Raw genomic sequence first — 114,945 nt, forward strand, 5'->3', positions numbered from 1 at the left:
CATGTGTGCCAGCTCGTCGGAGGCTGGGGCGTCGGTCGGTCCGTGCGTCGCGTTGTTGCGCAGAATCCGAGACCGGTCGAGATCATCCAGGAGCGTGGGGCGCTGCCGGATGAACGTGGCGAATGGATGCTGCTGGTTCTCTCCGGCCGCCCAGACAGCCTTGATGACGTCCCCGAACACGCCGTTTTTCGGACCAGCGCAGTGTCGGCGCATCTCCGGAGGCACGGAGGTGGCGCCCAAACGTTGCGCGATCAGCACAAACGAGCGCTGGCGCACCCCTGGCACTGTGGATGTCGGCAGCCGGGCAGGGAACTTCTCGTTGAGTCCGGGAAGTATGCACTCGAAGACGCGGATCGCGTTGCGAACGGCGTGCTCGCGCTCCCGCGCAGTGTCTTTGACCAGCGACAACTCGATGTCCGCGAGATGAGTGAACACCTCCGGGTGATCCCTGATTCCCTCGCCGAGAATGCGCACGACCTCGACGCGGGCGTCCTGGGCGAGTTCTCGGTCGACGCTGCGTGCGGCGGCGGTCCGATCGCGGCGGCTCTTCCCCATCAACTCGTCGATCAGCCGGCACAACTGCTCGTCGCCCTCGGTACGGGCGGCCAGCAGGTCGGCGAAGAATCGCCCGTCGTCAGTTGCCGCGAACGGGTCTGCAACGGTCCACATGCGGCCAGAACCGTCGTGGCCCTCGACCACACAACACACCAGGTAGGCCGGATTTGCAGTGCTGTGGAATCCGATCCGCCGAGCCGCCACCGCGGTGTTGTCCTGCGCTCGGGAAGCCCCGCGGATACCCCGAGTCGCCAGATCGTGGCTTCTGCACGCGGCGAGAACGTCACGTTCCGACGGGCGCATCGAAGAACCGCTGGCCCGGAGCGTCAACGCGCTAACCTCCCGGGAAGCGCCGGCGGTGCCGAACTGGATGGTGACCCAGCGGCCTCGGTGCGCCCGAAGGTCTGCGCGTACCGGATCGGAGATCAAGATCCGAGGCAACAGGGACCCGGTGGTCGGGTCCTGGAACACGCGCACCAGCCGAGGCTCCGTCTCCGCCACTTCTCCCTCGGCCACGGTCCGTCGTCCCGCCTCGGTCAGCTTCAGTCCGGGTTCCATCAGCTGCCCCTCGACGAGCCGGGCCATCACGGTGCGGCACAGGGCGGTGTCCAGACCGATGAGCTGGGACAGGTCGCCGATATCCCGGACTCCGGCAGCGCACAGGCGCAGCACCACGGTCTGGAAGACGTCCAGCGTGCGGGAGTAGCCCGTCGGCGCGGTCACCTGGTGAACCCACACGGGCAGCAGAACGGGCCGATACCGTTGCCGAAGTGGTGGGAAGGCCAGCTGGAAGACCGGGGTCTCACGGTCGAATGACACGGCCGTCCACCCCCTTCCGGCACAGTTCCAGGAATGCGGCGAGAGGCTTGACCGCCTCCGGGCTTCCCGGCCCGAACATGTCGTCGTCGCCGACCACGGCAAGTAGTCGCTGCTGGCGGCTCATCGCCACGCACAGTCGGTTGGCGACGGTCAGGTGCCCGTAGGCGCGCTTCGCGTCGGTTCGTGCGGCCGGTGCGCAGCTGCGTACCGTGGACAGGTAGGTGACAGAGAACTCCATCCCCTGGAAGGCGTCGACGGTACCGACCCGCAATCGGTCGAGCGGTGCGCCGTCCTCGTCGCGGCAGAGCCGGGGCACCGGACGCCAGCCGCCCGCATCGGTGAATTCGGCGAGGCCTGCCTTCTTCAGTTCCTTCCAGACCTCGGTGACCTGTGCCGCGTAGAACGAAATGACTCCGAAGGTCATCCGTGGGTACCGCCCGATCAGCGCTGCTATCTCCGCTGCGATGGCAGCGGCCTCGGCATGACGCGCCCGACTTGTGCCCCGTTGTGCTTCGCCGCCGGCGGACAGCGGCACGGGGAGCCAAACTGCGGGGACCTCCCCATAACGGTCGATCCCGTGGACGAACTCGACCGCTTCACGGCCATTGCGCAGGTCTCCGCCGTAAAAGTTGTCGCTGACGAAGCTGCCGAGTACCGGATGCATGCGGAACTGCGTGTCGAGGCGGACGAACCGGGAGTGCCGATCGGACGAGCCGTGCTCCCACTGCCGGGCCAGTCGCTGGAACAGGCTTTCCTGCAACCGGTCGCGGACGTCGTCGCCCAAGGAGCTCAGTTCGCGCTCCACGTCGGGTTCGAGCATGTGGGGAAGCTGGGCGTGGTCCCCGACCAGCACGATCCGGCGGCGGGCCTGGGCAAGGGGGATGAGCAGATCCAGCGGGTTGGCTCGCGCCGCCTCGTCGACGACGACCGACTCGAACCCGTCCTGGCGGCTGACATCGATCATGCTTTTGGAAACGGACTGCTGGCAGGTAGAGGCGAGCGAGACGGTGTAGGCGCGAAGGGTGGCGTCGACTCCTTCCGGATCGCTGCGCAGATCATCCCGATACTCGAGCAGCGCCGCCGCTATGGCGTCGGGTGACCGGGTCACCGCCTCCGCGAGGTGTGCGGCGAGCCGGTCGAGGAGGTCGACGATCGCGGGGTCGGCCACTGTGACCTCCGGCAACCGGATGCGCGCAGTGAGACGGTCGAGCAGGTCGTCGCGCAACACGGCAAGCGGGTCGAGCAGTTCGGGTGAAGGCGAAGTGGCACGGGCCGCGGCACGCAGCGGCTCCTGGTACGAGATGCCGTCCAGCAGCGGGCTGTCGGCGAGTTCGAGCCGGGTCAGCAGCGCTCTGGCCGTGCGTGGCCCGTCGTCCTGGAATCCGGTCGGCGTGCACCGCAGCGACCGGACGTACGGCAGGAGGTGCGCGCGGATCTCGGAGTCGGCCACGGCGGCGGCCCGGCTGCGATGCCTCTCGGCTCTGTCCCGGTGGCCGCGGACCTCCCTGACCAGTGACGATTCAGCGATGTCGCCGAGCTGGCTGAGCACCTGATCGAGGAATTGCGGCAGGAACTCCGGCGGAACCGGTGCCACGCGGTAGGTGGCGGCCAACTCGGCGGCAGCTCGCTTCGCTGCCAGATGACGTCCGGCCGGGCGCTCACGCAGCCGTAAGTCAGCGGCACCAGCTGCCTCGATCCGCCAGGCGTCCAGCGCGACCGTGCTGCCCCGGCCGCGGGAATCCACCTTCAGCGGAGGCAGCCCGAAAACCCAGCCACGCGTGACCAGATGGTCCACCGCCGCATGCTGGAAACTCGTCAGCAGGGTGCTTCCGGCTACGACTCCGCCCTCGGCCAGGTCACCCAGCTGGTTGACCAGAGCAGCGATCACCTGCGTCTTTCCGGTACCCGGCGGTCCATGAATGATCGCCACGTCAGGGGTGTTGAGGGCGATGAGCACTGCTTCCCGCTGCGCCGGGGTCGGCCCATGGGGAGCGAAACAGTTGAGTGCGGAACGGGAGAGCTTCGTGATCTGTCGTCGTGCCGGCTGCGGCCAGGAACCACCTTCCAACAGAGTCGGCAGCGCCGGAATATGCGTCCCATCGGTGCGCAACTTCTGCATGGCCTTCTCGCGCCTGTCGAGTCGACGCTGGCCACCACGATGTGCCAAGTAGAGCCACCCCTGAGGCGGTGGGTCCTGCTGGTCGTTGAGGGTTGCGGCCAGCCGGAGGATCTCGGTGACGCTGTCGTATCCGAGCGGTTCACCGACCCAGGCCCGCACCTTATGCGCGCGGGAAGCGACCAACCACTCCCCGTCGGTCATCGCCGTGTCCGTCACTGAGGCCGGAACCTGTTCCGCCGCCTCTATCTCGACGCGCTCGACCGCTGCCGTGTGCTCCAGGACGGCTCGGGTGCGGGGCAACGCCCGGTTGAGGTGCACCGTGAAGGCGTAGCGGCCATCGGACTCGACCTTGACGTCGGTGTAGCGAATGGTTCCGAAGTCGCGGATGCGTCCCCTGATGTGGCGAGCCTCCAGTTCCTGGTATCTGGCCCACATGGTCAGGTAACTGTTCTGGCTGGCCACCAGGTCGAGTCCCCGCTGGATTCGCTCCCGGTCGCGCTGCCTGGCGGTCATATCGCGAAACTCGATGGACCCGACGGCCAGGGCCTTCTGACCGGTGCCATCCTGATCGTGGACCGAGCTGAGCAGGCGGACGATGCGGTATCCAGCACTGTGTTTCTCGACGTCGGCCATGAGCCTGGGTCCGTGCACGCGAAAGCCAGCCTCAAGACTTCCGGCTGGTCCGGCTGAAACTACCATGCGCCTGGCGTCCGCGGGAGCCCCGGGGCGCGGGCCCAGGAAGAGCTCTCGTCCCATGAATTCCATGACCGAACCGACGTTGACGGTATCCGCCCGGTCGGCATACTTCGAGACGTCCTCCAGAACGGCGTCATTGACATCGAGCAGCAGTCCGGAACTGAGCGGCACGGCGAGCCGTGTGGCGGGTGCGTAGCGGTGCACCCGCAAGGTGAACGGTTCATCGGCGCCCGACGCCGACGGATTCGGCTTGCCGGCGCGAGACCGGTGTGGCGTGACGGCCGCAGGCGGCTTCAGCTGGACCGGGTGAGCGGTGACCGCCACACAGCTGGGTCCGGCCGCCTCGACGTCGTCGAGTTTCCGTTGGTCTTCGGCAGTTGCTGGCGTGATGCCGATGGTGGCGGAGTCGGTGACCAGGTCGAGTTGGCCGGTGGGCCGACGATAGAGGCGGACCTCGCTGCCGTCAGGAAGTTTCTGGCCGGCGAACCCCTGCGGCACCCGATGCCAGCGGAATGATACGAAGACGGGCTCGCCGGGCATGCTGGCCGGCATGGCCGGTTCCTTGGGACGAAAGCTCACTTAGGCGCCTCCACGGCCATCAAGCGCACCCAGCGGTGGATGACACCCCGCCTCCCGAAGTGGAGCGTCCACGTGCGGCCGTCCACCGGTACGGTTGCCTGGCTTCCCTGGCCGATCTCCCGCCATGGCCGCCCGTCCTGATGGTCCAGCCAGAGGCTGTTGCGTGACAGGTTCAGCACGGTTGCGTCCCGCCCATGGTGGTGTAGTTGAGCGACCACCGCGTCGGGCCGATCCGGGGCAGCGGAGGTATGCCGGGCCGCCAGTGCTGTCGTGGCACCGGAACGCAGCACGGTGAAGTCGGGCAGCGGCACCTCTGACAGCTCCATACCGGGGACGCCGTCGCTGCTGCCCGACAGGCTCTCCGGTTCGGTACCTACCGGAGCTGTCAGCCCGTGGCGCAGCACCCAGATTCGCTCTCCGGGCTTCCGGCACCGGAGGCAGGAGGGCGCGCCGGCACGGTAGGTCCACCCGCACTCCGGGCACACGAAGGTCTGCCCCGCCGCGGAGTGCAGCGCCGCGGCCCACCGGGCGGCAGGCGGCCGGAGCAGAGGGTTGGCAACGGCGTCCACGAAGCACTGGGTGGCCAGGTCCCACAGCTGACGGGACAGCAGTTCCTGGCGGGGCGTGATGCCCAGCGTGCACTCGTTGGTGTGGTCGGTTGGGTGGTCGATCCAGGGAAGGCGAAAGCGGTCTGCGTACTCCTGTTGATAGTCGGGGTCGGCGTCCAGGACGTCATCGCCTCGAAACGGGTGGCTCGCCGTGAGGGTCTCGAATATCAGCACGCCAAGTGCGTGCGCGTCAGCCAGCGTGGTGGCCCCGCTGCGCCCGGACACGATCTCTGGTGCCCCGTATCCTGGGGTGTGGACCGGCGCGGATTCGACTGCCGAGATCAGACCGAGATTGTCCACATCGATGAGTCGGATCTCCTGCTGCTCGGGGGCGGCAGACACCAGAACGTTCGACGGCGACAGGTCCTGGTACACAATGGCGCGCGCATGGAGCCGGGCGACGGCGTCTGCGAGTTTGGCCAGCAGCCGCAGTCGGCGTTCCAGTCCTCCGGTGCGCAGATACCAGGCCGCCAAGTCCTCCTCGTCAGGGACACACAGTGCGTCCAACGGGACCATCTCGTCGGCCAGTTCCATCACATAGCCCAGCTTCGGCGGGCGGAGCAGAGCGAGTACGCTGGCCAACGGGATACCTTCCAGCGGAAGGCGCTGGATACGGCGCAGCCGAGCGTGCACGGCCGCTGCCGCTTGCTGACTCGGAGCAGTGATCATCTTGACGGCGGTGCGTCCGCCTCGGGCCAGCCACACCTCTCCCTGGCCGCCGGCTCCAATCGAGTGCGTCAGTGACCATAGTTGGTAGTACTCGTCCTCGACAGGCCGCAGGAGACCGCCGAGATCCCAGTGCGATGCCACTGGTGGGTTTCCTCTCGCCGCGTGCTTCCGTCGGCTCAGGCGCCGAAGTCGGACAGATCCTCGGGGCTCAGCACCGGCGTCCGGTCCGGGCGAGTGCTCTGCGCGCGCTGGGTGACCGTGACCGTGACCCAGCGGAAGTACTGCTGAATGCGTCCGACATCCTGGGCTTCGAACACGCCGTTGGCCTCGTCGCTGACGAAACGGCGCAGCACGGCCTTCGCCTGCTCGGTCATGTCCGGACCGATCGCAATCGCCAGCCGGGTGGCGTTGGAGCCCTTCGGCGAGTCGAGCAAACGCTCCAGGGCCTCTTCCCACTCATCGGTGGGCATCCCGTCGGACACGAGAACAAGCGTGGGAGAAAAGGCCCGAACCGGGACGACCGACTCGTCGTGCAGGACCGAGTCAGCGAGTCCGAGGGCCGCGCCGAGCGGGGTGCCGCCTCGGGCCTCCATATCGGTCCAGGAAGCCTCGACTGCGGGCACCAGTTCCTGGTGCAATTCGGCTCGACCCTGACTGAACGCGATCACTCCGACGTGGATGACCCCTCGCCCGATATCAGCCGTCGCAAAGTCCCCAAGCATGCGGCGGATGCACTCGTTGAGCACATCGATCTTCTCCCGCGGCTCCCCCATACTTCCGCTGACGTCTGCCAGCACGAGTACCGGTAACGGACGCGCCTTAGCGGCCATGAAACGCGGCGCGGCACCCACGACATCCCCCCATCGTCCTCACCGCACTGGCAGCTCCACGTAGCTGCGCCTGGCTGCGGCAAGGCCATTTCTGACGCTGAGGCAGCCAAGGTACTAAAATCCAGGAGTCTGAGAGGGCCAAATCGCTCAAGGGCTACTCAGAAGCGCTCCCCCTGCCGATCGCGTCGGCGCGATCCCCCGACTGCGCGGAGCTCCGGTCGGGAGTCAGCTGGGGCATCCGCCAAATCCTCTCGGCAGAGGCACAGTTGACGACGAGCTCCTGGCACGGCGTCGTCAGAGCGCCAGGTGGCGGGCGAGGACGGTCAGCACGGCCCGGGGCTTGGTTTCGCCGGATCGCGGTGGGGTGATGTTGTGCTTTCGCAGGCCTTGTTCGAGCAGCCTCTCGGCCTCGGCCGCTTCAGCCGTGCTCGTACGCACCGATACCTCTAGGAAGCGCAGGTCCTTGGCGATCCACTCCTCGATGGCCACGGGACGGGGCAGTGTGTCCCAGTCCTGCTTCCACTTGACGGCGTACACCGGGCCAAGCGCCCTCAGGTCCATGAGGTCGCCCTTCTTCAACCCGCCGGCGTCCTCCAAGAGCTCACGGTGCGGCTTGACGAGGATGTGGTCCAGCGCTCCGCTCCCGGGCCTGACCACAGACTCGACGAGCTTCGCCTCGACCTTCCGGTCGGCCTGCAGCGAGGCGGACAGTACGGGCGTGAAGGCGGGACCCGTTCGGTCCTCCTCGATCGTGAACTCCCATCCCTCCTCGTCATTCTTGCGGTCCTGCTGCCAGCCGGGCTGCAATGGGGGGCACGGCCGCAGTTTGGCGATCATGTCCGTTTCGCGCTTGGATCCGTGGTCCTCGTCGTCCAGACGCAGGGGCAGGATGACCCCGCGGTCGAGGAAAGGCAGCGAGACGCCGTCGCCGCCCTTCCTTGGGCTGTCCCAGAAGTAGATGGTGCGGCCGCGGCCCTCGCCAGCGTGGAGCTCAAGCGCACAGGCCGCCTTCCGGGCCTCGCCTCCGGAAAAGCTGATCTTGATTTCCGCGGCTGTAGCAGTTGGGGTCTGTGTCATGGTGCCGTTATCGCACGACGCACGGCACCGTGCACCGTACGTCACCGGCCCGATCGAAGATCATTCCCGTCCAGTCGACGGATGGCGCCGCCTATTCGCCTTCCCGCGGCACGTGCCGCGGGTGCGGCCAGCACGCGGTCCATCAAAATCTGCGCCTGGTTCATATGGACGTCGTGGACGCCATTACCGGGCCGGAAGTAGAACACCTTGCCGGCGGTCGCTGCCTCGGGACCAACCGCTGCCCGAAGACGTAGAGAGCCACGGGAGGCCGGGTCGAACAGGTTGCCGCGTATAAAGTCCACGCTGGCCTTCCCCGGCTGCGACGGCAGGGCAGTCCATCCGCTGCCGGACGGCGGGAGCAGCTCCGTCACCGGTTGGCGGAAGTCGCCGTCAGCCGGGTAAAGCAGCTCCGACGGGGCCTGCTGGGACCGAACGTGGCCAGGAAGCAGCGCTTGGACCTTGACCACCAGGCTGCTCGCCGTCAGTGCTCGAGATGATGAACATCCGCTGCTTGAATGACTGCCGAGTCGACCACAGACAACATCAATCACTGTCACGCGAGGAAGCTCAACCGCACCTGGCGGTTCGGGTTGTCTACGTTCGTGTCCACCAGGCAGACCGACTGCCAGGTGCCCAGTTCCAGTCGGCCGCTGATGACCGGCAGGGTCGCGTGCGGGGCCACCAGGGCGGGGAGGACGTGGTCGCGGCCGTGGCCGTGGCTGCCGTGCCGGTGCTGCCAGCGGTCGTCGGCCGGCAGCAGGGTGTGGAGGGTGGCGAGGAGGTCGTCGTCGCTGCCCGCGCCGGTTTCGATGACCGCGATGCCGGCCGTGGCATGCGGGACGAAGACGTTGAGCAGACCGTCGCGGCCGCGGGCCGCCTTGCGGAGGAAGCCCTCGCAGGACGCGGTGATGTCGTGGACCGTCTCGGACGATCCGGTGGAGAGGTCGATCAGGCGGGTGGTGAAGGCGTCGGACATGGCTCCATCCTCACTCACCCCGCGGGAAAACGCGTCCGCCTGGCGAGACGGCGATTGACCGTGTCGTACGGGGCTCGCTACCTTCCTCGGCATGTTGCGTTCAGCCCTGCTCACCACGCGCGGTCACATCGACCTGCTGCGGGTGGCTTCCGCGTCCTGTCGCGGTCGCTGACGCCTCGGGCGCGTCGCGGGCACCGTTTCCACCGGTTCGGCGAGTCGGCTTCCCACTCCTGATGTCTGCCGCCCCCGGTGGGCGTTGAGCACAGGGTGGCATCGGCGCTCCGGAGCGGCCCTCATCGGACAAGCCGCAACCCGGTCGGCGTCCCCATCCCCCATGGTGCTCGTATCTCTCCGCCGGGCTGCGGACGACTGCGGCCTCCTCGCCCCCTTCCCCAGTTGCTGTGCCTCCGTCGTGCGCTGATCCGGCGTTACGGGCGCTGAGGCATAGCCATGGGGTGGCCACGCCGTGCCGTTGCCCGTCCCGTTCCCCTGGCTCTCCTCCTCATCGGCTCTTGTCGGCCGCTCCCCCGTCCCCTGTCTCCATGGAGTCCCCCGTGGCCACTGTCACCGCACCGCCGGATATATCACCCATATCAAGAGATCAGCCGGTGGAGCTGGAACCCGTGGTTCCTGCGTCCGGCAGCCGTCGTCCCGTGCCCCGCTGGGTGCGACGGACCGTCGGCCCCGTCGGACTGCTCGTCCTCTGGCAGGTGTTGAGCAGCACCGGAGTCCTGCAGCCCGACATCCTCGCCGCGCCCGGGACCATCGCCTCGGCCGCCGCGGACCTGGTCGCCGACGGGACGCTGCCGTCGGCCATGGCCGTCTCGCTGCAACGGGTCGCCGTGGGGCTGCTCATCGGCGGTGTCGTCGGCACGGGCCTCGCGCTGCTCTCCGGTCTGTCGCGGCTCGGGGAGGATCTGATCGACGCGACCGTGCAGATGCTGCGCACGGTTCCCTGGGTGGGGCTGATCCCGCTGTTCATCATCTGGATGGGCATCGGTGAGGCGCCGAAGATCGCACTGATCGCGCTGGGTGTCGCGTTCCACCTGTATCTCAATGTCTACGCGGGGATCCGCGGGGTGGACGAGCAACTGATCGAGGCCGGAACGTCGCTCGGGCTGTCCCGCGGGGCGCTGATCCGGCACGTGGTGCTCCCGGGGGCGCTGCCCGGCGCGATGACCGGGCTGCGCTACTCGCTGGCGACCGCATGGCTCGCCCTGGTCTTCGGTGAGCAGGTCAACGCCGATGACGGCATCGGCTTCCTGATGAACCGGGCCCGGGAGTTCTTCCAGACCGATGTGATCGTCGTCTGCCTGGTCGTCTACGCCTTCCTCGGCCTCACCGCCGACATCGTCGTCCGCACTCTCGAAAGGCTGCTGCTGCAATGGCGACCCAGCTTCACGGGCCGGTGACCCGCACCGCGACCGGCCGTGCCAGTTCCTCCACCAGGAAGGGTGACGCCCTCGCCGAGGGCCCCGTCAGCCGGACCTCCGACGCCAAGACCTTCGGCACCGAGGCCCCCGTCGCCGAAGGCCCTGATGTCGAAGGCTCCAATGTCGAAGGCCCCAATGCCCAGGCCCCCGACGCCGAAGCCCCCGAAGCCCCCGAAGCCCCCGAAGCCCCCGAAGCCCCCGAAGCCGATGATGCCGATGACGCCGCTCTCAGGGACGCCGCGCCCGGTAACAGTGCCGCCGGTGACAGTGCCCCCGGTGACACCGCTCCCAGTGAGACTGTTTCCCCCGGTGACACCGCTCCCGGTGGAACCGTCTCCCCCGGCGCCGCATCCGAGCGTGCCGCCCCCGAGGACGCCGCCGTGCGGATCGCGGGGCTGAGCCGGTCCTTCGACGGGCGGTCGGTGATCGACGGGCTCGATCTGACGCTGCCGCCCGGGGAGTTCACCGTGCTGCTGGGGCGCAGCGGCTGCGGCAAGAGCACGTTGCTGCGGGTCCTCGCCGGGCTGGACCGGGAGATCGAGGGCGAGGTGCTGGTGCCCCGGCGGCGTGCCGTGGCGTTCCAGGCGCCGCGGCTGATGCCGTGGAAGCGGGTCTGGCGCAATGTGCTGCTCGGCCTGCCGGGGCGTCCCGACCGTGGGGTGGCCGAGCAGGCGCTGGAGGAAGTGGGGCTGGGCGACCGGTCGGGGGCCTGGCCGAAGACGCTCTCCGGGGGTGAGGCCCAGCGGGCCTCGCTCGCTCGGGCGCTGGTCCGGGAGCCCGATCTGCTGCTGCTCGACGAGCCGTTCGGTGCCCTGGACGCGTTGACGCGCATCAAGGCCCAGCAGTTGGTGGCCGAGTTGTGGCAGCGGCGGGGGTGCGCGGTGCTGCTCGTCACCCATGACGTCGAGGAGGCGCTGCTGCTCGCCGACCGGGTGCTGGTCATGCGTGACGGGGCCATCGCCTGGGAGACCCGGGTCGGGTTGGACCGTCCGCGGGCGGTGGGCGGTGCGGAGTTCGCCGCGCTGCGGGCCCGGCTGCTCGCGGAACTCGGCGTCGCGGAGCCCGGGGCTCCCGCCGTCCACGCCGCCTGACGTGCCCCGCCCTGCGCCCCGTCGCTGGCCCCCGGCCGTCGCCGACGTCGACCCCGCCGGCCTCGTTCACGGCCGGCCCCCCTCAACCGAAAGACGCACGATGAAGATTCCGAAGTCCGCGCTGCCCGCTCTGCTGCTCCCGCTGTCCCTGCTGCTGAGCGCCTGCGGCGGCGCCTCGACCGCCGCGGGCGGTGCCGGTGGCGGCGACACCACCGACGGGAAGGGGGACGTCACGCTGAACGTCGGTGACCAGAAGGGCGGGGCCGAAGCGGTGCTGCGGGCGGCCGGCGAGCTGGACGACCTCAAGTACCGGATCACGTGGTCGACGTTCACCTCCGGTCCTCCGCTGCTGGAGGCGGTCAGTGCCGAGGCGGCGGACATCGGCGGGGTGGGCAACACACCCCCGGTGTTCGCGGCCGGGTCGAAGTCGAAGATCAGAATCGTCGGCGCCTCGCACGGCACCACCGACGGCGAAGTGATCGCCGTGCCGAAGGACTCGCCGCTGAAGAAGCCGAAGGACCTCAAGGGGAAGACGGTCGCCGTCGCCCAGGGCAGTTCGGCCCACTTCCAGCTGATCGCCTCCCTCAAGCGGGCCGGGCTGTCCGTGGGGGACGTCAAGATCAGTTATCTGCAGCCGGCGGACGCGCTGGCCGCGTTCAGCCGGGGCAAGGTCGACGCCTGGGCCATCTGGGATCCGTACACCTCGCAGGTGCTGCGGACGGCGGACGCCCGGGTGCTGACCACCGGCAAGGGCGTGTCCAACGGCCTGAACTTCCAGGTCGCCTCCCCGGCCGCGCTGAAGGACCGGAAGAAGTCCGCGGCCATCGCCGACTACCTGAAGCGGCTGCGGCGGGCGCAGAACTGGGTGTTCCGGCACCCCGAGGCGTGGGCGAAGGTCTGGGCGAAGGAGACCGGCCTGCCGTACGGGGTGGCGCTGGACTCGGTCGAGCGCACCAACGGGACCCGGGTGACGGTGGCGGTCGACAAGCCGGCCGTGGCCTCCGAGCAGAAGATCGCCGACACCTTCGCCGCGCTGAAGCTGATTCCGCGGCGCTTCTCCTTCGCCGACTACGTCGACACCCGCTACAACCGCGGCCTCCCCGCGTCCTCCACCCAGCCCCGCAGCTACGGAAAGGCCCCGCGATGACGGTCCATCTGCACTGGTTCCTGCCCACCGGAGGTGACGGGCGGACGCTCGTCGACCGGCACGCTTACACCGACGGCGGGATCAAACGGTCCCGGATCACCCCGGTGAGCGGCGTCCGGGCTCCCGACATCGACTATCTCGCGCAGATCGCCAAGGCCGCGGAGCGGCTGGGGTTCGAGGCGGTGCTGACGCCGACCGGTACGTGGTGCGAGGACGCCTGGCTGACCACGGCCGCGCTGGCGCAGCACACCGAGCGGCTGAAGTTCCTGGTGGCGTTCCGGCCCGGGGTGATCTCGCCGGTGCTGGCCGCCCAGATGGCGGCGACGTACCAGCGGATCACCCGGGGGCGGCTGCTGCTCAATGTGGTGACCGGCGGGGATTCGACCGAGCAGCGACGGTTCGGCGATCACCTGGACCACGACCAGCGGTACGCCCGGACCGCCGAGTTCCTGTCGGTGGTGCGGGGCGCCTGGAGCGGCCGGCCGTTCGACTTCGAGGGCGAGCACTACCGGGTGGAGGGCGGGCTGACGGCGCTGCCGCCGGACCCGCTGCCGGAGATCTTCTTCGGTGGTTCGTCCGCCGCGGCCGGTCCGGTCGCGGCCGGGCACGCCGATGTGTACCTGACCTGGGGCGAGCCCCCGGAGCTGGTGCGGCAGAAGATCGACTGGATCCGGGGGCTGGCGGAGGAGCGGGGGCGGACGGTGCGCTTCGGCATCCGGCTGCACACCATCAGCCGGGATTCGTCGCGCGAGGCGTGGGCCACCGCGGACCGGCTGCTCGACGATCTCGCCCCGGAGACGGTCGCCGCCGCCCAGCAGGCGCTCGGGCGCAGCGAGTCGGTGGGCCAGCAGCGGATGCTGGCGCTGCACGGCGGGTCGCGCGACGAGCTGGAGATCTCGCCCAATCTGTGGGCCGGGGTCGGACTGGTGCGCGGCGGCGCGGGCACGGCGCTGGTGGGCAGCCACGCGGAGGTCGCGGACCGGATCGAGGAGTACCACGTGCTCGGTGTCGATCACTTCGTGCTGTCCGGCTATCCGCATCTGGAGGAGGCGTACTGGTTCGGTGAGGGGGTGACGCCGGAGCTGGCGGCGCGTGGTCTGCTCGCGGCGCCGCCGTCTCCGCTGGAGCGGGTTCCGGCGGCGAACGGGCGTCCGGCGTCGGCACCCGGCGGGGCTCCGTTGCTGGTGGCGGGGGGTCGCTGAGCCGTTCCGGCCGGACCGGGAAGGATCCGCCAGCGCCCCGGGTTAGTAGAAACATGAACGACTCTGGGGTGCATGCGGTGGACATGGCCGTGGTGGGCGCCGGGCAGGCAGGACTGTCCGCCGCCCACCACCTGCGCCGGGCCGGATACGAGCCGGACCGGGACTTCGTGGTCCTCGACCACGCGCCGCGGCCCGGCGGCGCCTGGCAGTTCCGCTGGCCCACGCTGACCTACGGCCGGGTGCACGGCCTGCACGAGCTGCCCGGGCTGCCGCTGACCGGCGCCCGGGAGGACCTGCCCTCCGCCGAGGTGATCGGCGCCTACTTCGCCGGCTACGAGGACACCTTCGACCTGCGGGTGCACCGGCCGGTGGACGTCCGGGCGGTGCGCGAGGGCCCGGACGGCCGGCTGCTGGTGGAGACCACCGAGGGCACCTGGGCGGTGCGGGCCCTGATCAACGCCACGGGCACCTGGGACCGCCCGTTCTGGCCGCGCTATCCGGGCCAGGAGTCCTTCCGCGGGCGCCAGGTGCACACCGCCGGCTACCGCGGTCCGGAGGACTTCGCCGGCGAGCGGGTGATCGTCGTGGGCGGCGGCACCTCGGCCGTCCAGAACCTGATGGAGATCGCCGGGGTGGCGGCCGGGACGACCTGGGTGACCCGGCGCCCGCCGGTCTTCCGCAACGGGCCGTTCGACGAGGACCGGGGCCGGGCGGCGGTGGCGCTGGTCGAGGAGCGGGTCCGCAGCGGTCTGCCGCCGCAGAGCGTGGTCTCGGTGACGGGCCTGCCGATGACCGAGGCCATGCGGCGCGCCCGCGAGCAGGGAGTGCTGGTCCGGCGGCCGATGTTCGAGCGGATCACCCCCGAGGGGGCCCGCTGGGCGGACGGCAGCGCCGTCGCGGCCGACACGATCCTCTGGGCGACCGGCTTCCGCGCGGCCATCGACCATCTCGCGCCGCTGCGGCTGCGCGAACCGGGCGGCGGGATCCGGATGGCGGGCACCCGCACGCTGCGGGACCCGCGGGTGCACCTCGTCGGGTACGGGCCGTCGGCCAGCACCATCGGCGCCAACCGGGCCGGGCGCGCCGCCGTCCGCGAGATCCGCGAACTGCTGGCCGGGGCGGAACCCGGCGCGCCCGGGTCCGCTCAGGTGTCCAGCGGCTTCCTCGAGGTCTCCGGCAGCGCCAGGTAGACGCCGAAGGAGACCAGGCAGAGCAGCGCGACGTACCAGGGGAACCAGTCCGGGTGGCCGGCCTGCGCGAACCAGGTGCCCACATAGGGCGCGGTGCCGCCGAACAGCGCCACCGTGAGGGAGTAGGGGAACCCGATGCCCGCGGCCCGGACCCGTGCGGGGAAGATCTCGGCGTTCACCGCGGCCGCGACCGAGGTGTAGCCGGTGAGAAGCACCATGCCCGCGCACTGCACCAGCAGCAGGGAGACGAAGGCGTCGGTGACGAGCCGCAGCAGGGGCACGGCCAGCAGCGCGAAGCCGAGGGAGAAGCCGAGCAGCAGCGGCTTGCGGCCGATCCGGTCCGAGAGCAGGCCGCCCAAGGGCTGGAGCAGGGCGAAGAACGCGAGGGAGAGGGTGCCGACGAGCAATGCGTCGCCCTTGTCGAAGCCCGCGTTGACGGTGGCGTACGTCGGCAGGTAGGTCGTCCACGTGTAGTACGCGATGGTGCCGCCGGTGGTGATGCCGCAGATCAGCAGGGATGCGCGGGGGTGGTGGCGGAGCGCTTCGAACAGGCCCGGCCGCGGGGCGGACCGCTGTTCGGCGCTGCGGGTCTCCTGCGCGCCGCGCCGGATCCAGAACCCGACCAGGCTGATCACCGCGCCCAGCGCGAACGGCACCCGCCAGCCCCAGGCCGCCATCTGATCGTCCGTCAGCTGATGGGCGAGGAGCGCCGCGACACCGGAGGCGACGAGCTGGCCGACGGTCGTCGAGACGTACTGGAAGCTGGAGAACAGGCCACGCCGCCCCGGTCCGGCCGACTCCACCAGGAACGTCGTGGAGGCGGCGAACTCACCGCCCACCGACAGCCCCTGGAGCAGCCGGGCGGCCACCAGCACCACGGGGGCGAGCAGTCCCGCGGAGGCGTAGTCGGGGGTGAGCGCGACGAGCAGGCTGCCGCCGCCCATCAGCAGGATGGTGACGGTCAGCGCCGCACGCCGGCCGTGCCGGTCCGCCACCGCTCCCATCAGCAGCCCGCCGACCGGGCGCATGAAGAAGCCGACGGCGAAGACCGCGAAGGTGGACAGCAGCGGAACGAGCGAGTTCCCGGAGCCCGGCGGGAAGACCTGGTCCGCGAAGTAGACGGCCAGGAAGGAGTACGCATACCAGTCGTACCACTCGACCGCGTTGCCGACGGAGGCCGCCGCGAGCTGGCGCACGGCGGAGCCCCGGGAGCCGGTCGCGGGGGCGTCGTGCCCCGGAGCTGCATGTCCTGTGCTTGTCATGACCCTGGACCTCCCCGGGCAGGGAGTCCCGCACACCCGTACGGACACCACGATCCGGAACGGCGTGGGCCGGGGCGTACGGCGTTGTCCGCCGGACCTCCGCAACGGGCGGCGGGCGCGCTGCTGTCGGCCCGGGATGCCGGAACCGACGGGCCGCCCGGACCGGCGGTTCCTCAGGCCGACGGCGCTGTGGACCGACGATGTCGCGGTCCGGCGGTTCCCCGGACCGGCGGCTTCGGGGTCCGTGCCCGTGCCGGGTTCAGGTGGCGGCCGGTTCCCACGGCTGCCCGGTCGGAGCGAATCGAGTGTCCGCGTCCCGGCGGAGCAGTGCGGCGTATCGGCCGTCCTGGGCCAGGAGTTCCTCGTGGGTGCCCTGCTCCGCTATGCGCCCGGCGTCGAGCACCATGATCCGGTCGGCGTCGCGGACGGTGGAGAGCCGGTGCGCGATGGTGATGGTGGTCCGGCCGGCGGACAGCGCGTCGATGGCCTGCTGCACGGCGTGTTCGGTGCGGGTGTCGAGCGCGCTGGTGGCCTCGTCGAGGATGAGGACCGGCGGGTCGCGGAGGATGGTGCGGGCGATGGCCAGGCGCTGCTTCTCGCCGCCGGAGAAGCGGTGGCCCCGCTCCCCCACCAGGGTGTCGTAGCCGTCGGGCAGGCCGGCGATGTGGTCGTGGATCTGCGCGGCCCGGGCCGCGGACTCGATCTCGGCGTCGGTGGCGTCGGGTTTGGCGAAGCGCAGGTTGTCGGCGACGGAGGCGTGGAAGAGGTAGGTCTCCTGGGAGACGACGCCGACCGCGCGGGCCAGGGTGTCGAAGTCGAGGTCGCGGACGTCCGCCCCGTCCAGGGTGACCCGGCCGGCGGTCACGTCGTAGAGCCGGGGGACGAGATGGCCGAGCGTGCTCTTGCCGGAACCGGTCGGGCCGACGACGGCCAGGCTGCTGCCCGCGGGGACGGTGAGCTCGATGGCCCGGAGCGTGTCCGCACCCTCGGCCCCGTAGCGGAAGTGGACCGCCTCGAAGCGCACGTCGCCGCGGACGGTGGGCAGGCGTACCGGGTCGGCCGGTTCGGCGATGTCCACCGGCAGGTCGAGGTACTCGAAGATGCGCTGGAAGAGCGCCAGCGACGTCTGCATCTGCACTCCGGTGGAGAGCAGGCTGACGGTGGGGCGGAACAGCCCCTGCTGCAGGGAGACGAAGGCGACCAGGGTGCCCAGGGACACCATCGGACCGCCGAAGTGCTGGGCCATGCCCGCGGCCCAGTAGATGACGGCGGGCATCGCGGCCATCACGATGCCGATCACGGCCATCCGCCAGCGGCCCGCCATGCTGGAGCGGACCTCCAGCCCGACGAGGCGTTCCGACTCCTCGGCGAAGTCCCGCGTCAGGGAGTCGGCGCGGCCCATGGTGCGGCCGAGCAGGATGCCGCTGACCGACAGCGACTCGGTGACCATCGCGGCCATCGCGGCCAGCTGCTTCTGCCGCTGCGCGGTGATGCGCTTGCGCTCCCGGCCGACGCGCCGGCTGATCCAGACGAACAGCGGCAGCAGGGCCAGCGAGACCACCGTCAGCCGCCAGTCGAGGGCGAGCATCGCCACCACCGTGGCGACGACGCTGGTGAGATTGGAGACCAGCGAGGTGGCGGTGGACGTCACCGTGGCCTGCATGCTGCCGATGTCGTTGGCGATCCGGGACTGCACCTCGCCGGTCCGGGTGCGGGTGAAGAAGGCCAGCGACATCCGCTGGAGCCGGGCGTAGACGGCGGTGCGCAGGTCGTGCATGACGCGCTGGCCGACCGTGGTCGAGATCAGGGTCTGGAGGACTCCGAAGACGCTGCTCATCACGGCTGCGGCGATCATGCCGAGCGCGAGCAGGCTCAACAGGCCCGTCCGGGCCTGCGGAATGGCCGTGTCGAGCACTTCGCGCAGCATGAACGGCGACGCCACGGTGGTCAGCGAGGAGGCGCCGACCAGCAGCGCGACCAGGGCCAAGCGGCCGCGGTACGGGCGGAACAGGCGGAGGATGCGACGCAGTTGAGCGGGCGGTTCCCCCTCCGGTGAGGGCGGGCCGGCAGCCGTCCCGGCCTGCGGGTTCGCGGTCTGCGGGTTCGAGGTCTGCGGGTTCGCGGTCTGCGGGTGAAGCGGGTTCGTATCGGGGTGCATGGGCTCCTTCGATGGGTGTCGACAGTCGTCGGCCGGCACCTGTCCGGTGAACGCGGCGCCTTCCGGCGGGCCAGGGAGCCTTCCGGTGACGGCTCGCCGTCGGGGCGGGCGCGTCCGTGCGGCAAGGACCTCCCCGGGGCGAGGCGCCCTTCGGGCCGGGCGTCCGGCCGCCACCCGCACACAGCCGGTGCCAGCGGAGTGGCCGAAGAGAGCATAGCTCATTGTTACCTAAGCTCACAATGAACACAGTCCTGATAGCCTGGCGGACATGCCCTCCTCGTCCGACCGCCCCGGTACCGGCTCCTCCGGTACCGACTCCTCCGGCACCCTCGCCGAACAGCTCCTGCGGCTCACCCGGCGGCTGCACCGCGCACAGCAGCGGCACCTGGAGCCCCTGGGGCTGACCCCCGCGCAGTCCCGGCTGCTGCGGGCCGTGATGCACTTCGCCGAACCGCCGCGGATGGCCGATCTCGCCGAGCGGCTGGAAGTCGTGCCGCGCGCGGTGACGACGCTGGTGGACGCGCTGGAGGCGAGGGGTTCGGTGCGCCGCGTCCCGGACCCCGCCAACCGTCGTGTGGTGCGCATCGAGGTCACCGACGCCGGCCGGGCGACGCTCCGGCAGTTGCGCAGGGCCCGCCGCGCCGCCGCCGAGGAGATCCTGGCCCCGCTGACGGCGGAGCAGCGCGAGGTGCTCGGGGACTTGCTGAGCGACCTGATGAACGGGACCGGCCCGCGCTGCTGACCGTCGCGGCCCTGAAGCGCCCTCGGCCGGGGGCGGACCACTGCGGTCGGCCACGCATGCCGGACGACGGCAGGTACGCGTTCCCGGCCACCACCGCCCCCGCCCCGGCCGCACCCCCACCGTCGACCGTCACCGGCCTCCCACCGTGCCCGGGACGATCCGGCCCGACGGCCACGCAGACGCGGCCGGTTCTCCGCACAGGAGTCCATCGGCCCGGCGGGAGAGTCCAATTCGGATCTCTTGCGCATCACCGGCCCCACCCAGCAGGGTCCTGACCGAGGTTCACGCACCAGCCGCGCACATCCGCATGCCTGGAGGTCCGATGAACGAGTCAGTACCCGCCCCCTCCTCCCACGACGAGATCCCGTCCCCGGTCAGCCGGCGCTCCGTCCTGTGGACCGCGGGTGCCGCCGGGGCCGGGCTCGTTCCGGGGCTCGGCGGTCCCGGCGCGGCGACCGCCGCAGCCGCCGCTCCCGGCGCCGCAGCGGACTCCGGCGACTGGCCGGAACGCCAGGGGAAGACCATGATCGGCGTGCCCTTCGAGCGCCGCCGCACGGTGCGGGTCGGGATCGTCGGCCTCGGCAACCGCGGCGACAGCATGATCGATCTCTTTCTGGCGATACCCGGAGTGCGGATCGTGGCCGTCTGCGATCCGGTCAAGGCGAAGACCGAGAAGGCGGTCGCCAAGGTGACGGCCGCCGGTGGTCCCGCGCCGGCCGCGTATGCCCGGGGCGAGCACGACTTCGAGAAGCTGTGCGAGCGCGGCGACCTCGACTTCGTGTACGTCGCCGCGCCCTGGGACGGCCACTTCGCCATGGCCCGGTCGGCCCTGCGCAACGGCAAGCACGTCGGCGTCGAGTGCCCGCTGGCTCTGGAGATCGCCGAACTGTGGGAGCTCGTCGACCTCTCCGAGCGCACCCGGCGGCACTGCCTGCAGCTGGAGAACTGCTGTTACGGGCGGAACGAGATGCGGGTGCTGCGGATGGCGCACGCCGGGCTCTTCGGCGAACTGCTGCACGGCGCGGGCGCGTACATCCACGACCTGCGGGCGCTGATGTTCTCCCCGACGTACTACGAGGGGCCGTGGCGGCGGCTGTGGCACACCCGGCTGCGCGGCGACCTCTACCCCAACCACGGCTTCGGGCCCGTCGCCAACTACATGGACGTCAACCGGGGCGACCGTGCCGTGCGGATCAGCACCGTCGGCTCCCCCTCCCTCGGGCTCGCCGCCTACCGGGAACAGCACATGCCGGCGGGCGATCCGAGCTGGAAGGAGAGCTACGTCGGCAGCGACATGTCGGTCAGCCTGGTGCAGACGGCCAAGGGCCGGGTCATCCGGCTGGAGCACGCCGTGTCCAACCCGCACCCGTACAGCAGGCTGAACACGCTCGGCGGCACGAAGGGCGTGTTCGAGGACTACCCGGAGCGGATCTATCTGGAGCCGGAAAGGTCCGAGGACACCTGGGGCGACTTCGGGGCGTACGCGGAGTGGGACCACTGGCTCTGGAAGGAGCACAGCAACCCGCCCGGCGGCCACGGCGGGATGGACTACATCATGCTGTTCCGGCTGGTGCAGTGCATGCGCCTCGGGCTGGTCCCGGACTTCGACGTCTACGACGGGGCGACGTGGACGGCGCCGGTGCCGCTGAGCCACGCCTCGATCCGGGCCAAGGGGGCGCCGCAGGAGATCCCCGACTTCACCCGGGGGCTGTGGCGCGAGAGCCGGCCGGGGATGGATTCGGAGAAGCCGCAGGGGTGAACTCCGGGTCCCGGACCGGGTGTCCGGGACCCGCTCCCGGGTGCTCCGGTACCGGTGCGGGCACCGCCCGGCGAGCTCCGACGGCCCGGACGGTGGCCCGGACCCGGCGGCGTACGGTGCGGATCCGGGCGGCAGGAGGGCGGGTGACGCACCGGACGGGGATCGCCTCGCCCGGTCCGCGCAAGACCTGCCAGGCGCAGCACCGCAGCTCGCGGGGAGCGCCGGCGGCGCGAGACGTCAGGCCTTCAGACGGGCCTCGTCCCCCATCACGACGACCGGGTGCCGCGCCGGGTCCAGGGTGCTGAGGAGGTACCGCATCGCCGACTTGGGCACGCTCACACAGCCCGAGGTGCCGCTGCCGTGGTCCAGATGCAGCCAGATGCTGCCGCCCTTGGACTGTCCCTGCGGCCGGGTCGGATCGTTGGGCGGCGTCCCCTTCACCCGGTTGTAGTCGATGGCGATGACGTAGTCGAAGTCGTGCCAGTGGGTCCTGGGCCACTGGCGGGGGGCGGTGAACGCGGCCGAGCGGCTGTACGGGAGGGCCGCGCCGCCGGGTTCCGGAAGGACCCCGCCCGCGTCGGAGAGGGTGAACACCCCGACCGGGCTGCGCTTGTCGCCCTCGCGGTGGTCGGTGGTCCAGCCGCGTTTGCCGTTGTGCCCGGACCACTGGCGGGTCCGGTTCCACGTCCCGTCGGCCTTGGTCCAGAGCACGACGGTGGCGTCGGCCGAGTCCGCACCGCGGCCGTGGACCGTGACGACCTGCCGGGACGTGGCCGGGATCCGTGACCGGAGCCGGGGGCCGACGTCCGGGATGCGCTTGGCGTGGTCGACGGACGAGGCCGACGGAGCAGGGCGTGCTCCGTGGCCGTCGTGCCTTTTGCCGCCGCTGCCGCTGTTCCCGCTGCCGCAGCCGGCCAGCAGGGTCAGGCCGGCAACGGCGGCCACCGTGCGCAGAGTCCCCGGAATTCGCATGGAACACATGGTCGCACTCGACGGGAGCGCGTGGCGTGCGCGCTCCGGCGGGCGGCTTCTCGGGGCCGTTCCTCGCCCCACACGCTCCGGCGCATCCGTCGCCAGTGGGCGCTCCGCCGAAAAAATCGGTTGATTCCGGGTGGCCCGACGGACGAACCTTCAGCTCTCCCCCACCGTCGACGCCGGGATGGCCATGCAGATCCGCGATCTTCCGTTTGCCGATCCCGGCGTTCCCGATGTCCGGTCCGGGGCCCGGTTCCTGCTCTGGCTCGGCCGACAGCAGGTGGGCGGTCAGCTCAAGGCCGTCGCCTGGGGAATCGCCCATATGGCCGCCGTCGCCCTGCTCCCGGCCGCCGTGGGTTTCGCGGTGCAGGCCGTGGTCGACCGCTCCGGTGGCCGGCTGGCGCTCGGCGGCGGACTGGTCGCCGTGCTGGGCGTGCTGATCGCGCTCGGCGACACGATGCTGCACCGCGCCGCGGTCACCAACTGGATCACCGCGGCGGCGCGGTTGCAGCAACTGCTGTCCCGCCGGACCGCGGAGCTGGGGGCCACCCTGACCCGGCAGGTCGCGGCCGGGGAGGTCACCGCGGTGTCGACCGGTGACGTGGAGAAGATCGGCTGGTTCATCGAGGGGGTCTCCCGCTTCACCGCGGCCGTGGTCGCGTCCGTGGGGGTGTGCGCCGGGCTGCTGGTGTACCGGACCGAGCTGGGCCTCGTCGTGGCCTGCGGGTTGCCCGTACTGGCGCTGTCGGTCCTGCCGTTGCTGCCCCGTGCCGCCCGGCGGGCGGACGAGCAGCGGGAGAAGGCGGGCCGGGCCACCGAACTGGCCGCGGACACCGTCGCGGGGCTGCGGGTGCTGCGCGGCATCGGGGGTGAGGAGCTGTTCCTGGCCCGGTACCAGAACGCCTCGCAGGAGGTGCGGCGGGCCGCGGTGCACAGCGCCCGGATGTGGGCGCTGATCAGCGCGGTCCAGGTGGCCCTGCCTGGCCTGCTGCTCATCGCCGTGGTCGGGTACGGTGCCCGGCTGGCGCTCGACGGCCGGATCTCGGTGGGCGAACTGGTCACCGTCTACGGCGCCGTGACCTTTCTGCTCTTTCCGCTCCGCCAGTTCGAGGAGATCGCGATGGCCTACGCGTTCTCCCGGCCGTCGGCCGAGCGGGCGGCCCGGGTCCTGGCCCTGCGCCGCACCCCGCCCGGCGCCGACGCACTCACCGGCACCGCCGAACCGACCTGCACCGCCGAACCGACCGGCAGCGCTGAGCCAACCCGCAGTGCAGAGCCGACCGGGGCCGACGGCGCGGACGCGGTGCCGGGCGGGGACCTGTACGACCCCGGCAGCGGACTCCTCGCCCCCGCGGGACTGCTGACCGTGGTGGTGTGCGGCGACCCGGACGCGGCCGGGCGGCTCGCGGACCGGCTCGGCGGGCACGCCCCGCACGCCGTGGAGGGCGGAGCCGGGCCGTCCGCGCTGCTGGGCGGCGCCGCCCTGGACGCGCTGCCGCTGGAACGGGCCCGCGCCGCGGTGCTGGTGCAGGACAAGGACCCGGTGCTGCTCTCCGGGACACTCACCGAACTGCTCGACGTCCCCGCGTCGGGCGCGGTTCCGGCGGCGGAGGCGCTGGCGGCGGCCCAGTGCGGTGACGTCCTGGACGCCCTCGGCCGGGCCTGCGCGGACGGCTCCGGCGATCCGATGCGGGCCCGGATCACCGAGCGGGGCCGGTCGCTGTCCGGCGGGCAGCGACAGCGGCTGGCGCTGGCGCGTTCGCTGGTGGCCGACCCGGAGGTGCTGGTGCTGGACGAGCCGACGAGCGCCGTGGACTCGCACACCGAGGCACGGATCGCCGACGGGCTGCGCGGCCTGCGGAAGGGCCGCACGACGGTGGTGTTCAGTTCGAGCCCGCTGCTCCTGGACCGGGCGGAACGGGTGGTCCTCGTCCACGAGGGCACGGTGACGGCGGTCGGGACCCACCGCGAGCTGCTGCGCACCACACCCGACTACCGCGCGGTGGTGACCCGGGAGCCGGAGGAGGAGGAGGAGGAGGAGGCCGCGGTTCCGCGCACCAGGGACGCAGCGGACCCCCCACCGGGCGACGTTCACGACGGCGCCGGACCGGAGAACGGACTCCTCGGGCCCGGTCCGGCACACCGCCCCTCCGCGTCTCCGTCCGGCGGCACGGCACGCGAACAGATCGAGGAGGAGAACGCATGATCGGCGTCGCACCGCCCGGGTACGACCCGGCGGCATCGGAGTCGGTGGAGATCCTGCCGGTGGCCTCGGCCGCCACGGTGCGAGGCTATGTGACCGGCCTGCTGCGGCGGCACCGCCGTGCCTTCGTCGTGCTGCTGGCGGTGAACGCGGTCGCCGTGGTCGCGTCCGTGGTCGGCCCCTATCTGCTGGGCGGGCTGGTCGACGATCTGGTCCGCGGCGCCCGCGAGCTCCACGTCGGCCGCGTGGTCGCGCTGTTCGCGGTCGCGCTGGCGGTGCAGACCGTGTTCGTCCGGCAGGTGCGGCTGCGGGGCGCGGTGCTCGGCGAGGAGATGCTCGCCGATCTGCGCGAGGACTTCCTCGTCCGGTCCGTGGGGCTGCCCCCGAGCGTGCTGGAGCGGGCCGGGACCGGCGACCTGCTCTCCCGGATCACCACCGACATCGACCGGCTGGCGAACGCGATGCGGGAGGCGGTGCCCCAACTCGCCGTCGCCGTGGTGTGGGCGGGACTGCTGCTCGGCGCCCTGACGGTGACGGCGCCGCCGCTGGCGCTCGCGGTGCTGGTGGCGTTGCCGGTGCTGGTGATCGGGTGCCGCTGGTACTTCCGGCGGGCACCGGCCGCCTACCGTTCCGAGACCGCCGGGTACGCGGCCGTCGCGGCGGCGCTCGCCGAGACCGTGGACGCCGGGCGGACCATCGAGGCGCACCGGCTCGGCGCCCGCCGGGTGGGTCTGTCGGAGCTGCGGATCCGGCAGTGGACCGCATGGGAGCGGTACACCTTGTGGCTGCGCTCCGTCCTGTTCCCGGTGGTCAATGCCTTCTACGTGCTGATCCTCGCCGGGGTGCTGATGATCGGCGGCAGCTTCGTCCTCCAGGGGTGGATGAGCGTCGGCGAGCTGACGACCGGTGCGCTGCTCGCCCAGATGCTGGCCGAGCCGGTCGGCATGATCCTGCGCTGGTACGACGAGCTCCAGATCGCCCAGGTGTCGCTGGCCCGGCTAGTCGGGGTCCGGGAGATCGAGCCCGGGGCGGGCGACCCGCGGGTGGTGCCCGCGGGGCGGGCCGTGCGGGCGGATGAGGTGCGGTTCGGCTACCGGGAGGGCGACGACGTACTGCACGGGGTGTCGCTGGAGGTTCCCCCGGGGACCCGGCTGGCGCTGGTCGGCCCGTCCGGAGCGGGGAAGTCCACCCTGGGCCGGCTGCTGGCGGGCATCTACGCCGCCCGGGCCGGGGAGGTCACGCTGGGCGGCGCGGAGCTGGCCCGGATGCCGGCGGAGCGGGTGCGCGAACAGGTGGCGCTGGTCAACCAGGAACACCATGTCTTCGTCGGCTCGCTCCGGGACAATCTGCGGCTGGCCCGGACGGACGCCGGGGACCAGGAGCTGTGGGCCGCGCTCGGCGCGGTGGACGCCACGGGCTGGGCGACGGCGCTGGAGCGGGGCCTGGACACCGAGGTCGGTTCGGGCGGGACGGCGCTGACCCCGGCGCAGGCGCAGCAGATCGCGCTGGCCCGGCTGGTGCTGGCCGATCCGCACACGCTGGTGCTGGACGAGGCGACCTCGCTACTGGACCCGCGGGCCGCCCGGCATCTGGAGCGGTCGCTCGCGCGGGTGCTGGACGGCCGTACGGTCGTGGCCATCGCGCACCGGCTGCACACCGCGCACGACGCGGATGTGATCGCCGTCGTGGAGGACGGGCGGATCAGTGAGCTGGGCCGGCATGACGCGCTGGTGGCGGCGGACGGGGCGTACGCGGCGCTGTGGCGGTCCTGGCACGGCTGATCGCCGGGGCCCGTCGCGAGGCCAGGCCGCGGGCGGGGGCCCCTGCCGGTTGCCCGCCATGCCATCCGCGCCGCCGGCGAGCCGGACACACCTGCGGCCCGGGACGGAAATGCTTCCGTCCCGGGCCGCAGCGAGGGGGCATCGGGGCGCTCCGGAGGCCGGACCGCACCTGGGGCCCGTCAGATGAAGTTCAGCGCCCCGAGGCCTCCGATGCCGCCGAGCAGCATGAACGCGGGCATGAGGACCTTCAGCTCGACCCAGCTGCCGGCCCGGAAGCGCATCCCCTTCGGGGGCCCGAGCGGGTACCAGCGCTTCCCGGCGATGGGGATCGGCCAGAGGATCGGGCAGCCGGAGACGGTCAGGGCGTCGCCGATGTCGTGGACCAGCGCCCCGAGGATGATCGGCAGGCCGAGCCAGAGGTACTCCAGGCCCGGGGCGGTGAACAGCCAGTCGGCGCCGTTGCCGGGTTTATGCAGGATGTCCGCGAGGATCCAGGCGCTGGTCGCGCCGAGCAGCCAGACCAGGATGTCACTGGAGACCCGGGCGGCCCGCCACAGCAGGCCCTCGACGGCGAGCACCATGTGGACGAAGAGCAGGCCCAGGACGGCCCAGCGGCCGCCGGTCATGGCGAGCACGGAGGCACCGGCGCCGATGAGCACGGCCCAGACCCAGGTGTGGGTGAGCGTGCGGTGGCCGCCGGAGCGGCGGGGGTCCACCGAGGTGCGGGTCGCCTTGTAGACGGAGTAGGAGATCTTGTCGATCACTTCACAGAGGACGCGCGAGACGGGCCCGAAGGCCCGGGATATCGTCGCCGCCTTGTGGTCGAGGTCGGGGGCGAGGGCCGCGCCCGCGCAGACGAAGGCGCCGACGACCAGTACGGGCCAGGGCATCGGGTAGCCGGCCGCCGCGGCTGCCGCTCCCACCCCCAGCCAGGCTGCGGCTCCCGACAGCGAATGCGCCGGTCCCATCATGGTCGTTCCCCACCCCTTTGGTGTTGTTGTACTGACGCCTCGTCGGCGGCTCAGCGTATCCTCCGCGATCTTCGTCCACGCGGCCGGTTCCCCGATCCGGGCCGGGGGCAGGCAGTATGGAGGGCGTGACCACCCTTATCGATCATCTGCCGAACGACGCCGACCCCGATGCCCTCTTCGAAGCGTTCTCGACGTGGGCCGAGGAGCGGGGCATCTCCCTCTACCCCGCCCAGGAGGAGGCGCTGATCGAGGTGGTCTCCGGGGCGAACGTGATCCTGTCCACACCGACGGGTTCCGGCAAGAGTCTGGTTGCGGCCGGGGCGCATTTCACCGCGCTCGCCAACGATCAGGTGACCTTCTACACAGCGCCGATCAAGGCGCTGGTGTCGGAGAAGTTCTTCGAGCTCTGCAAGCTGTTCGGCACGGAGAACGTCGGCATGCTGACCGGTGACGCGTCGGTCAACGCGGACGCCCCGGTGATCTGCTGCACGGCCGAGGTGCTGGCGTCGATCGCGCTGCGGGACGGCAAGGACGCCGACATCGGCCAGGTCGTGATGGACGAGTTCCACTTCTACGCCGAGCCCGACCGGGGCTGGGCGTGGCAGATCCCGCTGCTGGAGCTGCCGCAGGCGCAGTTCGTCCTGATGTCGGCCACTCTCGGCGACATGTCCCGGTTCGAGGAGGACATCACCCGGCGGACCGGCCGCCCCACGTCGGTGGTCCGGTCCGCGACCCGGCCGGTTCCGCTGTCGTACGAGTACCGCACGACGCCGCTCACCGAGACGCTGACGGAGCTGCTCCAGACCCAGCAGGCTCCGGTCTACATCGTGCACTTCACCCAGGCCGCCGCGGTGGAGCGGGCGCAGGCGCTGATGAGCATCAACATGTGCTCGCGCCAGGAGAAGGACGAGATCGCCGCGCTGATCGGAAACTTCCGGTTCACCACCAAGTTCGGCCGCAACCTCTCGCGCTATGTGCGGCACGGGATCGGTGTGCACCACGCCGGGATGCTGCCGAAGTACCGCAGGCTGGTGGAGCGGCTGGCGCAGGCCGGGCTGCTGAAGGTGATCTGCGGTACGGACACCCTGGGCGTGGGGGTGAACGTCCCCATCCGTACGGTGCTGTTCACCGCGCTGACGAAGTACGACGGCACCCGGGTGCGCACCCTGCGGGCCCGGGAGTTCCACCAGATCGCGGGCCGGGCGGGCCGGGCGGGCTTCGACACGGCGGGCTTCGTCGTCGCGCAGGCCCCGGAGCATGTGATCGAGAACGAGAAGGCCCTCGCCAAGGCGGGCGACGACCCCAAGAAGCGCCGCAAGGTGGTGCGGAAGAAGGCCCCGGAGGGCTTCGTCAACTGGGGTCAGAACACCTTCGAGAAGCTGATCGGGTCCGATCCGGAGCCGCTGACCTCCCGCTTCCGGGTCACCCACGCGATGCTGCTGTCGGTGATCGCCCGGCCCGGCAACGCCTTCGAGGCGATGCGGCGGCTCCTGGAGGACAACCACGAGGACCGCCGCTCCCAGCTGCGGCACATCCGGCGGGCCATCGCGATCTACCGGTCGCTGCTCGACGGCGGGGTCGTGGAGCGGCTGGACGAGCCGGACGCCCAGGGCCGGATCGTCCGGCTCACGGTGGACCTGCAGTCGGACTTCGCGCTCAACCAGCCGCTGTCGACGTTCGCGCTCGCCGCCTTCGAGCTGCTCGACCCGGAGTCGCCGTCGTACGCCCTGGACATGGTGTCGGTCGTGGAGTCCACGCTCGACGACCCGCGGCAGATCCTGGCGGCGCAGCAGAACAAGGCGCGCGGCGAGGCCGTCCAGCAGCTGAAGGCGGACGGCGTCGAGTACGAGGAGCGCATGGAGCGGCTGCAGGAGGTCACGTACCCCAGGCCGCTGGAGGAGCTGCTGCTGCACGCCTACGGGATCTACCGCAAGAGCCACCCGTGGGTCGGAGACCACCCGCTCTCCCCGAAGTCCGTGATCCGCGACATGTACGAGCGGGCCATGACCTTCACCGAGTTCACCGCGTTCTACGAGCTCGCCCGGACCGAGGGCATCGTGCTGCGCTACCTCGCGAGCTCCTACAAGGCCCTGGAGCACACCGTCCCCGACGACCTGAAGTCGGACGACTTCCAGGACCTGGTGGCCTGGCTGGCTGAGATGGTCCGTCAGGTCGACTCCAGCCTCCTCGACGAGTGGGAGCAGCTGGCCAACCCGGAGGAGGAGAGCGCGGAGGAGGCGCAGGAGCGGGCCGACCAGGTCCGCCCGGTCACCGCCAACGCCCGCGCCTTCCGGGTGCTGGTGCGCAACGCGATGTTCCGCCGGGTGGAGCTGGCCGCGCTGGACAAGGTCGGGGAACTCGGCGAGATGGACGCCGACTCCGGCTGGGACGAGGACCGCTGGGGCGAGGCCATGGACGCGTACTGGGACGAGTACGAGGACCTGGGGACCGGACCGGACGCGCGCGGCCCCAAGCTGCTGCTGATCGAGGAGCAGCCGGAGCACGGGCTGTGGAAGGTGCGGCAGACGTTCGCCGACCCGAACGGCGACCACGACTGGGGCATCAGCGCGGAGGTGGACCTCGCGGCCTCCGACGAGGAGGGCCGCGCGGTCGTCCGGGTCACCTCCGTGGGGCAGCTCTGACGGTCCCGCCGGGGCCGTTCGCGGCAGCCAGGAGTTCCCGGGTGAAGGGGTGGGCGGGGGCGGACCACAGCTGATCCGCCCGTCCCTGTTCCACCACCCGGCCGGCCTCCACGACGGCGACCGTGTCGGCGAGCCCGGCGGCCACCGCCAGGTCGTGGGTGACGAGCACCAGGGCGGTGCCCGCCTCGTCCCGTTGCCGTCGCAGCAGTTCGCCGATGGCGTGCCGGGTGACGGTGTCCAGGCCGGAGGTGATCTCGTCGCAGACGAGGACCCGGGGCCGGGCGAGCAGGGCGCGGGCCAGCGCGGCCCGTTGGAGCTCACCGCCGGAGAGGCCCGCCGGCCGGCGCCGGGCGGTCTCCTCCGGGAGCCCCAGCCCGGCGAGGAGCGCCAGCGCCTCGGCCCGCGCGGCGTCGGCGGTGGCGCCGCGCAGCCGCACCGCGGTGCGGGAGACCTGGTCCAGCACGGTCCGGTACGGGTCGAAGGCGGCGTGCGCGTCCTGGAAGACGTACTGCACGGCGGCCAGTTGCTCCCGGCTCCGGCCGCGCAGGCTGCGCGGCAGCGGGCGGCCGTCCAGGAGGACGCGGCCCGACCAGTCGCGGTGCAGGCCGGCGAGGCAGCGGGCGAGGGTGGTCTTGCCGGAGCCGGAACGCCCCACCACGGCCAGGCACGTGCCCGCGGCGACGGCGACCGAGGCGTCCCGCAGCACGACGGCGCCGGTGCGGCGCCCACCGTGCCGGGCCCGCACCGCGACGGCTTCCAGACACGGCGCGCCGTCTTCCGGTGCGCGGTCCCCCGCCCCGGGGGTCCGTACGGGGACCGGTGACGCGTCCCGGGCGAGCAGCGCGCGGGCGGCCGGGTGCCGGGGGGCGGTGAGGACCTGTTCCGCGGCGCCGGACTCGACCGCGCGGCCGTTCTGCAGCACCACGACGGTGTCGGCCAGTTCACGGACCAGGTCGAGATCGTGGCTGAGCAGCAGCAGCCCGATGCCCCGGGCCCGCAGCTCCCGCAGTTCGGCCGCCATCCGCCGTTTGGTCAGCGCGTCCTGGCCGGTCGTGGGCTCGTCGGCGACGACCACCCGGGCGCCGGAGAGCAGCGCCTGGGCGAGGACGACCCGCTGCTGCTGGCCGCCCGAGAGCTGGTGCGGGAAGCGCCGCAGCACGGTGTCCGGGTCGGGGAGCTGGGCGAGCCGCAGCGCTTCGGCGACCCGCGCCGTGCGGTCGGCGCGGGTGCCGGGCGTGCGCCGGGCGATGTCGCCCAGCAGCGCGCCGGCCCGGCGGGCGGGGTTGAGCGCGGCGGCCGGGTGCTGCGGGACGTATCCGGCGCGCCCGCCGGGGACGTCCACCCGGCCGGTGACGCGCGCTCCCGCCGGGTACTCGCCGAGGAGGGCGAGCCCCGTCGTGGTCTTGCCGCTGCCGGAGGGCCCGACGAGGGCGGTGCAGCGGCCGGGGAGCACGGTGAGGCACACCCCGTCGACGAGCGTCCGGCCGCCGGTCACGACCCGCAGGTCCTCAATCCGTGCGACGGGCTCGGTCATGGGGCTTCCTCCGGTGGGCGAGTACGGCGTCGAAGAGCAGGTTGGCGCCCATGGACAGCGCGACGACGAGCAGAGCGGGAACGGTCACCGCCCAGGGCTGGACGGCGAGTCCGGTGCGGTTGCGGTCGACCATCACCGCCCAGTCGGGCGCCCCGGGGGTGACACCCACCCCCAGGAAGGCGGCGGTGGCGACGAGGTACAGCGCGCCGGTGAGCCGTACCCCGGCGTCCGCGGCCAGGGTGCGGCCGATGGCCCGCCCCACGTGGCCGAGTGCGATCCGCAGCCGGCTCTCGCCCTGCATGCGCAGGGCCTCCACGGCCGGGCGGGCGGCCACCGCGGTGGCGGCGGCGCGCACCATCCGGGTGGTGTCGGGCACGGCGATGCCGGCCACGATCAGCGCGAGTCCGGCCGCACCGGGCGCGAACAGCGCGGCGACCAGCAGCAGAAGGAGCAGGGACGGCACCGCCAGGACGATGTCCAGCGGGCGCATCAGCAGCTCCTCCAGCCAGGACCGGCGGGTGAGCGCGGCGGTGAGCCCGGTGGGCACCGCGACCAGATAGGTGAGTGCGGTGGCCGCGAGGGCGATCAGCACCACCGACCGTCCGCCGAGGAGCACCTGCCGCCACACGTCGGCGCCGGTGACGTCGGTGCCGAGCCAGTGGCCGCCGCCGAGGGTGAACGACGCGGCGCGGGGGCCCGGTTCACCCGCGAACCAGGGGCCCCCGAGGGCGAGCAGCAGCGGTACCGCGAGCAGGACGAGGCCGAGTCCGGCGCGGGCGGGGAGAGCTACCGGAAAGCGGGCGAGCCGGGTGCGTCGGGTGCCGGACCGGCGAGGATCCTCGTCGGCCGGGCGGGCGGACGGGACGTTCGTGCCGGGGGTCATGCGGCGGCCTCCGATCGGGGTGCGAGCCGGTACACGGCCACGTCCGCCGCCAGGTTCACCGTGACCGTGACGACGCCGAACACCACGGCGAGCCCCTGCATCACCGGGAGGTCCCGGGCGGCGACGGCGTCCACCAGCACCGTGCCCAGCCCGGGTATCACGAACAGCGCCTCCACGACGATCACTCCGGACAGCAGCCAGTCGCAGGTACGGGCGAGTTGCTGGACCGCGGGCGCCACCGCGTTGGGCAGCGCGTGCGCGTACCGCACCCGGGCCCCGGCGAGCCCGTACCGCCGGGCCTGCGCGACGTACGGCGAGGCCATCGCCTCGATCATCCCGGCGCGGACGAGCCGGCTGATCGAGCACACCGGGCGGGCGAGCAGCACCAGTACGGGCAGGACGAGGACGGCGGGCCGGCCGAGCAGGGGCCCGGCGCCGAGGGCGGTCGGCGGCAGCCAGCCGAGCCCGAGGGCGAACACGGCGACGAGCAGCACACCGAGGGCGAATTCGGGGACGGCGTGGATGCCCAGCGTGCCGGCGCTGATCGCCCGGTCCACCCGGCCGCCTTCGTGCCGCGCGGCCAGCACCCCGAGCCCGGTGGCCACGGGGACGATCAGCAGCAGCGCGCAGAGCGCCAGCAGCAGGGTAGGGCCGGCGCCCGCCGCGAGGGCGTCGGCCACCGGCCTGCCGGAGACCAGTGAGTGCCCCAGGTCGCCGTGGAGCAGTCCACCCGCCCAGTCGAGGAAGCGTTCCGTGGCGGGGCGGTCGAGCTCCAGGGTTTCCCGGATCCGCTCGATGCGCTCCGGGTCGGGGTGGTCCCCGGCGAGCGTGACGGCCGCGTCCCCGGGCAGCGCCTCGGTGAGCAGGAAGACGAGCAGGACGACGCCCGCGATCTGAACGCCGCCCAGCGCCAGCCGCCGCGGCAGCCAGGCGCGGCCGGCGCTCACGCGAGCCACACCGTGTCGAAGCGCGCCCAGTCGAGAGTGTTGGCGGGGGCGTCGGCCCGCACCCCGCGCACGGTGCGGGCCGTCCCGACGATCCAGTCGGCGAATCCCCAGACGAGGAAGCCGCCTTCGGCGTGCAGCCGGCGCTGCATCCGGGCGTAGAGCGCGGTCCGCTCCCCTTCGTCCCGGGTCGACTGGATCTGCTGGTAGAGCGCGTCGAAGTCCCGGTGCTTCCAGTGCGTCGCGTTGGTGGTGGAGTCGCTGAGCAGCCGCTGGGAGACATGGGACTCGATGGGCATCGCGCCCGAGCGGTAGCAGCAGAAGGTGCCGGATTCGAGGATGTCGTTCCAGTAGGTGTCCTTGTCGCCGACCGCGATCCGCACGGTCACGCCGGCCCGGGCGGCCTGGTCCTTGAAGATCTCGGCGGCCTCCGGGAAGCCGGTGGCGACCGGGGAGGTGTCGAGGGTGACGGTGAGCCGGTCGTGCCCCGCCTCGCGCAGCAGCTTCCGGGCGCGCTTCAGGTCCTGTTCGCGCTGCGGGAGCCCCTCGGCGTAGTAGCGGTAGCCCTTGCCGAACAGGTCGTTGCCGACCTCGCCGGCGCCGGAGAGCGCCCCCCGCACCAGTTCCTCGCGGTCGGCGATAAGGAAGAACGCCTCGCGGACCCGCCGGTCATCGAAGGGGGCCCGGTCGGTCTTCATGGCGAACGCCTGCATGGCGCTGTTCCGCATCCGCACGATCCGGATCTGTCCGCCGTGCTCGTGGGCGCGGGCCGTGGTGGGGTTCAGCTCGTGCGCGTACTCGACCTGGCCGCCGAGGAGGGCGTTGACGCGGGCCGACTCCTCGCCGGCGATGACGAATTCCAGTTCGTCCAGGTGGGGGGCGCCCTCCCAGTAGTCGTCGAAGCGCTTGACGACGAAGGAGCGGCCGGGCCGGAAGGAGACGAAGCGGAACGGCCCCGAGCCCACCGGCTCGTCGAAGCGGCCGGCACCCTCGGGCACGATGTACGCGCCGAACGCGGCCAGCACGTTGGGGAATTCGGCGAAGGACCGCTTGAGCCGGAACTCGACGGTGCGGTCGTCCACGGCCCGGCTGGCGTCGAGGTCGATGGGTTCCAGGGAGGCCTTGGCGCGGAACGCCCGGTCGGGGTCGGCGATCCGGCGGTAGCTGTAGAGCACGTCCTGCGCGGTGACCGGCTTGCCGTCGTGCCAGTGCGCCCTGCGGAGCGTGACCCGCCAGCGGTCGAGCCCGCCGTGCGGCTCCCAGCGTTCGGCCAGCCGCGGCCGGGCGGTCATGTCGGCGCCGAAGTCGGCGAGCTTGTCGAACAGGGCCTTGGCCCGGGCGGCGTCGACGAACAGGCTGCCCAGGTGGGGGTCGAGCGATTCGGCGGCGCCGCCGCCGGCGAACGCGGCGCGGAGCCGCCCGCCGCGCCGCGGCCTGCCGCCGCCGGAGGCACCGGGGCCGGTACCGGGGCCGGTGGCGCAGCCGGCGAGCGCGAGGGCCGCGGCGGCACCGGAGCCGGCGGCGAGCGCTCGGCGCCGGGTGAAGGCGGAACCGCCGAAGGAGGAGCCGGAGGAGTCAGCGGAAGAGGGCTCGGTGGAGGAGGAGTCAAGGGAAGAGGGGTCGGCGGGGAAGCAGCCGGGGCGGGGTTCGGTCATCGTCGTCCGTCCTGGGTCGGGATGGGCAGCCGGAGGGCTCGGGGCGGATTTGGGGTTCGGGTATCGGGTGCGGGGCGGCGGGCCGGCTCCGCGCGTCGGCGGCCGGGGGCCGCGGTGCGGAGGCGGTGCAAGGCGCACGTGCGTCGGCGGCGCAAGGCGCGCGGTGCGCGGTGCGCGGTGCGCGGTGCGCGGTACGCGGTACGCGGTACGCGGTGCGCGGTACGCGGTACGCGGTACGCGGTACGCGGTGCGCGGTACGCGGTGCGTCGGCGCGGGACCACGCCATCGGGCGAGGGGTGTCGGGGCCGCGGGTCAGGGGGACAGCCGGGCGACCAGGTGCAGGCGGTCCCCGTCGGCGGTGCCGGTGGGCGCGGGTCCGCCGGGGCGCCAGGCGGGATCGGTGCGCGGGCCGGGGCCGTCGTGCAGTTCCAGCACCTCGAACCCGGCCGAGGCCAGTACGTTGCGCAGTTCCTGCGGGAAGAGCAGCCGCCAGGCGGAGTGCTGTTCCACCGGCGGTGTTCCGGCGTCGGAGGTCCACACCCGCCGCCGGCGCAGCAGTTGGGCAGTGCGGTCGACCCGGAGGGTGGTGGTCGAGGTGTGGGTGGTGCCCTGCCAGGTCAGGTCGCGGGTGCGCGGCCGGTCGAGGAGGTCGGTGCGGCCGAGGAAGTACGCGCCGTTGCGCATCTCGGCAACGAGCAGGCCGCCGGGGGCGAGATGCCGTCGGCAGCTGTCCAGGAAGCCGGTCAGCTCGTCGTTGGTGTGGCAGTAGAGCAGGGCGCTGTCCAGGCACAGCACGGCGTCGACGGTGCGCCCCAGGTCGAAGGTGCGCAGGTCGGCGCGGCGGTAGTCGGGGCCGGGGTGACGGGTGCGGGCGTGGTCGAGCATGGTCCCGGCGAGGTCGATGCCGAGCACGTCGCGGCCCTGCCGGTGCAGCCAGTGCGCGTCGCGGCCGGTGCCGCACCCCGCGTCGAGTATCCGGTGCCCCGCGCCGTGCCGGAGCAGCACGTCCTCGGCCCAGCGAGCGGCGATGCGATCGTGGTCGGGGAACTGGGCCTCGTACAGCTCCGGGTGGTCGGTCAGCAGGTTCCCGCTCATGACACCTTCTCCCGGGAGGCGGCGGTGGCAGCGGCGGGCCGGGGCTGCGGCTCGGGCAGGGCGCGGAGCCGCCGCAGCCGGTCGACCCCGGCGGCCGAGAGGAGCCCGAAGGCGAGGCAGCACAGCCAGGGCAGCCAGTCCCGGCCGGTGCCCCGGCCGGTGTCCATGGCCCAGCCGACGGCGGTGTTCCCGACGGCGGCGGCGATGCCGGAGACGACGTAGAAGATGCCGAAGTAGGTGCCGGTGAGCTCTTCCCGGCCGAACTCGGGTATGAGTTCCATGACGAACGGCTGGGCCACCATGATGCCGAGGTAGAGCAGGAACGCTCCGGCGAGGACGGGCAGCAGCCGCAGCGCCGCCTCCCCCGCCCCGTCGGCGGGCGGTCCGCCGAGGGCCGCCGTCGGCGGCAGGAACGCGAGTCCCATGAGGACGAGCCCGGCCGTGATCCAGCGTCCCCGGCTGCCGCGGTGCTTCAGCCGGGTGGTGACGCGCAGTTGCAGGGCGAGGTTGGCGACGGTGCCGACCAGGAACACCGCGCTCGCCGCCCCGGGGAGTCCGGTCGCGGCACGGGCGCCGTCCGGGAGGAGCAGATAGAGCTGGTTCTCCAGGGTGAACATGCCGACCATGGCGGTGGAGAACGCCAGGAAGCGGCGGTTGGAGAGGACTTCGCGCCAGTCCCCCAGCACGCCGCCCCGGTTCGCCGGCACCTCACGGGCGGGCAGTACGACCGCCTGGGCGATGGTGAGGACGGCGAAGATCCCGGCCGCGGTGAGCGCGGAAGCCCGGAAGTCGACCAGCAGCAGGGCGCTGCCGAGCAGCGGGCCGATCAGTGCGCCGGTCGTCGCGAACATGTTGAACAGCGCGAACGCCTCGGCCTTGCGCTCCCCGGACTCGACGGAGAGGTAGGCGCGGACGGCCGGGTTGAACAGCGCGCCCGCCAGCCCGCTCAGTACGGAGGCGGCGATCAGCACCGGGAGGTCGTCACCCAGGGCGAACAGGCCGAACCCGACCGTGCGCAGGGCGCAGCCCGCGATGATCACTCCGCGGGCGCCGAGCCGGTCGGCAGCCGAGCCGCCGACGATGAACAGGCCCTGCTGGCTGAGGTTCCGCACGCCGAGCACGATGCCGACGACTGCGGCGCTCATCCCCAGGTCCTCGCCCAAGTGGGTGGCGAGATAGGGGATGAGCAGGTAGAAGCCGGTGTTGACGCCGAGCTGGTTGACCAGGAGCAGCTGTACGGCGAGGGGGAAGTCCCGGACGGTTCGGAGGGTCTTCACGGGGCGGCCTCTTCTTCGGGTTCTGCGGGTTCTTCGGGTTCTGCGGGTTCTGCGGGGGTGGTGCGTGGTTCTTGGGGTGTGGTGCGTGGTTCAGGGCCGGGGCGGATGCCGGATGGGGTGCGGTGCGGTAGTGAGGTGGGGTGGCCCGGCGGGGTGCGGTGCGCGGCGGTGACGTGGTGGCCCCCAGCGGAGACGTGGTGGTCCACGGCCGAGACGCCGAGGCCGGGTTCCGGTGCGGCGCGGACCGTGCCGTCGGTGCCGCCGATCCCCTGCCAGGGGTCGCGGGCGAGCAGGAGATGACCGTCGAGGTCGACCCAGGTGGCCCGGTCCACGAGGTGCACGGCGGGGGCGATGCCGAGGGAACTGGCGGTGAGACAGCCCAGCATGACGCCGGTGCCACTGCCTTCGAGGGCCGCGCAGATCCGCAGCGCCCGGTGGACACCGCCGCACTTGGCGAGCTTGATGTTCACGCCCTGGACGCGGCCCGCGAGACGCAGGGTGTCCTCGTACCCCGTCGCGTCCTCGTCGGCGATCACGGGCAGCGGGGAGTGCTCGGCGAGCAGCGCGAGGGTGTCCGGATCGCCCGGGGCGATGGGCTGTTCCACGGCCTCGACCCCGGCCGCCGCGAAACGCGGCAGCAGCTTCTCGGCCCGGCGGGGGCTCCAGGCGCCGTTGGGATCGAGCAGCAGCCGGACGGGGCCCGCCGCATCCCGCACCGCCGCCACCCGGTCCAGGTCCTCCGCCGGATCGGGGGACCCGGCCTTGATCTTGAGGACGGTGAAGCCCTGGCCGACGAGGGCGCGGGCCTGTGCCGCGGCCCGGTCCGGGCCGGTGATGCCGATGGTGCGGGCGGTGGCGGCGGCCGGTGCGGCCGGTGCGCCGAGCAGCGCGTGCAGCGGAAGGCCGGCCCGCCGGCCCACGAGATCGAGCAGTGCGCTCTCCACGGCCGCCTCCACACCGGCGGGTGTGCCGAGCGGCAGCAGTCCACCGTGGTGGAGCGTGTCCAGTGCGGTTTCCGGGTCGGGAAAGCGCGCGAGGGCGGGCGCGAGGCCGTGCAGCGCGCGGGCGGCGTCGGCCGCGGCGAGTCCGAGATAGGCGGAGCCGACGGCTTCGCCGTGGCCGGACACGCCCCGGTGCTCCACACGCACCCACACCGCGTCGCGCGAGGACATGACGGAGCGGGAGATCCGCAGGGGTTCCCGCAGGTCGAGGGAGGTGGTGCGCACGGTGAGCCTCATGGCCGGTCCTCCTGGCGGGGGCGGTGCGGTCCGAGCACGCCGGGTGCTCCTGGCGTTCCGGTTGCTCCGGGCGCCCGGGGCGTTCCCTGCGCCCCGGGGTCGACGACGGTGCGGCAGCGGGTCCAGCCGGTGGCCTCGACGGCGCACGGATGGGGGATCTCGACGGGCCGGTCGGCGGGCGGCCCTCCGGTGCCGAGGCCGTGGGCCAGGCAGTAGTCGTCGTCGAAGACCGTGTGGAGGTAGCGGTGCGGGCCGTCGGGGAAGACGGTGGCGACCGCCGCTCCCGGCCGGGTGCGGGCCGCCCAGGCGGAGACCAGGGCGACGGCCCCGGTGCTCCAGCCCCCGCTGACGAAGCAGCCCCGGGCCAGCCGCCGACAGGCGTCCACGGCCTCGAGGGGACCGACCCAGTGCACCTCGTCGAACAGCTCGTGCCGCACGTTGCGCGGGTGGATGCTGCTGCCGAGGCCCCGCATCAGCCGGGGTCGGCCGGGCTGTCCGAAGATCGTGGAGCCGATGGAGTCCACCCCGATGACGTGCAGTCCGGGCCAGCGGCGCCTCAGCGGCCCGGTGATCCCGGCGCTGTGCCCTCCGGTGCCGACGCTGCACACCAGCACGTCGAGGTGGTCGAGCGCGTCGCCGATCTCGGCGGCCATGGCGGCGTACCCGGTGGTGTTGTCGGGGTTGTTGTACTGGTCGGGCCAGTAGGCGTCGGGGAGTTCGGCGAGCAGTTCACGGAGCCGGGCGATGCGGGCGGCCTGCCAGCCGCCGACGGGCGCGGGCCGGTCCACGAGTTCGAGCCGCGCTCCGTGGGCCCGCAGCAGCCGGCGCATGGACGCTTCGAGTTCGGTGTCGCCGACGAGCACGATCGGGTGGCCGAGGGCCTGTCCGGCGAAGGCCAGCCCGAGCCCGAGCGTGCCGGAGGTGGACTCCACGACGGGCGCGCCGGGCCGCAGTTCGCCGCGGGTCCGGGCACCGTGCAGCATGGCGACGGCGGCCCGTGCCTTCATCCCGCCCGCGCCCTGGGCCTCCAGCTTCGCCCAGAAGCCGGGGTGGGGCAGCGGCAGGGGCGCGGTGATCCGGGCCATGGGAGTACGGCCCAGCAGGGCCAGCAGCTCCGGTGCGGCGGGCTGTTCGGTGACGGTCGTGGTCATCCGGCACCTCCCGCGCCGTGCGGGGCCGCGCCGTAGCGGTGGACTGTTCCGGGGCCACCGTCGAGCCAGAAGAAGGGGTAGGGCTCGGCGCTGACCGCGGTGACCCCGGCGCCGAGGAACCGCGGCAGCACGGCACTGCCGGTCTGCGCGAACACCACGAACGGCTTGGCCGTGGCGCGGGCGTGCTCCAGCAGCGGCTCGAACGTGTCGTTGCCGAGCGTCATCCCCGAGGCCAGGATCGCGTCGCAGTGCGGGAGTTCGGCCATGGCATCGGTGCGGATCCGGTCTCCCCACTCCGTGGTGCCGCCCTTGAGGTCGCAGGGCACGTACGCCGTGCCGCGCTCCCGCAACTGCTCCAGCAGGGAGTTGACGACGCCGACGACCAGCACCCGCCGCACCGCGGGAGCAGGCGGCAGCAGCTCGACGACGGCCCGGGCGCGGGCCCGCGACTTGTCCAGGCTGCTCCCGGCGGGCAGCGGATACGGCTGCGCCCCCTGGCCGGGTGCGTGCGGGAGCCGGTGCATCAGATAGGCGTCCAGCGCGGCGACCCGCACGGCCCGCAGCGGGTGGCCGAGCAGCCCGGCGACATCGGCGCCGACGCACTCGTCGAGGGTCGCGGGAGACAGCTCACCGGGCTCCACGGCGCACGAGCCGACGGCCTCGGCGAGCCGCAGGCTGAGGACCTCGTTGCGATAGCCGCCGGAGCGCCCGTCGTGGCGCACCGCCTGGCAGGTGGTGAAGGCGAGGGTGATGCGCAGCCGGACCGGATCGGGGCCGAACTCCCCGTCCCGGACCCGACGTACGAGCTCGGCCCAGGTACGGGCAGGGACCGGGGCGGTGGGCACGGTTGACGCAGTGGCCAGGGGCACCGTCGAGGCGGTGGCGGTGGACACCGTCGATGCGGTGGCGATGGAAACACTCGATGCGGTGGATGCGGCGTTCACCGGACACCCTCCCCGGCATCGGCAGGCGCAGGCGCATGCTCACGCTCTTGTCGGGCCGGGGAGGAGTGACCGGCCGGCCGCACCGGGCGCAGCTCGGCGGGGTACGGTCCGGCCGGCTCCGCGGGCTCCCCCGGCTCCGTGGTTCCCGTACCTCGTGGGGCGTCGGTGTCGCGTGGGACGTCCCTGTCACGTCGTGCGTCCCTGTCGCGTGGTGCGTCCCTGTCACGTGGTGCGTTCGTGCCTCGCGGGCCGTCCGTACCTGCGTCCGCGGGGCCGAGGGTTCCGTCACCAGCGTACCGGGGATGCAGTCCGGCGAGGATCTCCGCCACCTTGGACCGGGCTCCAGCCCCCGTGGTGTCGACGGCCAGGACATGCCCCAGGTACTCGTTGTTGCTGGTGGCCGTGCGTACCGTCCGGCCGGGTTCGGCCAGTTGCAGTTCCCGGACCCCGGGCGCCCGTCCGGCGGCGTCCGCTCCGTCGAAGCCGGTGAGTTCGCCGTCCCGGTCGGGCAGCAGGAAGCCGATGGCCGCGCTGTGCACTCCTGTGGGGCGGGGGTGCAGATCGGGCCGGCGGCCGAGCGCCACGTCGACGGCCGCGGCGGCGAGGTCGACTCCGTTGACGTGCCGCACCAGTTCGGTGATGCGGTTGCCCGCGGGGCGCGGGTTGACCTCGACGACGCGCGGGCCCCGGTCCGTCAGTTTGATCTCGGTGTGGGCGACCACCTGGTCGAGTCCGAGGGCGGCGAGCGCGGCCACCGCCGTGCCGGCCGCGGCGCGCTCCTGGTCCGCGTCCAGTCCGGCCGGGAACATGTGCCCGGTCTCGATGAACGACGGGGCGCCGCCCACACTCTTGTCGGTCACCCCGACCACCTGGCACGTGCCGTCGTGGGACACGGTCTCCACGCTCACCTCCGGCCCGGTGAGCAGCTCCTCCAGCAGGACAGCGGGGGTACGGCGCTGCCCCCGGGCATTGACCGGGAAGGCGCGCAGCGCCTGGTAGCAGTCGGCCAGTTGAGCCTTGTCGGCAACCTCCCGCACGTACATTCCGGCGCACAGATCGACCGGCTTGACGACCAGGGGGAAGCCGATCCGCTCGACAGCCGCCGCTACCTCGGTCCAGTCCTCGCACACGGCGTAGCGCGGGCCCGGCACCCCCGCGGCCTCCAGGGCCCGTCGGGTCGCGTCCTTGCGGCAGGCGGCCTCCACGGCCTGCGGGGCGGGCCCGGGAAGCCCGAGGTGTTCGGCGACGCGTGCGACGGCCGGGAGGTAGTAGTCGCAGGACGACAGCACGCCGTCGAACTCCAGCACCTCGTGCAGCCGGGCCGCGTGGGGCAGCAGGGCGGACAGGTCGTTGGTGTCCGCGGTGACGACGTTGTGCGCGGCGAGCAGATGCGGCGCGCCGGGCGGGGCGGACCTCAGGTAGTGGTGCAGGTCCCTGGTGAGGAACGTGAATCGATGCCCGGCTTCGCCGATGGCGCGCGGCAGAAGCCTGCTCATGGCTCCCACCCAGCTCTCGATCATCAACAGATGTCCCACGGTGTCCCTTCCAGTGGTCCGGCCCGTCGTCGGGGCAGCGGCGTTGACCGAGCAAGACGATATCGATAATCATTTTCATTGTCATCCCGGAGCCCCTCCGCACATCGATCCGCGCATCGATCCCCCTATCGAGAGACGAGCCTCATGAACTCCCCCGCACCGCGTCGCCCTTGGCGTTCACCCGCCCTGTTCTGCACGGCCGTCGCCCTCGTGACCTCGGTCACGCCGGCCCTTCCGGCCCGCGCCGGGGCCGCACCGGCAGGAGGCGCGGTGGCATCCGCCGAGCGGCCGCGCTTCACCCCGTGCCCCGCCGACGTCCCCGCCCCGCCCGCACCCGACCGCATCGAGTGCGCCACGCTCCGCGTACCGCTCGACCGGCGGCACCCCGAGGGCCGCCGCACCGACATCGCGATATCCCGCATCCCCGCGTCCGGGAAGCCGTCCGAGCGGCGCGGCATTCTGCTGGTCAACCCCGGCGGGCCGGGCGGTACCGGACTCGACTACGCCACCACCAAGCGGGCCAAACTGCCCGAACCGGTGCGCCGCTCGTTCGACGTGATCGGCTTCGATCCGCGCGGCACCGGGCGCAGCGGCCCGGCGGACTGCGGCCCCATGGGCGGGCTGTTCGACGCGCCCGGACGCGACCCTCTGCCGCACGAAGCGGCCTCCGAGCGCGCGCTGCTCGACAGCCTGCGGCACACCGCGGAGGACTGCGCCTCCGGAACGGGCACCGCCCTCCCCCACCTCGGCACCACCGAGGCGGCACGGGACATGGACGCCATCCGCGCCGCCCTCGGCGAGCGCCGGCTCAGCTTCCTCGGCGTCAGCTACGGCACCTATCTGGGCGCCGCCTACGCCGCGCTGCACCCCCGGCGGGTCGATCGCATGGTGCTGGACAGCGTCGTCGCCCCCGAGGACTGGCACGACTTCGACCTCCGGCAGGCCGAGGCGCTGCTCCGGGCGCGCGACAGGTTCTTCGACTGGGCGGCCGCGCACCCCGCCCGGTTCCGGCTGGGCGCGACCCGCGCGGAGGTCCGCGCCCACTACACGCGCGCCCGCCTCGGCCTCGCCGGGCGTCCGGTCGACGGATTCGGCCCCGCCGCGTTCGACCGGGCGGTCTACCGGGCGCTCGGCCGCACCGAGCGCTGGACCGGGGTGGCCGCGGGGATCCGTGCCTACCTCGACCACGGCGCGGTGGACGGCCTGCGCCCCGCCGAGCCGTTCGCGGGTCCCGAGTCCCGGACCTACGAAGCCGCCAACCGTGCCGTCAAATGCGCCGACGGCCCCGGGCCCACCCCGTCACGGATCCGGCACGACCTGGACCGGCTGCGCTCCCGCGACCCGCTGCCGGTGCTCACCGGCATGGAGGCCTGGACCTGCGCCTACTGGTCCCACCGGCCGGACCGCCGGACGGCGCTCGGCTCCGCCGCCGTCCCCTCGGTCCTGCTGGTGAACTCGGCGCACGACCCGGTGACCCCGCTCGCGGGGGCGCGGGCCATGCATCGCCGACTGCCCGGATCGCGGCTGGTGACGCTCCACCAGGACTACTCGCACGGCGTCTTCGCCAGCCGCGGCAACGCCTGCGTGGACACCACCGCCGCCGAGTACCTGGTGCGGGGCACGGTGCCACGGCAGGACGTCCACTGCACGGGGCCCGGACTGCCGAACCCCGCTGACGGTACGTCGGGGTGAGGGGGACAGGTCGCCGCGTGGTTCGTCCGGGTGCCCGTCCGGGCCGCCCGGTTCGTCCGAGTGCCCGTCCGGGCCGCCCGGTTCGTCCGAGTGCCCGTCCGGATCGTGCGGGCGCAACCGGCTCATAGGGGACGCACGGGCAGACGGCGAGTGTCGTACGCGGCGGGCCCGGGTGGGACGCCGGACGGGGGACGGGGAGGGCGCGGAGGGGAGGGACGGGGTGTGGCTTGAGGTGCGTGTGCGGACAGGCAAGCGGGGGGCCGACTCGATGGGGCGGTGCTGCCGGGACTCCCGTCCGGGTGGGGGCCCTCCCCCTCCCCTCCCCTGACCCATTCCCCGTTCGGCGACGCGCTGTCCGACCTCGGCTCTTCTGCGCATCCCGTGACGCAAGCAGCACGGAGTCCCCTGCGCGGGATTCACCACCCGGCCACAGCCCGGAGTACGGGGATGGCCGGATCACGCTCTAAGGTCTGTCTTCCGAACCGGGCTCAGCAGAGGAGCGAGGCCCGGTCCGGGCCACCTCCCCACCGCAGCCCCGGGGAGCGCCACCCGGCGGAGACGCCCTCCCGGATCCGGAGCATCGCCGGCCGGGAACACCGCCGTGAGGTGCGGCCCCCGGGCACGTGGGACCAGCACGATCCGTACGGCAGACCCGGTCCGGCGCACCCGGCACCGGGAGTGCCGGACACGAGACGAGGAGCAGTGATGACCAATCCCGCCGAGCGGCTCGTCGACCTGCTCGATCTGGAACAGATCGAGCTGAACATCTTCCGCGGGCGCAGTCCTGACGAGTCCCTGCAGCGTGTGTTCGGCGGCCAGGTTGCCGGGCAGGCCCTGGTGGCGGCGGGGCGGACCACGGACGGAGAACGGCCCGTGCACTCCCTGCACGCCTACTTCCTGCGGCCCGGGCGGCCCGGCGTGCCGATCGTGTACCAGGTGGAGCGGGTCCGGGACGGCCGCTCCTTCACGACCCGTCGCGTGGTGGCCGTGCAGCAGGGCCGCACCATCTTCAACCTGACTGCCTCCTTCCACCTGCCGGAGTCCGGCATCGAACAGCAGCTGCCCATGCCCCAGGTCCCCGGGCCGGAGGACCTGCCGAACCTTGCGGACGAGATCCGGGAACACCTCGGTGCGCTGCCCGAGAGGCTGGAGCGCATGGCCCGGCGGCAGCCCTTCGACATTCGCTACGTCGACCGGCTGCGCTGGTCCCAGGAAGAGCTGAACGGCGTGGAGCCGCGCAGCGCCGTGTGGATGCGGGCCGTCGGACCGCTGGGTGACGACGAACTGACCCACACCTGCGCCCTCACCTACGCAAGCGACATGATGCTTCTGGACGCGGTCCGCGTACCGGTGGAACCGCTCTGGGGCTCGCGCGGGTTCGACATCGCTTCCCTGGACCACGCCATGTGGTTCCACCGGCCGTTCCGGGCGGACGAGTGGTTCCTGTACGAGCAGGAGTCCCCCATCGCGACGGGAGCGCGCGGGCTGGCACGGGGCCAGATCTTCGACCGTAAAGGCCGACTTCTCGTGTCCGTGATGCAGGAGGGCCTGTTCCGCAGGCTCGACGACTGAGGCCGGGACCTCGTCCAGAGGCCCGGTGGCCCAGCCGCAGGGGCGCTGGCCCGGAGCACCGGAGCACCGGGCACGGAGCACAGGGCACGGGCACGGGCACGGGCACAGAGACTCTCGGCTCCGAGGACCGGCGCTTCGGCAACCACGAACCCGAGGACCGAGAATCCGCAGACCGGGACTCCTGGGAAGCAGGGACTCCGGAAGCGCATGCCCGGAGGCAATGGCCCCATCGGCTGTGGGCCGAGAGGACACGACCAACACGGCCGTGAACACCGTCCATTCCCATGGCCCTCACCTGCCCCGGGGGCGCCGCGGGCCATCCGGGCCCGGTGCAGGCGTCCGACGGCTGCCGGTCTCCGGCTTCCGTCCCGGTGGCCGACGGGACCCACCCACCACGGGACGGCCGGCCCGCGGCACGGCGACCACCGGGGCGGCCGGACCAGTCGAATCGATCGGAGCGGTCGGAGCAGGCAGGGCTGTGGCGACGGACCCACCCCCTGGACCGCGCTCGTCGTACCGTGGCGGCTCCTCTGGTGCGGACTCGCCCAACGGATCGGCCCCGTCGTGCGGTTCCGGCTGCGGCCTCCGGTCGGACGGGGCGTCCGGCGCCGGACGGGCCGCTCTCGCTTCCTCCATGGAGAGCACCAGACCGATCCGGTGCCAGAGGATCTCGTCCGGGTCATCCGCGGTGATCAGCCGCCGCACCACGCTCCAGGTCGGAGTCTCGACACGGGGCACGGGCACCAGGGCGGGCCGCAGCCCCCGCAGGTAGTCGCGCTCGGCGGGATCGTCGACGACGGCCGCGAGCTCCTCGGTGCTGAGCACCGCGGCTGATACCGCCGCGCGCTCCCATGGGTCCTCCGTCTGCCGCACCAGCTGCCCGATCCGGCGACTGCGCCAGTTCCGGGCCCGCCAGTCCTCTCCGGCGTCCAGCATCGACCGGAGGTTCCTGGGTGTACTGCCGGTCAGCAGGCCCGGATGGCGAGCCGCGAACGTCCGCAGCTCCGCTGCGGCATACAGCCACACCACGGCCCGATAGCGGTTGAGACGAAAGGTCACCGGGCTGAAGCAGCCCACCTTCGCGAGACGGGTGAAGCGCTCCGGCGTGATCCCCATCAGCTCCGCCGCCGCTGCCGTCCCCAGAAGTCGGACGCGCTCCCGCAGCCCCCGCGGGAAGCCCTCGCCCCGGGTCAGCCGGGACACCTCGGCTCGCGGCACCCGTCGGCGCCCCGAGCCGTGCTCGGTGACCGTCCGCACTTCGTCCAGCTGGACCGCGAGGTCCAACTCCCTCGGCTTCAGGCCCAACTCCTCCGCGGCCCTTCCGAGCGCAAGCGTCTCCTCAGTACCCGGCACTCCCTGCACTCCATGCCGTACTGCCATGACGGTCCTCCCCCGGCCACGCTCCACGATCCGTTCACTCTCGGTGACGACCGTAGCCGGGTTCGGCTCATACCGCGGGGGCCTGTGGATAACTCTTCGCGAGTGCGGTGGCGGCCACCCCGTCGCGCCGCAGAGGCCTCTCTGAGAAGCCTCGCTGAGAGACCTCCCTGCGGGACGTCCCATCAGGAGCAGCCGCCGGGACGACGTCCCGGAGACCGCTCCCTCCGCGGGCCGGCGGCAGACGGAGCGACGACGACAGGGAGGAGCACCATCGGAAAAACCGTCAGGGACGACCGTGCGGGGAGCCGCCCCCTCCGAACATGCGCCGGGCCGTGCGGCCGGCCCGCCCCGAGCACCCGCCCATCGAGCGCAGCGAGCAGCCAATCGACGAGAACCGAGAGCCGCGGGCCCACAGCCCACAGCCCACAGCCCACAGCCCACAGCCCACAGCCCACAGCCCTGCGGAACGGAACGGAACCGCGGGGAGTTCCGTTCCGCTCACGGCGTCAGAGGCCGCTGATCGTCCCGCCGTGCTGCCGGGCGGCGACCGCCAGGTGCTCACCGACGCGGTTGACCAGCAGCGTCATCTCGTAGGCCACCTGACCGATGTCGGCATCGGCGGTGCCGAGCACGCACAGGCAGCTGCCGTCGCCTGCGGCCGTCACGAACAGCACGCCGTCGTCGAATTCGACCATGGTCTGCCGCACCCGGCCGACACCGAAGTGGTGCCCCGAGCCCTTGGCAAGGCTGTGCAGCCCGGAGGAGACGGCGGCGAGGTGTTCCGCGTCCTCCCGCGCGAGTGCTTCACTCGCCGCGGTCACCAGACCGTCATTGGACAGCACCAGGGCGTGCCGTATGTGCGGAACCCGTTTCGTCAGATCGTCCAGCAGCCAGTCGAGTTCTTTGTCGAGGGCCATGCGGTGCCTCCCCGTCGGCAGTTCGGTGCGACTTCCGTGCCAGCCTGTCCCACCTCGGCCATCTGGGCAACCCGCTGACCACGGACCGGGCGTCGCAGCGCGCGGTGCCCTCACCCATGGCACAGGATGGACCGCATGGCACACACGATGAGTCATGACGAGTGGCGCGCGTTCGTCACGCAGGGTACCCGCACCGCCAAGGTGTCGACCGTGCGGGCCGACCGGGCCCCGCACGTCGCCCCGGTGTGGTTCCTGCTGGACGGCGACGATCTGGTCTTCACCACCGGCAAGGAGACCGTCAAGGGGCGCAATCTGGCCCGTGAGCAGCGGGTGGCCATCTGCGTGGACGACGACCGGCCGCCGTTCGCGTTCGTCACTCTCACCGGACGGGCCGAGCTGAGCGAGGACCTGTCGGATCTCCGGAAGTGGGCGACGCGGATCGCCGCCCGCTACATGGGGGCGGATCACGCCGAGGAGTTCGGCACGCGGAACGCCGTGCCGGGCGAGGTGCTGGTGCGGGTGCACATCGACCGGGTCGTCGCCATGGCCGGCCTGGCCGACTAGCGAAGGGGCCGGCCGACCCACCGGACGGCCACCGCAGCGGCGGTACTATCGGCCCGGTCCGCCGGCCGCTGCCGTAGTGGCCCGACCTGCTGCTGGAGCGGCCCGGTCTGCTGGAGGGGCCCGACTGGAGCGGCCCCGTCGCCGAAACGGGACGAGCCCGGGTGGCGCGTCCTTCCGATGCCCCATGACATCACCCCGAAGCGAGAACTCCGTGGCACGCCCGGACCGTCGCAGGCGAACATGCTCGGTATGAATGACCAACCCGCGCGATGGACCGAGGCAACCGTCCACCCCGATATGTGGGCCGACCCGGACAAGGATCCCCGCAACAACGACGGCCCCGGCCCCGACGGCGAGTCGGCGACGCTGCAGGACTTCCTGACGAACTACCGCATGACCCTGCGGATGAAGTGCGAGGGCCTGGATGCGGGGCAGCTGGCCCGTCGGTCGGTTCCGCCGTCGACGATGTCGCTGCTCGGCCTGGTCCGGCACCTCGCCGAGGTGGAACGGGACTGGCGCAACTGGATCAGCGACGGCGACCCGCTGCCGAAGCTGTACGGCGAGCGTGACGCGGACTTCATCGGAGCTGTCGCCGAGCAGGCCGTGGTCGACGCCGCGTTCTCCGATCTGGAGCGTGAGCAGGCCGCGACCGACGCAGCGCTGGCCGGGCACCCCGACCTGGGCGAGCGCGTGGGGAAGGACGGGATCGCGGTCCGGGAGCTGTTGGTGCACCGGGTCGAGGAGTACGCCCGGCACTGCGGGCACGCCGACCTGTTGCGCGAGTGCGTCGACGGAAGGGTGGGCCAGTGACCGGGTCGGGATGTCACGCCCGCCCCCATCGGCGCGTCACCCCGGAGTGAAGGCCTCGGCGTGACCGGCCGGTGGTCACCTCCCCGGCAGCCCGGAACGCCACCTGCCGGCGCGCGGGAGACGAGACCCGCCCCACCTCGCTCCGCCGCACCGCTTCCCCTCTCCTGGGCGCGCCGGGCCGGCCCCCTCAGCGGATCCCGCTGCGGCCGCGGGACGGCACCGTCCCCGGCCGCTCGGGGCCCAGCGCGGAGAGGTCCTTGGTGACCAGATGCAGCCAGACCGCGGTGTTCGTCGCCCCGAGGACGGCACGGCTGTCCATGCCCGGGGTCACCGACGGGACCTCGGGCACGGCCCCGTCGGCGTTCTCCCCGCACCACCGCACCGGCCGGCCGCTGCCCAGCCGCGCGGCCAGCGCTTCGCCCTCCTCCTCGACGCGGCGCGCCACCCCGGTGAGATGTCCGCGCACCCCGGGGCCCGCGTCCAGTGCCCCGGGCGGGTAGTGCACCGTCAGGCTCTCGGCGCCGAGCACCATCTCCCGGCCGGTGCCGAACAGCGCCTGCCAGTCGACGTGCGGCAGCGCGGGGTCGGTGCGCTCGGAGGCGTACATCTCGTACGCGGCCTGGGCCAGCCCCATCGTCTGCCGGGCCGCCGCGTTGGCGGTGCGGGCCGCGGTGACGGACACCGGATCGCCCGGCGGGCCGGACACCATGTCGACCGCGGCGCGTACGGCCGCGCCGGCGCGGTCCATGAACTCCGCAGCGAGGCGGCACAGTTCAGCGGAGCTCCCCCGCGGCCAGGCGACCGTCCCGATCAGGGCCCCGACCACACCGCCCACCAGCACGTCGACGAACCGCACCTCGGCGAGCGTCCAGTTGACCGGGGACAGTTGGGCGAACGCCATCGACACCACCAGGGTGAAGAGGCCCTGGACCGCCGCCGGCCCGATCAGCGAGGCGCAGAAGGCGAAGAACATCAGCGGCGGCAGCAGCAGCCGGTAGACCACATTGTGGTCGGCCACGGCGGTCAGGACGACGGCCGCGGACGCCGCGCCGCAGAGAGTGCCGATCAGCGCCTGCCGCATCGACGTCCGGGTGTCGGCGGCGGTGCCGCGCATCAGCGTCAGGGTGGCGAGCAGGACCCAGAAGCCGTGGGTGAGCGCCAGCGGTGCCACCACCAGCCGGGCCGCGGCCAGGGCGAGAGCGGTGCGCACCGCCCCCTGCCAGTACACCGAACGGCGGGTCAGATGGGCGTGGAAGCGCCGCATCCACAGGGCGGCGGCAGACTGGCGGGCGTAGCGGAACGGTGGTGCCACCCGGCTCACCGCGGCCCGTCCCTCGGCAGCGACCCGGCTCGCGGTGACGAAGATCTGGCCGTTGAGGGCGGCCTGCCGGGCCAGGACGTCCCAGGGGGCCCGGCGCGCCCAGTCGCCTGGGTCGGTCCGCAGCGCGCCCGCCCGCTCCTCGGCCAGTGCCTTGAGGCCGTGGGCCAGCAGGGGGGCGTCCGCCGGTACGACGCCGGCGGTCAACGCGTCCGCCGTGCGGTCCAGGGTCCGCGCCACTTCGGCGAGCAGCGCGTGGCCGGCCGCGGCGGGCGGCACCGGGCGGGCGCCCGCGAGGTCCTCCAGGTGGGTGCCCAGCCGGCGCAGTGCCATGGCCGCCTGGCTGAGGGCGCGGTCGTGGGCGGAGGGCGAGGCGGGCCGCTCCAGATGGGGCAGGTGGATCGGCCGCAGCGCGTTCAGGGCCGTCAGCGCCTCGGCGGCGGCTTCCGCGTCCCGGTCTGCCGGGGCTTCGGGGGCCCGCTCCGGATCCGGGGCGGCCGGCGCCTGCCCGGTGGTGTGGCCGTGCTCCGGCGTGGTGGCCGGGTGGTGGCCGCTGTCCGGGGCGGGGTTCCGGTCCGGTGCCGGCAGCCGGCCGAGCCAGGCGGCCAGCGCGGTGGCCGCCCGGGCCAGCCGCTCCTCGTACCGGGTGGGTACCGGGTCGGGCCAGAGGAACCGCTGGGCCACCGCGAGGCCCAGGACGCCGATGGTGACACCGGTCAGCCGGGAGTCGAGCGTGTCCAGTGCGTAGGGCGGAAAGCACGGCAGGATGTAGAAGAGCTGGAGGCCGTTGGCGGTTCCGCGGAGCGCGGGTCCGGCCACTCCGGCGAAGCTGACGACGAAGCCCACCACGGCCATGCCGGCGGCCGCGGCCCAGGTGTTGCCGGCCAGCACGGTTCCGGCGGTGACGAGCACCCAGGCTGCCGGGAGGGCTCCCAGGCAGATGCGGGACTGGCGCCGGGGCGGTGGTGGCAGCCGGGACAGCGCCCCCAGTGCCACCGCCCCGAACAGCGCGTACACCGCCATCACGGCGTCGTCGAACACATAGCGGGTGAGGTAGAAGCCGATGCAGGCCACGAGCGTCACCCGCGCGGCCTGCCGGACGACGACCAGGCCCGGATCCTTGCGGCGGAGGGTGTCCAACGGCGTCACGTCAGGCCGCCCCGGATCGTCCGGCCACGGCGGTCCACGGCCGGTCCGGGGCGGATCCACGCACAGGTCATGCGCGACATTCTTCTCATACCGCACCCCGGATGCAGCCCGGCGCTCCGGTCCGGCTCCGTGCGGGTGTCGGTCCCGCATCCCGCCCCGTCCCGCGTGCCGGGGCCGCTCCCCGCGGCGCCCGTCCCCGACGGGACGCGGGCGCCGGTGCGAACCGGTGCGGCACCTCGCCTCGGTGATCCGAGGTCAGCGCGTGACGCGGGCGGCGTCAGCCCACCTCGGCGAGCAGCCGCGCGGAGTGCACCCGGCCCGCGTACTCGACCAGCCGGACCAGCACCTCCTTGCCGGAGTCCCGGTCCCGCGCGTCGCACAGCACCACCGGGGTGCCCCGTTCGAGGTCGAGGGCGCGCGACACCTCGTGGGCGCCGTACGTCCGGGCCCCGGCGAAGCAGTTGACCGCCACCACGAACGGGATGGAGCGGTGTTCGAAGAAGTCGACGGCCGGGAAGCACTCCTCCAGCCTGCGTGTGTCGGCGAGCACGACCGCGCCGAGCGCGCCGGTGGACAGCTCGTCCCACAGGAACCAGAAACGGTCCTGGCCGGGGGTGCCGAAGAGGTAGAGGGACAGGCCGGAACGGATGGTGATGCGGCCGAAGTCCAGCGCCACGGTGGTGGTGGTCTTGCGGTCGACGCCGCAGGTGTCGTCGATGTGCTGCCCGGTGGCGCTGAGCCGTTCCTCGGTGCGCAGCGGGCGTATCTCGCTCACGGAGCCGACCAGGGTGGTCTTGCCCACCCCGAAGCCGCCCGCCACGAGGATCTTCAGTGCGAGATCCGGTTCGGGGGGCTCGGCGGCGGGTGCCGCAGAACGGTCGGTGACGTCGCGGTCGGTGACGTCGCGGTCGGTGACGTCGCGGTCGGTGACGTCAGAGCGCACGGAGTCCATCGATCACTTCTCTCAGAATGTCCTGGTCGGGAAGGTGGCCCGGGGGCGAGGGCCGGCTGACGCGCAGGCAGTCGAGGGCCAGCAGGTCGCCGAGGAGCACCCGCACCACGCCCAGCGGGAGCCCGGATGCGGCGGCCAGTTCGGCGACGGAGCGGTGCCGGGAACGGCAGAGGCCGAGCAGCGTCCGGTGCTCGGGGCCGAGGCGGGCGGGGCCGGCGCCGTCGAGGGTCCGGCCGTCGGCGGTGACGTGGCTGAGCAGGTCCAGGTCCAGGTCCAGATCCAGGGCCGGGGATCCGGGCTCGGGGCGGGTCCGTCCGTCGGTCATGGCGTAGGGGCGGACGAGTGGGCCCGCCGCGGAGTCGAACCAGTGCCCGTTGTGCCGGGGTGTGCCACAGCGCGCCGGACCCGTGGGTGCCGTCAGCACCGCGGTGCCCGGGGTGGCGGGTGCGGGGCGGCGCGGCGGGCGGGGTCGGCGCGGCGGGCCGGGGTGGCCAGGTGTTCGCCCACCCGTTTGATGAGCCGGGCCATCTCGTAGGCGACCATGCCCACATCGGCGCCGACGGTGGTGAGGACGGCCAGGCAGGAGCCGTCCCCCGCGGCGGCGACGAACAGGAGGCCGCCGTCCATCTCCACCATGGTGCGGTGGACGCCGCCGGCCCGGAAGCGCCGGCCGGTCCCGGCGGCGAGGCTGTGGAACCCGGCGGCCACGGCGGCCAGGTGCTCGGCGTCCGTGCGGGTGAGCCGGTCCGTGGTGCCCACGGTCAGCCCGTCGTCGGAGAGCACCACGGCGTGCCGGATCTCCCGGATCCGGGTGGCCATGTCGTCCAGCAGCCAGTCGAGTTCACGGGTCCGGTAGGCGGCTTCGAGCCGGGCGCCGATCCGGTGGGGCTCGGTCATGGGCGGTCTCCTTCGCGGGTCGCATGGCTGCGCCGGCCGCGTGCCCAGCCCTCGGCGAAGGCCGTCATCCGGGCACGGGCCACGTCCGGGGTGCGTTCGCCGGCTCCGGCGTCGGGTTCCGTTTCCGGTTCCGGGGTGGTGCGCAACCGGGGTGCCAGGCCGGCCTGGCGGATCCGGCGGGGCAGCGCGTCGTCGGTCTCGCGGCCGGCGCGCGCGTGCTCCGGTCCGCCGGGGCGGGCGGTCGGGAGGGCCGGCTGTGCAACGGGGCCCGGTCCGGGTTTCGGATTCCGCGGTATCGGATCCGGCTGCTGCCGCTGCTCGGGCTGCGGCTCCTCTTCCCTTTCCTCTTCTGGTTCCGGTTCCGGTTCTTCTTCTGGTTCCGGTTCCGGTTGCAGGAGTGCTCGGGGCACCAGGACGACGGCGGTGGTGCCGCCGTACGCGGAGGGGCGCAGCGAGACCTTCACTCCGTGCCGTGCGGCCAGCCGGCTCACCACGAACAGTCCCAGCCGGTCGCTGTCGAAGAGGTCCGCCGCATCCGGCGTGCCGAGGCGCCGGTTGGCCGCCGCCAGGGCTTCTCGGCCCATGCCGAGCCCCCGGTCCTCGACCTCGAGCGCGCAGCCGGTGCCGACCGGTTCACCGCTGACCCGGACCCGGGTGTTCGGGGGAGAGAACTGGGCGGCGTTCTCGATGAGTTCGGCGAGCAGATGGCGCAGGCCGGAGGCCGCGGCGCCGGAGACGGATATCTCGGGCAACGGCCCCGGCTCCACTCGGGCTCCGTCCTCGGTTTCGGACACGGCGGCACGCACGACCGCGGGCAGCGGTACGGGCAGCCGTCCGGTCCGTCCCGGGGCGGCGCCCGCGAGGACGATGAGGCTCTCCGCGTGCCGGCGCATCCGGGTGGTGAGCTGGTCGAGACGGATCAGCTCACCACGGGTGTCGGGGTCCCCCGCGCACCGCTCCATGCAGTCCAGCAAGGCAAGTTGGCGGTGCACCAGGACCTGGCTGCGCCGGGCGAGGCCGACGAGGACGCCGGACACCGCCCCGGCGAGCTCGGCCCGTTCGGCGGCGGCGCAGAGCGCCTCCCGGTGGACGCTCTCCAGGGCGGCACGGACCTGGGCGATCTCGTCGTCGGCGGCGGGGGCCACGGTGTCCGCCGGGGCCGGCGGTGTCTCGGTGGGGATGTCGATCGACTCGCCGTCCCGGATACGCCGGATCGCCTCGGGCAGGGTGCCGTGGGCGAGTTCGCGTGCGCTGTCCCGGAGCGCGCCGAGCTGCGTGACCAGGCCCCGGCCGAACCGCAGGGCGACGGCGAGGGAGACGAGCAGGGCGCACAGCCCGGCGGACGCCGCGATTCCGTCCGGACCGGTGAGCGCCCGGACGACCGGATCGCCCTGTCCGGCCGCCGGGGGCCTGACGGCTCGCTCCAACGCGGCCAGTGCGCCGTCCAGTTCGCGGTGCGGGGCCTCCCAGGCGGCGGCCGGTGCGGCGGCGGCCGCCGCCCGTCCGGGGTCGGCGCCCAGCACCTGGTCCTCCACCGCACGCACCTCGGCGTGGGCGCCGCTGCGGGCGACCGCGGCCCACTGCCGGGAAGCGGTCGCGCCCAGGCCGGCGACAGCTGTCGCCTCGTAGGCGCGGCGGGTGGCGACGGCGCCGGTGAACTGCCGGTAGGCGGCGCCGTTCAGCGAGCGGGCCGGGCCGGCCGCGGCGAGCAAGGCGTCCTCCCGGGCGAGCTGTTCCCGGGAGCGGGAGAGCGCCGCCGCGGCGCGTTCCCGCGAGGTCGGGCGGGCGCCGGTGAGCGCCTGCTCGGCGGTGAGCGCGGCGTCGATGACCTCGGTGTACGCCCCGTAGACCGCGTCGCGGCTCTCCCGCCCGGGACCGGCGGTGCGGGCGTCGGCCAGTCCGCCGGCCAGGATGACGAAGGCGACGACGCGGCGGGCCGCCCTCGGGGGCAGACCGTCCGCCACGGTGCGGCCGCCGTCGAGGCGGAGGCGGCCGACCGCCCGGTCCGTGCGCCGGGCGTGCTCCTCGACCGCACCGGCCGCGCCCTGCTCCCCGCCGGCGAGCCGTCGCAGGGCGGCGCTCCGCTCGCCCTGCAGCGCGGCAACGGCGTCGGTGATCGGCGCGCGGACCCGGGTGTCCGCCTCCCGGGCTTCGTGGAGCCGTACGGCGTCCCGGACCACGCCGGCGGTGACGAGGACCCACAGGGCGAGCAGCGCGGCGACGGGCACGGTGACCGTCCAGGCGATCCGCGCCCGTACGGTCCGGGGACGCAGCCTCCGCGGGCCGCCGGAGGACCGGCGCCCGGCGCGCCGCGTCGGGGGCCGGTAGGCCGACGGGCCGGTGGGGGCGGCGCTCCGTTCACCGGCCGGAGGCGGATCGTCCGGCCCGCCGGCTGGTGCACCGGCCGGCTCCGGCGTGGCCTCCGCGTTCCCGGAGCTCTCGCCGCTCTCGTCCCGGATCGCGGCGTCCCGGATCGCGGCGTCCCGGGTGCGCTCACTGCCGGTGTGCCGGTCGGAGGTCCCGGCTCCGATGCTTCCGGTCGCCGGGAGGCCGGTCCGGCGCCGTGCTCGGCGGATCATCCGGCTCCCCGGACGGGCCGGCGGGCGGCGACGGGCGCAGCGCACGCCCGGTCCGCCGGGGCGGGGCGGGCGGCGCGGGCCGGCGGAGGCGTGGGGGCGGGCCGCCCGGAGGCGGCATGGTCCTGGTGTCCCATGGCCCGGGACGCTAGTCCGGAACGGGGCGGCCACCGGGGGAACGTTTCGGAACCGCACGCAATATGACAGGGACACGCTGCCGAACGATCAGTCCGTGCTCGAACATGCGCACCACGCCTCCCCGTGATCCGTCCCCAGCACGGGTGAACACGGGGCCGCCGCGCGGGATCATGGCGGCATGGACGACGACGCACACGCGCACATCCGGGAATTCTTCGCCACCCGGGCCGACGGCTGGGACGACCGCTTCCCCGACGACGGCTCGGCCTACGCCGCCGCGGTGGCCGAGCTCGGGCTGCACGAGGGGGACGCCGTGCTCGACGCCGGCTGCGGTACGGGGCGGGCGCTCCCCGCGCTGCGGAACGCCGTGGGCCCCACCGGGACCGTGCTGGGCGCCGACCTCACCCCCGAGATGCTCCGCGCCGCCGTCCGGGCCGGCCGGGACCGGTACGGGCTGCCGGCGGTCGCGGACGTGGCCCGGCTGCCGCTGCGCGGCGCCGCCCTCGACGCGGTGTTCGCCGCCGGCCTGATCTCCCATCTGCCCGACGCCGGATCCGGACTGCGGGAACTGGCCCGGGTGGTGCGCCCCGGGGGCCGGCTCGCGCTCTTCCACCCGCTCGGGCGGGCGGCGCTCGCCGCCCGGCACGGCCGGACACCGTCCCCGGACGATCCCCGGGCCGAACCCCGCCTCCGGCCGCTGCTGGCCGGCGCGGGCTGGGAGCTGACCGCGTACACCGACGAGGACACCCGCTTCCTGGCGCTCGCGGTGCGCCGCCCCGCCGGCTGAGGACCGGAGCGAGCCGGGATCTTTCTCTGTTCGAAGACGCTCCAACTGTACGAATCCGGGGCACACTTGAAAGATCGGAAATGCCGTCCGACCGGGGAGAGGTGGTCCGCGTGCTGCGCAGACTTCGCAAGCTGATCGCACCGGCGAGACGCGGGGAGCGGCCTGCGCGGCCCGCGCCCCGTGGGCACAACCTCTTCGAAGCCGCCGCCGTGTACGTGGCGGCGGGCATCGAGGACGACGAGAACCGGCTCACCGAAGCGGCCGGCTGGGTCTCACCGGAAGCGCTGTCGTTCGGGGTGAACGAGCTCGCCCAGCGGGCCGTACTGGCTCTCGCGCGCGAGCGGCGCACCTCACCGCAGACCGTGGCGCGGGACCTGCTGGGCCTCCCCGTCGGCTGACGCGGCAGGCCGGAAGAGCCCGCCCCGGCGTGGACGGGCTCTCGACGGCGGGGCGTGCCACTGGCTAGGGTGCGCGCACCACGAGCCGGAGAATCGCAGACCAAGGGGAGGGTGGCCGTGTCCGTGACCGAGGACGCCCGGGACACCGACGACGCGTTGTTCGTACTGACCGCGGTGCTGCTCACCCCCGCACAGTTCCCGAGCGTGCTCGGCGACGACTATCCGGAGGCGTGTGCCGTACTCGGTCTGGAGCCGTTCGAGGACGGCTACGGCCTGGTGCTCGGACAGGACGGCGACGGGGCGCGGTGGACCGTGACCGTCGACGACGTGTCCCTCGTCGCCTGCGCCATCGCCGCCTGGGACTGCGGCATGGAGTACGACCTGTCGCCCGACGAGCGGACCGTGGTGGCCGCCCTGCCCGGCTGGCCGCTGGCCGTGGCGGTCGCCGCGCCGGGTGTGCCCGCCCCGCACGATCCGGCTCCCGACCCGGAGCTGGGCCTGGACCGACCGCCGCTCAGCCCGCCGGACGCCGGGCAGTGGGGGCCGGCCCAGCGGCGGCTCGGGGCGGACGAGATCGCTCTGCAGTGGGCCGTCTGGCGGGAGCAGGTGGACGAGGACGTCGAGTTCGTGCAGCCGGGCGAGTCCTCGGAGGGGCAGCAGCACAGCGGGGTGCGCGCGGTCCTGGAACAGGCCCACGCCTATCTGGAGTCCCCTCCGCCGCCCGGGCGGATCCGGTCGGCGTTCGCCGCGGGCGGCGCGCGCACCCTGCGCGTCGAAGGTCCGGGCTGGAGCATGGTCGCCCGCACCGACGACATCGCGTTCGTGCTGCTGGACGACGAGCCGGGCGAGATCCTGCCGGTGGGCCGGGGCCCCGAGCTGCCCGGGCTGCTCAAGGCCCTCGACGACCTGGCCGTACGGCCGTCCTGACCGTCCTCGGCCCCGCCCCTCGCTCTCCCGGCCGGTGGCCCGGATCCGCGAGGGGGTGACCGTCCGCCGTGATCAGCGGTTCAGTTCCTTGCGGCTCACCCGGCGCAGCCGGCGGCGCTGCGAGGAGTCGAGCAGCAGGTACGCGCCCACGGGTACACCCACCATGACCAGCACCGCGGCCCAGAACGGCAGCAGCCAGATCAGCACGACCCCCAGGGCCACGCCCCCGATGGCCACCTTCGCATTCCTCGACATCTCCGACGCCTCCTTCACCGGCGACCGCCGCGGTCACCTGAGAGCCGCAGTCACTGGTGAGAACGGGCACCTGCACGCCACAGTTCCACCGCCCCGCGGCCGCCTGTCACCAGTGTCCCTCGCCGAGGGCCGGGACGCCGACCCTTTGCTTCGTCGCTCCGGCGCCCGGGCGGAGGAGGTTCGGCCCCGCCCCGGTGTGCGGGCCGTTTCCCGGCGCAGGGCGGCCGGCACCGGCGCGTAGGGGCGTCCCGGTGCGCGCGCCGGGCCGGGCGCCACGGACCGGGTGCGCGCGCGGGCCCGGGCCACGGACCGGAGGCCCGCGCCCGGACCCGGCGGGCCCGTCCCGGCGTGCACGAGCGACGGCCGGTCCCGCTCCCCCGCCGAGCGCCCCGCGCCTCAGCGCTCCAGCACGAGCGCGATGCCCTGGCCGACCCCGATGCACAGGGCCGCCAGCCCCGTTCCCGATCCGGCGGCGGCGAGCTGGTGGGCGACCGAACCGGCCAGCCGGGCGCCGGACGCCCCGAGCGGGTGGCCGATGGCGATGGCGCCGCCGCGCGGGTTGACGATCTCCGGGTCGAGGTCGGGCCACTCCGCGAGGCAGCCGAGCGCCTGCGCCGCGAACGCCTCGTTGAGCTCGACGGTGTGCAGGCCGGAGAAGTCCCGGCCCGCGCGGCCGAGGGCCCGTCGCACCGCTTCGACCGGGCCCAGGCCGAAGTACTGCGGCTCGATGCCGGTGACGGCGGAGGCCCGGACCCGGGCGAGGGGCTCCCGGCCGGTGGCCCGCAGCCCCGCGTCGTCGACCAGCAGGAGCGCCGCGGCGCCGTCGTTGAGCGGTGAGGAGTTGCCCGCGGTGACGGTGCCGTCGGGGCGGAAGGCGGGCTTCAGCTTCGCCAGGGCCGCCGGCGAGGTGGTGTCCCGGATGCATTCGTCCCGGGTCAGGTCGACGCCCTCGTACGGCACGGTCTCCGCGTCGTACGCGCCGTCCTTCCAGGCGCGGGCCGCCTTCTCGTGGCTGGCGAGCGCGAACGCGTCCTGCGCCTCGCGGCTGATCCGGTGCCGGTCGGCGACGAGTTCGGCCCCCTCGCCCAGCGGAACCGTCCACTCCTGCGGCATGCGGGGATTGGTCATCCGCCAGCCGAGCGTGCTGGAGTACAGCTCCTGGTGGCCCGCGGGGAAGGCGCGCTCCGGCTTCTGCAGGACCCAGGGCGCCCTGCTCATGGACTCCACTCCCCCGGCGAGGACGACCGAGGCGTCACCGACCGCGATGGCGCGGGCGGCCTGGAGGACGGCCTCCAGCCCGGATCCGCACAGCCGGTTGACGGTGGTGCCCGGGACGGTGACGGGCAGGCCGGCGAGCAGCACGGCCATGCGGGCGACGTCGCGGTTGTCCTCCCCGGCGCCGTTGGCGTCGCCGAAGTACACGTCGTCGATGCGGTCCGGTTCGAGTCCGGGGGTCCGGTCCACGAGCGAGCGCACCACATGGGCGGCGAGGTCGTCGGGGCGCACCCCGGAGAGCGCACCGCCGTACTTGCCGATCGGGGTGCGAACGGCGTCCACGATCCAGACGTCACGCAGACGGTCGGTCATCCAGTGCTCCTTCCGGCGGCCTCGGGGGCGCACGGGGCGGTGAGTCCGCGGTGAACGGCTGATGCGGTTGTTCCTCCTGCTCGCGCAGCGAGTTTCCGTCCGGTCCGGGAGCATGTCAACGGCCCGCCGGGCCGCCCCGGTGCCGGGAGGACGTCCCGGCACCGGGGCCGTGGCGGCAGCAGGAGCGCTCCCGGGGCCGCGGTGGGACTGCGGCAACGTCCGGGGCCGCCGGCGGCGCCGCGGCCTCAGCGTGGGAAGACCTCGAAGGCCACCGCCGGCCGCCCGCCGAACCGGGCCGCCGCCGCGTCCGTGGCGCCCCTCAGGAAGGTGCGGCAGTACGTCTCCGGATCCTCGTCCGTCAGTGCCTCGATATAGGTGCGGTGCGCGAGGAGGGACCGCACCCCGCGGTCGATCCCGGCGGTCACGTCGACGGCGTGGGTGGGGTGCCGGGAGCCGGTGACGGCCACCCAGCGCACTCCGTTCCACGGCACCAGCCCCTCCTCGATCAGCTCCGGGAAGATCCACCGGTTCCCCGCGTCGGCGGCGGCGTCGAGCACGGCACGACCCACCGCACGGTGGTCGGGGGTGTTCCAGTAGGTGCCGCCCCAGGTGTCGTGATGATTGAGGGTCAGGACCAGGTGCGGGCGGTGCCGGCGGATGGCCGCCGCGAAGTCGCGCCGCAGCGCGGTGCCGTACTCGACGACCCCGTCCGGGTGGCCGAGGAACTCGACCGAGCTCACGCCCACGACGGCCGCGCTGTCCCGCTGTTCCCGCTCCCGGAGCGGCGCGCACCGGTCGGGCTCCAGGCCGTCGATGCCGGCTTCGCCCCGGGTGGCCAGCAGGTAGGACACCTCGGCGCCGCGGTCGGTCCAGGTCGCGACCGCGGCGGCCGCGCCGTACTCCAGGTCGTCGGGGTGAGCGACGATCGCCAGGGCGCGTTCCCAGTCGGTGGGCAACGGCTCGAGCTGCTCGGTCATCGGCGCCTCCAGGTGCGAACGGGCGGTTTCGTACGGATCTGTTGTCGAACCCAGCCTCGCAGGCCACGATGGATCCAGCCGCTCCGACATCCGCAGACCGTCCGGTCCGGCAGCGCGAAACCGGCCGGGACGGCGCACCAGTCCGGGAAGGACGCCTTGGCCAATCCGTGGGTCGCCCTGGAAGCGGGCGCCGACTGCACCGAACGGGCCGCCGCCGTGCGCCGGGCCCATGATGTCTTCACCTCGGCCGGCGCCGTGGGCCGTCCCGTGCGGTCCGTCGTCGCCGAGTCCTGGCGGCGGTCGGCCCGGGCCCGGGTCAGCCCCGATGCCACCGCCGCGGTCGAACTCTCCGACGGCGCCCTGGGCCTGCACCGGGAGGCGCATCCGCTCGCCCGGGTGATGCCGCTGTTCCGGGAACTGATGGGGACGTTCGCGGTGGACGGAGAGCATCTGCTGGCGGTCTGCGACGCCGAGGGCAGGCTGCTGTGGGTGGAGGGCCATGCCTCCGCGCGGCGCCGGGCGGGCCGGATGAACTTCGTCCCCGGAGCGCGCTGGGCGGAATCGGCGATGGGAACCAACGCTCCGGGCACGGCCGTCGCGGTGGACCGTCCGGTTCAGGTGTTCGCCGCGGAGCACTTCAGCCGTACCGTGCAGACGTGGACCTGTGCGGCGGCCCCGGTGCACGACCCGCGGACGGGGCGGCTGCTCGGCGCGGTGGACATCACCGGCGGCGACCGGCTCGCCCACCCGCACAGTCTGGCCTTCGTGCAGGCCGTGGCGCGGGCCGCCGAGTCCCAGCTCGCCCTGCTCGCGCCGGAGCCGGGCGGACCGCCGGCCCTGGAGCTGAGCGCACTCGGCCGGGACGAGGCACTGCTGGTGCACGGTGGCCGGAAGCTGCGGCTGAGCCGCCGGCACAGCGAGATCGCGGTGCTGCTCAGCTGTCATCCGCAGGGGCTCACCGGGGACGAACTGCTGCTCGCCCTGTACGAGGACGAGACGGTGACGCCGGTGACGCTGCGCGCCGAGATGTCCCGGCTCCGGCGCACCGTGGGCGAGGACGTGCTGGGGTCCCGTCCCTACCGGTGGACCGTGCCGGTGGAGGCCGATTTCGAGACGGTTCTGCGGCGGCTGGGCTCCAGCACCCCGGCCTCGGCCATGGACTGCTACGAGGGGCCGCTGCTGCCGGGGTCCGCCGCCCCGGCGGTGGCAGCGCTGCGCGCCCGGATCCAGGGGCAGTTGCGGGCCGCGCTGCTCACCGGGCGCGACCCGGAGCTGCTGGGGGCCTGGACGGGCAGCCCGTGGGGCGCCGACGACCTGGAGGCCTGGAGCGCTCTCGCCGCGGCTCTCCCGCCGGGGGCCGCCCGGACCGCAGTGGTGCTGGCGCGGCTGCGGGAGCTGGACGCCGGGCTGCGGGCACCGGGTGACGAACACGCCGACAGCGCAACGTGGTTGCAACCTCGCTGTCAGTAGCCTGGGCGCGGACGCCGTCCGACGACGGGCGGCACGACTCCCGGGAGGCCACCGAGATGACCTTGTACTCCGCACCCGGCACGGACGGCGCGAAAGTCTCCTTCCAGTCCCGATACGACCACTGGATCGGCGGCGCGTACGTCCCGCCCGCACGGGGCCAGTACTTCGAGAACCCGTCTCCGGTCAACGGCCGGACCTTCACCGAGGTGGCCCGCGGCACGGCGGAGGACGTCGAGGCGGCGCTCGACGCGGCGCACGCCGCGGCACCCGCCTGGGGCCGCACGGCGCCGGCCGAGCGCGCGGGCATCCTGCTGCGCATCGCCGACCGGATGGAGGAGCATCTGGAGGAGCTGGCGGTCGCCGAGAGCTGGGAGAACGGCAAGCCGATCCGGGAGACCCTGGCCGCCGACATCCCGCTCGCCGTCGACCACTTCCGCTACTTCGCCGGCGCGCTGCGCGCTCAGGAGGGCGGCCTCAGCGAGGTCGACGACGACACGGTGGCGTACCACTTCCACGAGCCGCTGGGCGTGGTGGCCCAGATCATCCCGTGGAACTTCCCGATCCTGATGGCCGTGTGGAAGCTGGCTCCGGCGCTGGCCGCCGGGAACGCGGTCGTCCTCAAGCCGGCCGAGCAGACCCCGGCGTCCGTCCACGTCTGGCTGAACCTGGTCGCCGACCTGCTGCCGCCGGGCGTGGTGAACATCGTCAACGGCTTCGGTGTGGAGGCCGGCAAGCCGCTCGCCTCCAGCCCCCGGGTCGCGAAGATCGCCTTCACCGGCGAGACCACGACGGGCCGGCTGATCATGCAGTACGCCAGTGAGAACATCAAGCCGGTCACCCTCGAACTGGGCGGCAAGAGCCCGAACATCTTCTTCGACGACGTCTCGGCCTCCGACGACGACTTCCTCGACAAGGCGCTGGAGGGCTTCACCATGTTCGCCCTCAACCAGGGCGAGGTGTGCACCTGCCCGTCGCGGGCGCTCATCCAGCAGGGCCACTACCAGGAGTTCCTGGAGGCGGCGGTGGCCCGCACCGAGAAGATCGTGCCCGGCCACCCGCTGGACACGGACACGATGATCGGGGCCCAGGCCTCCAACGACCAGCTCCAGAAGATCCTCTCGTATCTCGACATCGGCCGGCAGGAAGGCGCCAAGGTCCTGACCGGCGGCGGAGTCGCCGAACTCGGCGGCGAGCTGGCGGACGGCTTCTACGTCCAGCCGACGATCTTCGAGGGCGGCAACCACATGCGGATCTTCCAGGAGGAGATCTTCGGCCCGGTCGTGTCGGTCACCTCGTTCACCGACTTCTCCGACGCCATGAAGATCGCCAACGACACGCTCTACGGCCTGGGCGCCGGGGTGTGGACCCGCGACATCAACACCGCCTACCGGGCGGGCCGGACGATCCAGGCGGGCCGGGTCTGGACGAACTGTTACCACGCCTACCCGGCCCACGCGGCGTTCGGCGGCTACAAGCAGTCGGGCATCGGGCGCGAGACGCACAAGATGATGCTGGAGCACTACCAGCAGACGAAGAACTTGCTGGTGAGCTACTCGGCGAAGAAGCTGGGGTTCTTCTAGACACCGGAAGAGGGCGTCTGGCCGGAGAAGACGCCGGGCAGGCGCCCATTTTCCCCGTCAGTCCGAGGGGATCGACGGTTCCCGGACGTTCTGTCCGCTGACATACCAGGCGGCAATCTGCGCACGTGAGCTGAACCCGAGCTTGGTGAGGATGCGTTGCACGTGTCCCTCGGCCGTGCGGGGGGCGATGACCAGGCGCGCCGCGATCTCCTTGTTGGTCAGGCCCTCGGAGACCAGCTGGGCGATCTGCCGTTCCCTGGGCGTCAAGTCCGCCCCTTCACCGTTCGCCTGCCGTGGCTCGCCGGTCGCGGGCGCTGTTCCGAGCGCGTAGTCGACCGCTGCCCGTTCGGGCAGGTCGCGGCCGCGCTGGAACGCGGCGTCGTAGCGGTCGTCGCCCAGGGCCGCGCGGACCGTGCCGATGTGCTGATGGTGCACCACTCCCACCGGGTGAAAGTAGTCCGGTGATGTGCCGACCGTCCGCCACATGGTGGCGGCGGCACCGCTCAGGGTCGCTGCCCGGACATGGCGCGCCTGACGTTCGCTCACCCAGGCGAGGATTTCGAAGGCGAAGGCCATCAGGACCTTGGCGCTCACCCGGCGGCGCAGGTTCAGGGCCTCGCGCGCTGCCGCTTCCGCGTGCGCCAGGTCGTGGTCGAGCTCGACGAAGGAGAGGGCCAGGAGTGCCCAGGCGCGCCAGACCACCTCTCCGCGCTGGACGCTGGTGGCTACCGCTTCCTCGAGGAGGGCCAGGCCCCGCTCGCGCTGCCCCGTGCGCCCGAGGATGAATCCATGGAGGGACATCGCGAGGAGCTTGCCGCTGAGTTCGTCCCCCGAGCTGAATCCGGACACGGCGTCGGCGGTGAGCAGTGCCGCTTTCTCGATGTCTCCTGAGGATGCGGCTTTCACCCCCTCCACGAGGGTCACGTACGCGCTTTGCTCCGTGAGGCCGAGCCTTCCGGCCGCCTCGGCGGCCTCGGCGAGCTGCGCCTGCGCGGCGTCGACGTCACCTTGCAGCAGCGCGACCCAGGCGTTTCGACGCAACGCCGCGGTGCGCTCCGGAGAAGGCTCGGAGCTTGCCGCCAGCGCTTGATCGAGCCAGTGGCGCGTCACGCTGTTGAAGCCCTGGGCGCCCAGATAGGTTCCCAGTTTGTCCGCCAGGCGCAGCGCGAGGACGGCGTCACCGGGCTGGGTGAGGCAGAAGTTGAGAGCCTCCCGCAGGTTGGCGTGCTCGCGCCTCAGCCGCAGAATCCAGGAATCCTGATCCGGTCCCATCCAATCGGCCTGGAATTGCTCCACCATGCGGGCGTACCAGTCACGATGGCGACGGTGGACGGCGCCGTACTCGTCGGCCGCCACAAGCCGGGCCTCGCCGTATTCGCGTATCGTCTCCAGCATCCGATAGCGAACGCAGCCGTCACGCTCGTCGCGGATCAGGATGGATTTGTCGACGAGGGAGAGGACGATGTTCCGTATCTCCTCCGGCGCCGTCCCGTCACCGGCGCCGACATATTCGATGCCGTCCAGGTCGAAGCTGCCGGAGAATGCCGATGCCCGAGCCCACAGCTGTTGCTCGGGCCGCGAGCACAGGTCGTAGCTCCAGTCGATCAGCGCTTGCAGCGTGCGTTGCCGGGTGGGTGCGTTCCGCGGGCTGACGGTGAGCAGGCGATAGCGTTCGGACAGGCGCTCCTCGATCTGACCGAGAGACAGTGCGCGCAGCCACACCGTGGCCAGCTCGATCGCCAGCGGGATTCCGTCGAGCGCGCGACACAGCCGGGCGATGGCCGCGCAGTCCTGGCTCTGGAGACGGAACCCGGGCAGAACGGCTCCGGCGCGATCGACGAACAGCTGCACCGAGTCGTACTGCGTCAGCGCATCCGGCGACGGCACGGCTTCCGGGCTGGGTATCGGCAGCGGAGGAACCACCAGTGTCGTCTCGCCGTACACGCCGAGCGACTGCCGACTCGTCGCCAGGATCCGCACCTGGGGACATGAGCGGAGGACGGCATCGATGAACAGCGCACAGTCGTCGATCAGATGCTCACAGTTGTCGAGCGTGAGCAGCAGCTCGCGGGAACCGAGGTACGCGACCATCATGTCGATCGTTGTGCGCGAGGGTTGGTCGTGCAGGCCGAGTTGCGCCGCCACCGTGTGCGCGAACAGAGAGGAATCGCGCAATTCAGCCAGTTCGACGAAGCGCACGCCGTCCCGGAAACCCCGTCGCATGGCGGCGGCCACGTGCAGGGCAAGGCGAGTCTTTCCCACCCCTCCGGGGCCGGTGAGCGTCAAGAGCCTTGAGTTCGCCAGCAGTCGTTTGGCATCGGTCACCTGCTGCCGCCGGCCGACGAAACTGGTGACGTCAACCGGAAGGGTTTCGACACCCTCCAGGACGCTGGGCCGAGCTCCGGAAGTCATACTTCCGGAGATTAATCGACCCCTGAACGGGATAAAAATCTACTAGAAAGTAGTTTGGGATAGTGAGTTTGAGCCGGTCCGGGGGATGCTGACGCCGGAGAGCGAAAGCAGAGGCGTGCGCGAAGGCGCCCTGCTGAAGGCACCACCCGGAGCCGCGAGAACCCCGTGCCGGATCGCTTGTCCGTCCCGGCCGGCCCATGCCCGGGCCTCGGTCGGCCCTCTCCGTCACGGACCGGGACGAGCTTTCGGACATGCCGGTCACCGCTGGTGGGGTCGGAGCGTCATCGGCGTGGCCCCACCAGCGGTGAGCCTCAGGCGCGGTGCTCGTCGAGGAAGTCGGTGATCAGCTTCTGCCATTCCTCGGGGCGTTCCACCATGGGCAGGTGGCCGGTGGGGATCTCCACGAGCCGGGCGCCGGGGATGGTGTCGGCGAGCTGGTGGTGCAGGCGGGTGGAGGTGAACCCGTCCTGGGTGGTGGAGACGACCAGGGTGGGCGCCTTGATGTGCGGCAGGTCGTCGCGGACGTCGGCCCGGGGGGCCAGCTCCGCGTGCTCGGGGGTGCCGGCCGCGACGCTGGCGGCGGTGAACCCGACCGCCTGCTGGAGCTGCTCGTCCGGCATCGACCGCAGCGCGTCGGCGCCCAGGGCCATCATCGTCAGGTACTCGGCCAGCAGTTCGCGGTCGCCCGACTCGGCCAGCTTGCGCCAGACGGACAGGGCGACAGCGAGGCGGTTGTCCCGGTGGGGGAAGGTGGCGGTCAGCACCAGGGCGGTGACGCGCTCGGGGTGGCGGGCGGCGGCGCGGATGGCGACGGGGCCGCCGAGGGAGTAGCCGGACAGGGCGAAGGTGTCCAGGCCCTCGGCGACGGCGGCGGCGACGAGCTGGTCGGCCAGGTCGTCCAGCTGCAGCGGTGTGGCGGAGCGGGGGGTGTCGCCGCTGCCGGGGTAGTCGACACCGACGACGGTGTGTCCGGCGGCCAGGCCCTCCAGTATCGGGCCGTAGGTGCCGGCCACGCTGCTGCCGGCGCCGTGGGCGAGGGCGAGGCCGGGTCCGGAGCCCAGGACGGTGCGGGCGAAGGTCGCTTCGGGCAGAGTGCGGGCTGACATGGTGCGTTCCATTCTTGAGAGCAACGGGGTCACGTGGTTCTTCGCTGCTGCGACCAGGAGCGGATCCGCTCCAGGGCCGGCAGCAGCGCCCGGCCGTCGGCCGTGAGGGTGTAGGTGGCGGGCCCGGGCGGGAGCCGGTCGTGGGTGATGAGGCCGGCGTCGAGGAGTCCGCGCAGCCGGTCGGCGAGCATCTTCACGCTGATGCGGCCGATGGCGGTGCACAGTTCGCCGAAGCGGGCGGGGCGGGTGGCCAGGGTGTGGAGGATGATGCCGTTCCATTTCTGGCCGAGGACCTCGAACGCGGCGGTGAGGTCCGCGTCGGCTGTCAGCGGCGCGAGGGTGGTGCGGGCTGCCATCGGTTCTCGGTCCTTGTCCTCATGGTGGTGCGGTATGCGGTGGGTGGGCCGCGGCCGGCCGGGGGATGGCGGGCCGCGGCCCCCGGGGCCGCCGCGCAGCGCGAGGCGGCCGCATCGGGAATCAGGGCAGCAGGACGGCCTTGCCGTGGTTGCGGTGGGCTTCCAGGTCGGCGTGGGCCCGCGCCGCTTCCGCCAGCGGGTAGGTGCGCCAGACCGGCACCGTGAGCGTGCCGTCGGCAGCCATCCGCGCCAGCTCCGGCAGGGGGTCCCCGGCCTGGCCGGCAGCGCCCGCGCTGAAGCGGACGCCGTACTGCGCGGCGGACATGTCGGCGATGGTGATGACGCGCGCGCTGTCCCCGGTCAGGGCGACGGAGTCGGCGAGCACGCCGGCGCCGGAGGCATCGACGACGGAGTCGACTCCCTGGGGAGCTGCGGCCCGCACGCGCTCCGTCCAGCCGTCGCCGTAGCGGACGGCGGTGGCTCCGAGCGCGGTGAGGCGTTCGGCGTCGTGCTCGCCGGCCGTTCCGATGACGGTGATGCCGCGGGCCACGGCCAGCTGCACCGCGATGAAGCCCACGCTGCCGGCGGCGCCGTGGATCAGCAGGGTCCCACCCGCCGGCACGCCCGCCTCCCCGAGGACACGGAACGCGGTCCGGCCGACGGTGACCAGCGAGGCGGCAACCTCCCACGACAGCGCCGCGGGCTTGGTCACTGCCCGGTCGAGCAGGGCGTACGCGCTGTAGCTGCCGCCGGCCGTGGCACCGAGGACCTCGTCCCCGACGGCTGCCTCGGCCCCCTCACCGACCGCGTCGACGACACCGGCCGCGTCCAGGCCGGGGATCACGGGAAACTGCGCGGGGACCTTGCCGGCCATCAGGCCGGACCGGATCTTCATATCGAGAGGGTTCACGGAGGCTGCCCGCACCCGGATCCGGACCTGGCCCGGGCCCGGCTCCGGCGTGGCGACCGCTGACAGCTGCAGCACGTCGGGGGCACCGTAGGCGGAAAATGTGATCGCTTCGGACATCAGAAACTCCCGAAGGGGTGGGGAACCCGGTCAGGGTCCCGGTCAGGCGGTCAGGGTGGGGTAGTCGGTGTAGCCGCGGTGGTCGCCGCCGTAGAAGGTGGCCTTGTCCGGGGTGTTGAACGGACCGCCGGCGGCCAGGCGGGCCGGGAGGTCGGGGTTGGCCAGGAACAGCGCCCCGTAGGCCACCATGTCCGCGCTGCCGTCCTCGACCAGCTTCAGCGCGTCCGGACCGGTGACATCCGGGTAGGTGAACGGGTTGAGGACGAACGTGCCGGGCCAGGCCTTGCGCAGCCGCGCGGTCAGGGAGCGGTCCGGGCCCTCCATCAGGTGCAGATAGGCCAGGTCCAGGGCGGCGAGGCGGTCCAGCAGCGCCGCGTAGACCTCGGTCGGGTCGTCCTCGGCGATGTCGTTGTAGACGTTCCCGGGCGAGATCCGCAGGCCCACTCGGTGGCCGCCGATCGCCTCGGCCACGGCACTGACGACCTCCACCGCGAACCGGATTCGGCCCTCGGTGCCGGCGCCCCAGGCGTCGGTGCGCAGGTTGGTGTTGGGCGCCAGGAACTGGTGGATCAGGTAGCCGTTGGCGCCGTGGAGTTCCACGCCGTCGAAGCCGGCCTCGATCGCGTTGCGGGCCGCGTCGGCGAAGTCGGCGACGGTCTGCCGGATCTCCGCCTCGGTCAGCTCCTTCGGCGTCACGAACTCCTTCGGACCCTGATGGGTGTACACCTGGCCCTTGGCCGCCACCGCCGACGGTGCGACCGGCGCCAGGCCCTCGGGCAGCAGGTCGGGGTGGCCGATCCGGCCGGTGTGCATCAGCTGGGCGAAGATCACGCCGCCTTCGCGGTGCACGGCCTCGGTCACCGTCCGCCACGCCTGGACCTGCCCGGGCGTGTGCAGGCCGGGGGTGTCGGGGTAGCCCTGGCCGACCGGCGAGGGCTGGATGCCCTCCGTGACGAGCAGCCCTGCGCCGGCGCGCTGCGCGTAGTACGTCGCCATCAGCTCCGTGGGCTCGGCGCCGGGCCCGTACGCACGGCTGCGGGTCATCGGCGCCATGACGACGCGGCTGGTCAGGCGCTTGCCGCCCAGGACGATCGGATCGAAAGCAGTGGTCATGGTCTCTTCCTCGGGATAGGTGACGCTCTGCGGCTCAGGCGCTCCGCCGCCCTCAGCGGCCGATGCCTGTCCGAACAAGTAAATCACCTGTCCGAACCAGCGGATCCCCTGCAGTCATTCCCGAGGCCCCCTGTGAAGCACGCCATATCCGCCTGTTTGCCCGCAACCAGCGGGGGCCTGGCAGACTCCATGGGGAAGCGTCGCCACGAAGTAGGCTTAGGTTGTTCAGGCAGGAAAATGAGGAAGGATGATGCAGCCCACACCGGGGGCAGGATGGGGTTCCACGGGAGAGGGACAGGAGGCCACCGCCCCGGCTACGGCTACGGCTACGGCCGACGACTCCCCGTGCGCAGACAAGGAGCGTGACCGCCCCGCCGGCGACCCGGGGCCAACCGATCGACGGACATGACGTCACCCGCAACGCACGGCCCGGCACTGCGGGATACGGACGCTTGCACCGCTCCGGCATGACACAACCAATTCCCCGTACATCCCCAGGCGTTGACGCTGCCTGCCACCTCACCTGAGCCGTCCACGCGACGGCCCCTCCGTTCCGCTCCCTGCAGTCGCCCACTCGGGACGGAAGCGGCAGCCCCATCACTCTCTCGGCACGGCGCGGTCATGGGCAGGGGAGAACTACGCGGATCACTACCTGTTCCGCACCTGATCCGTACCTGTTCCGTGGCCCGGGCCGCACGACGCCCGGCAGCCGGGCCGTGCGTCCCGTTCGCACGGCCGCACGAGCGGGAGGGCGCTCTGGTCGCCCGCATCGCCGGTCGGCGTTCAATGGCCGCAACGATGTCCGGGCTCTGCCGGTGTCCTGCACCATGCCGTACGTCGAGAATATGGACGCCCTTCGGTGGTTGCCCACTGAACGACCACAGTCGGCTATCGGGCCCGAGACATCGCGCGCATCGGGCCTCTGATGCGTAATGAACCGTCAATAAAATTTCTGTATCAGGCACTTCGAGGCGATAGGGTCGACGGAAATCGCCAGGGATGCCAGTGGTTGGTACGCGATGGCGTCATTTCCCGCGTTGTCGGGCTCGGTCCGGCTCGCATTCCGCGTCGCGCCCACGTGCCAGATCCCTGCTCATCCGCTATTCCCCGACGAGGTGGAAATGCCTGCGCAAGAGACCTTCAGCCAGGACGGGTACGACCCGCACTCCGTGATCGAAAAGTGGATCCGGGTGTGGGAGGAGCGGCGGGTGTTCGAGGCGCGGGGCCTCACCGCCGAGGAGGACGGCGGGCCGCGGCGCTCCTTAAGGGTCAGCATGTACCCGTATCCCTCCGGTGATCTGCACATGGGGCACGCCGAGGCGTACTCGATCAGTGATGCCGCCGCTCGGTTCGCCCGGCTGCGCGGTGAGAACGTGCTGAACCCGGTCGGCTGGGATTCCTTCGGCCTCCCGGCGGAGAACGCCGCTCTCAAGCGCGATCTGGACCCACGGGACTGGACCTACGGCAATATCGATGTGCAGGCGGAATCGTTCCGTCGGCTGGGGGTCTCCTTCGACTGGCGCACTCGGCTGCACACGTCGGACCCCGAGTACTACCGCTGGAACCAGTGGCTGTTCCTGCGCCTCTTCGAGAAGGGGCTTGCCTACCGCAAGTCCGCGGGCGTCAACTGGTGCCCGGTCGACAGGACCGTGCTCGCCAACGAGCAGGTGCTCCAGGGGAAGTGCGAGCGGTGCGGAGCCGATGTCGTCCCCCGTGAGCTGACCCAGTGGTTCTTCCGCACCACGCAGTACGCGCAGCGGCTGCTGGACGACATGGCCGAGCTCGAGGGCGCGTGGCCCGAGGAGATCCTGGCCATGCAGCGCCACTGGATCGGCCGCTCCGAGGGTGCGTACGTGGACTTCGCGGTCGAGGGCCGCGAGGAACCGGTGCGGGTGTTCACCACCCGGCCGGACACCCTGTACGGCGCGACGTTCTTCGTGGTGGCCGCGGACTCCCCGCTCGCGGCAGAGGTGTGCGCGCCCGAGCAGCGGGCCGAGTTCGACGCGTACCTGCGGGAGGTCCGCACGCGGAGCGAGGTCGAGCGGCTGGCCGCGGACCGCCCCAAAACCGGCGTCGCGCTGAACCGCTGGGCGGTGAATCCCCTCAACGGCGAGAAGATCCCGGTCTACGCCACCGACTATGTGCTGTCCGGCTACGGCACCGGCGCGGTCATGGCGGTGCCGGCGCACGACCAGCGGGACCTGGATTTCGCCACGGTGACGGGCCTCCCGGTGACCGTGGTCGTGGACACCGGCGAGCCGCACCCCGTCGAGACCGGAGTCGCCACCACGGGGGACGGCACGCTGGTCCATTCCGGCGCCTTCGACGGCCTGGGCAAGCAGGACGCCATCGCCGCCGTCACCGCAGAGCTGGCCGAGCGCGGTGCGGGCGAGAGGGCGGTGAACTACCGGCTGCGCGACTGGCTGCTGTCCCGGCAGCGCTACTGGGGCACGCCGATCCCGGTCGTCCACTGCTCCGCCTGCGGTGAAGTACCGGTACCCGACGATCAGTTGCCCGTGCGGCTGCCGGAGACCGGGTACGAGCTCCGCCCGGACAGCGGGGTGTCGCCGCTGGGCAGCGCCACCGAGTGGAAGCGCGTGCCGTGTCCGGCCTGCGGCGGGGACGCGGAGCGGGACACCGACACCATGGACACGTTCGTCGACTCCTCCTGGTACTTCCTGCGCTACCCGAACCCGGAGTACACCGACGGGCCGTTCGACCCGGAGGGTGTACGGCGGTGGCTGCCGGTCGACGAGTATGTCGGCGGCAGGGAGCACGCCACCGGGCACCTGATGTACGCCCGGTTCATCACCAAGGTCCTCCACGACCTGGACCTGGTGCCCTTCGTCGAACCGTTCACCCGGCTGACCAACCAGGGTCAAGTGATCATGGACGGCAAGGCGATGAGCAAGAGCCTGGGCAACCTGGTCGATCTCCAGGACCAGATCGCCCGCTACGGGCCGGACGCCGTGCGGGTCACCATGCTGTTCGCCGGCCCGCCCGAGGACGACATCGACTGGGCGGACGTCTCCCCGACCGGCTCGGTGAAGTGGCTGGCCCGGGTGTGGCGGCTCTGCGGCGACATCGTGCCCGCGGACCGGCAGACGGCCGGGCCGGGCGATCCGGAGGTCCGCTTTCGGGTGCACCAGCTGGTGGACGCGACCACGCGACTGATGGAGCGCAACCGCTTCAACGTGGCCATTGCCCGCCTGATGGAGCTGACGAGCACGTTGCGCAAGGCGATCGACTCCGGCCCCGGCGCGGGCGACCCCGCCGTGCGCGAGGGCGCCGAGGCCCTCGCCCGCATGCTGTCCTGCTTCGCACCGTTCACCGCCGAGGAGGCCTGGGAGCGCCTGGGCCGCGAGGCCTCGGTGATCGAGTACGGCTGGCCGGAGGCCGACCCGGCGCTGGTCGTGGACGAGACGGTGACCTGCGTGGTGCAGGTGGCGGGCAAGGTCCGCGACCGCCTGGAGGTCGCTCCCACCATCGGCGAGGATGCGCTGCGCTCGCTGGCCCTGGCCTCGCAGAAGGTGACGGAGGCCCTGGGCGGCACGGAGGTGGGCCGGGTGATCGTCCGCCCGCCCGGCCTGGTCAACGTCGTACCGCGCAAGGGCTGACGGGTGCCGCACTCCCGCAGGGGCCGATCGGGGCGGGCCCTGCGGGAGTGCCGGTCCGTCCTACTGGAGGCCGGCTCGGAAGTGGCTCGGTCACGACGTCGCCGACGACCCGTCGCGGCTCCCGACACACCGCCCGGAGCTGGGCGACTGCGCTCCTGGCCGGTTTCCTTCCTGCCGTGTGTGACGAGAAAGTTGTGTCCTCTGCGGGTGCTGTTGTTCTAGTTTGAGCCCGCAGCACCGACTGTCATGGGAAGCCGAGCGGCCCCACCACATGTACGGCAGGAGGGATGCGACCAACAGCACCCCGGGGGACCCATGAACACCCGCACGACCACCGCGACCGCAGGTCTCGTCGCCGCCGCCTTCCTGCTCACCGCCTGCACCGGCCTGTCCCGAACCGCTGCACCCGACACCAGGGCCGCTCCTGAGGGCACCGGCACCGCCGGCGGAGCGGGCGCGAACCCCTCTCCCGGTTCGGCTGCCGGGTACCAGGTCGGCGAGAACGCGCGCAATGGCAACCTGATCGTCAAGGTCCGCGGTGTGTACGAGGCCGACGCGATCGCTGTCGTCGGAGGCACGAAGAGCCCGGGTGCCGGAGCCCGGTACGTGGGTGTGGAGATCGTCGTCCGCAACGGCACGAAGGCCGCCCTCGGGCTGACGTGCCCGCCGCACATCGCCGACAGCCTGGTCGACGACCGGGGCCGACGTTACGACGTCATCGACGACTTGGACGAGATTCCGGGGAACCCGCAGTGCGGCGAGCGTCTGCGGCCGGGCGCCAAGAAGGCGATGGTGCTCGCCTACCGCGTTCCGAAGAGCGCAAAGATCGCTGCTTGGGAATTCTCCGACTCGGGCCGGGAGCCTTCCACCGTGGCCCTGAGGAGCAGTGCCGCGCGGTAGCCCGACTCGGTCGCCCAGCCGAACCCGGGCCCGTTTCACGCTGCGCCGGCCCGAGTCGACGCCGGACGTGTCCCCGGTCCCGGCGGCTCCCATGCGACTCCCCCATGCGACTCCCCCTGAGGCGATCGGCTCCCCCGGCATGGCCCCGGGCGGTGTCCGAGTCCGCTGATAGCGTGCCGCTTCCGCGCTGAATGATCACGAGGGGACAGCAGTTATGCAGGAAGTGACGTGCCATGAGGTCAGTGGGGAGCGCATGGCCCGCGCGCTCGACGACATCAGCGGACGGGCATGGGGGCGGTGGCACAGGATGCGCTACGACACCCTGTCGCTCGGGAAGCTGGAGGAGATGCGTGACGAGCTCCTCGACCACGTCGCCGCCGGCTCCGCCGCGCATTCCGCACTCGACGCGGCGTCACGCTCGGCGTTGCGGACGGCGGCGGAGTGTTCCCTCGGGGTGCTGAGCGTCGGCTGCTTCCCCGACGGCGATCAGGAGATCGCCCTCCCGCTCATCGGCGAGACCCTCAGCAGCGAAGACATCGCCTTCGGTCACGTCGTCGAGCAGGCCCCCACGGCCAGGACCTGGCTCGACGCGTTCGAGCTGTGCCTGGTCAGCGGCCTGGTGTGGGACTGGCAGCGGGTGATCGGCCTGCTGCTGCGGGGCGACTACGCGCCGGCGGTCCACGAAGGGGTGCCGTACTCGAAGCTGACCTCGGTGTCCTCGCCGGCGGACCTCGCGGCGATGGACGCTCTGTGCGGGTACCTCACCGAGGCGGCCGGGCACCTGCCCCGCGACTGGCCCACCGTGCCCCTGCGCATGCCGGACGCCGACGAACGCGCTGCGGCCGTCCGGGCATTGGACGCAGCGGGCCCGCTGACAGCGGACCAGCGGCTGCTGCGTGAACTCCTCGACGACGACCAGCACGCCTTTGAGCAGGCACTCGTGTCCCGGCTCGTCCAGCACGGGGAGAGCCTGGGAGCCGATCCCGACCCCAGGACCCTGCTGCCGGTCGGTGCCCTGGCCCTGGCCGCCCTCGCGGTCCAGGTCCACGGGTGGGAGCTGGGGGTCCGCTCCGGCTATCTGCCGCACGACCTGCTCGGTTCAACGGATGCGCTGGAGCGGGCGGCGGACGGCGACACGAATCAGCTGGGCCTGTGGGGGGCCAAGTAGCGGCTGACCGCGGCCACTTCAAGGCCGTCCGGGGCGGCGGCCGAGCGCCGTCCCCGGACGGGCAGGTGCCCGCCCGGGCAGGAGCGTCCACCCGAAAGGGCAGCGTCCACCGGCGCGGTACCGATCCGGCGCCCTCCCCGGTAGCCGAACGGCCGGTCCGCCGCTCGGCCACCGGGGCCCGTGCCGCCGGATCAGCTGCTGACGGCACGGCCCCGGCGTCGTCACGACGTCATGCCGGGCGGGGGATGTAGGCGAGGCCGTGGGCGCCGGGCTCACCGAGCCGGGCGATGTCCAGGCGCGCCAGCCCCTGCAGGGAGTCCAGGTCGACGATGTCGACGGTGGACGAGACAACGCAGGACACGTAGGCGAGCCGGCCGTCGGGCGACGACGTGATGGTCAGCGGGAGGTGCCCCACCTCGAGCGAGCCCAGCCGTTCGCGGGTGTCGGCGGAGAACACCGTGAGGCGTCCCGGCGCGTGGTGCCCGAGCGAGGTCGCCGGGCCCGACGCCATACGCACCTCGCCCGCGAGCACCTTCCCCGTGGAGGTCAGGTGCACCGGCATGACGATGCCCTCCGTGGGCAGGGTGCCGACGACGGAGGCCGTCCGGGCATCGACGACCCGGATTCCCGTGGCCGGCCCCTCGCCGGTGGTGGCGGAGAACGAACCGGCATAGGGCGCGGCGACGAAGACGTGCGTGCCGTCGGCGGAGACGGCGAGTCCTTCACTGCCCGGCACCTCGACCTTCGCGGTCAGGGTTCCCCGTTCGAGGTCGACGACGGACACGAACGGCGCCTCCTTGTTGGTGGCGAAACCCGTCCTGCCCGCCGGATCGATGGCGAACCAGTGCGGGCCGGGCGCGTCCGTGTCGATCCTGCCCAGGGGCCGGCGCGTCTCCGTGTCGAGCACCACGACGCCGCCGGACCGGTCCGTCGAGCCCTCCACGCTGACGTAGAGACGGCGGCGCGCCGTGTCCAGCGCCAGGCCGTGCGGCCCGTGTTCCGGGGCGAGGTCGACGACCTCGACGATGCGGCGCGTGTCGGGGTCGATGGCGGTCAGCTCGGTCCGTCGGCCGCTGTTCGCGTGGTAGTAGCCCGACTGGTACGCCGTCGTGCACCACAGCAGGCGCTGCGTCGGGTCGAAGCACAACTCGTGCGGCTCGGCCGGGACGTCCACCGAGCCGAGGTGCCGGTCGGAGGCGGCGTCGAAGAACGCGACCGTCGGCCCGCTCTGGCTGACCACGGCCAGGACATCGCCCTCTCGGCCGGCACGGGGGGATTGCTGCACAGTGAACTCCTTGAACACACAGTGGTTTTGTCACGGGTCTTGTCGCGGGTGTTGTCGCGCGTCGTCGCGGACGTGTCCACTCTCGTTCCGAGCGGATTGCGCAGCAATGCAAAGATGGGCAACTCATCATTGACTCAGGTGGAAAACTGCAGTTCAGGAGTGTCCATGGATCTCAACCTGCTGCGGGCCCTGGACGCCCTGCTCCAGGAGAACAGCGTCACCCGCGCCGCGGAGCGGCTCGGCACGTCCCCGGCGGCCGTCAGCCGTACGCTGGCCCGGCTCCGTCGCGCCGTCGGCGACCCGCTGCTGGTCCGGGCGGGGCAGGGAATGGTCCCGACCCCCCGTGCCCTGGAACTCCGCGAGGAGGTGGGCGCGTTGCTGCGCGGCTGCGACAACGTGTTGCGGCCCGGGGCCGGTTTCGACGCCGTGCACCTCCGGCGCACGTTCACGGTGCAGGCCAACGACCTGCTCCTGGCGGGGCTGGCCGGGACGTTGACCGAGCGAATCCACGAGGAGGCGCCACACGTGGACGTGGTCTTCCTGCCGGAAGCGCTGGAGGGCGGTCCCGCGCTGCGGCAGGGGTGGATCGACGTCGAACTGGGCGTTCTCGGCCGCCTCGACCCGGAGATCCGGACCCGGGCACTGGTCGAGATGTCACTGGTGGGCGTGGCCCGCAGTGGTCACCCTCTCTTCCGCGGGCGGATCGACGCCCGCCGTTTCGCGGCGGCCGACCACATCGGCATCTCCCGGCTCGGCAAACGCCTCGGTCCCATCGACAGCGCACTCGCGGAACTCGGGCTGCGGCGCCGGCTGCCGGTCGTCGTCCCCAGCCATACGAGCGCGATGATGCTCGCCCGGGACACCGACCTCGTGGCGCTCACCCTGGCCGGCTGGCTCCCGGACACCGTCTCCGCCCTGGGACTGCGCACCTTCCCCATCCCCCTCGACCTGGCCCCCCTCGAACTCGGCATGGCCTGGCACCCCCGCAACGCGTCCGACCCGGGGCACCGCTGGTTCCGTGACCACGTGGCGGCCGCGGTCACGGCGCCCTGAGGGGCGGGAGGGAGGCCGCCCCGACACGCGGGCTCCCGGCCTGCGGCGTCGGGCGGGCTCAGGCGGAGGGGTGACGCCGCGCCGGTCCGTCCGCCCGGCGCTCCTCCCAATCCCGGACCGATGACGCGCTCTCCCACAGCCGTACGAAGCGCTCGGCCTCGTCGCGCGACCGGGCGCGAGGCAGCGGCGCAAAGGTGTCCGGCAGGACGTCCAGCAGGCTCATCACCCGCTCCCCCGAGCGCAGTTCGATCAGCAGCTCACAGCGCAGGTGCCGCGGGAGCTCGGGCCGGTGCCGCAGGCTGTGCCAGATCGCCGGACACAGGCAGTGCAGGCCCGCAGGCGCGGCATGGGCCGCAACCCACTCGGGCTTCAGCCCCTGACTCAGCCCGAGGGCCTGCGCCTCCTCCTCCAGGGCCAGCAGGGAGGCGGTGTCGACGACCTTCAGTTCACGGGGCAGGTGGCGATCAGTCATGACGCCATGATCGGTCGAACAAGGTGTGCCCGCCCGTCCTCTGTCTCTTCCACCGGCCGGCCACGCCATGCGCCGGCCACTGAGGGCCGCACTCCGGCAAGGGCTGACACGGGCCGCACCGGAAGGGCTCCGTGCGCAGGGACGCCCGGTTCAGGGGGCATCCAGATCACGCCAAGATCCCGTGCTGCGGAACGACTCGGTCCACCTCCGTGCCCGGCGAATCCCCTGGGGACGGGCCCACGGAGCGTCCGAGCAGCTCGCCCCTGAGAGAGCGGGCCGGACGCATTCCGGTTGACCGGATGACCGCTGCATTCCAGCCAAGCGGCTGACACGAGGCCTCCATCGGCGCTGTTGCTGCTGCGGGGCGGAGCCTAGGGTCCGTACAGGTGTTCCCACACCATTTCGTTCCGGTTCCACTGAAGGGAGATCTTCCATGAACACGGTGATGGCCTGGAAGGACACGGCGTACCGCGAGACCCTCGAGGTGGCCCCCGTTCACCCGGCGGGCACCATCGACCTCACGGCGGACCTGCCCGACCAGGGCGCTCTGGAAGCGGCAAAGACTCTCTCCACGCAGCCGTTCTTTCAGTGCTGCGCCTGATTCCGGCCGCCCGCCGTCCCGGACGCGACCTCCCTGCGGGGTAGACGCACCGGACCGCGGCACTGGTGCGGGGGCCGGTCGCCGGCCCCCGCACGTCGGTTCCGGGTAAGCACGCAAGACGTCCGGTGAAGCGCCTGCCGGCAGCGGAAGGGATGGCTCGTCATGGCCGAATTCGAGGCCGATCAGGCGTCCGTCACGGCCTCTTGGCCCGCGGCGTGCACCATCGCGGAGCGGCTGACGGGCGGTGCGCCCGGGGCTCCTGCGGAGACCGCTGCCGCCGACGCCAGACTCGCCCAGTGGGGCCGCCTCGCCGCCTTCCGGGGCACTCCGGAGCGATTCGCGGAACGGCTGCGGCCGGTCGGTGTGGATGTGGAGACGCTCCACCGCCTGCTGGGCGAGTCGCCCCGGGCCGTGGCCGACCGGACGGGCATCCGGCCGGACTGGGTCGGGCGGCTGGTCTCCGCCAGGACGCAGGGCACTCCGGACACCACCGGCACACCGCCGCTCGCCGGCTTTCTGCGCGTGGCGGAACCGCTCGTACGGCAGGCTCGCGACCGGTTGCGCCGTTCCCTGCGGCAACGGGGAGCCGAGCCACCCGAATTGAGCGGTCTGCACGAGGTGTTGTGCGGGAGTCTCCCCCTCGACCGGCTGGGTGTCGCCCTGACTCCCGCCCTGGTGCTGGAGGTCAACGCGGCCCGCGTGGAGGGGCGGCTGACCGGCGACGACGCACGCGAACGGTTCGACGCCTTCGTACACGGGCTCGGCGAACGGGCCGTCCAGGACCGGTTCTGGGCCGAATACCCCGTGCTGGCCCGGCATGTGGTGGACCTGTTGGACCGCTGGGCCGAGGACCGCGAGCGCTTCGCCCGGCATCTGCACGAGGACCTTCCCGAACTCTCCCGGGTCCTGCCGGCCGGGGTCCGCCTCACGGGAGTCGAGGAGGTCGCCTTCGGCCGGGGGGACACCCATCGTGGCGGGCGCACCGTGTGCCGCGTGGTGTTCCGTGGTGGAGCGGCGGTGATGTACAAGCCCCGGTCGCTGGCCGCGGACGTCCGCTTCGGGGAGCTGCTGTCCCGCTTCAACCAGGAGACCCGGTACCCCCTGCGCACTCCGCGGGTGCTGGACCGGACGGACCACGGGTGGGCCGAGTGGGTACGGCCCGCCGCGTGCTCGTCCGAGGAGGACGTGGCCGGTTTCTATCGGCGGATGGGGGCGACACTGGCCCTGTTGCACGCCCTCAAGGGCGGTGACTTCCACTACGAGAACCTCATCGCGGCCGGTGCCGACCCCGTGCTCGTCGATCTGGAGGCACTGTGTCAGCCCACCGGTGCGGACGCCGCGTCGTGGGGCACCGGACTCATCGCGGCAGATCCCGCCGAGGAGGCGCTGCGCACCTCGGTGCGGGCCACCTCGCTGCTGCCCGCCCGCATCGTCCTGGATCCGGCGGCGAAGACGCTGCGGGCCGCGGACGTCAGCGGCATGAGCGGAGCGGCGGGACAGCCGTCGGCCGTACCCGTACCGGTGGAGAAGGGCGGGGGCACCGACGAGATCCGGCTGGTGCACGAGCATGTGGCGATGCCCGGTGCCGACAACCGGCCACGCCTCCTGGACGGCTCGTTCGCCGACCCCGCCGACCATGTCGCCCCGCTGCTGGAGGGGTTCCGGCACGGCTACGGCTGGGTGTGCGACCACCGGGAGGAGCTGCTGGCGGCGGACGGCCCGGTCGCACGCTTCGCGGACGTCCCGGTGCGCTGTGTCCCCCGCGCCAGCTTCGTCTACGCGAAGCTGATGAGCGAGAGCTTCCATCCCGACTTCCTGCGGGACGCGTTGGACCGGGAGCTCGGCACGGCGCGGCTGTGCTCCGGCTGGGAGGGCGTCCCCGGCCGTGCGACGGTGATCCGCTCCGAGATGGACGCCGTCCTGCGGGGCGACATCCCCCTGTTCCAGGTGCTGCCCGGTTCCCGTGCCCTGATCCTGGACAGCGGTGAGAAGCTTGCGGACGTCCTGCCGGAACCGCCGCTCGCCGACGTACGGCGCCGGATCGAGACCATGGGGCCGGCCGACCTCGCCCTTCAGGAACGGGTCATCACCGGATCCTTCGTCTCCGGTGCGGACATCAGCACGCTGGAAGCGCCCCGGCTCTCCCCCGGCCGCAGGTCGACGGGCCGGGGCGGCCGGGTGGCCGAGCCGGACGAGCTGGTCGAGGCCGCGGTCACCCTGGGGGACCAGGTGTGCCGACTGGCGGTCGCCGACGGCGACCGCATCGGCTGGATCGCTCCGCGTGCGGTGGCGCCGACCGCCTGGGACCTGGGGGCCCTCAACACCGATCTGTACGCGGGGCTCTCCGGAATCGGCCTGTTCCTGGCCCGGCTCGGCCGGTGCAGCGGGCAGCAGCGCTTCACCGACACGGCGGTGCGGGTCGCGGATGAGGTGATCCGCCGGACGCTGGCCGACCCCGCCCTCGCCGGGCGTTCCGACCTGGACACCGGCGCGTTCGGCGCGTACCTGGGCCCGTTGTACTTCCTGTCCCACCTGGACCGGATGCTCGGCGGCACCCCGCGCACCGCGGCCCTGCTGGACCCGGTTCTCGCCGCTGTCGGGCGCTCGCTCGACGCGTCGGAGGAGTTCGACGTGGTGGGCGGATCGGCCGGATGCGCACTGGTGCTGGCGGCCCTCGGCCCGGCGTCCGACGACGGCGCGGTACGGAAGCTGGCCGCCCGGGTCGCCGACCATCTGCTGGCCGGTGCCGCCCAGGACGGGGACGCGTACACCTGGAACCATCCGCGGATCGAGAGCGAGCGCCCGCTGACCGGTTTCGCCCATGGCGCTTCCGGGATTGCCACCGCGCTGGGCCGGTTGCACCCGCTGCTGCCGGAGCGGGGCTGCGCCGCGGCGGCAGTCGGCGCGCTCGCCTACGAGACCGCCGTCCAGGACGCCGCGTCGGGGAACTGGCCCGACTTCCGGTCCGACGTCCCGTCCCGCTTCCGCTCCCTGTGGTGCCACGGCGCCGCCGGAATCGGCATGGCCCGGCTCGACCTGCTGGACCGGCCCGGATTCGCGGCGCTGCGGAAACAGTTGCTCGCCGACGCCGTCGCGGCCCTGGGACCGTCGGACGGCGGCGCGGACGCGCACCGGCTGCTGGACCGCGGCAGCGACAGCATGTGCCACGGCGACCTGGGCAACCTGGAACTGCTGTTGCTCGCCGGGGAACACGGCCTGTGCGCGCCGGATGCCGTGCTGCGGGCCGTCGCCGGGAAGCTGGACGCGGCGGCGGCGTCGGGGTGGATCTGCGGCTCGCCGACCCGCGCCGAGACACCCAGCCTGCTCACCGGACTGTCCGGAGTCGGCTATCAACTGCTGCGCTTCGCCCGCCCGGAGTCGGTCCCCTCCGTGCTTCTGGTGCACCCGCCGCAGCCCGGATGAGAGCCGCCGGTATCCCTTCCGGGAGGGCACCGGACCGGTGACCAGGGCTCGGCGCCGGGTTCGGGGTGCCGGCGTCCAGGGGTGTCACTCGGACAGCGGCGGGATCCGGAACCAGAGGGCCCAGCCGTGCCGGAGGTACCAGGGCCCTGGGCATGGTCACGTCGAGGGAGCCGGGGCAGGATGACTTCCGCCCCGCCCTCCATGTGTTCGACGACTACGACCCGCTGCCCGCCGCCCGCCGTACGAGAGGCCCTCCATGTTCGATGATGTCGACATCCGAGCCCTGTCCCAGCGTCCCGGAGTCAAGTGGCGCCGGGCAGCGGCGGGCGTGCTGCCGGCCTGGATCGCGGAGATGGACTTCCCGCCGGCCCCGCCGGTCCGGGAGGCGCTGCTGCGGTGTGTGGACGAGGACCTCGGCTATCCGGCCTGGGACAGCGGCCCGGACGGCATGCCGCTCCGCACCGCCTTCGCCGAGCGGATGCTCGGACGCCACGGCTTCGCGGTCGATCCCGCTCACGTCAAGGAGTTCACCGACATCAACCAGGCGGTACAGGCGGTGCTGTCGGTGGCCACCGAGCCCGGTGACAGCGTGGCGGTGCACACGCCGACGTATCCGCCCTTCCTGCAGACCCTCGCCGAGATGGGCCGTCGCGTCCTGCCCGTTCCGTACACCGCGGACGCCGACAGCTGGACCTTCGATCCGGAACGGCTCGACGCCGAGCTGGCGCGGAGTTCGTGCCCGGTCCTCATCCTGGTCAACCCGCACAACCCGACCGGGCGGGCGCTGCGCCGCGAGGAGCTGACGGTGCTGGCGGAGCTGGCCGAACGGCACGATCTGCTGGTCGTCGCCGACGAGATCCACGCGGATCTGGTGCACGCCCCGCACCGGCACATCCCCTTCGGCTCGATCGGTCCGGAAGCCGCCTCCCGCACCGTGACGCTGACCTCGGCCACCAAGGCGTTCAACGTGCCGGGCGTGCGGTGCGCGGTGGCGCACCTCGGCCCGCACCGGATACGGGAGGCGCTGTCCCGCCCGTCGCGTCTGTACGGCGAGCCGAACACCTTCGGTGTGGCGGCCACGCTGGCCGCATGGCAGGAGGGCGACGCCTGGCTCGACGGGCTCCGACGAACCCTGGCCGAGAACATCGAGATCCTCCGCAAGGAGCTTCCGCCCGGCGTGGAGTTCCGCGCCCCGGACGCCACCTTCCTCGCCTGGCTGGACTGCCGGCCTCTCGGTCTGGACCGCGACCCGGGCTCCTTCTTCCTCGAGGAAGCCCGGGTACTGCTCAACGACGGCTCCGCCTTCGGGCCGGCCGGCGAGGGCTTCGTACGCCTCAACTTCGGCACGTCGGCGGCCAATCTGCGGGAGATCCTGCGCCGGATGGCCTACGCGGTGGGCTGACGCGATGGCTGACGTGGGGCGCGGGCGGGCCGGCTGCCGACGGGTCGGCGCTGCCCGCGGAGGACCGGTGCCGCGGCAGCGCGTGCCGGCCCCGATCCGGTCCGAGCGCATCAGGATTCGGTCATCCAGCGCATGACATCGATGGGGAGAGCCGGGTTGCGCGCCGCGTCCTCGGCGGTGTCCCCACCGAACAACATGCTGACCAGTACCCCCGCAGGCAGCCGAGGGTGGGTGAGGGCGGCTCGCCGGACGGTCTCCTCCACGTCGTCGAGCAACCGGACCGCCGAGGCCGCGGTCAGCCGGGGGTCGGTCGCGGCCCGCAGCCGGACTTCCTCCTCGGGATCCCGGCTGAAGCGTTCCACCAGCTCGACGGTCGACTCCGGATCGTCCAGTGCCAGTCGGCGCATGCGCGGGCTGGGAGAGTCGGCGTAGCGGAGGAGGCCGGTGCGCGGGAAGTTCGGATGGCTGTGGGGACGGTCGGGGTAGCTGAAACTCCCGGTCCACCACTGCCACACCCTCATCAGCAGCTCCGCGGGCGCGTCGTCACAGGACTCGGCGAGGAAGAGGTGCACGACCGGGTCCTCGTCCCGGGCCAGACGTGCGACGACGTCGGGTGGGAGGCGCCGGGCGCGGGCGACGCTTCTGCGGACCAGCGGGTGGGAGGACTCGGCCAGGCGCCGCAGGGCGTCCGGGTCGTCGTGCAGCGCGACGACCCAGTCGAGTGCATGAGTGAGCCCCGGGCCCGTCTCGACGGGGACCTGCGCCCGCTCTTCCTCGGTGAGGTCGGGGCGGACGGACACCACCCAGCGAACGCTGTCGTCGGGGTCTCGGGCGAGCTCCCGGACGAGGTCCGGGGACAGGTGCGGGTTCTTGGCAAGGGAGCTGCGCCGGGCGGGGGCCCCGTCGCGGGCCACGTGGCGGGCGAGGCCGTCGGTCAGCCGGCAGGTCGCCAACGCGTTGTCCGGCAGGTCGCCGGAGGAGAAATCCTCCTGGGACAGGGGGTGTTCCCGGTGGTGCTGGAGCAGTGCCGCGCTGCGGACTGCGCGATCGGCGTCGGCCCGCAGCCGACGGCGCGCCGCAGCGTCCAGTGATGACCAGGCGGACCGGCACAGCGTCGCCCTGACCTGGGCTTCGCTGTCGTGGGACAGGGCGGCGACCACTCCGGCGGGGAGCTCGGGAAGGCGCGCGGCCTCCTCCCGGACCCTGGCGGAGGCATCCGCCCCGAGCTGTTCGTAGGCGGTCGTCAGAAGCTCCGCGCGCCGGTCCGCCGCGACGCCGGTGAGGATCCAGCGCTGCCGCTCGTCTTCCGTACCGAGGATCAGTCGGGTCCACTGTCCGGCCGTGAGGTTCGGCTGGGCCTCCGCCAGCAGCCCCCGCACCCTCCACTCCGGGTGGGCGACGGCCGCGTCAACGGTGTGCTCCGGCAGCTCGTGCCAGAGCAGGTGGTGCGTCCGGCCCAGCAGTCGGTGCCGGATGTCGTCGGGCACGGCCGTGCCGCGCCGCGCCAACCCGTTCGCCCACATCCCGCGCAGTCCTGCCGTGGGACGCAGCATGTGGAACCGCCGTTCCCAGGCGGCCTCTCGCTCCTCGGCGCTCTCCCGGGCTGCCGCAGCGGCGGCAGCCTCCCTCCGCTCCCCGACGCGGTCCTGGGCGATGAGCCAGACGTCGCACTCCTCTGTCGTCGCTCCCAGCAGCGCGTCGCCATCCGTCGAGAGCGTGACGAATTCGGGGCGGCCGGGGCGGTCGCCCAGCACGCCGGCGAGGTCCCACTCGGCGTTGAGGCGCACCCGCGTCCAGCGCCTGGGCGCGCCCCCCGTCCCGTGGTTGGCGACTTCGATGAGGAACTCGCCGTCGTCACCCAGGACTCCGTGATCGACGGCGAGCCGGTACCACTGGGCATTGACCTGGGCGACTACGTCCTGCCGGTCCCCCGGCACGGCGACCGTCGGTTCGGCGTCCCACGCGACGACGGGGCGCCAGGCGGCGTGGGGCGCCACCACGTCCCCGGTGATGCGCTGGTCCTCGACCCTCTCGAGCCCGGCACGCGCCAGCACGTCCATGTGTTCCCCGTTGCCACCCGTCATGGAGATCCATCCTGCCCGAACGGGTGTGCCACCAGGGCAGGGGTGGGCGGACCGGTGGGGCCGGGCCGCTGCGCAACCAGCCCTCGGCCCCCACCGAGCGGGCCGGAGCGCAACGTGTCCGCAACGCGTCCTGTGGTTCTCTGAGTTGTCCGAGTCCGTGGGCTAGGCTCCCGGCGGACGGTGCCCGGGCCGTACGGAGACCGCCGGGCGGGCCCGCCCCGCAACGGTCACGGGACCGAGTCGACAGGCATCCCAGCAGGTCGGAGGAGTGACGATGAGCGAATCGGCGGAGAGCCGGGAACCATCCTCCCCAGCACCCCACCAGCCGCCCGCCTCCCCTGCGGCAGCACCCGCCGTACGGGAGTCCGCCCCACCGGTAACCACGTCACCGGTAACCACGTCACCCGTAGCCACCCCATCGGCATGCGCGCCGCCCGAAACCGCCGTTCCGGAGATCGCCGTTCCGGATGCCGCCGTTCCGGAAGCCCCCATGCGGGAGACCGCCCCACTGGTGGCCGCGCCTCCCGGAATCCCACCGTCGGCCAACGCCCACGGAGCCCCGGCCGTGGAGCTCACTCCTGCCGCCGCCGTCCTGTTGCGGCAGTTGCGGGCGACGCACGGCCCGCTGATGTTCCACCAGTCCGGTGGCTGCTGCGACGGCAGTGCTCCCATGTGCTATCCGGCCGGCGAGTTCCGCACGGGCGCCTCCGATGTGCTGCTCGCCGAGCTGGCGGTCGACGGGATGGCCGAGCCGGTGCCGTTCTGGATGTCGTCCAGCCAGTACGAGCGCTGGAGCCACACCCGGCTCATCGTCGACGTGGTGCCGGGGCGTGGCAGCGGCTTCTCCCTCGAAGCGCCGGAGGGTGTGCGCTTCCTGATCCGGTCCCGGCTGGTCCAGGAACCGACCCCCTGACCGACGCCTCCGCGGAACCCGGTCGCCGATTCCCGGCCGTCCTTCTTCGGACGGATGTCCGACAGGCGTCATATCCCCTGCTTCGTGGGACAGTTGAAGCGACCTCAGGGGGCACTGTGACGCGACACGGCAGCCGGTTACGCACAGCACTGACGGTACTGATCGCCTGGGGTGCACTGGTCGCCCCGGGTCTGGCGGGTTCGCCCGCCGTTGCGGGGACCTCCGCCGCGCCCCGGTACGGCCCGGTGAAGCGGGTGGCGTCGGGTGTGACCTACCGGGAGTTCTCCGTCGTGGGCTCCCAGGGCACGGCGCGCGGCCATCTGCTCACCGTCGATCTGCGGGACCGTCGGGTGTCCCTGGATCTGCTGCACCCCGGTGCCGTGGGGGCCCGCGCTCCCCTGTCGCAGCTGGCCGACACACGCGGCGCGGTGGGAGCGGTCAACGGCGACTTCTTCAACATCTCCGAGACCCAGCACCCCGGGGTGGAACCGACGTTCGCCGCGGTCGGCCCCGCGGTGGCCGCGGGGCGCGTCCGGAAGGCCGCCGTGCCGGACGGCCAGCGCTTCGGCCCCGCGCTGCCGCCCGGCACGACCGCCGAGGACGTCCTCGGCATGGGCGCCGACCGGCGGGTGCGGCTCGGCCGGCTGGCCCTGCGGGGCACGGTGACCACCCCGGTGGGCCGGCTGCGGCTGCGGGGCCTCAACCAGTACGCCCTGCCCGTCGGCGGAGTGGGGGCGTTCACCCCGGCCTGGGGCAGCGTCTCCCGGGTCCGGGCGGTCTGCGGCACCGACACCGACCGGGCGGCGCCGTGCAGCACCGACACCCACGAGGTGACGCTGCTGCGCGGGCGGGTCGCGCGTACCGCGGGCACGCCGGGCAGCGGACCGGTCGCACGGGGCGCGGTCGTGCTGGTCGGCCGGGAGGCCGGGGCGCAGGCCCTGCGCGCGCTGCGGATCGGGGACCGGGTCGGGGTGCGGTACGGGCTGGCGACCGGGGCGCCGGTGCCCTACCGGTTCGCGGTCGGCGGCTTCCCCGTCCTGCGGAACGGGGTCCCCCTGGACGGTCTGGACGACCGGACCGCCGCCATCCGGTCGGCCGCCGGGGCCGACGCCGCCGGGCGGCTGGTCCAGCTGCTGGCACTGGACGGCGCGGTGGACCACCGGCCGGGGCTGACCGTCGCCGAACTCGCCCGCTTGATGCGGGCGTTGGGCTCCGAGGACGCCGTCAACCTGGACGGCGGCGGCTCGTCCACCCTGGCTCTGCGGGAGCCGGGCGCGGCGGGGGTGACCGTACGGAACCATCCGTCCGGCGGGGTGGAACGGCTCATCCCGGAGGGCATCGGGGTGTTCGCCCGCGGATGAGCGGGCCCGGGGACACGGGACCGGGTCAGGGCGGGAACGACGGCGCTCTCGCTGCCGACGGGCGACGGGCACCCGCCGTCCGTCGTCGACCTTCCGTCGCCCGTCGCCCGTCGCCCGTCGCCCTCGTCCGTCGCCGGTCGTCCGTCGTCCGTCGTCCGTCGACAGGGAGAGCGGACGGGGTGGGCCGAAGCTCAGAGGGCTGGACCAGGGGCAGGGGCCGGAAGACCGAGGGACGGGTCAGGGGCGGACGCTGCTGACGACGTCCGCCGTCGCCGCGAGGCCGTCCGACAGGGTCGGCGCGACGCTGGAACCGGCGAGGTAGAAGCCCAGCAGCACACAGACCAGGGCGTGCGAGAACCGCAGTGATCCGCTGCGCAGAAACACCACGATCAGGATCAGGAGCAAGAGGACCACTGAGATCGAAATGGCCATGGCGAACCTCCTCGGCCGCGGGTACGGAGCCGCGATCGGCCCAAAGTGTGGCCTATCGTCCGCCGCGTCCCGGCCATTCGGGCGCCCCCGAACGGGTGATGACTGCCCGTCACTCCCAGGCGTAGTCGAAGGTGCTGAGGAACCGCTCGAGTCCTGCCAGGTCATCGGTGTTGATGTGGTCGACGCCGGCGGCGACGAGTTCGTGCCACAGGGCGTCGCGTTCGGGCCCCGGCGCGTCGGGGGTTCCCCAGAAGCGGACACGCCGGCCGTGGGCATGGGCCTCGTCCACGATGTCGCGGAGCTTCGCCCGCTCGTCGGCGGGTATCGCACCCTCGCCCGTCCAGTCGAACGTGGACGCCCAGTCGGCGCTGATAAGGGAGAGGAACGCGGCGGGGGCACGCGTACCGAGGTCGTCGAGCCGGCCGTCGTAGAAGGCGTAGCGGTGGCGCTGGGCCTCCATGGGGGCGCGCACCGCGCGGTCGCCGGAGACGACCGGGGTGACCGCGCCGATGCGGGCCTTGCCGCCCGAGGCGGAGCTCAGGATCGAGCGGTAGCGGCGCAGCTGTCGGTGGAGTTCCCGGTAGGCCGCCGCACCGGAGTTCTTGATGTCGACGAGGAGCTGCAGGGACGCGGTGTGCCCGGCGTAGACGGAACCGTGCCGGGCGGTGACCCGCCGCAGGAGCGGTTCGAGGTAGAGCGACTCCAGCGTGCGGTCGGGGTGGAGGTCGTCCCGCTCGTGCCCCACGAGCAGCTCGCCGCCGACGAGCCAGACGTCGGCCTCGACACTGGTGAAGCGGTGCCGCAGGGCGTCGGCGAGCGGGTGCTCGTGCTCGTAGTCGTTGTGGGCGTGGGCGCGGCGCAGCGGGACGCGGGAGGATCCGGAGTCCTCGGCGGCCACGGGCCGGGCCGCGGCCGGAGCGCCGGCCTGCCGGGGGACCGAGGCCGTGGCCCGGGCCGGTACGGCGCCGGCGAGACCACCGGCAGCGGCAGCGGCTGCGCCCAGTGTCGCGACGACAGCACGACGCGTGGGGCGGGACACGGAACACCTCCGGAGGAGCGACGGCGCGGCACGGACGGGACGACGGGGAGCGCGGCGGGACGCCCCCGACTATCGGACCGAAGTCCCTCCAACGACTGTGATCCGGCGCGGAGTTCGGCTGATGCGCACCGGACCGGCGCTCTGTCGTCGACGCACGCCGTCGACGCACACCGTCGGGGGACCTGGCGTCCCACCGTGGCATCCGGCGGCCCGGTTTCCGAATTCGGACAGCCGCCCCACCAGCAGAAAATCCACTCTTGCCGCCAGTTGCCGCTTATGCCGGATTCAGGGATTGAGTTCAGATGAGTGGCGAATGTCAGGTGACGCGTACCACAGAGAGGTGCGGGGAGCCGCGACCGGGGCGCGCGCCTCGGTCCGCTGCGCCGGAGTGTGCGAGCGAGCACCCTCGCGCCAGAGCGGTGCTTCCGTCAGAGGGTTGGCGGCGGCGGGCGGGCGAGCCGCGCCACCCCCAGGACTCCCCCGCCCGGGGGAAGCGGATCACGTGTGCCATGTCACAGCCCAGGGGCGTGACATCGGTCTCATCGAAGCCCCGGGCAGCGTGGGCACACGTCTCGACGAGCCGGGATGGGCCGCGACGGGCCCTCCGCGGCGGGGCCGGGGCCCGCCCCGCCGCGTCTCCCGTCCTCGCCCCGTCTCAGTGCGTGCCGGCCGGCGGGGCCAGATCGACCAGCCGGGCGAGGGCGTCCCGGTGGTGCCCCGGTGTGCCGAAGGCGATCTCGTCCGCCTTGGCGCGCTTCAGATAGAGGTGGGCCGGGTGCTCCCAGGTCATGCCGATGCCGCCGTGCAGCTGCACGCACTCCTCGGCGGCCCGGACGGCGACCCGGGCGCAGGAGGCCTGCGCGACGGCCACCGCGACCTGCCGGTCGGGGCTCCGGGTCGCCAGGGCGTCGGCGGCGTTCCGTGCGGCGGCGCGGGCCGAGACGATCTCCAGCCAGAGCCGCGCCAGCCGGTGCTTGAGGGCCTGGAAGGAGCCGACGGGCCGGTTGAACTGGTGCCGTTCGCCGGTGTAGCGGACGGTCTCCGTCAAGCACCACTCGGCCAGCCCCAGTTGTTCGGAGGCGAGCAGTCCGGCCCCCGCCGTCAGTGCCCGCGCCACGGCCTCCTCGGCACGGCCGGGTCCGGCCAGGCGGCGGGCCGGCGCGTCGGCGAGGGTGATCCCGGCGAGCGGGCGCGTCAGGTCGAGCGGGATCTTCGGGGTGACGGTGACGCCCGGAGCGGCCGCCTCCACGGCGTACAGTCCGGCTCCTTCCGGCCCGTGGGCCGGGACGAGCAGGAGGTCGGCGCCCGCAGCACCGGCGACGCTGCCGATCCGCCCGTCCAGCCGCCCGCCGGCGGTGGCCTGCACAGCCGTGGGCAGGGCAGCAGTGGCCAGGGCGGCAGTGGTGGGCAGGTCAGGGGTGGGCAGGGCAGCGCCGGAGGGGAACGGTCCGGTGGACAGCGGGAGGGCGAGCACGGCGAGGGTCCGGCCGGCCGCGACCGCGCCGAGCAGGCCCGCCACGTCCCGGTCGTCGGTGTCGCAGCCGAGCAGCGCCTCCACGGGGAGCACCGCGCCCGTCAGGTAGGGCACCGGGGCCGTGCTCCGGCCGAGCTCCTCCGCCACGACGGCCGCCTCCCGCGCGGAGGCGCCCTGGCCGCCCAGCTTCTCGGGCACCAGCAGCCCGGCGACGCCCATGTCGGAGGCGAGGGTCTGCCACACCTCCCGGTCGTACGGCCGGCCGGAGTCGACGAAGCGGAGGACCGCGGACGGGTCGCAGCGGTCGGCGAGCAGGGAACGGACCGCCGCCCGCAGGTCGTTCTCGGTCTCGGAGTACAGCAGGTCCGGTCCGGACGTGGGCTCGGTTCCGCTCATCGGGCGAGCTCCTTCCAGGGGATGTTCTTGTCGGTGCGGGGCTCGGCCGGCAGGCCCAGGACGCGCTCGGCGACGATGTTGAGCAGCACCTCGGTGGTGCCGCCCTCGATGGAGTTGCCCTTGGCCCGGAGGTAGCGGTAGCCGGCGTCCCGTCCGGTGAAGTCGACCAGTTCGGGTCGGCGCATCGTCCAGTCCTCGTAGAGCAGGCCGTCCTCGCCGAGGAGTTCGACCTCCAGTCCGCTGATCTCCTGGTTGAGCCGGGCGAAGGCCAGCTTCATCGCCGACCCCTCGGGCCCGGGGGCCCCGGCGGCGAGCTGCTGGCGCAGCCGCTCCCCCGCGAGCCGTGCGGTCTCCGCGTCCACCCACAGCTCCAGCAGCCGCTGATGCAGGGCGTGGGTGCGCAGTTCGGGCCGTTCCCGCCAGAGGTCGGCGACCAGCCCGATCATGCCTCCCTCGCGGGGCACCCGGCCGCCGCCGATGGCCACCCGCTCGTTCATCAGCGTCGTTTGGGCGACCTTCCAGCCGTCTCCGACCTCGCCGAGCCGGTGGCGGTCGGGGATGCGGACGCCGCTCAGGAAGACCTCGTTGAACTCGGCCTCGCCGGTGATCTGGCGCAACGGCCTGACCTCGACGCCCGGGGCGGTCATGTCGCAGACGAAGTAGGTGATGCCGCGGTGCTTGGGCACGTCCGGGTCGGTGCGGGCGATGAGGATGGCCCAGCGTGCGGTGTGGGCGCTGGACGTCCACACCTTCTGGCCGTCGACGATCCAGTCGTCCCCGTCCCGTACGGCGCGGGTGGCGAGCGCGGCGAGGTCGGAGCCCGCTCCGGGCTCGCTGAACAGCTGGCACCACACCTCCTCGCCCAGCCACAGCGGCCGCAGGAAGCGGCGCCGCTGCTCCTCGGTGCCGTAGGTGAGGATCGTGGGGGCGGCCATGCCGAGGCCGATGCCGATCCGGCGGGGGTCGTTGTCGGGCGCGCCGGCCGCCTCCAGTTCGGCGTCGACGACGGCCTGGAGGGAACGGGGCAGGTCCAGGCCGCCGAGGCCGACGGGGTAGTGCACCCAGGCGAGCCCGGCGTCGAAGCGAGCGCGGAGGAATGCGGCGCGGTCGGTGGTGGCGGGGTCGTGCGCGTCGAGCAGGGCGGCCACCCGGTGGCGCAGTTCACCGGCGTCGGGGTCGGGGGCTCCCGCGGCCTCGGTGCGTGCCATGGCGCGGCTCCTTCCGGTCAGTGGCGTGGGATCAGTTGGGGGTGACGACGATGCGGCCGGTGGTGGTGCCGTCGGCGACGCGCTGCACGGCGTCCGCCGCGTCGGCGAGCGCCACCCGTTCGCTGACCAGGGGTTTGATCGCGCCCCGTGCCGCGAGTTCGGTGAGCTCGCGGTGACAGGCGTCGATCGCGGCCGGGTCGTGGGCGTTGTAGAGGCCCCAGTGCAGGCCGACGATCGCGTAGTTCTTCACCAGGGCGTGGTTGAGGCCCGGGCTGGGGATGGCCCCGCTCGCGAAGCCGACGACCAGCAGCCGGCCCTCGAAGGCGATGCACTTGACGGACTTGGCGTAGGCGTCGCCGCCGACCGGGTCGTAGACGACATCGGCGCCCCGGCCGCCGGTCGCCTCCTTGACCGCGGCCACGATGTCCTCGGTACGCCGGTCGATGACCAGGTCGCAGCCGAGTTCACGGGCGGTGCGGGCCTTGTCGCGGCCGCCGACGACGCCGATGACGGTGGCGCCCGCGGCCTTGCCGAGCTGGACGGCCGCGCTGCCGACCCCTCCCGCGGCGGCGTGCACCAGCAGCGTCTCCCCCGCCTTCAGGTGCGCCCGCCGGTGCAGGCCGAACCAGCCGGTCTGGTAGCCGATGTGCAGCGCCGCGGCCTCGGCGTCGTCGAGGGAGCCGGGCGCGGGCCGTACGGTGGCGGCGTCGGCCACCGCGAGTTCGGCGAAGCCGCCCCGGGGCAGCGGCGGCTGGGCGAGCACCCGGTCCCCGACCCGCCCCTCGGCGCCCTCCCCCACGGCGACGATCTCTCCGCAGATCTCGACGCCCGGCGTGAAGGGGAGCGGTGGCCGCACCTGGTACTGGCCCCGGCAGAGCAGGGCGTCGGGGAAGTTGATGTTGGCGGCCCGCACCCGCAGCAGGTGCTGTCCCGGCCCGGCGACCGGGTCCGGCACCTCGTCGAGGCGCATCACCTCGCGGGGCTCGCCGTTCTCGTGCACTCGCCATGCCTGCATCGGGTGGCCTCCAACGAACGTCGACAGGGGGCGGCGTGCCCCGCACCGGTCGCATACTAAGCGGTCGCTCGGCTCAAGGGACAGGCCGCCGCGGACGTTTTTCGGGGCGTGGCGGGGCGTGGCGGGGCGGTGGTGCCTGGTGTGCGCCGGTCTCGTCCGGGGCGGCGACGGCGGAAGCCCGCCGGCTCGGCCGGCCCGGGGTCGGGGAGGGGGCGGGGCAGGGGGCGGCGTCGGGGTCAGGGCCGGAAGCCGGGTTCGGGGGCCCGGGCCTCGGCCGGGGCCGGTCGGCAGCGGAGCCGGGGGCCGGCCGCCGGAGGGTGCCTGCTCCGAGGGGACGGGTTGCCGGGGGCGGCCCCGGTCAGCCCTTGCGGCGCGGCTGCGCCCGTACGTGCATGCGCTCGCCCTGCGGGCCGAAGAGGCTCAGGAATTCGGCCGGCTCCTCGCCCGCCGACCCGAACCAGTGCGGCAGCCGGGTGTCGAACTCCGCCGCCTCCCCCGGCCCCAGCACCAGATCGTGATCGGCCAGCACCAGCCGCAGCCGCCCGGAGAGCACGTACAGCCACTCGTAGCCCTCGTGGGTGCGCGGGTCCGGTTCCTCGTTCCGGGCCGGAACGACCACCTTGTACGCCTGGAGCCCACCGGGCCGCCGGGTCAGCGGCAGCATCGTTCTGCCACCCCGCTCGACGGGCTCGGAGCGGACCCGGGGATCGCCGACCGGCGGTGCGCCGACCAGCCGGTCGAGCGGGACCTGGTGGGCCCGGGCGATGGGCAGCAACAGCTCCAGGCTCGGCCGGCGGCCGCCCGATTCGAGCCGGGAGAGCGTGCTCACCGAAATGCCGGTGACGGCGGAGAGGGCGGTGAGCGTGGCGCCGCGCTCCTTCCGGATGCGGCGGAGCCGCGGCCCCACGTTCGCCAGTACCTCGTCCAGGTTCTCCGGGTCCGTCATGAGGACATCGCAGAACCGGCAAAGCCATTTGTCAATACCGCCTGGGTTCGCAGCAGTCGGGGCGCGGCGGGGTGCGAGGTTCCGCGCGGGCCGCCCGGTACGGCCCGACGCGTCCGGGCGCGGCGGCGCGGCGGTGCGGCGGGGGCGGCCGGTCCCGCGACCGGCCCCGGATCAGCGGCCGGCGCGCCAGGTGAGGACGTCGGTCAACTCTGCGTGGACTGCCGGGTCGCGTACCGCGCGCGTGGGGTCGTGGGCGACGGCCGTGAGCCGGTGCGGGCGCCGGTTCCAGGGATGGATGACGCGCCGCACGGCCACGGTCCGCTCCCCGCGCAGCCGCCTGACCTCCTTGCCGTCCAGGTACCAGCGCACGGCCGGCTGACGGTGCGTCCCGGCGAGCCGGGGCACCCGGAGGCGGACCGTGTCCCGGCGGGTGAGCCGACGGTCCGTGGCGGGGCTGCCGGCGAGGACGGTGGCGTGCCGGTAGAAGCCCGCGATCATCGCCTCGCGGCCGACGCTGTTGAACTCCCGCCCCAGGGTGCGCATGATCGAGTTCTCGCTGGGCCGGTACAGACCGCGCGGGTAGTAGCCACCCCCTTCGAAGGTCCCGGTGACTCCGCCGTCGGGGGTCGGCTCGCCGAGCCAGCGGAACCACTTCACCCGCAGGTCCGCCAGTTCGTCCGCGGTGTGCGTGGAGGTGTTCACCTCGCTCGGCTCGGGCCCGGTGTACTCCCCGTACTCGTCGTAGACGTACTCGTCGGCGAGCTTGCCCAGGGAGTGTCCGGTCTCGTGCACGGCCACCTGGCCCGATTTCTCGTTGCCCCCGGCGACGGTCGCGATGCCCTCGTATCCCAGCGGGGAAACGACGTCGTTGTACCCGGCGCCGCCGTACTTGGCGCTGTTGGCGACCACGACGACGAGGTCGGCCTCGGGCGCGTGGGCGGCGTAGCGCTCGACGGCGTCGGTGTCGACGCAGAGCAGCCGCTCCAGGCCGTCGCACCAGAAGTAGCTGTGCAGCGCGGTGTCCCTGACCGTCTCCTGGTCCGGGTCGCCGGAGACGCCGGAGTCACGGGAGACCGCGTCGACCGCCCACACGTTGAAGAGGTTCCGGTAGGTGCTGTATGGCTGAACGCCCGTGATCTCGTCCCACTTCTCCCGGGCGTCGGTGTGGAACCGGGCCAACTCGTCGGCGGTGTAACCGTCACCGATGACGACGACGTCGAGCTTGTCCTCGGTCGGGCCGTTCTCGACGACGGGGGTCACCTCACCGTCACCCGCCACCGGGCCCGTTCCGCGGCCGATCCGCCCGGGAGCGCGGGCCGGGACCTCGACGGTGCGGGGGTGGGCGGCCGGAGACGAGAAGTACTCGACCCGCTGCGTGGCGCGGTCCCGGCCGGACAACACAGCGGCCGCCCCGGAATCCGAAGCGGCCGCGAACGGGGCCGCGGCAGCGAGCACCATTGCGGTGACGAGCCCGACGGCCGCGCGAAATCTGCCTATGTGCACTGCGTTCCTCCCGGGTGGGGGCGGGGACGGAGCATGCCAGTAAGCGCCGATGTAAGCGCTGTTAATCAGCGAGTCAACCTAGAGGGCACGGCAGTGAGCGGCAATGGGCTGTCACATAAATGTTGATGAGAGCTCGTCAGCGCCTCAAGATGGCCGCTGTCGTCGCCTACGCCATGCATCGGACACTCCGTGGACGACCAGGCATTCGCTTGGCACTCTGTGGCCACGGCTCCCCGACCCGCCCATGATCCGGGCACCCGAAGCGGGCAGTGAGGTCGGACCCGATGGGCATTCACCGTCACCGATGCTCGCTCAACCGGTCCGGGTTCGGACGGTGTTCAGGTGCGGACGCGGCACCCCGGTCGCCGTGCCCGCACCTGAACGGCTGGTCGAGGAGCGTCCGGCCCCGCCAGGCGCGAGCAGCGTCAGGCCTCGCTCCCGCCCCATCCCGTACGCCCCCGTCCCGGGACGTCACGCCTCGTCGCGGGACAGGGCCAGCAGCCGGTCCAGGACGCGGGGGCCGCTGCTGCGGACGCCGTCGTGCTCGAATTCGTCGGTGACCCAGCTGCGCAGGCCGCCGATGGCGCCCGCGGTGCGCAGGGCGTGGGCGGCGTCCACGTACATGTCGTCGTGGTACACCGCCGCGGCGACCGGGACCGCGTTGGCGGCGAGCCGCTGCGGGTCGTACAGCGGTGTCCAGCCGGTGCGTTCGGCCAGCAGCCGGCCGGTGTCGCGGAGCGGGCGCAGGGCCGGGTCGGTGTCGAGCATCCAGGGGTAGATCATCTCCCCGGTGAAGAGCACCGGCTCCCCGGCGTCCAGGGCCCGTCCGGCGTCGAACTCCGGGAACTCGGACCGGACCCGGTGCGCCGCCCAGTCCGTGGCGGTCCCGTCCTGTGAGTAGATCGACTCGTGGAGCAGGGCGTAGAGCGGGCTCGACGCACCGGAGAGCACCCCGCGGACGGCTTCGAGGAACGCGTCGGAGAGCTGCGGGCCGGACGCGGTGCGGACGAACGCGTCCTCGAGGAGGTAGTGCAGCCGGTGGGATCCGCCGGTGCCGCCGAGCAGGGTGCCCAGGGACTGGAAGGCCTCGACGGTGAGGCGGTGGCCGCCGGGCAGTTCGGCGGGGTGTTCGCGCAGCCGGCCGGCGATCCGCCGGGCGGCCTCGACGTCCTGCGGATAGCGGGCGTAGTGGGCGCGGTTGCGGCGGGCGACCCGGGGATAGGCGGCGCGGTAGACCTCGTCCGGCCCCGCGTCGAGCGAGGGCAGACCGCCGGTGATCAGGGCGCCGCGCAGGCCCTCGGGGGCGGCGCCGAGGTAGTGGACGGCGCAGAAGCCGCCGAAGCTCTGGCCGAGGACGGTCCAGGGCGCACCGCCGGTCAGCCGGGGGCGGATCCACTCGCAGTCCGCCACGATCGCGTCGGCGCGGAAGCGGGCCAGGTAGTCGGCCTGCTCCTGCGGGCCGCCGCGCAGTGGCAGGGTCTGCCGGCAGGCGGGCGTGGAGCGGCCGGTTCCGCGCTGGTCGAGCAGCAGGACGCGGTATTCCTGCACGGCCCGCTGCACCCAGTCGGTGGCCCCGACGGGCCGCCGGGCGCCGCATCCGGGGCCGCCCTCCAGGTAGACCAGCCAGGGCAGCTCCTGGTCCTGCCGGCCCGGGGCCGTCACCTCGCGGGCGTAGAGCTCGAGCTGCTCGCCGTCCGGTGCGGCGTGATCGAGGGGCACCTGGAAGTGATGGTCCGTGAGCACGAGTCCCGGCTGCCGATAGCTGGTCAATTGTCCTCCTGGTCCGTCGCACCCATGGCCATTAAGCCCATAGTTAACTAGCCTTAACGGCGGATCAAACCAGTGGGGCCGCTCCCGGCCAGGGGGCCCGAGGGGCGGCCGCTGAGGGGGACGGGACGGATGGCGAGCAGCACCAGTGCCGGCGGCGGCCGGGCCGGGGACACCGGGATCGGCCGACGGGTGCAGCGACTGCGCACCGAGCTCGGGCTGACACAGCGGCAACTGGCCGAACCGGAGTACACCGCCGCCTACATCTCCACCCTGGAGTCGGGCCGGGTCCGGCCCTCCGAGACCGCGCTGCGCCACCTCGCGGAGCGGCTGGGCACCAGCGTGGACGAGCTGGCCACCGGGCGGCCCGCGCACCTCGCCACCGAACTGCGGCTGGGGCTCACCGACGCCCGGCAGCTGCTCGGCGCGGGGGATGCCACGGACGCCGCGGAGCTGGTGCGCAGACTGCTGGTCACCGCGGAGCGGCACGGCTTCACGGCGGAGCGGGCGGAGGCGCTGATCGCCCTCGGCGACTGCGCGCTGGATCTGGGCGAGCTCACCGAGGCCCGGGAGAGCTTCGAGGCGGCCGAGCTGCTGCTGGCCGGGGAGCCGCTGCCGCGCCGGGCCGCCGCCGTACGGGGCCGCGCCGTCGCCCATCTGCTCACCGGGGAGCTCCGCTACTCCTGCTACCTGCTGGAGTCGGCGATCGACGAGCTGAACCGCAGCGGCCTGCACGACCCGGACGCGCTGGCGCTGCTGCACAGCGCGGCCATCGCCCCGTACATGGACATGGGCGCGTACGCCCGGGCCGCGCAGAGCGCCGAATTCGCGCTGGCGCTCGCCCCCAGCATCAGCGATCCGGCGCTGGTGGCCCGGATGCACCGCGGCGTGGCCCGCGCCATGATCGCCGAGGGCCGGGTGGCGGAGGCCGATGCCTCGCTCACCAAGGCGCAGGAGCTCTACCGGCAGTTGCACATCCGCACCGAACTGGCGCACTGCCACTGGATGCGCGGCTATGTGCACGCGCAGGACGGGGATCTGGAGACGGCCGAATCCGAGCTGCGCACGGCCCGGGAGATGCTGGCGTCCAAGCGGGCCCAGCTGTTCACGGCGCAGGTGGAGGTGGAGCTGGCGGATGTCCTGCGGCGGCGCGGCCGCTGCGAGGAGGCGGCGGCGCTGCTGGGGCGCATGCTCGACGGGATCGGCGCCGCCCTCGGCCCGGAGCGCGGGGCGGTGCACGCGGCGGGCGCCCACCGGCTGCTGGGGATGATCGCCGACGAGGGCGGGGCGACGGACGAAGCGGAACGGCACTACTGCGAGGCCCTGTCCCTGCTGGAGCACTCGGGAGCGGCCGGGGACCTCGCCGACATCTGCCGGCTCCTCGGGGATCTGCTGCGCCGCGAGGGGCGGACCGAGGCGGCGCTCGACGCGTACCGCACGGGGCTCGGTCACCGGCCGGCACCGGGCACCACCACCCTCGGAACGGGTCCGGCCGAACCGTCGCTGTGAGCCTCCTCCCCGGTGACCGTCCTCGTACCACCCGGTCGCCGTCTCGGTGAACGCAGCCGAGGGGACAGGGGACCCATCCGTGCCCGAAGATCATCGGATGGACTTGGATGACGTGCTGGTGGGCCACTGGAGCAGCGTGCCGTTCTCCTACGGCGCCATGGAGGCTTCCGAGATCGGGTTCCTCGGGGGCGGACGGGGGTGGAGCTCATGGTTCAACGCCGGCGCGCTGTCCGTCACACGCTTCAGCTGGCGCTGCCCGGAACCGGGGGTTCTGGAACTGCGTGCGCACTGGACGGTCGAGGGAACGCCCGGCCGGACGGCCGGTCCACCGGCGTTCTCCTCGGTGGAGCGGATGGAACGGCTGCATGACGTCGGGCGCCATCGCTACGGGTTCGGTCCTGCGGTACCGGCGCCGGGAGCGGAGGCGTTGACGGCGGTCACCTTCGAGGAGCCGGTGGAGTTCTGCCACCAGTACGCCAGGGGAGCGAGACGGATCCGGCCCGAGGAGGACCCCACCCACCTGGTGCTGCCCTATCAGTAGCCCGGCCTCCCAGCAGCCCGGCACGAAGGTGTTCCACGCGAGACGGCGGCTTCGTCGCGTGGAACGACCTCTGTGAGGCGTCACGTGCGCCTCGCGCCGCCATCACGGTGCAGGCCTGGGCCACGCTGACGCGGTGGCCCTCTCGCCGTCCCTGCCGGGGCGCTCCACCGCTCCGGCGCACGCCCGCCCAAGAACCCATGTCTGCTCGGTAATTCGAAGATCAACCCACTCGTTCGAGCGATTCCGGAGTTCCGGTGGACGCTGATAGCTTCGCTGGCGGTGACAAGCGGTTCCCGCCGCAAGGTTTTCCGCACCGGGAAATCGACTTCTCACCGAGAAAGTCTTCTGCACAAAGATGGGTGGGCGTCCATGGTGACCACGTCGGTGGATTCGAATTCTTCCGATGAGGACGGTCAGTCGCAGCTGAGCCTGGGGACGGCAGCTGCCCGTAATTTGGCGACAACGACCAAGTCCGTTCCACAGATGCAGGGCATCACCTCACGCTGGCTGCTCCGGCTGCTGCCGTGGGTCCAGGTGCCGGGGGGCACCTATCGGGTCAACCGCCGGCTGAGCCACACCCTCGGGGACGGCCGGATCGAGTTCGTCACGACCGGGGCCGAGGTGCGGGTCATCCCGGCGGAGCTGGGCGAGTTGCCGCTGCTGCGCGATTTCGGCGACAGCGGAGTGCTCGACGCGCTGGCGGACCGTTTCGTGCAGCGCGAGTACGCGGCCGGTGAGCTGATCGCCGAGGCCGGCCGGCCCGCCGGCCACCTCTTCCTCATCGCGCACGGCAAGGCGACGAAGCTCGCCCCGGGACCGTACGACGAGCAGTCCGTGGTGGAGGTGCTGGCCGACGGCGCGCACTTCGGGGACCAGGCGATCGCGGCTCCCGAGGCGGACTGGTCGTACAGCCTCAAGGCCGTCACCGCCTGCACCGTTCTGGCCCTGCGGCGGCAGGATTTCGACGAGGTGGCGCAGGGGTCGGAGGAGCTGCGCGGCCATCTGCGCCGCCGGGCCGAACTCCCCCGCCAGCGGCGGCGGAACGCCGAGGGTGAGGCGGCCATCGAGGTGGCCTCGGGCCACACCGGGGAGCCGGCGGTGGCGGGCACGTTCGTGGACTACGAGCTCGCACCGCGCGAGTACGAGCTGAGCGTCGCGCAGACCGTCCTCCGGGTCCACAGCCGCGTCGCCGACCTCTACAACGAACCCATGAACCAGGTCGAGCAACAGCTCCGCCTCACCGTCGAAGCCCTCCGCGAACGCCAGGAACACGAACTCATCAACAACCGCGAGTTCGGCCTCCTCCACAACGCCGACCTCAAGCAGCGCATCCACACCCGCAGCGGCCCGCCCACCCCCGACGACCTCGACGAACTGCTGGCCACGGTGTGGAAGGACCCGGGACTGATCCTGGCCCATCCGAAGGCCATCGCCGCCTTCGGGCGGGAGTGCAACCGGCGCGGGGTGCATCCGGACGCGGTCGATGTCCAGGGGCACTCGGTTCCCGCCTGGCGCGGCGTGCCGATCTTCCCGTGCAACAAGATCCCCGTCACCGGCGCACGCACCAGCTCCATCATGGTGCTGCGCACCGGCGAGGCCGCCCAGGGCGTCATCGGACTGCACCGCACGGGGGTCGAGGACGAGTACGAGCCGGGCCTCTCGGTGCGCTTCATGGGGATCGACGAAAAGGCCATCATCTCCTATCTGGTGAGCGCCTATTATTCCGCCGCCGTTCTCGTCCCGGATGCCCTGGGAATTCTGGAGAACGTGGAAGTCGGGCACTAGGCCCGCACTCTTTTCCGTACGGGACTCCTCGCACAGGATTCCTCGTACAACGACAGCACAGCGGAACCGATTTCGCATGCTGTCCGGTGAACAGCCGAGCTTTTCCCGTGAACAGCCGGTGCCGAACCGGCTGTTCCACGACACGTACCGCACAGAAATGGGTGACATTCCCCGATGACCACGTCTGTGGAAATGAGTTCCGCCTCCGAGGACGGGCAGCAGCCCCAGCTCAGTCTGGCGACCGCCGCGGCGCGGAACCTGGCCACCACGACCAAGTCGGTCCCCCAGATGCAGGGGATCTCCTCGCGGTGGCTGCTGCGCGCGCTGCCCTGGACCGAGGTCACCGCCGGCACGTACCGGGTCAACCGCCGTCTCACCCACACACTGGGGGACGGGCGCGTCGAGTTCGTCACCACCGGAGCCGAGGTCCGGGTGATCCCCGCCGAACTGCGGGAGCTCCCCCAGTTGCGCTCCTTCGACAACGCTTCGGTACTGGAGGCGCTGGCCGACCGGTTCGTGCAGCGGGAGATCGCCGCGGGGCAGACGATCGTGGAAGCCGGCCGGCCGGTGGACCGCGTCATCCTCATCGCGCACGGCAAGGCCGACAAGCTGGGCACCGGGAAGTACGGCGACCGCACGGTGCTGGGCGTCGTCGCCGACGGCGACCACATCGGCGAGGATCTGCTGACCGGGCAGGGCGGCGACTGGCCGTTCACCCTGCGGGCCGCGACCACCTGCACCGTGCTGGCCCTCCCCCGGCACGCGCTGGACGAGGTCACCGCACGGTCCGAGGCGCTCCAGGAGCATCTGGAGGAGTTCCGCGCGGCACCCCGGCTCCCGCAGAACAAGCACGGTGAGGCGGCCATCGAGCTGGCCTCGGGGCACAGCGGCGAGTTCGCGCTGCCGGGCACGTTCGTGGACTACGAACTCGCACCGCGCGAGTACGAGCTGAGCGTCGCGCAGACCGTCCTCCGGGTCCACAGCCGCGTCGCCGACCTCTACAACGAACCCATGAACCAGGTCGAGCAACAGCTCCGCCTCACCGTCGAAGCCCTCCGCGAACGCCAGGAACACGAACTCATCAACAACCGCGAGTTCGGCCTCCTCCACAACGCCGACCTCAAGCAGCGCATCCACACCCGCAGCGGCCCGCCCACCCCCGACGACCTCGACGAACTGATCTCGCGGCGGCGGAAGACGCAGCTGCTGCTGGCGCACCCGACGACCATTGCGGCGTTCGGCCGGGAGTGCAACCGGCGGGGTCTCTACCCGCAGGGGGTGGAGTACATGGGGCAGCAGGTGCGGGCCTGGAGGGGCATTCCGCTGCTGCCGTGCAACAAGATCCCGGTCACCGAGGCGCGGACGAGTTCCGTCCTCGCGCTGCGGACCGGGGAGGCCGACCAAGGCGTGGTGGGCCTGCGCCAGACGGGGATTCCGGACGAGGTGCAGCCGGGGCTCAATGTGCGGTTCATGGGGATCAACGAGAAGGCCGTCATCTCCTACCTGGTGAGCGCCTACTTCTCGGCCGCCGTCCTGGTGCCGGACGCCCTGGGCATCCTGGAGGACGTGGAGGTCGGCCACCAGGACGGGTGACGCGCCCGGGGCAGTGCGCGCGGCGCGGCGGGGTCTCCCTCCCCCGCCGTGCCGCGTGCGTGTACCCTCGCGGCTGCTGCCGCACGCCGGGCGTCAGATGAGCCGCTTCTCCCGGAGGTACGAGCGCGCCACATCGGCGGGCAGTCGGCGCCAGCTGTCCACCCGCTCGTTGAGCCGCGTCAGGTCTTCGGTGGTCAGCACCCGGTTGAGCGCGTTCAGCGCGTTCACGACGCCGGTGTCACGGGCCCGGCCGGCGTGGAGCACGGGCACGATGTGGTCGGCGTTCTGCAACTGCCGGTCGTCGGCGAGGAGGACCAGGCCGAAGCTGTCGAGGGTGCCGTCGGTACTGGTGGTCAGCACCAGTTGGTCCCGGCCCGACGCAACGGCCTGCTTGGCCTGGGTGGTGCCCACGCCCTTGGGATCGACTCCGGTGACCCGGATGCCGTACCGGCGGCGCAGACCGGGCAGGCAGTACGGCCGGCGGACGCATTCGTCACCGGCCGCCAGGCGCACCCGCAGGCCGGAGGCGCCCAGTTGGGAGAGGGTCGTCAGCCGGTGCCGGGCGGCGAAGGAGCGGCTGACGGCGAAGGCGTTGCGGTCGACGGCCCGGCCCGGCTCCAGGACCGTGAGACCGCGGGCGGCGGCGAGGGGCCGCAGGGCCTGCAGGGTGGCGCCGAGGTCGGGCGAGGCGACGGGCTTCGCGTCGGGGCCGTGCCGCTTGGCCCGCAGCCAGTCGGCGAGGGTGGCGGCGTACTCGGGGACGACGTCGATCCGGCCGCTCTCCAGGGCTGGTTCGTACAGCTCCCGGTTGCCCACGGTCAGGATGTCGGTCCGGTACCCGGCCCGGCCGAGCAGCAGGGCGTACATCTGTGCCAGCAGCTCGCTCTCGGTGAAGCCCGCCGACGCCACGGTGAGGTGCCGGCCGCCGGGCGGGGCTCCGGTGACCTCGCCCCGCCGTTCCAGGGCGGGCCCGGTGGCGCAGCCGGTGAGCAGCAGGGCGGCCGCCAGGGCCGTGCCGGCGCGGGCCGCCGGCCTCCTGCGGCCCGCCGAACTTCTTCGGACCGCCGAACTTCTTCGGACCGCCGAACCTCTTCGGACCGCCGGCCTGCTGCGAACCATTGGCCTGCCGCGAACCGTCGGCATCATCGCGTCCGCCCGCGCAGCCAGGCGGGCGCCAGTCGCGTCGCGCCGACGAACGTCCCTTCCACGCACAGGGCGAGCAGGGCCACGAGCACCGCGCCCGCGATGACCTGCGGGGGGCTCGCGAGGCTGAAACCGGCGGTGATGATCCGCCCCAGTCCGCCCCCTCCGGCCAGGGCCGCGATGGTGGCGGTGGCGACGAGTTGGACGGCCGCGATGCGCACACCGGTGAGCACCAGCGGTATGGCCAGGGGCAGTTCGACGTTCCACAGCAGCTGACGGCCGGTCATGCCCATGCCCCGGGCGGCCTCCACGACGTCCGGATCGGCTCCGCGCACACCGACGTAGGCGTTGGTGAGCAGCGGTGGCACGGCGAACAGCACCAGGGCGATCATCGTGGGCCCTTCCCCGTACCGGCCGACCGGGCTCAGCAGGAGCAGCACCAGCACGGCGAACGTGGGAACGGCGCGGCCCACGTTGGAGACGTTGACGGCGAGCACGCCACCGCGGCCGAGGTGGCCCAGGACGACGGCGACCGGCAGCGCGATGAGGCAGCTGACGAGCAGACAGACCGCGGTGAGCCAGGCGTGTTCGGCGAGCCGGCTGCCGATGCCGTCCGCTCCGGCCCAGTGTGCGGGGTCGGTGAGCCAACGGGCCGCCTGTGCCGTGGTGTTCACCGTGCCGCCCGGTGGCGCTGCCAGGGGGTGAGCAGCCGTTGCGCGCCGAGCAGGAGCAGGTCGGCGCCGACGGCGAGGGCGACGCAGAGCGCGGAGGCGGTGAGCACCTGGGCCTTGAAGTAGCTGTTCATGCCGGTGTTGATGAGGTTGCCGAGACCGCCGTGGCCGACGACGGCCCCCAGGGTCGCGAGCGACACGGCGGACACGGTCGCGATCCGCACCCCGGCCATGACGGCCGGTACGGCGAGCGGCAGTTCGACGGCGAGCAGCAGGCGCAGCGGTCCGTAGCCGAGCCCGCGGGCCGCTTCCCGGACGTCCGCGGGGACGCCGTCGAGTCCCGCGAGGATGTTGCGGACGAGCAGAGTGAGCGAGTACAGCACCAGCCCGGCGACGACGACGGACTCCGAGAGCCCGTACAGCGGCAGGAGCAGCGAGAACATGGCCAGCGAGGGAATCGTGTAGAGCACCGTGGTGACGCCGAGGACGGGCGGGGCCGCCCAGCGGCGGCGCCGGGCGAGGAGCGCCAGCGGGACGGCGAGGACCAGGGCGAGTCCGACCGCTGCCGAGGTGATGCGGAGGTGTTCCAGGAGCGCGTCGAGGAGGACCTCGCGGCGGGTGCTGAGATACGCGCCGCAGATCCAGTCGTTGTGAGCGAGACAGTCGTCCGGGGTCGCGGTCACCTCACCATTGCAGCCCGGAGGCTGCGCCGGGCGCGCGTCCTGTTCGTCCTTTCGGGGTACCCCGGCCCACAGGCGCCCCATTGGTCCGTACCTTGCCGCGGCGTCCCGCTTCCCGCGCTCTCACCCCTTTACACACGCTGTCGTCCTGTGTTCACTGGCCCGTTATTGACACAGCGTGTAGTTGTGCAGTTGTCTTTTGCAGCCTTGTTCGGAGTCCTGGGAGCCCCTGTGATCGCCCACCGTGCCCAAGCTGTCGCCTTGAGCGGCTGCCTCGCCCTTGCGGCCCTGCCCCTGAGCGCCTGTGGCGCCCTGACGAAGGATGCCGTCGAGAGCAAGAACGCCTCGGTCGCCACCTCAGCCGAGGACGCGGGTGGGATGGAATCCCTGGTCGCCGCGGCGAAGAAGGAGGGGCGGCTGAACGCGGTCGCCATCCCGCGCGACTGGGCGAACTACGGCGACCTGATCGACGGCTTCGAGAAGAAGTACGGCATCACGGTGCACGTGTCCAACCCTGATGGGTCCAGTGAGGACGAAATCAAGGCGGTCAAGGCCGACAAGGGCAAGAACCACACACCGGACATCCTCGATGTCGGCGGTTCCTTCGCCCGGGACGCGGCCCGGGAGGGCCTGCTCGCGACCTACAAGGTCGAGCCGTTCAGCAAGATCCCGAAGACCCACAAGGACCCGCGGGCCCGCTGGTACAACGACTACGGCGGCTACATCTCGATCGGCTGTGACGCCAACCGGGTCGAGACCTGCCCGGAGTCGTTCGCCCAGCTGCTGCGGCCCGAGTACGCCGGGAAGGTCGCCATCAACGGCAACCCGAACAAGTCGGGCTCGGCCTTCGGAGTGGTGTACGCGGCGGCGCTGGCCAACAACGGCTCCTTCAACGACATCGAGCCGGGCCTGGACTACTTCCGGAAGCTCAAGAGCCGGGGCAACTTCAACCCCGTCGAGTCGACCCCGGCCACCGTTTCGAACGGCAAGACGCCCATCAGCGTCGACTGGGACTACCTGAACGCCGGTTACGCCGACCAGTTCCGCGACAAGGGCATGGACTGGCAGGTCTCCGTCCCCACCGACGGCGTCTTCGCCCAGTACTACACCCAGGCGATCAACAAGAAGGCCCCGCACCCGGCGGCCGCCCGCCTGTGGCAGGAGTACCTGTTCAGCGCCGAGGGCCAGAACCACCGGCTCGACGGCTACGCGCGCCCGGTCCTCATGGACGCCATGAAGGCGGACGGGACGCTGCACGAGATCGCCGCTGCCTGGCTGCCGGAGGTGGAGGGCGTGCCGCGGTTCCCGAGCGAGGCGCAGACCGTCAAGGCCAAGAAGGTCGTGGCCCGCGGCTGGTCGCGCGCCATGTCCCGCTGAGGCATCGCAGCGGGAGCCGTTCGCGGCTGACGGCCGTCCGGACGGCGGCGGGCCCCCGCCGTCCGGTCAGCGCGCGCCGTACACCGGCTCCGCGGGCCGGGCGTCGGCCAGCAGTCCCAGCGCCACGTCACCGGCCTCGGCCGGCGTCCAGCGCGCCCCCTTGTCCACGGTGGGACCGGCTCGCCAGCCCTCCATCACGGTGATCCGGCCCGCTTCGGCCTCGAAGACCCGGCCCGTCACCCCGGCGGAGCCCGCCGAGCCCAGCCAGACGACGAGCGGGGAGACGTTCTCCGGGGCCATCGCGTCGAACGCGCCGTCACCCGGCGCCGCCATGGCCTCCTCGAAGGTCCGTTCCGTCATCCGGGTGCGGGCCGCGGGGGCCACGGCGTTCACCTGGATGCCGTAGCGGCCCATCTCGGCGGCGGCGACGAGGGTGAGGGCGACGATCCCGGCCTTGGCGGCGGAGTAGCTGCCCTGCCCGACGCTGCCGAGCAGTCCGGCGCCGGAGCTGGTGTTGATCACGCGGGCCTCGGGGGCGCGCCCCGCCTTCGCCTCGGCCCGCCAGTGCGCCGCCGCGTGCCGCAGGGGCAGGAAATGGCCCGTGAGATGGACGCGGACGACGGCGTCCCAGTCGTCCTCGTCCAGGTTGACGAGCATCCGGTCCCGCAGGAATCCCGCGTTGTTGACCAGGGTGTCGAGGCGGCCGAACGCGTCGAGCGCGGTGGTGACGAGCGAGGCGGCGCCCGTGGCGGTCGCGATGTCTCCCGTGTGGGCGACCGCCTCGCCGCCTGCGGCCCTGATCTCGTCCACGACGTGCTGGGCCGGGCCGGAGGAGCCTCCCGCGCCGTCCGGGCCGACGCCGAGGTCGTTCACGACCACGCGGGCGCCCTCGGCCGCGAAGGCCAGGGCGTGCGCCCGCCCGAGCCCCCGCCCCGCCCCCGTCACCACGACGACGCGCCCGTTGCAGATTCCGGTCATTCCGCACTCCTCCGTCGGCACTTCGGCTTTCTCCGTCGGCGCTTCGGCCTCGATGGTCGGTCAGTGCTGTGCCGGCCGGCCCCTCGCCGGCCACGGCCCTGCGAGCTCTGTGCTCGGGGCGCTCGCCTGTGCCCGTCGCCCGTCGCCCGTCGGCCGTTCACCCGGGCGCCTGCGCGGCCCGGCGGATCGTGCGGGGCGCCGCCGCACGGCCGGTCCGGCTCAGCGGGGGCGGGTCCGGTCGGCGTCGTCCGCCGGTGGGGCGGTCGCGGTCGCCGCGTCCAGGAACGCGGGGCGCTCCCCGCCCCCGTGGACGAGCAGGCTGGCCCCGGTGATGTACGCGGCGCGGTCGGACGCGAGGAAGACGGCGGCGTCGCCGGCCTCGTCGGGCTCGGCCAGCCGGCCCAGCGGGACCGTCCGGCCGACGGCCGCCACCCCGGCGGCGTCCCCGTAGTGCAGCCGGGAGAGCTCGGTGCGCACCATGCCGAGGACGAGGGTGTTGACGCGGATGTCCGGCGCCCACTCCACCGCCATGGAGCGGGCGAGGCTCTCGAGCCCGGCCTTGGCCGCGCCGTAGGCGGCCGTCCCCGGCGAGGGGCGGCCGCCGCTCACACTGCCGATCATGATCACCGACCCCGGTGTCCGGTGCTCCGTCATCACCGCGTGGGCGGCGAGGGAGGCGGTGAGGGAGCCGGTGAGGTTCAGTTCGACGACCCGGGCATGGCGTTCGGGGGCGGCGTCCGCGAGCAGCCGGTGGGGCGTCCCCCCGGCGTTGTTGACGAGGCAGTCCAGCCGGCCGTACCGGTCGGCGATCCCGGCGAAGAACGCCCCGACCGCCAGGGCGTCCCGAAGGTCCAGAGGGTGGAAGTCCGCCGTCCGCCCCGCCGCCGCGACCGGGGCGTCGGGCGGTCGCCGCGCGGCGGCCACCACCCGGGCACCGGCCCGCAGAAAGGCCCGCGCGATGCCCGCGCCGACCCCGCGGGTGCCGCCGGTGACCACGACCACGCGCCCCGCCAGGTCCAGTTCGATGCCCACCTCGCACCTCCCGCGGCGCGCCGACCGCTGCTACCGTCCCGCCTAACAAACGTTTGGTGGAAAGGTAGCGGATTCGCTCATGGGTGTCTCCACCTCCGTCCCCGACGCGGGACTGGCCGTTGTCACCGTCGACTACCCGCCCGTCAACGCCCTGCCGGTGCGGGGCTGGCACGAGCTGGCCGACGCGGTACGCACCGCCGGACGCGACCCGGCCGTGCGCTGCGTCGTCCTGACCGCCGCCGGGCGCGGCTTCAACGCGGGCGTCGACCTCAAGGAGATGCAGCGGGAGGAGGGTCACGGCGCGCTGCTGGGCGCCAACCGGGGCTGCTACGAGGCCTTCGCCGCGGTCTACGAGTGCGAGGTTCCGGTGGTGGCCGCCGTGGCGGGCTTCTGCCTGGGCGGCGGCATCGGCCTGGTCGGCAACGCGGACGCCGTCGTGGCGAGTGACGACGCGACGTTCGGACTGCCCGAGCTGGACCGGGGCGCGCTCGGCGCGGCCACGCACCTCGCCCGGCTGGTGCCGCAGCATCTGATGCGCGCGCTGTACTTCACCTCGCGCACCGCCACCGCCGAGGAGCTGCACCGGCACGGCTCGGTCTGGCAGGTCGTCCCCCGCGAGCGGCTGCTGGACGCGGCGGTGGCGCTGGCCCGCGAGATCGCGGCGAAGGACGGCTACCTGCTGCGCCTGGCGAAGGCGGCGATCAACGGCATCGACCCCGTCGACGTGCGGCGCAGCTACCGCTACGAGCAGGGGTTCACCTTCGAGGCGAATCTCAGCGGAGTGGCCGACCGGCACCGTGAGGCGTTCGTCACCCGCAAACCGGACCGTTCACCCCCTTCCACGCCTTCGGTGGCATCGGGAACTTCGGAAGGTGCGGCGCATTCCCCCCATTCCGCAGAGGAGACGCGGTGAGCACGGACAAGACGATGACCGCCGAGGAGGCCGTCGGCCGGCTTGAGAGCGGGATGACGGTCGGCATCGGCGGCTGGGGTTCCCGGCGCAAGCCGATGGCCCTGGTGCGGGCGCTGCTGCGGTCCGGTGTCACCGACCTGACCGTGATCGCGTACGGCGGCCCGGACGTGGGGCTGCTGGCCGCCGCGGGCCGGATCCGGAAGCTGGTCACCGCGTTCGTGACGCTCGATTCGATCCCGCTGGAACCGCACTACCGGGCGGCGCGGGAGCGGGGCGCGTTCGAGCTGGTGGAGCTGGACGAGGCGATGTTCCAGTGGGGTCTGACCGCGGCTGCCCACCGGCTGCCGTTCATGCCGGTCCGGGCGGGGCTCGGTTCGGACGTCCTGCGGGTCAACCCGGGGCTGCGGACGGTGAGATCGCCGTACGAGGACGGGGAGGAGCTCGTCGCCGTCCCCGCCCTCCGCCCGGACGTCTCCCTGGTCCACCTCAACCGGGCCGACGCGCACGGCAACGGCCAGTATCTGGGCCCCGATCCGTACTTCGACGATCTCTTCTGTGCGGCGGCCCGGACCGCCTATGTCTCGTGCGAACGGATCGTGGACAGCGCGAAGCTGCTCGACGCGGGCGGTCCGCAGACGCTGCTGATTCCCCGGAGCCATGTCACCGGGGTCATCGAGGCCCCGAACGGCGCGCACTTCACCTCATGCGCCCCCGACTACGACCGCGACGAGCCGTTCCAGAGGGCCTACGCGGCCGCCGCCGCGGACCCGGCGGCCTGGCGGTCCTTCACCGACCGCTTTCTCTCCGGCGGTGAACACGCCTACCGGGCCGCGGTGGCCGCATGGCAGGAGGAGCAGCGATGACGTCCGGACCGACGGTTTCCGGAACTGTGGCGGCGACCCGCGCCGAGTACTGCGTGGTGGCGTGCGCCGAGGCCTGGCGCGGTGCCGGGGAGATCCTGGCGAGCCCGATGGGCACGGTGCCGACGATCGCCGCCCGGCTGGCGCGGCTGACGTTCGCGCCCGATCTGCTGCTCACCGACGGGGAGGCACTGCTCATCGGTGACGTCCCGGAACTGGGTGGCACGGCACGGGTGGTGGAGGGCTGGCTGCCGTTCCACCGGCACCTGGCCATGGCCGCCGGGGGCAGGCGCCACGTGATGATGGGTGCCTCGCAACTCGACCGGCACGGCAACCAGAACATCGCGTGCATCGGCGACTGGGACCGCCCCGACCGGCAGTTGCTGGGGGTCCGCGGAGCCCCTGTCAACACCCTCAACCACGCGACGAGTTACTGGGTGCCCCGGCACTCCCGGCGGGTGTTCGTCGAGCGGGTCGACATGGTCTGCGGCGTGGGCTACGACCGTGCGGTGGCCGCGGGTCCGTCGGCCACCCGGTTCCACCGCATCCCACGGGTCGTCAGCGACCTGGGGGTCTTCGACTTCGAGACCCCGGACCGGTCGATGCGGCTGGTCTCCGTGCACCCGGGGGTGACGGTCGACGATGTCGTGACGGCCACGGGGTTCCCGCTGGCGGTCGCGTCCGATACGGCGGAGCCGTCCGGGCAGGCGGATCCGTCCCGGCCGGCGCACTCGTCCCGGGCGGCCGATGGGTCCGGGACGACCGGGCCGGGGAATCCGACGGAGCCGGGCGCGTCGTCCGGGCAGGCGGATGTCCATGAGCCGGCGGATGCCCAGGAGTCGGCCTCTGCGTCCTGGGTGCCGTTCACGCGGGGGCCGACGGCCGAGGAGCTCCGGCTGATCCGTGAGGTGATCGACCCGCGCGGGCTGCGCGACCGGGAGGTCCGCTCATGACGGCGCCCGGGCAGTCCGCGGACCTGACCCGACTGCCTGTTACTGGGCAGGTGTCGGGGACGGCGTCGGCCATCCGGCGCATCGATACCCCGCTCACCCGGCTGACCGGAGTCCTGCATCCGGTCGTCCAGACCGGGATGGGCTGGGTCGCCGGCCCCCGGCTCGTCTCGGCCACCGCGGCGGCCGGAGCACTGGGCATCCTCGGGTCGGCGACCATGACACCCGATCAGCTGCGGTCCGCGATACGCGAGGTGAAGGACCGCACGGACGCGCCGTTCGGGGTCAACCTCCGCGCCGACGCCGGGGACGCGGAGGAGCGGGTGCGGATCATCATCGACGAGGGCGTGCGGGTCGCCTCGTTCGCCCTCGCGCCGTCCCGGGAGCTGATCGCGCGGTTGAAGGACGCGGGGGTAGTCGTCATTCCGTCCGTCGGCGCCCGCCGGCACGCGGAGAAGGTCGCCGCCTGGGGCGCCGACGCGGTGGTGGTCCAGGGCGGCGAGGGCGGCGGCCACACCGGCGAGGTGGCGACCACCGTCCTCCTCCCCCAGGTCGTCGACGCCGTCGACATCCCGGTGATCGCGGCGGGTGGCTTCTTCGACGGACGCGGTCTGGTTGCGGCCCTGGCGTACGGGGCGGCGGGCATCGCCATGGGCACCCGCTTCCTGCTCACTTCGGACAGCACCGTGCCCGACGCGGTGAAGGCCCGCTATCTGGCGGCGACGGTCCGGGACGTCACCGTCACCACGGCGGTCGACGGGCTGCCGCACCGGATGCTGCGCAGCGAACTCGTCGGCTCCCTGGAACGCTCCGGCCGCCTCACCGCTCTGCTCCGCGCCGTCCGGCACGCCGCGTCGTTCCGCACGATGTCCGGCCTGAGCTGGCCGCGGATGGTCCGGGACGGGCTGTCCCTGAAGCACGGCAAGGATTTGACGTGGAGTCAGGTTCTGCTCGCCGCCAACACCCCGATGCTGCTCAAGTCATCGATGGTGGACGGCCGCACCGACACCGGGGTGATGGCCTCGGGCCAGGTCACCGGGCTGATCGAGGACCTGCCGTCGTGCGCGGAACTGGTGGACCGCATCATGGCCGAGGCGGGGGCGGTGCTGAGTGGGCTGCCGGGCAGGGCTGAGCCTCCGCAGTGAGGGCACTGGAGTGTGGCCAGTCAGGCACGCTGGGCGGTAGTCAGCCGGTCGACCCGCTTGGTGAGTCGGTCGACCTGCTTGGTGATGAGCCCGAGGGGGAACTGAGCTTTCTCGCCTACGTTGAGTTCTTCGAAACTCGCCGTGACGTTGCCTGTCCGCACGAAAACGTGGTGTTCATCCCGAAGCCCACGTCCGTCCGGCAGCGGAATGATCAGGTGGAAACTGAGGGCCTCGTCCCCGACATCGGGGGCCTTCTCGAAGGTGATCTTCGCCTTGAACTTCCCGTCCGGGCCGACTCCCGTGAAGGACTTGCAGTTCGTGATCGAGTAATGAAGCTGCTGAAAGGATCCTTCTGCCATCGCCTCGTCGTACGAAGCCAGCGTGGACCCACCCCCCATGATGTTCTTCTTCCAATTGAAGATCTGGAGCACGACGGCGGACGCATTCTCGGCGTTATGCACCTCGAAAATTCTCTGGCAAGAGGCATCCGAGACAGGCGGGCTATTGCGTCGCTCACCTTCTGGAACAGGATCCTGCACAGGCACGCTCTCGGCCTGTGGCACCTCGCTGTCCCTGAGGGCGAGTGCCTTCAGCTGCTCCGCGGTTAACACGGGTCTCGAGGGTCTTGAGGGTGCTTCCGTGGTCGGAGTCGCCGTTGGGCGGCTCGCCGCTTCTTCGGTTGAGCAGCCGGAGACGACGAGCAGTCCGGCAATCACCGCATGACTTGCTGACATCCGGCGTATGAGTGCAGCCACATGTACCTCCCCTGAGCTGTCTGTACGAGTCGGATAGACGTTAGCCGCAACCATCGATGGCGGGAGCGCGATCTGGCCCACTTGTGGTGGACGGCAAGCGACAGCGAACGTGAAGCGCGGGCTCCGAACCTCGCCAGTCCGGCCCGTCGCGCCGTCGCCCCGGGCCTAGCCCGTCACGAAGAGGACACCCGCCCGGACAGGAGTCGTCCACCGCGAGACGGCTGATCCGGGCAGCAGGAAGAACGTCCGATGGGTACCTTCGCCTTGACGTTCCGTGCCGCCTGCGGTCAAGCCGGCCGACGGCACACGGTGGGCGGTGCTGAGGAAGTGGGTACGGGCATGCGGTCTGACGCCGATCGGAGAACGGGAGAGGGGTTCAGCTCGGCTCGCGCGGCCGAAGTGCTGGTCGCGGCATGTCGACAGGCGCGGCTCGACAGCGAGGGAGCACGACTGATCCGCTTCGGAGAGAACGCGCTGTTCCGGCTGGCGGCCCATCCCGTGGTGGTGCGTATCGCACGCTCGACGGAGTACCTGGCCTCGGCATATGGCGAGGTTCAGGTGTCACGCTGGCTCTCAGGTGAGGGCTTCCCCGTCACTCGCGTGATCGATGACATGGAGCAACCCATGCTCTTCGAGGGTCATCCAGTGACGTTCTGGCACGTGATTGACGGGGATGATCGGCGAGCGACATACGGGGAACTCGGAGCCGTTCTCCGGGACCTTCATTCGCTCACTCCGCCGGAGCATCTGTCCCTCCCACCGTACTCGGCGTTGGACCGGACCGAGCACCGGATCGACACGGCAGTCGGCATACCGGAGGGTGACCGGGCGTTCCTGCGCAAACGGGCATGTGAGCTTCGGGATCGGCTGGAAGACCTGCGGTTCGAATCCGAGAAGGGGCCCGTGCACGGGGACGCTCACGTACAGAACCTCATGGTGGACCGGAACGGCCGGGTGATCCTCATCGATCTGGAGCGATTCAGCTTCGACTTCCCCGAGTGGGACCTGATGGTCACCGCAACAGAGCATCACAGCCTCGGGTGGCAGACCGAGGAAGAGTACGGCGCCTTCCTCGGCGCATATGGGCGGGATCTCGGCACCTGGTCGGGCTTTCCCGTCCTGCGGGCCGTGCAGGAGTTCAACATGACGACGTGGCTCATGCAGAACGTGTCCGAGAGCGCTGAAACGGCGGCAGAATACACCCGCCGCATCTCCTCACTCCGGAATGAGGACGCCCTGCGGAACTGGAGCCCG

At 72.6% G+C, this 114,945-nt stretch carries 91 protein-coding genes and 1 pseudogene (2 of these 92 only partly in view); 39 read left to right on the forward strand and 53 right to left on the reverse strand.

From position 1 onward, the window contains the following. The 7 genes from ACFYYR_RS19870 to ACFYYR_RS19900 all read right to left on the reverse strand — a co-directional run. Positions 1-1,374 carry the 5' portion of a hypothetical protein gene (locus tag ACFYYR_RS19870; RefSeq protein ID WP_388854794.1) on the reverse strand. It extends 81 nt beyond the left edge of the window, so 1,374 of the gene's 1,455 nt are visible here — the first part of the coding sequence; it begins with the start codon at positions 1,372-1,374; its stop codon lies beyond the left edge, outside the window. Beyond that, positions 1,358-4,741, reverse strand: a complete 3,384-nt coding sequence (locus tag ACFYYR_RS19875; RefSeq protein ID WP_388854797.1) for a DEAD/DEAH box helicase — start codon at positions 4,739-4,741, stop codon at positions 1,358-1,360. Before ACFYYR_RS19875 ends, ACFYYR_RS19870 begins: the two co-directional genes overlap by 17 nt. A 23-nt stretch (positions 4,742-4,764) precedes the next feature. Beyond that, the gene (locus ACFYYR_RS19880) at positions 4,765-6,186 is read right to left on the reverse strand and encodes a lipopolysaccharide kinase InaA family protein (RefSeq protein WP_388854800.1); all 1,422 of its coding nucleotides are present in this window, start codon (positions 6,184-6,186) and stop codon (positions 4,765-4,767) included. 35 nt (positions 6,187-6,221) lie between these two features. Continuing rightward, positions 6,222-6,896 carry a VWA domain-containing protein gene (locus tag ACFYYR_RS19885; protein ID WP_388854803.1) on the reverse strand — a complete coding sequence of 225 codons (675 nt, stop codon included), beginning with the start codon at positions 6,894-6,896 and terminating at the stop codon, positions 6,222-6,224. 273 nt (positions 6,897-7,169) lie between these two features. Beyond that, on the reverse strand, positions 7,170-7,952 hold the full coding sequence (locus ACFYYR_RS19890) for a hypothetical protein (RefSeq protein ID WP_388854806.1): 783 nt from the start codon (positions 7,950-7,952) through the stop codon (positions 7,170-7,172). A gap of 41 nt (positions 7,953-7,993) precedes the next feature. Then, entirely contained in the window at positions 7,994-8,509 is a 516-nt protein-coding gene (locus ACFYYR_RS19895) for a DUF2278 family protein (protein WP_388854809.1), read from the reverse strand. Beyond that, complete coding sequence (locus tag ACFYYR_RS19900) at positions 8,506-8,928, reverse strand: secondary thiamine-phosphate synthase enzyme YjbQ (protein WP_388854812.1); 423 nt, start codon at positions 8,926-8,928, stop codon at positions 8,506-8,508. Before ACFYYR_RS19900 ends, ACFYYR_RS19895 begins: the two co-directional genes overlap by 4 nt. Positions 8,929-9,019: 91 nt before the next feature. Here ACFYYR_RS19900 and ACFYYR_RS19905 point away from each other — a divergent pair, with 91 nt between their 5' ends. From ACFYYR_RS19905 to ACFYYR_RS19930, 6 genes are all read left to right on the forward strand, one after another. Beyond that, a complete protein-coding gene (locus tag ACFYYR_RS19905) occupies positions 9,020-9,100 on the forward strand; it encodes a putative leader peptide (protein ID WP_351509790.1) in 81 nt (26 codons plus the stop codon). Between the two features lie 370 nt (positions 9,101-9,470). Beyond that, positions 9,471-10,340 (forward strand): ABC transporter permease, encoded by an 870-nt coding sequence (locus ACFYYR_RS19910; protein WP_388854814.1) that lies wholly within the window; start codon positions 9,471-9,473, stop codon positions 10,338-10,340. A 401-nt stretch (positions 10,341-10,741) separates the two neighbouring features. After that, positions 10,742-11,452 (forward strand): ABC transporter ATP-binding protein, encoded by a 711-nt coding sequence (locus ACFYYR_RS19915; RefSeq protein ID WP_388855418.1) that lies wholly within the window; start codon positions 10,742-10,744, stop codon positions 11,450-11,452. Between the two features lie 100 nt (positions 11,453-11,552). Then, the gene (locus tag ACFYYR_RS19920) at positions 11,553-12,599 is read left to right on the forward strand and encodes an ABC transporter substrate-binding protein (protein ID WP_388854818.1); all 1,047 of its coding nucleotides are present in this window, start codon (positions 11,553-11,555) and stop codon (positions 12,597-12,599) included. Continuing rightward, positions 12,596-13,801 (forward strand): LLM class flavin-dependent oxidoreductase, encoded by a 1,206-nt coding sequence (locus ACFYYR_RS19925; protein WP_388854821.1) that lies wholly within the window; start codon positions 12,596-12,598, stop codon positions 13,799-13,801. The genes ACFYYR_RS19920 and ACFYYR_RS19925 overlap by 4 nt, the downstream gene beginning before the upstream one ends. A 53-nt stretch (positions 13,802-13,854) precedes the next feature. Beyond that, positions 13,855-14,991 carry an NAD(P)-binding domain-containing protein gene (locus ACFYYR_RS19930; RefSeq protein ID WP_388854824.1) on the forward strand — a complete coding sequence of 379 codons (1,137 nt, stop codon included), beginning with the start codon at positions 13,855-13,857 and terminating at the stop codon, positions 14,989-14,991. Here ACFYYR_RS19930 and ACFYYR_RS19935 read toward each other — a convergent pair. Both ACFYYR_RS19935 and ACFYYR_RS19940 read right to left on the reverse strand, forming a co-directional pair. Then, positions 14,946-16,253, reverse strand: coding sequence for an MFS transporter (locus tag ACFYYR_RS19935; RefSeq protein WP_388854827.1), 1,308 nt, complete (start codon positions 16,251-16,253; stop codon positions 14,946-14,948). The genes ACFYYR_RS19930 and ACFYYR_RS19935 overlap by 46 nt on opposite strands. Before the next feature lie 259 nt (positions 16,254-16,512). Next, positions 16,513-18,411, reverse strand: coding sequence for an ABC transporter ATP-binding protein (locus ACFYYR_RS19940; protein WP_388854830.1), 1,899 nt, complete (start codon positions 18,409-18,411; stop codon positions 16,513-16,515). 268 nt (positions 18,412-18,679) lie between these two features. On the opposite strand from ACFYYR_RS19940, the gene ACFYYR_RS19945 reads away from it, so the two are divergent. Then, a complete protein-coding gene (locus ACFYYR_RS19945; protein ID WP_388854833.1) occupies positions 18,680-19,153 on the forward strand; it encodes a MarR family winged helix-turn-helix transcriptional regulator in 474 nt (157 codons plus the stop codon). Positions 19,154-19,475: 322 nt separating this feature from the next. Further along, positions 19,476-20,912: a Gfo/Idh/MocA family protein gene (locus ACFYYR_RS19950; protein WP_388854837.1), complete on the forward strand. Its 1,437-nt coding sequence runs from the start codon at positions 19,476-19,478 to the stop codon at positions 20,910-20,912. A gap of 237 nt (positions 20,913-21,149) precedes the next feature. On the opposite strand, the gene ACFYYR_RS19955 is transcribed toward ACFYYR_RS19950, so the two are convergent. Next, positions 21,150-21,884: a L,D-transpeptidase family protein gene (locus ACFYYR_RS19955; RefSeq protein WP_388854840.1), complete on the reverse strand. Its 735-nt coding sequence runs from the start codon at positions 21,882-21,884 to the stop codon at positions 21,150-21,152. 193 nt (positions 21,885-22,077) lie between these two features. On the opposite strand from ACFYYR_RS19955, the gene ACFYYR_RS19960 reads away from it, so the two are divergent. Further along, entirely contained in the window at positions 22,078-24,093 is a 2,016-nt protein-coding gene (locus ACFYYR_RS19960) for an ABC transporter transmembrane domain-containing protein (RefSeq protein ID WP_388855421.1), read from the forward strand. Then, positions 24,090-25,871, forward strand: a complete 1,782-nt coding sequence (locus tag ACFYYR_RS19965; protein WP_388854843.1) for an ABC transporter ATP-binding protein — start codon at positions 24,090-24,092, stop codon at positions 25,869-25,871. The genes ACFYYR_RS19960 and ACFYYR_RS19965 overlap by 4 nt, the downstream gene beginning before the upstream one ends. A 179-nt stretch (positions 25,872-26,050) precedes the next feature. Here the strand turns inward: ACFYYR_RS19965 and ACFYYR_RS19970 are convergent, their stop codons facing one another. Further along, positions 26,051-26,842: a metal-dependent hydrolase gene (locus ACFYYR_RS19970; RefSeq protein ID WP_388854846.1), complete on the reverse strand. Its 792-nt coding sequence runs from the start codon at positions 26,840-26,842 to the stop codon at positions 26,051-26,053. Between the two features lie 116 nt (positions 26,843-26,958). Between ACFYYR_RS19970 and ACFYYR_RS19975 the strand changes: the two genes are divergently transcribed. Then, positions 26,959-29,484, forward strand: a complete 2,526-nt coding sequence (locus ACFYYR_RS19975) for a DEAD/DEAH box helicase (RefSeq protein WP_388854849.1) — start codon at positions 26,959-26,961, stop codon at positions 29,482-29,484. Here the strand turns inward: ACFYYR_RS19975 and ACFYYR_RS19980 are convergent. The 10 genes and pseudogenes from ACFYYR_RS19980 to ACFYYR_RS20025 all read right to left on the reverse strand — a co-directional run. Then, on the reverse strand, positions 29,462-31,018 hold the full coding sequence (locus ACFYYR_RS19980; RefSeq protein ID WP_388854852.1) for an ABC transporter ATP-binding protein: 1,557 nt from the start codon (positions 31,016-31,018) through the stop codon (positions 29,462-29,464). The two genes, ACFYYR_RS19975 and ACFYYR_RS19980, sit on opposite strands and share 23 nt — an antisense overlap. After that, entirely contained in the window at positions 30,993-31,901 is a 909-nt protein-coding gene (locus tag ACFYYR_RS19985) for an ABC transporter permease subunit (protein WP_388854855.1), read from the reverse strand. The genes ACFYYR_RS19980 and ACFYYR_RS19985 overlap by 26 nt, the downstream gene beginning before the upstream one ends. Beyond that, entirely contained in the window at positions 31,898-32,848 is a 951-nt protein-coding gene (locus ACFYYR_RS19990) for an ABC transporter permease (protein ID WP_388854858.1), read from the reverse strand. Before ACFYYR_RS19990 ends, ACFYYR_RS19985 begins: the two co-directional genes overlap by 4 nt. Continuing rightward, complete coding sequence (locus tag ACFYYR_RS19995) at positions 32,845-34,500, reverse strand: ABC transporter substrate-binding protein (protein ID WP_388854861.1); 1,656 nt, start codon at positions 34,498-34,500, stop codon at positions 32,845-32,847. Before ACFYYR_RS19995 ends, ACFYYR_RS19990 begins: the two co-directional genes overlap by 4 nt. Positions 34,501-34,812: 312 nt before the next feature. Then, positions 34,813-35,595, reverse strand: a complete 783-nt coding sequence (locus ACFYYR_RS20000; RefSeq protein ID WP_388854864.1) for a class I SAM-dependent methyltransferase — start codon at positions 35,593-35,595, stop codon at positions 34,813-34,815. After that, the gene (locus tag ACFYYR_RS20005) at positions 35,592-36,872 is read right to left on the reverse strand and encodes an MFS transporter (RefSeq protein ID WP_388854866.1); all 1,281 of its coding nucleotides are present in this window, start codon (positions 36,870-36,872) and stop codon (positions 35,592-35,594) included. Before ACFYYR_RS20005 ends, ACFYYR_RS20000 begins: the two co-directional genes overlap by 4 nt. Then, positions 36,869-38,110: a dipeptide epimerase gene (locus tag ACFYYR_RS20010; protein ID WP_388854869.1), complete on the reverse strand. Its 1,242-nt coding sequence runs from the start codon at positions 38,108-38,110 to the stop codon at positions 36,869-36,871. The genes ACFYYR_RS20005 and ACFYYR_RS20010 overlap by 4 nt, the downstream gene beginning before the upstream one ends. Continuing rightward, positions 38,107-39,261: a PLP-dependent cysteine synthase family protein gene (locus tag ACFYYR_RS20015; RefSeq protein WP_388854872.1), complete on the reverse strand. Its 1,155-nt coding sequence runs from the start codon at positions 39,259-39,261 to the stop codon at positions 38,107-38,109. The genes ACFYYR_RS20010 and ACFYYR_RS20015 overlap by 4 nt, the downstream gene beginning before the upstream one ends. Continuing rightward, the gene (locus ACFYYR_RS20020; RefSeq protein WP_388855424.1) at positions 39,258-40,124 is read right to left on the reverse strand and encodes a Rossmann-like domain-containing protein; all 867 of its coding nucleotides are present in this window, start codon (positions 40,122-40,124) and stop codon (positions 39,258-39,260) included. Before ACFYYR_RS20020 ends, ACFYYR_RS20015 begins: the two co-directional genes overlap by 4 nt. A 377-nt stretch (positions 40,125-40,501) precedes the next feature. Continuing rightward, a pseudogene (locus ACFYYR_RS20025) lies at positions 40,502-41,740 on the reverse strand (ATP-grasp domain-containing protein); the annotation flags it as partial. Between the two features lie 270 nt (positions 41,741-42,010). Between ACFYYR_RS20025 and ACFYYR_RS20030 the strand changes: the two are divergent. Together ACFYYR_RS20030 and ACFYYR_RS20035 are read left to right on the forward strand one after the other, a co-directional pair. Then, entirely contained in the window at positions 42,011-43,432 is a 1,422-nt protein-coding gene (locus ACFYYR_RS20030) for an alpha/beta fold hydrolase (RefSeq protein WP_388854875.1), read from the forward strand. A gap of 705 nt (positions 43,433-44,137) precedes the next feature. Then, on the forward strand, positions 44,138-45,004 hold the full coding sequence (locus ACFYYR_RS20035) for an acyl-CoA thioesterase (RefSeq protein ID WP_388854877.1): 867 nt from the start codon (positions 44,138-44,140) through the stop codon (positions 45,002-45,004). A 291-nt stretch (positions 45,005-45,295) separates the two neighbouring features. On the opposite strand, the gene ACFYYR_RS20040 is transcribed toward ACFYYR_RS20035, so the two are convergent. Together ACFYYR_RS20040 and ACFYYR_RS20045 are read right to left on the reverse strand one after the other, a co-directional pair. Further along, the gene (locus ACFYYR_RS20040; protein WP_388854880.1) at positions 45,296-46,357 is read right to left on the reverse strand and encodes a DUF6397 family protein; all 1,062 of its coding nucleotides are present in this window, start codon (positions 46,355-46,357) and stop codon (positions 45,296-45,298) included. A 533-nt stretch (positions 46,358-46,890) separates the two neighbouring features. After that, the gene (locus ACFYYR_RS20045) at positions 46,891-47,301 is read right to left on the reverse strand and encodes a roadblock/LC7 domain-containing protein (protein ID WP_388854883.1); all 411 of its coding nucleotides are present in this window, start codon (positions 47,299-47,301) and stop codon (positions 46,891-46,893) included. Between the two features lie 135 nt (positions 47,302-47,436). On the opposite strand from ACFYYR_RS20045, the gene ACFYYR_RS20050 reads away from it, so the two are divergent. Both ACFYYR_RS20050 and ACFYYR_RS20055 read left to right on the forward strand, forming a co-directional pair. Continuing rightward, positions 47,437-47,865 carry a PPOX class F420-dependent oxidoreductase gene (locus ACFYYR_RS20050; RefSeq protein WP_388854886.1) on the forward strand — a complete coding sequence of 143 codons (429 nt, stop codon included), beginning with the start codon at positions 47,437-47,439 and terminating at the stop codon, positions 47,863-47,865. Positions 47,866-48,105: 240 nt separating this feature from the next. Next, positions 48,106-48,675, forward strand: a complete 570-nt coding sequence (locus tag ACFYYR_RS20055) for a DinB family protein (RefSeq protein WP_388854889.1) — start codon at positions 48,106-48,108, stop codon at positions 48,673-48,675. Between the two features lie 187 nt (positions 48,676-48,862). On the opposite strand, the gene ACFYYR_RS20060 is transcribed toward ACFYYR_RS20055, so the two are convergent. The 5 genes from ACFYYR_RS20060 to ACFYYR_RS20080 form a co-directional block, all read right to left on the reverse strand. Next, entirely contained in the window at positions 48,863-51,142 is a 2,280-nt protein-coding gene (locus ACFYYR_RS20060) for an FUSC family protein (protein ID WP_388854892.1), read from the reverse strand. A gap of 277 nt (positions 51,143-51,419) precedes the next feature. Beyond that, positions 51,420-52,094, reverse strand: a complete 675-nt coding sequence (locus ACFYYR_RS20065; RefSeq protein WP_388854895.1) for an ATP/GTP-binding protein — start codon at positions 52,092-52,094, stop codon at positions 51,420-51,422. After that, positions 52,075-52,419, reverse strand: a complete 345-nt coding sequence (locus ACFYYR_RS20070) for a DUF742 domain-containing protein (protein ID WP_388854898.1) — start codon at positions 52,417-52,419, stop codon at positions 52,075-52,077. The genes ACFYYR_RS20065 and ACFYYR_RS20070 overlap by 20 nt, the downstream gene beginning before the upstream one ends. 92 nt (positions 52,420-52,511) lie before the next feature. Beyond that, positions 52,512-52,991, reverse strand: a complete 480-nt coding sequence (locus ACFYYR_RS20075; protein WP_388854902.1) for a roadblock/LC7 domain-containing protein — start codon at positions 52,989-52,991, stop codon at positions 52,512-52,514. Then, positions 52,988-55,570 carry a nitrate- and nitrite sensing domain-containing protein gene (locus tag ACFYYR_RS20080; protein WP_388854905.1) on the reverse strand — a complete coding sequence of 861 codons (2,583 nt, stop codon included), beginning with the start codon at positions 55,568-55,570 and terminating at the stop codon, positions 52,988-52,990. Before ACFYYR_RS20080 ends, ACFYYR_RS20075 begins: the two co-directional genes overlap by 4 nt. 313 nt (positions 55,571-55,883) lie before the next feature. On the opposite strand from ACFYYR_RS20080, the gene ACFYYR_RS20085 reads away from it, so the two are divergent. The 3 genes from ACFYYR_RS20085 to ACFYYR_RS20095 all read left to right on the forward strand — a co-directional run bounded on the left by ACFYYR_RS20085 (position 55,884) and on the right by ACFYYR_RS20095 (position 57,817). Beyond that, positions 55,884-56,492 carry a class I SAM-dependent methyltransferase gene (locus ACFYYR_RS20085; RefSeq protein ID WP_388854908.1) on the forward strand — a complete coding sequence of 203 codons (609 nt, stop codon included), beginning with the start codon at positions 55,884-55,886 and terminating at the stop codon, positions 56,490-56,492. 110 nt (positions 56,493-56,602) lie between these two features. Next, positions 56,603-56,890, forward strand: a complete 288-nt coding sequence (locus ACFYYR_RS20090; protein ID WP_388854911.1) for a hypothetical protein — start codon at positions 56,603-56,605, stop codon at positions 56,888-56,890. Between the two features lie 117 nt (positions 56,891-57,007). Beyond that, entirely contained in the window at positions 57,008-57,817 is an 810-nt protein-coding gene (locus ACFYYR_RS20095) for a hypothetical protein (protein ID WP_388854914.1), read from the forward strand. A gap of 72 nt (positions 57,818-57,889) precedes the next feature. Here the strand turns inward: ACFYYR_RS20095 and ACFYYR_RS20100 are convergent, their stop codons facing one another. The 3 genes from ACFYYR_RS20100 to ACFYYR_RS20110 all read right to left on the reverse strand — a co-directional run bounded on the left by ACFYYR_RS20100 (position 57,890) and on the right by ACFYYR_RS20110 (position 60,636). Then, positions 57,890-58,072, reverse strand: a complete 183-nt coding sequence (locus tag ACFYYR_RS20100) for a hypothetical protein (RefSeq protein ID WP_388854917.1) — start codon at positions 58,070-58,072, stop codon at positions 57,890-57,892. Positions 58,073-58,468: 396 nt separating this feature from the next. Then, the gene (locus ACFYYR_RS20105) at positions 58,469-59,659 is read right to left on the reverse strand and encodes a thiolase family protein (RefSeq protein ID WP_388854920.1); all 1,191 of its coding nucleotides are present in this window, start codon (positions 59,657-59,659) and stop codon (positions 58,469-58,471) included. A gap of 245 nt (positions 59,660-59,904) precedes the next feature. After that, on the reverse strand, positions 59,905-60,636 hold the full coding sequence (locus tag ACFYYR_RS20110; protein ID WP_388854923.1) for a PIG-L deacetylase family protein: 732 nt from the start codon (positions 60,634-60,636) through the stop codon (positions 59,905-59,907). Between the two features lie 156 nt (positions 60,637-60,792). Here ACFYYR_RS20110 and ACFYYR_RS20115 point away from each other — a divergent pair, with 156 nt between their 5' ends. Further along, on the forward strand, positions 60,793-62,106 hold the full coding sequence (locus ACFYYR_RS20115) for a GAF domain-containing protein (RefSeq protein ID WP_388854926.1): 1,314 nt from the start codon (positions 60,793-60,795) through the stop codon (positions 62,104-62,106). A gap of 56 nt (positions 62,107-62,162) precedes the next feature. Continuing rightward, positions 62,163-63,686 carry an aldehyde dehydrogenase gene (adh, locus tag ACFYYR_RS20120; RefSeq protein ID WP_388854929.1) on the forward strand — a complete coding sequence of 508 codons (1,524 nt, stop codon included), beginning with the start codon at positions 62,163-62,165 and terminating at the stop codon, positions 63,684-63,686. A gap of 57 nt (positions 63,687-63,743) precedes the next feature. On the opposite strand, the gene ACFYYR_RS20125 is transcribed toward adh, so the two are convergent. The 5 genes from ACFYYR_RS20125 to ACFYYR_RS20145 form a co-directional block, all read right to left on the reverse strand. After that, positions 63,744-66,098, reverse strand: coding sequence for an ATP-binding protein (locus ACFYYR_RS20125; RefSeq protein ID WP_388854932.1), 2,355 nt, complete (start codon positions 66,096-66,098; stop codon positions 63,744-63,746). A gap of 311 nt (positions 66,099-66,409) precedes the next feature. Then, positions 66,410-67,204, reverse strand: a complete 795-nt coding sequence (locus ACFYYR_RS20130) for an alpha/beta fold hydrolase (protein WP_388854935.1) — start codon at positions 67,202-67,204, stop codon at positions 66,410-66,412. A gap of 29 nt (positions 67,205-67,233) precedes the next feature. Then, entirely contained in the window at positions 67,234-67,560 is a 327-nt protein-coding gene (locus ACFYYR_RS20135) for a winged helix-turn-helix transcriptional regulator (RefSeq protein ID WP_388854939.1), read from the reverse strand. 121 nt (positions 67,561-67,681) lie between these two features. Continuing rightward, entirely contained in the window at positions 67,682-68,587 is a 906-nt protein-coding gene (locus ACFYYR_RS20140) for an NADP-dependent oxidoreductase (RefSeq protein WP_388854942.1), read from the reverse strand. Between the two features lie 42 nt (positions 68,588-68,629). Further along, entirely contained in the window at positions 68,630-69,700 is a 1,071-nt protein-coding gene (locus tag ACFYYR_RS20145; protein ID WP_388854945.1) for an alkene reductase, read from the reverse strand. A gap of 1,121 nt (positions 69,701-70,821) precedes the next feature. Between ACFYYR_RS20145 and leuS the strand changes: the two genes are divergently transcribed. The 3 genes from leuS to ACFYYR_RS20160 all read left to right on the forward strand — a co-directional run bounded on the left by leuS (position 70,822) and on the right by ACFYYR_RS20160 (position 75,385). Further along, a complete protein-coding gene (gene leuS / locus ACFYYR_RS20150) occupies positions 70,822-73,317 on the forward strand; it encodes a leucine--tRNA ligase (protein ID WP_388854948.1) in 2,496 nt (831 codons plus the stop codon). Positions 73,318-73,632: 315 nt separating this feature from the next. Next, positions 73,633-74,217, forward strand: a complete 585-nt coding sequence (locus ACFYYR_RS20155; protein WP_388854951.1) for a DUF4352 domain-containing protein — start codon at positions 73,633-73,635, stop codon at positions 74,215-74,217. Positions 74,218-74,431: 214 nt separating this feature from the next. Further along, positions 74,432-75,385 (forward strand): immunity 49 family protein, encoded by a 954-nt coding sequence (locus ACFYYR_RS20160; protein WP_388854954.1) that lies wholly within the window; start codon positions 74,432-74,434, stop codon positions 75,383-75,385. 229 nt (positions 75,386-75,614) lie between these two features. Here the strand turns inward: ACFYYR_RS20160 and ACFYYR_RS20165 are convergent, their stop codons facing one another. After that, positions 75,615-76,670, reverse strand: coding sequence for a YncE family protein (locus ACFYYR_RS20165; protein WP_388854957.1), 1,056 nt, complete (start codon positions 76,668-76,670; stop codon positions 75,615-75,617). 165 nt (positions 76,671-76,835) lie between these two features. Here ACFYYR_RS20165 and ACFYYR_RS20170 point away from each other — a divergent pair, with 165 nt between their 5' ends. Further along, a complete protein-coding gene (locus ACFYYR_RS20170; protein ID WP_388854960.1) occupies positions 76,836-77,723 on the forward strand; it encodes a LysR family transcriptional regulator in 888 nt (295 codons plus the stop codon). A gap of 58 nt (positions 77,724-77,781) precedes the next feature. On the opposite strand, the gene ACFYYR_RS20175 is transcribed toward ACFYYR_RS20170, so the two are convergent. After that, positions 77,782-78,195, reverse strand: coding sequence for a hypothetical protein (locus ACFYYR_RS20175; protein ID WP_388854963.1), 414 nt, complete (start codon positions 78,193-78,195; stop codon positions 77,782-77,784). A gap of 433 nt (positions 78,196-78,628) precedes the next feature. On the opposite strand from ACFYYR_RS20175, the gene ACFYYR_RS20180 reads away from it, so the two are divergent. The 3 genes from ACFYYR_RS20180 (at position 78,629) to ACFYYR_RS20190 (ending at position 83,621) form a co-directional block, all read left to right on the forward strand. Then, on the forward strand, positions 78,629-78,796 hold the full coding sequence (locus tag ACFYYR_RS20180; protein WP_388854966.1) for a mersacidin/lichenicidin family type 2 lantibiotic: 168 nt from the start codon (positions 78,629-78,631) through the stop codon (positions 78,794-78,796). A gap of 162 nt (positions 78,797-78,958) precedes the next feature. Beyond that, the gene (locus ACFYYR_RS20185) at positions 78,959-82,219 is read left to right on the forward strand and encodes a type 2 lanthipeptide synthetase LanM family protein (protein WP_388854969.1); all 3,261 of its coding nucleotides are present in this window, start codon (positions 78,959-78,961) and stop codon (positions 82,217-82,219) included. Between the two features lie 256 nt (positions 82,220-82,475). Further along, positions 82,476-83,621, forward strand: a complete 1,146-nt coding sequence (locus ACFYYR_RS20190; protein WP_388854972.1) for a MalY/PatB family protein — start codon at positions 82,476-82,478, stop codon at positions 83,619-83,621. Positions 83,622-83,731: 110 nt separating this feature from the next. Here the strand turns inward: ACFYYR_RS20190 and ACFYYR_RS20195 are convergent, their stop codons facing one another. Then, entirely contained in the window at positions 83,732-85,705 is a 1,974-nt protein-coding gene (locus ACFYYR_RS20195; RefSeq protein WP_388854975.1) for a PE-PGRS family protein, read from the reverse strand. Positions 85,706-86,270: 565 nt separating this feature from the next. Between ACFYYR_RS20195 and ACFYYR_RS20200 the strand changes: the two genes are divergently transcribed. Both ACFYYR_RS20200 and ACFYYR_RS20205 read left to right on the forward strand, forming a co-directional pair. Further along, positions 86,271-86,618, forward strand: coding sequence for a DUF779 domain-containing protein (locus ACFYYR_RS20200; protein ID WP_388854978.1), 348 nt, complete (start codon positions 86,271-86,273; stop codon positions 86,616-86,618). A 116-nt stretch (positions 86,619-86,734) separates the two neighbouring features. Continuing rightward, positions 86,735-87,979, forward strand: coding sequence for a phosphodiester glycosidase family protein (locus tag ACFYYR_RS20205; protein ID WP_388854981.1), 1,245 nt, complete (start codon positions 86,735-86,737; stop codon positions 87,977-87,979). Positions 87,980-88,216: 237 nt separating this feature from the next. Here ACFYYR_RS20205 and ACFYYR_RS20210 read toward each other — a convergent pair whose 3' ends face one another. The 8 genes from ACFYYR_RS20210 to ACFYYR_RS20245 all read right to left on the reverse strand — a co-directional run bounded on the left by ACFYYR_RS20210 (position 88,217) and on the right by ACFYYR_RS20245 (position 97,762). Beyond that, positions 88,217-88,411 (reverse strand): hypothetical protein, encoded by a 195-nt coding sequence (locus ACFYYR_RS20210; RefSeq protein WP_351509730.1) that lies wholly within the window; start codon positions 88,409-88,411, stop codon positions 88,217-88,219. Between the two features lie 109 nt (positions 88,412-88,520). Then, positions 88,521-89,450, reverse strand: a complete 930-nt coding sequence (locus ACFYYR_RS20215; RefSeq protein ID WP_388854984.1) for a phosphatidylinositol-specific phospholipase C/glycerophosphodiester phosphodiesterase family protein — start codon at positions 89,448-89,450, stop codon at positions 88,521-88,523. A 655-nt stretch (positions 89,451-90,105) separates the two neighbouring features. After that, positions 90,106-91,320 carry an acyl-CoA dehydrogenase family protein gene (locus tag ACFYYR_RS20220; protein ID WP_388854987.1) on the reverse strand — a complete coding sequence of 405 codons (1,215 nt, stop codon included), beginning with the start codon at positions 91,318-91,320 and terminating at the stop codon, positions 90,106-90,108. Further along, positions 91,317-92,528 (reverse strand): acyl-CoA dehydrogenase family protein, encoded by a 1,212-nt coding sequence (locus tag ACFYYR_RS20225; RefSeq protein WP_388854990.1) that lies wholly within the window; start codon positions 92,526-92,528, stop codon positions 91,317-91,319. Before ACFYYR_RS20225 ends, ACFYYR_RS20220 begins: the two co-directional genes overlap by 4 nt. Positions 92,529-92,559: 31 nt before the next feature. After that, positions 92,560-93,543, reverse strand: a complete 984-nt coding sequence (locus ACFYYR_RS20230) for an NADPH:quinone oxidoreductase family protein (RefSeq protein ID WP_388854993.1) — start codon at positions 93,541-93,543, stop codon at positions 92,560-92,562. A 358-nt stretch (positions 93,544-93,901) separates the two neighbouring features. Beyond that, positions 93,902-94,489: a helix-turn-helix domain-containing protein gene (locus ACFYYR_RS20235; RefSeq protein ID WP_388854996.1), complete on the reverse strand. Its 588-nt coding sequence runs from the start codon at positions 94,487-94,489 to the stop codon at positions 93,902-93,904. A 171-nt stretch (positions 94,490-94,660) separates the two neighbouring features. Further along, positions 94,661-95,947 (reverse strand): M64 family metallopeptidase, encoded by a 1,287-nt coding sequence (locus ACFYYR_RS20240; RefSeq protein WP_388854999.1) that lies wholly within the window; start codon positions 95,945-95,947, stop codon positions 94,661-94,663. 516 nt (positions 95,948-96,463) lie between these two features. Beyond that, positions 96,464-97,762 carry an alpha/beta fold hydrolase gene (locus tag ACFYYR_RS20245; protein ID WP_388855002.1) on the reverse strand — a complete coding sequence of 433 codons (1,299 nt, stop codon included), beginning with the start codon at positions 97,760-97,762 and terminating at the stop codon, positions 96,464-96,466. Positions 97,763-97,891: 129 nt separating this feature from the next. On the opposite strand from ACFYYR_RS20245, the gene ACFYYR_RS20250 reads away from it, so the two are divergent. The 4 genes from ACFYYR_RS20250 (at position 97,892) to ACFYYR_RS20265 (ending at position 103,187) form a co-directional block, all read left to right on the forward strand. Continuing rightward, complete coding sequence (locus ACFYYR_RS20250; protein ID WP_388855005.1) at positions 97,892-99,268, forward strand: tetratricopeptide repeat protein; 1,377 nt, start codon at positions 97,892-97,894, stop codon at positions 99,266-99,268. Positions 99,269-99,365: 97 nt separating this feature from the next. Further along, positions 99,366-99,809: a hypothetical protein gene (locus ACFYYR_RS20255; protein ID WP_388855008.1), complete on the forward strand. Its 444-nt coding sequence runs from the start codon at positions 99,366-99,368 to the stop codon at positions 99,807-99,809. A gap of 369 nt (positions 99,810-100,178) precedes the next feature. Further along, positions 100,179-101,594: a family 2B encapsulin nanocompartment shell protein gene (locus ACFYYR_RS20260; protein WP_388855011.1), complete on the forward strand. Its 1,416-nt coding sequence runs from the start codon at positions 100,179-100,181 to the stop codon at positions 101,592-101,594. 174 nt (positions 101,595-101,768) lie between these two features. Continuing rightward, positions 101,769-103,187, forward strand: coding sequence for a family 2B encapsulin nanocompartment shell protein (locus tag ACFYYR_RS20265; RefSeq protein WP_388855014.1), 1,419 nt, complete (start codon positions 101,769-101,771; stop codon positions 103,185-103,187). A gap of 93 nt (positions 103,188-103,280) precedes the next feature. Here the strand turns inward: ACFYYR_RS20265 and ACFYYR_RS20270 are convergent, their stop codons facing one another. From ACFYYR_RS20270 to ACFYYR_RS20280, 3 genes are read right to left on the reverse strand one after another with little or no spacing between them, the layout of a single operon-like run. Continuing rightward, the gene (locus tag ACFYYR_RS20270; protein WP_388855017.1) at positions 103,281-104,306 is read right to left on the reverse strand and encodes an ABC transporter substrate-binding protein; all 1,026 of its coding nucleotides are present in this window, start codon (positions 104,304-104,306) and stop codon (positions 103,281-103,283) included. A gap of 23 nt (positions 104,307-104,329) precedes the next feature. After that, positions 104,330-105,004: an ABC transporter permease gene (locus ACFYYR_RS20275; RefSeq protein WP_388855020.1), complete on the reverse strand. Its 675-nt coding sequence runs from the start codon at positions 105,002-105,004 to the stop codon at positions 104,330-104,332. Continuing rightward, positions 105,001-105,684, reverse strand: coding sequence for an ABC transporter permease (locus ACFYYR_RS20280; RefSeq protein WP_388855023.1), 684 nt, complete (start codon positions 105,682-105,684; stop codon positions 105,001-105,003). The genes ACFYYR_RS20275 and ACFYYR_RS20280 overlap by 4 nt, the downstream gene beginning before the upstream one ends. A 228-nt stretch (positions 105,685-105,912) precedes the next feature. Here ACFYYR_RS20280 and ACFYYR_RS20285 point away from each other — a divergent pair, with 228 nt between their 5' ends. Then, positions 105,913-107,058 (forward strand): ABC transporter substrate-binding protein, encoded by a 1,146-nt coding sequence (locus ACFYYR_RS20285; protein ID WP_388855026.1) that lies wholly within the window; start codon positions 105,913-105,915, stop codon positions 107,056-107,058. Positions 107,059-107,124: 66 nt separating this feature from the next. Here ACFYYR_RS20285 and ACFYYR_RS20290 read toward each other — a convergent pair whose 3' ends face one another. Both ACFYYR_RS20290 and ACFYYR_RS20295 read right to left on the reverse strand, forming a co-directional pair. Next, the gene (locus ACFYYR_RS20290) at positions 107,125-108,036 is read right to left on the reverse strand and encodes an SDR family oxidoreductase (protein ID WP_388855029.1); all 912 of its coding nucleotides are present in this window, start codon (positions 108,034-108,036) and stop codon (positions 107,125-107,127) included. 219 nt (positions 108,037-108,255) lie between these two features. After that, positions 108,256-109,056, reverse strand: a complete 801-nt coding sequence (locus ACFYYR_RS20295) for an SDR family oxidoreductase (RefSeq protein WP_388855427.1) — start codon at positions 109,054-109,056, stop codon at positions 108,256-108,258. A gap of 91 nt (positions 109,057-109,147) precedes the next feature. Here ACFYYR_RS20295 and ACFYYR_RS20300 point away from each other — a divergent pair, with 91 nt between their 5' ends. The 4 genes from ACFYYR_RS20300 to ACFYYR_RS20315 all read left to right on the forward strand — a co-directional run bounded on the left by ACFYYR_RS20300 (position 109,148) and on the right by ACFYYR_RS20315 (position 112,936). Next, positions 109,148-109,981: an enoyl-CoA hydratase family protein gene (locus tag ACFYYR_RS20300; RefSeq protein WP_388855032.1), complete on the forward strand. Its 834-nt coding sequence runs from the start codon at positions 109,148-109,150 to the stop codon at positions 109,979-109,981. 14 nt (positions 109,982-109,995) lie between these two features. Then, positions 109,996-110,844, forward strand: a complete 849-nt coding sequence (locus ACFYYR_RS20305; protein ID WP_388855430.1) for a CoA transferase subunit A — start codon at positions 109,996-109,998, stop codon at positions 110,842-110,844. Next, complete coding sequence (locus ACFYYR_RS20310; RefSeq protein ID WP_388855035.1) at positions 110,841-111,794, forward strand: CoA-transferase subunit beta; 954 nt, start codon at positions 110,841-110,843, stop codon at positions 111,792-111,794. The genes ACFYYR_RS20305 and ACFYYR_RS20310 overlap by 4 nt, the downstream gene beginning before the upstream one ends. An 80-nt stretch (positions 111,795-111,874) precedes the next feature. Further along, positions 111,875-112,936, forward strand: a complete 1,062-nt coding sequence (locus tag ACFYYR_RS20315) for an NAD(P)H-dependent flavin oxidoreductase (protein ID WP_388855433.1) — start codon at positions 111,875-111,877, stop codon at positions 112,934-112,936. 20 nt (positions 112,937-112,956) lie between these two features. Here ACFYYR_RS20315 and ACFYYR_RS20320 read toward each other — a convergent pair whose 3' ends face one another. Continuing rightward, complete coding sequence (locus tag ACFYYR_RS20320) at positions 112,957-113,691, reverse strand: hypothetical protein (protein ID WP_388855038.1); 735 nt, start codon at positions 113,689-113,691, stop codon at positions 112,957-112,959. A 339-nt stretch (positions 113,692-114,030) separates the two neighbouring features. Here ACFYYR_RS20320 and ACFYYR_RS20325 point away from each other — a divergent pair, with 339 nt between their 5' ends. Continuing rightward, positions 114,031-114,945, forward strand: the 5' portion of a protein-coding gene (locus tag ACFYYR_RS20325) for an aminoglycoside phosphotransferase family protein (protein ID WP_388855436.1). Its footprint extends 6 nt past the window's final position; only the first 915 of its 921 coding nucleotides appear in the window; it begins with the start codon at positions 114,031-114,033; its stop codon lies beyond the right edge, outside the window.

This window comes from Streptomyces sp. NPDC001922 (assembly GCF_042891165.1).
Lineage (GTDB): Bacteria > Actinomycetota > Actinomycetes > Streptomycetales > Streptomycetaceae > Streptomyces.

What these genes read in the sequence shown, in the direction of transcription:
- ACFYYR_RS19905 (WP_351509790.1), top strand. Translation starts at nt 9,020, where the DNA reads ATGTTGCGTTCAGCCCTGCTCACCACGCGCGGTCACATCGACCTGCTG.
- ACFYYR_RS20110 (WP_388854923.1), bottom strand. Translation starts at nt 60,636, where the DNA reads ATGACCGAGCAGCTCGAGCCGTTGCCCACCGACTGGGAACGCGCCCTG.
- ACFYYR_RS19930 (WP_388854824.1), top strand. Translation starts at nt 13,855, where the DNA reads ATGAACGACTCTGGGGTGCATGCGGTGGACATGGCCGTGGTGGGCGCC.
- ACFYYR_RS20015 (WP_388854872.1), bottom strand. Translation starts at nt 39,261, where the DNA reads ATGACCACGACCGTCACCGAACAGCCCGCCGCACCGGAGCTGCTGGCC.
- ACFYYR_RS19920 (WP_388854818.1), top strand. Translation starts at nt 11,553, where the DNA reads ATGAAGATTCCGAAGTCCGCGCTGCCCGCTCTGCTGCTCCCGCTGTCC.
- ACFYYR_RS20185 (WP_388854969.1), top strand. Translation starts at nt 78,959, where the DNA reads ATGGCCGAATTCGAGGCCGATCAGGCGTCCGTCACGGCCTCTTGGCCC.
- ACFYYR_RS20190 (WP_388854972.1), top strand. Translation starts at nt 82,476, where the DNA reads ATGTTCGATGATGTCGACATCCGAGCCCTGTCCCAGCGTCCCGGAGTC.
- ACFYYR_RS20080 (WP_388854905.1), bottom strand. Translation starts at nt 55,570, where the DNA reads ATGATCCGCCGAGCACGGCGCCGGACCGGCCTCCCGGCGACCGGAAGC.
- ACFYYR_RS20070 (WP_388854898.1), bottom strand. Translation starts at nt 52,419, where the DNA reads ATGACCGACGGACGGACCCGCCCCGAGCCCGGATCCCCGGCCCTGGAT.
- ACFYYR_RS19955 (WP_388854840.1), bottom strand. Translation starts at nt 21,884, where the DNA reads ATGCGAATTCCGGGGACTCTGCGCACGGTGGCCGCCGTTGCCGGCCTG.
- ACFYYR_RS19970 (WP_388854846.1), bottom strand. Translation starts at nt 26,842, where the DNA reads ATGATGGGACCGGCGCATTCGCTGTCGGGAGCCGCAGCCTGGCTGGGG.
- ACFYYR_RS20250 (WP_388855005.1), top strand. Translation starts at nt 97,892, where the DNA reads ATGGCGAGCAGCACCAGTGCCGGCGGCGGCCGGGCCGGGGACACCGGG.
- ACFYYR_RS20265 (WP_388855014.1), top strand. Translation starts at nt 101,769, where the DNA reads ATGACCACGTCTGTGGAAATGAGTTCCGCCTCCGAGGACGGGCAGCAG.
- ACFYYR_RS20140 (WP_388854942.1), bottom strand. Translation starts at nt 68,587, where the DNA reads ATGTCCGAAGCGATCACATTTTCCGCCTACGGTGCCCCCGACGTGCTG.
- ACFYYR_RS20050 (WP_388854886.1), top strand. Translation starts at nt 47,437, where the DNA reads ATGGCACACACGATGAGTCATGACGAGTGGCGCGCGTTCGTCACGCAG.
- ACFYYR_RS19940 (WP_388854830.1), bottom strand. Translation starts at nt 18,411, where the DNA reads ATGCACCCCGATACGAACCCGCTTCACCCGCAGACCGCGAACCCGCAG.
- ACFYYR_RS19925 (WP_388854821.1), top strand. Translation starts at nt 12,596, where the DNA reads ATGACGGTCCATCTGCACTGGTTCCTGCCCACCGGAGGTGACGGGCGG.
- ACFYYR_RS20130 (WP_388854935.1), bottom strand. Translation starts at nt 67,204, where the DNA reads ATGTCAGCCCGCACTCTGCCCGAAGCGACCTTCGCCCGCACCGTCCTG.
- ACFYYR_RS19975 (WP_388854849.1), top strand. Translation starts at nt 26,959, where the DNA reads ATGGAGGGCGTGACCACCCTTATCGATCATCTGCCGAACGACGCCGAC.
- ACFYYR_RS20160 (WP_388854954.1), top strand. Translation starts at nt 74,432, where the DNA reads ATGCAGGAAGTGACGTGCCATGAGGTCAGTGGGGAGCGCATGGCCCGC.
- ACFYYR_RS19960 (WP_388855421.1), top strand. Translation starts at nt 22,078, where the DNA reads ATGCAGATCCGCGATCTTCCGTTTGCCGATCCCGGCGTTCCCGATGTC.
- ACFYYR_RS20240 (WP_388854999.1), bottom strand. Translation starts at nt 95,947, where the DNA reads ATGGTGCTCGCTGCCGCGGCCCCGTTCGCGGCCGCTTCGGATTCCGGG.
- ACFYYR_RS20100 (WP_388854917.1), bottom strand. Translation starts at nt 58,072, where the DNA reads ATGTCGAGGAATGCGAAGGTGGCCATCGGGGGCGTGGCCCTGGGGGTC.
- ACFYYR_RS20300 (WP_388855032.1), top strand. Translation starts at nt 109,148, where the DNA reads ATGGGTGTCTCCACCTCCGTCCCCGACGCGGGACTGGCCGTTGTCACC.
- ACFYYR_RS19980 (WP_388854852.1), bottom strand. Translation starts at nt 31,018, where the DNA reads ATGACCGAGCCCGTCGCACGGATTGAGGACCTGCGGGTCGTGACCGGC.
- ACFYYR_RS19945 (WP_388854833.1), top strand. Translation starts at nt 18,680, where the DNA reads ATGCCCTCCTCGTCCGACCGCCCCGGTACCGGCTCCTCCGGTACCGAC.
- ACFYYR_RS20220 (WP_388854987.1), bottom strand. Translation starts at nt 91,320, where the DNA reads ATGAGCGGAACCGAGCCCACGTCCGGACCGGACCTGCTGTACTCCGAG.
- ACFYYR_RS20235 (WP_388854996.1), bottom strand. Translation starts at nt 94,489, where the DNA reads ATGACGGACCCGGAGAACCTGGACGAGGTACTGGCGAACGTGGGGCCG.
- ACFYYR_RS19995 (WP_388854861.1), bottom strand. Translation starts at nt 34,500, where the DNA reads ATGACCGAACCCCGCCCCGGCTGCTTCCCCGCCGACCCCTCTTCCCTT.
- ACFYYR_RS20270 (WP_388855017.1), bottom strand. Translation starts at nt 104,306, where the DNA reads ATGGTTCGCAGCAGGCCGGCGGTCCGAAGAGGTTCGGCGGTCCGAAGA.
- ACFYYR_RS20210 (WP_351509730.1), bottom strand. Translation starts at nt 88,411, where the DNA reads ATGGCCATTTCGATCTCAGTGGTCCTCTTGCTCCTGATCCTGATCGTG.
- ACFYYR_RS19965 (WP_388854843.1), top strand. Translation starts at nt 24,090, where the DNA reads ATGATCGGCGTCGCACCGCCCGGGTACGACCCGGCGGCATCGGAGTCG.
- ACFYYR_RS20260 (WP_388855011.1), top strand. Translation starts at nt 100,179, where the DNA reads ATGGTGACCACGTCGGTGGATTCGAATTCTTCCGATGAGGACGGTCAG.
- ACFYYR_RS20170 (WP_388854960.1), top strand. Translation starts at nt 76,836, where the DNA reads ATGGATCTCAACCTGCTGCGGGCCCTGGACGCCCTGCTCCAGGAGAAC.
- ACFYYR_RS20180 (WP_388854966.1), top strand. Translation starts at nt 78,629, where the DNA reads ATGAACACGGTGATGGCCTGGAAGGACACGGCGTACCGCGAGACCCTC.
- ACFYYR_RS20065 (WP_388854895.1), bottom strand. Translation starts at nt 52,094, where the DNA reads ATGGACTCCGTGCGCTCTGACGTCACCGACCGCGACGTCACCGACCGC.
- ACFYYR_RS20290 (WP_388855029.1), bottom strand. Translation starts at nt 108,036, where the DNA reads ATGACCGGAATCTGCAACGGGCGCGTCGTCGTGGTGACGGGGGCGGGG.
- ACFYYR_RS20195 (WP_388854975.1), bottom strand. Translation starts at nt 85,705, where the DNA reads ATGACGGGTGGCAACGGGGAACACATGGACGTGCTGGCGCGTGCCGGG.
- ACFYYR_RS20085 (WP_388854908.1), top strand. Translation starts at nt 55,884, where the DNA reads ATGGACGACGACGCACACGCGCACATCCGGGAATTCTTCGCCACCCGG.
- ACFYYR_RS19950 (WP_388854837.1), top strand. Translation starts at nt 19,476, where the DNA reads ATGAACGAGTCAGTACCCGCCCCCTCCTCCCACGACGAGATCCCGTCC.
- ACFYYR_RS20155 (WP_388854951.1), top strand. Translation starts at nt 73,633, where the DNA reads ATGAACACCCGCACGACCACCGCGACCGCAGGTCTCGTCGCCGCCGCC.
- ACFYYR_RS20305 (WP_388855430.1), top strand. Translation starts at nt 109,996, where the DNA reads ATGACCGCCGAGGAGGCCGTCGGCCGGCTTGAGAGCGGGATGACGGTC.
- ACFYYR_RS20125 (WP_388854932.1), bottom strand. Translation starts at nt 66,098, where the DNA reads ATGACTTCCGGAGCTCGGCCCAGCGTCCTGGAGGGTGTCGAAACCCTT.
- leuS (WP_388854948.1), top strand. Translation starts at nt 70,822, where the DNA reads ATGCCTGCGCAAGAGACCTTCAGCCAGGACGGGTACGACCCGCACTCC.
- ACFYYR_RS20035 (WP_388854877.1), top strand. Translation starts at nt 44,138, where the DNA reads ATGACCAATCCCGCCGAGCGGCTCGTCGACCTGCTCGATCTGGAACAG.
- ACFYYR_RS19910 (WP_388854814.1), top strand. Translation starts at nt 9,471, where the DNA reads ATGGAGTCCCCCGTGGCCACTGTCACCGCACCGCCGGATATATCACCC.
- ACFYYR_RS20310 (WP_388855035.1), top strand. Translation starts at nt 110,841, where the DNA reads ATGACGTCCGGACCGACGGTTTCCGGAACTGTGGCGGCGACCCGCGCC.
- ACFYYR_RS20055 (WP_388854889.1), top strand. Translation starts at nt 48,106, where the DNA reads ATGCTCGGTATGAATGACCAACCCGCGCGATGGACCGAGGCAACCGTC.
- ACFYYR_RS20045 (WP_388854883.1), bottom strand. Translation starts at nt 47,301, where the DNA reads ATGGCCCTCGACAAAGAACTCGACTGGCTGCTGGACGATCTGACGAAA.
- ACFYYR_RS20075 (WP_388854902.1), bottom strand. Translation starts at nt 52,991, where the DNA reads ATGACCGAGCCCCACCGGATCGGCGCCCGGCTCGAAGCCGCCTACCGG.
- ACFYYR_RS19900 (WP_388854812.1), bottom strand. Translation starts at nt 8,928, where the DNA reads ATGTCCGACGCCTTCACCACCCGCCTGATCGACCTCTCCACCGGATCG.
- adh (WP_388854929.1), top strand. Translation starts at nt 62,163, where the DNA reads ATGACCTTGTACTCCGCACCCGGCACGGACGGCGCGAAAGTCTCCTTC.
- ACFYYR_RS19935 (WP_388854827.1), bottom strand. Translation starts at nt 16,253, where the DNA reads ATGACAAGCACAGGACATGCAGCTCCGGGGCACGACGCCCCCGCGACC.
- ACFYYR_RS20225 (WP_388854990.1), bottom strand. Translation starts at nt 92,528, where the DNA reads ATGGCACGCACCGAGGCCGCGGGAGCCCCCGACCCCGACGCCGGTGAA.
- ACFYYR_RS20230 (WP_388854993.1), bottom strand. Translation starts at nt 93,543, where the DNA reads ATGCAGGCATGGCGAGTGCACGAGAACGGCGAGCCCCGCGAGGTGATG.
- ACFYYR_RS20135 (WP_388854939.1), bottom strand. Translation starts at nt 67,560, where the DNA reads ATGGCAGCCCGCACCACCCTCGCGCCGCTGACAGCCGACGCGGACCTC.
- ACFYYR_RS20010 (WP_388854869.1), bottom strand. Translation starts at nt 38,110, where the DNA reads ATGAGGCTCACCGTGCGCACCACCTCCCTCGACCTGCGGGAACCCCTG.
- ACFYYR_RS19875 (WP_388854797.1), bottom strand. Translation starts at nt 4,741, where the DNA reads ATGCCGGCCAGCATGCCCGGCGAGCCCGTCTTCGTATCATTCCGCTGG.
- ACFYYR_RS20105 (WP_388854920.1), bottom strand. Translation starts at nt 59,659, where the DNA reads ATGACCGACCGTCTGCGTGACGTCTGGATCGTGGACGCCGTTCGCACC.
- ACFYYR_RS19890 (WP_388854806.1), bottom strand. Translation starts at nt 7,952, where the DNA reads ATGACACAGACCCCAACTGCTACAGCCGCGGAAATCAAGATCAGCTTT.
- ACFYYR_RS20000 (WP_388854864.1), bottom strand. Translation starts at nt 35,595, where the DNA reads ATGAGCGGGAACCTGCTGACCGACCACCCGGAGCTGTACGAGGCCCAG.
- ACFYYR_RS19985 (WP_388854855.1), bottom strand. Translation starts at nt 31,901, where the DNA reads ATGACCCCCGGCACGAACGTCCCGTCCGCCCGCCCGGCCGACGAGGAT.
- ACFYYR_RS20145 (WP_388854945.1), bottom strand. Translation starts at nt 69,700, where the DNA reads ATGACCACTGCTTTCGATCCGATCGTCCTGGGCGGCAAGCGCCTGACC.
- ACFYYR_RS20255 (WP_388855008.1), top strand. Translation starts at nt 99,366, where the DNA reads ATGGACTTGGATGACGTGCTGGTGGGCCACTGGAGCAGCGTGCCGTTC.
- ACFYYR_RS20175 (WP_388854963.1), bottom strand. Translation starts at nt 78,195, where the DNA reads ATGACTGATCGCCACCTGCCCCGTGAACTGAAGGTCGTCGACACCGCC.